Raw genomic sequence first — 114,912 nt, 5'->3', positions numbered from 1 at the left:
TAGGCGTTGAACCAGCCAAAGCCGATGTTCGCGCAGGAGAACACAGCCATGCGAAAACGATCGGCTGGCCCCTCGGGCAATGTGCGGGTGCGGCCGATGTCGGAAATGCTGCCGTCCGGCGCAATGAACCGGAAGTAATACGACTGTGCCGGCTCGAGGCCTTCGGCAAAGGTCTTGCAGCACCAGTCGTTCTCTGCCCTCGCGGCGATTGAGCCACCGGCAATCTTGCGGGTGAAATCAACCGAATCGCTGACCTCGAACTCCAGCGGCGTATCCTGATCGGCTTGGAAACGGGTCCACAACAATACGCGATCAGGTCCAGGCTCGCCGCTGGCCACACCATGGGTAAAGCCCCGTCCCGGCTGGCTTGCAGAAAGGGGGGTGGCAAGCATGCCGGAACCCAGCAAGCCGGCCTTTAAAAGGCTGCGGCGGTCAAGTGCGGGAAGCTTCGGCGAAGCGGGGGGCTCGGTGGCAGTCATGAAATCTCCTCGTCTCGTGTCTGCCTGCGCCTCATGGCCATATCATGACAAGCCAAAAACCACGCGCGGAAAGGTCACGCGTCACTTTGTCAACTCTACTTGACACTGTGCTATGATAATGACAAATAGCCTTTACACGATGAAAAGGAGAGTTGTCATGAACCCCAGAGTTCGCAATCTATTATGGGCCGCCGCGGTTCTGTGTGTCGCCTTGCTCAACATTTTCGACATACTGCCGGACTGGTCGACCTTTCTCGCCATATTCACGCTCCCTCTGCTTGCGATACTCAACCGTCGTAGAGGCAACACCGATTGTGGGGTGTGCGCGCTGAAACAGTGACCGGGTCCGCCCGATTCCAATTCGTTCGAAATCTTACAGTTCTGGAGACCACAACCATGAAGGTTCGCCGGATAGCCCTTGCCTATAGTTCGCTGATCATAGCTGCCGCCATGTTAATGGTGCATCTCGAAGTGTCTGACGGTATCGCATTGACCGTCACCATCGGCCTTGCCGTCATTGCCTTGACCCACATGCGCAAGGTCGGCGGCCGCTCGTGCGAGAGCGTGTCTTGAGCGCAGCATCGAGTGATCGGCCTCGGGGCCGTTCTCCCTATCTTTGGGTTGTGCTCTATCTGGTCGCCATGGGGATAGTTGGCACTCTCAAGCTCACCGATGCAATTAACGGGCCGACAGGCTTTATCCTGCTTGCACTGGCCACCGGCCTGCTGATTCCGATCGCGCGGCAGCGAACAGCCGGCTGTGCGAGCAAGGCGATGGTGGACTATAATCGTCGTGTGCTGGTCAGCAGCTTCGGCTATGCGCTCGGACTGGGCATCGCGGTCACCCTGTGGGACAACTACGAATTGTCCCGTCCGGTCGTGTTCGCAATCTCGCTATTGCCCACCCTGCCCACTTTCGGCGTGATCTGGGCGATGGCCCGCTACCTTGCCGAAGAGCAGGATGAGTATCTCCGGCACCGCACGATCATGGCTGCCCTGATTGCACTTGGCTTTGTGCTGGCGCTGGGCATCTTCTGGGGCTTCCTGGAAATGTTCGAACTGGTGCCGCATGTCTGGGCGTGGTGGGTCTTGCCAGTCTGGGCCATCGGCCTGGGCTTCGCACAGCTTTGGCAAAAGGTGCGCGACGCATGAAGAACCGCCTCAAGGTCCTGCGCGCCGAGCGGGACTGGAGCCAGCAGGATCTCGCGGCGCGACTGGAAGTGTCGCGCCAAAGCGTCAACGCCATCGAAACCGGACGCTACGACCCATCTCTGCCGCTGGCCTTTCGTATTGCCGACATCTTCGACATGACGATCGAGGAAATCTTCCTGCGTGAAGAAGAACCGCGCGCCGATTGACACTGGCTCTCCGATCCCCGACCACGCGGTGGGGATCGGAGGTCATTGATTATGCAGGGGTCGCAGGACATGGAAGGCAGTGACAGCGCCTTCGTTTTCGAAGGTAACTGGAAGGATTTCGCGCGGATTGCGCTGCCCAACCTTCTGCTGACCATCGTGACGCTGGGCATTTACCGGTTCTGGGCGACTGCCCGCGAACGCCGTTATCTGTGGTCGCGGACGCGCTTCGTCGATGAGCACCTCGAATGGGCCGGCACCGGCATGGAACTGTTGCTCGGCTTCGTGATGGTCATCCTGCTGTTCGGCCTGCCCTATTTCGGGTTGAGCTTCGTGGCACAGGCACTGATCGCTCGCGGATACGAAGCCATCGGCGCCGGACTCGGGGCAATCGCGCTCATATCGATTTTCTATCTGGGCGGGGTCGCCCGCTTCCGCGCACTTCGTTATCGCCTGTCGCGGACCCGCTGGCGCAGCATACGTGGCGGGAGCGACAGCGGCGGTTTCCTTTTCGGCCTGTCCTACATGTGGAAGACGATGGTCGGCTGGCTTCCGCTCGGCCTGCTCATCCCCTGGTCGATGACAAGCCTCTGGAACGAGCGCTGGAGCAAGATGAGCTTCGGACCGTTCGCCTTCGAGGCCGACGCGGAAGCGGGCGGGGTCTTCGCGCGTTTCCTGCTGTTTTATCTGGCACCGTTCGTGATGTTCGTCGGAATGCTCATCATGGGCGGCATGGGCATGCTTGCCGGTTATGGAATCGGCGGCGACAATGGGAGGGCCATCGGCGGCATAGTCGGGATCATCGGCATCGTGCTGTTCTTCTATCTCGGCCTCGGCCTGATCGCGGTTGCGTTCTATGCGAAATTCTATCGCGAAGTGGTGGGGGCAACACGGTGGCGCTCGCTTCATTTCAGTTTCGAGGCATCGACCATGGATTGGGTCAAGCTGCTCATCGGCGATGCGCTGCTGGTTGTTTTCACGCTGGGCCTGGGCTTCGTTTTCCTATCCTATCGCCACTGGAAATTCTTCATGACGCATCTCGAGGCCGGCGGAGAAATACTCCTCGACGAGCTGACCCAGTCGCAAACCAGGACCGCCAAGCATGGCGAAGGCCTGCTCGACGCTTTCGACATGGGCGCGATCTGAACTGATGGATGATGCCTTCGAAGTTCCTGCCGAATGGTACGACGGCACGAATGCGCTGCGGCATTCGGGGGTGCTGCGGTGGGATGGTCGGGGCGGCCTGTCGCTTCAGGCAAGTAGCTCCCGCGTCGAACTGAACGCAGCCGATCTGCGGTTTGGCGAGACACGCACGGACCGCACCCTCTATCGCAGCGAGAGCGTCCCCGATTTTCGCCTATTTCTGCCAAACGACCTGCCGCCGGGCCTCGCCTCGCAGCTTCCGGGGAAGAGCGAATACGGGGCGTGGGTAGACAAGCTGGGTCTTGGCAAAGCCGCCGCGATTTTCAGTGCCGTGAGCGTGGCCGCCGTGGCTTTGTTCATGACTGCACCAGACTGGCTCGGCCCGCGCATTCCGGCCAGCTGGGAGCGCAACATCGGCGAGGCGATGGTCGGCGATTTCGGCGGCCGGATATGCCATACCCCCGAAGGTGATGCCGCCCTCGCCAAACTGTTGGGGAAAGTCGATCCGGCACGAGAGAAGGTCCGAGCCGGGATCGCGAACATGGACATGGTCAATGCGATAGCATTGCCAGGGGGGCAGGTACTGCTCTTCGATGGCCTGGTCCAGCAGGCCGAATCTCCGGAGGAACTTGCGGGCGTCTTGGCCCACGAAGTCGGCCATGTACGCGAACGGCATGTCATGACGGCGCTGCTCAGGCAGTTCGGTCTGTCTGTTCTACTCGCAGGCGCGGATTCGGGGCTCACCAATGGGGCGGTCGGGCTGGCGTCGATGGGCTATTCGCGCGATGCCGAACGCGAAGCCGACGATTATGCGCGAGCACGCATGGCGCAGAGCGACATATCCCCTTTGGGTGCAGCCAGTTTCTTCGAGCGTATGGCCAAAGAGCATGGCGGAGAGGATAACTCTTCTGCCCTGCTCGGCTGGATAGCCAGCCATCCTTCGTCGAACGAGCGCGCGAAAGCCTATCGTGACGCGGCGGCCGGAAGAACGGCTTACCCGCCTGCCATTACCGATGATGAGTTCGAAGCGCTGAAGACCATGTGTGCAGACGACCCGGACGTCGAGGAATTCGAGTTCTTCTGAAAGACTTGCAATCGACAGGTTGCGGGCCGACATCGCCCGCCATGTTCGACACCAAGCAGTTCACCATGCCCGACGGGCGACGCATCGCCTATCGCCATATCCGTGGGATGGGCCCCGCTCTGGTCTTCCTGCCCGGCTACATGTCCGACATGGCAGGCGGCAAGGCTACCGCCATGTTCGACTGGGCCCGTCAGCAGGGCCGGGCCTGTCTGCTGTTCGATTATTCCGGGTGCGGTCAGAGCGGTGGCAGCTTTGCTGACGGAACCCTGTCGAGGTGGCGAGAGGAGATCCTAGCGCTGATCGACGCGAAAATCGAAGGACAGGTCGTGATCGTCGGATCGTCGATGGGCGGCTGGCTGATGCTGCTCGCCGGCATGGAACTGGGCGACAGGCTGGCAGGCTTGGTCGGAATTGCTCCTGCACCCGATTTCACCGAATGGGGCCGTTCCGATACGGACAAGGACAAGCTCGCAGCAGGCGAGACCGTCTATGACGACAATCCCTATGGCCCCGAACCGACGCCGACGCATCCGGGCTTCTTCGCCGATGGACAGTCGCAATTGCTGCTGGGCAGCGAAATACCCATCGAAGCGCCCGTTCGGCTGATCCACGGTCAGAGAGATGACGATGTGCCGTGGGATATCAGCACACGTCTTGCCGAAGCGCTCCGTTCGGACGACATACAGGTCACCTTGATAAAGGACGGCGATCACCGGCTGTCGCGCGATCAGGACATCGCCCTGATATTGCAAACGGTCGAAGCGCTTTTGAAAGGCCCTTCATGATTGCCTCTGCCCTTGCCTTGCTGCTCATGCAGGTCGGCCCTGCACCCACCAGCACCACATTTCCCGACATTCCGGACGAAACGCGCGAACGAGCGCGCCAGACACATGCGGAAAATGCGCCCGCGACCGCCCATGCGGCTAGCGGAAAGCTTGCTGAATGCGTGACGATGGCGGCCGAAGATGCCGAGGCGGCCAGCGACATGGCGCAGAAATGGCGCGAAACCGCCGAAACCCAGCTTGAGCTCGCCCAGTCGGCTCATTGCCTGGGTCTGGCGCTTGTAAGACTGGACGACTTTGAAGGGGCGCAGCAGGCCTTCGATCTGGCTGCCGGGGAAGTTCCGGACGGCGCACCGGCCTATCAGGCACGGCTTTCGGCCATGTCTGGCAATGCGGCCATGGCTCAGGGCAAACCGGCCATTGGCGAACTCGCGTTCGGTCGGGCAGTCAGCTATGCTGCAGATGCAGGCGATACCGTACTTTCGGCCAGCGTTTCGGTCGACCGTGCTCGGGCGCTCGTTGCATTGGGTCGCAACGACGAAGCGGCGAAAGCCCTGGCAGAAGCGCGAACCAGCGATCCGGCCAATGCCCGCGCCTGGCTGCTTTCGGCTACCCTTTCGCGCCGCCTCGAACGCTTGGGAGAGGCGCAGGAGCAGATTGCTCAAGCCGCCACGCTTGCCCCGCAGGACCCCGCGGTTGGCCTGGAAGCAGGCGTGATCGCCGCGCTATCGGGCAGGGAAGAAGAGGCCCGCCGCAGTTTCGATTCCGTCCTCCTGGTCGCGCCCGAGAGCGATGAAGCCACGCGTGCCCGCGCCTATCTGGAGCAACTGAAACCGTGACCGATTTTTCTATTCTCGACCTCGTCCCGGTCCGCCAGGGCGGCACATTGGGAGAGGCGTTCGACGCCGCCACGACGCTTGCCAGAACGGCGGAAAAAGTGGGTTGCAAGCGTTTCTGGGTGGCCGAACACCACGCCATGGAAGGCATCGCGGGCGGGGCGACATCCGTGGTTCTCGCGCATATCGGCAATGCGACGTCGACCATCCGTATCGGATCGGGCGGCATCATGCTGCCCAATCACACGCCGTTCCAGATCGCCGAACAGTTCGGAACGCTCGATGCATTGTTTCCGGGCCGTATTGATTTAGGTCTCGGCCGTGCCCCGGGCGCGGGGCCTGAACTGCAGCGCGCGTTGCGGAAGGATCTTCACCGGGCTGCCGAAATGTTTCCGCAGGACGTGGTGGAGCTCATGGCGTTCATGGCGGGCGAAACGACAATTCACCCCACCCCCGGACTGGGCGCGAAACCCGAATTCTGGATGCTGGGATCGAGCCTGTTCGGCGCGCAACTCGCCGCGAAGCTGGGCATGCCTTACGCTTTTGCCAGCCATTTCGCCCCGGATCATCTCGATGGGGCGCTCGAGCTTTATCGGCGCGATTTCCAGCCGTCCGAGGCATGGGAAAAGCCGCATGTCATGGCTGCGATGAACCTGTTCGTCGCCGATACGCAGGACGAGGCGGAATACCTCGCCAGTTCGCAATTGCAGGCGTTCGTATCGCTGCGCACGGGCAAACCGGGCAAGCTTCCGCCGCCCGTCCGCGATTATCGTGGCAGCCTTCCGTCGCAGGCCCAGGCGATGCTGGCCCATGTCGGCCAGGCGAGTGCGACCGGAACTCCGCAACAGGCGGCCGACACGGTTCGCGCCTTTATCGACCGTACAGGGGCCGACGAGATTATATTCGGCGGTAGCATGTACGATCCGCAAGCGCGCAACCGTTCGCTCGAGCTCGCAATGGACGCGCTCGGAAGTTAGGCATGCCGTAACGGCGGGGCAGTTCGGCGTCATGCTCGCATACGTTTGCGAAATTTGCGTTGTGCCACCTTGATAGCCGTTTCCAACCGGCCTAGGCGCGGCGCGCAGGTCGTGGCGCGCACGACTCGGATATTTCCCGGCGCCGAAATGATCATGCGCCGCAAGGAGAGAGGCCCCTCATGGGTTCGAAGACTGCAGCACTTCCCGGAAAGCTTCAAAACGCCATTACCGAAAGGATGCGGCTTTCGCTGTTGAGCGGCGATACCCCTTTCGAAAAGGCGCGCCTCGCCGATGCCGCCGCATTCGTGGGTGCGCTGGCAGCGGACCGAACTCTGGGCCGATCTTCCATGGCGATCGAAAGCGTGAGCGACGAACGTCGCCTGACCCGCATTGCCATCGTGAATGACGACATGCCCTTCCTCGTAGATTCGGTGGCCGCCTCCATCGCGGCGCTTGGCCTCTCGATCGACCGGCTCGTCCATCCCGTCATTCCCGTCGAACGGGACAAAAAGGGATTGCTTACCGGCATTCCCGACGGCGATCCGGAAGATGCCTATTGGGAATCGATGATCTACATCGAAGCCGCGCGCGTCGACGCCAAGACCCGCCGCCAGCTTCAGGAAAGCCTCAAGGAAACGCTCGCCGACGTCCGGGCTGCCGTTACCGACTGGGCCGACGTGCAGGAGGCCATGTCCGCAGACGCCGCACGCATCCGCGAGAGCGATGAAGAAGGTGCAGAGCTTCTCGAATGGTTGAATTCGGGGATGCTGACCCAGCTCGGCCATGTCATCCAGATGCGCGATGGCAGCCAGCAGGATGCTCGCGGTATTTGCCGCAAGAGCGCGAAAGAATTGCTGGCCCAGGCATCGTTCGAGCGCGCGTTCGACTGGTTCGACAAGGGCAAGGATGGGCGCAAGCTGCTCATCATCAAGGCCAATCACCTGAGCAATGTGCACCGCCGCGTGCCGCTGGATCTGTTTATCGTGCCGGTCGAAGAAGGCGGCAAGGTCGTGGCCCTTTCGGTTCACGCCGGGGTTTGGACAAGCGCCGCACTGGCCGCACCGCCCCGCAGCGTTCCACGCCTGCGCCGTCAGCTCGATGCGCTGCGCGAACGCCATGGCTTCGACGAGACCGGGCATGCCGGCAAGGCGCTGGTTCATGCCCTGACAACGCTTCCTCACGATCTCCTCATCGGGTTCTCCGAAGAGGATGTCGAACGTGTCGCAACGACGATGATGAGCCTTGTCGATCGGCCGCGCCCGCGTCTCGCTCTGGTCGAGGCCCCGCTGGCCCGCCACCTTTTCGCCTTCGTCTGGTTGCCGCGCGACATGGTGGCCACACAGGTTCGCCTCGAAATCCAGGCTCTGCTGGAAGAGGCCGCCGCGGCGCGGCTGCTCGATTGGAGCCTCGAGGTGGAAGGCGGAAATCTCGCCACGATCCGCTTCGTGTTCGACATCCGTGACGGCATAGAAGCGCCCGACGAAGCGAAGCTCGAAGAGCAGATGCAGACCCTCCTGCGCGGTTGGAGCGAGGCTGTGGAAGCCGAACTCGGCGCGCTCGAGGATCCGACCCGCGCGGCTGGCCTTGCCCTGCGTTTCGCCGAACATTTTCCCACCGGTTTCCGCGGCCGCTTCGGTCCGCACGAAGCCGCGCTCGATATCGCTCGCCTGCATGACCTTGGGGCCAGCGTGGAAAGCGAGGAAATCGTGCGCGGCGCCCGGTTGTGCTTCGGCGAGGCTGAAGACAAGGGCACGCTGCGCCTGAAGCTGTATCAATCCGAAGGCAGCCTGCCGCTATCGGAAGGCGTTCCTGCGCTGGAGGATTTCGGATTTTACGTTCAATCCGAAATGCCCACCGTGCTGGACGAGGGCCGTCTTGGTACGATTCACGATTTCCTGCTCGATCTGAAACCGGGCGCCGATCCCAAGGCGTTGATCGACCGTTCCTCGGCAATCGAGGAAGCCATCGCTGCAGTGCTGAATGCCGAGGCGGAAAACGATCCGTTCAACCGCCTGGTCCCCGAAGCGGGACTGTCGGCTCGCGAAGCGAACTGGCTGCGCGCCTTCTATCGCTATCTGCGCCAGGTCGGGATGAGCTTCACGATCTACACCGTGGTCGATGCGCTTGCGGCAGCGCCCGACGTGACGCGTGCGCTGGTGGCCCTGTTCACCGCCCGTCACGATCCCGAATTCGGCAATGCTCGCGACGAAGCGATCGCGGAAGCGCGGGCGGCGATCAAGCGGGGCCTGTCCAAGGTCAAGGCGATCAATGACGACCGTCTGCTGCGCCTGTACAACTCGCTTATCGATGCGATCCTGCGAACCAACGCATTCGCACCGGCTGCGCATGAAGCGCTCGCCTTCAAGATCGATTCGGCAAAGGTCCCGAACCTGCCCAAGCCGGTCCCCTATCGCGAAATCTTCGTCTATTCCCGCCGGGTGGAAGGCATCCACCTGCGTAGCGGGCCGGTTGCCCGCGGCGGGTTGCGCTGGTCCGACCGGCGCGACGACTTCCGCACGGAAATTCTCGGCCTGATGAAAGCCCAGCGCGTGAAGAACGCGGTGATCGTTCCGACCGGCGCCAAGGGCGGTTTCTATCCGAAACAGCTCCCGAACCCGGCCATCGATCGCGAAGCCTGGGCGGCCGAGGGTCGCGGCAGCTACGAAACCTTCATTCGCACATTGCTGTCGGTCACCGACAACATCGTCGACGACAAGGTCGTTCATCCCGAACACGTGGTCATTACCGACGGCGAAGATCCATATTTCGTTGTCGCCGCCGACAAGGGCACGGCAACCTTTTCGGACATCGCAAATGCGATTGCCGAATCGAGGGATTTCTGGCTCGACGACGCTTTCGCCAGCGGCGGCTCGAAAGGTTACGACCACAAGGCCATGGGCATCACCGCCCGCGGCGCGTGGGTCAGTGTACAGCGCCATTTCCGCGAGATGGGCATCGATGTGCAGAACGAAAGCATCGAGGTTGTCGGTTGCGGCGACATGTCGGGCGACGTGTTCGGCAATGGCATGCTGCTGTCCAAGGCCATCAAGCTTGTCGCAGCATTCGACCATCGCCACATTTTTCTCGATCCGGACCCGGACCCGGCAGCAAGCTGGAAGGAACGCCAGCGCCTGTTCGCTCTGCCGCGCTCGAGCTGGGAAGATTACGACCGCAGCCTGATTTCCAAAGGTGGCGGGGTCTTCCCGCGCGATACCAAGAGCATCAAGCTGTCCAAGGTGATGCAGGCTAAGCTGGGTATCGACCAATCGGCGATCGAACCGGAAGCCCTGATTTCCGCCATTCTCAAAGCGCCAGTGGACCTTATTTGGTTCGGCGGCATCGGCACATACATCAAGGCCAGCCAGGAAAATAACGTCCAGGTGGGCGATCCTGCAAACGACGCCCTGCGCGTGGATGCAGCCGATGTGAAAGCCAAGGTCATCGGAGAAGGCGCCAATCTGGGCATCACCCAGGCAGCCCGCATCGAATTTTCGCTGCATGGCGGCCGCTGCAACACCGATTTCATCGACAATTCGGCCGGGGTCGATTGCTCCGATAACGAGGTCAATATCAAGATCGCACTGGCCGCGGCCAAGCGGTCGGGCAAGCTGAGCGAACCCAAGCGTGTGGCGCTGCTCGAATCGATGACCGACGAGGTCGCCGAGATCGTGCTGGAGGATAACCGCCTGCAAGCGCTGGCGCTTTCAATTGCCGAACAGGGCGGCGCTGGCGCGGTACCGCCCCAGCTTCGCCTGATCGAGGCGCTGGAAGATCGCGGGGCGCTGGACCGCCAGACGGAAGGTCTCGCATCGAGCGAGGCTCTGGGGCGCAGAACGTCGGAAGGTATGGGCCTGACCCGGCCTGAGCTGGCTGTGCTGCTCTCCTCGACCAAACTGGTGCTGCAGGAGGCCATCGAACAGAGCAGCCTCCCAGACGATCCGAGCGTTGCCGATCTGCTGCTCGACTACTTCCCATCAGCGATGCGCAAGAAGTTCAAGGCGCAGATCGAAGGGCACCAGCTACGGCGTGAAATCATCGCAACTGCACTGGCCAACCGCTTCGTCAATCGCATGGGCTTCGTGCATCCTTTCGAACTGTCGGAAGAAGAAGGTGTCGGCCTGGCTGATGTGACCGCAGCGTTCATCGTGGCGGACAGGCTCTTCAGCGCGAGTGAACTGTGGGCGGAGCTTGAAACGGCTGCGATGCCGGAAGATGTTCGCATCTACCTTTTCCGCCATATGGCCGGTGCGCTTCGCAGCCAGATGGCCGATCTCATCCGGGTCGGCGCCAGCACCATTCCCCCGGGCGAACTGATCACAAGCCTTCAGGACCGCGTGAAGCGCCTGATGACGGGATCGGAAGAATTGCTGACCGACGCATCGATCAGGCAGTCCAACAAGCTGCGCGCGGAATTCGTCGACATGGGCGCTCCTGACAAGCTCGCCGCTCGCGTCACCCACCTCTATGACCTGGACGGCGCGGTTGGTCTGGCTTCTCTCTCGCGCAGTGCCGAAATCGACGTACGGGAACTCACCGCTGCGTTCACCGATCTGGGCGAACGCATTGGTCTCGACTGGGCGCAGAGCACGTCGGCCATGATGAACCCGTCCGATGTATGGGAACGTCTGCTTGTCGCCGGCCTTTCGCGCGACTTCCAGCAGATGCGGCTCGAGTTCCTGCGCCGGCTCTCGCGGCGCAAGGATGCGAAGAAGGATCCCGTCGGTACCGTCGCCATCTGGGCGGAAGAACATGCCGCCGCAATCCGCCAGTTTCGCACCATGGTCGGGCGCGCGCAGGCCCAGGGTGAAGTCGCTCCGGCCACGCTCGCGCAGGTGGCCAGCATGGCTCGCAACCTGCTGGCTCGATAGGACTGAGCTTGACCGGCTGGCGTTTTCGCGCCAGCCAGCGCGGCAATGGAACATTTCGATGTCGTCATCGTGGGATCGGGGCACGGCGGTGCGCAGGCAGCCATCGCCCTGCGGCAGAACGGCCATGAGGATACGATCCTCATGGTCAGCCGCGACCGCAATCCACCGTACGAACGACCGCCGCTGTCGAAAGAATATCTCGCGGGCGACAAGCCGTTCGAGCGGATCCAGATCCGGCCCGAGAAATTCTGGGCAGACAAGAATGTCGAGCTTCGTCTCGGCAGGAACGTCAACGAAGTCGATCCGATTGCGCGCGAACTGGTTCTGTCGGACGATACCCGGATTACCTATCGCAAGCTGATCTGGGCTGCCGGTGGCGATGCCCGACGGTTATCCTGCCCAGGCAGCGATCTGGGCAGTATTCACTATGTGCGAACGCGGCGCGATGTCGATACGCTGAAGGAAGAACTGGCCGGAGGCGCAAAACGGGCTGTCATAGTCGGCGCCGGCTATATCGGGCTTGAGGCGGCGGCGGTGCTGCGCAAGCTGGGCTGCGAAGTTACCGTGGTGGAAATGCAGGACCGGGTCCTCGCACGGGTCGCGGGCCCCGAACTTTCGGATTTCTATGCCGCCTACCACCGCGAACAGGGTGTCGACTTGCGGCTGTCCACCGGGGTCGAGGCAATCGAAGGGGCAGATGGCCGGGTCAGCGCTGCTCTGACCGATAGCGGCGAGAAGATCGCCTGCGACGTCATCATCGCCGGCATCGGCATCGTTCCCTCCGTCGGAGCCCTGATCGCCGCAGGAGCGGCAGGATCGAGCGGCGTCGATGTCGATACGTTCTGCCGTACGACGCTGGACGACATCTACGCCATCGGCGACTGCGCGGCGCATGCCAATCCCTACGCCAACAACAAGGTCATCCGCCTCGAGTCAGTACAGAATGCCAATGACATGGCCACGGTCGCTGCGAAGGCGATCATGGGCGACAAGCAGGATTACGATGCAGTCCCATGGTTCTGGTCGAACCAGTACGACCTGCGACTGCAGACTGTCGGGATCTCCATCGATCATGACCGGGCGGTTCTGCGCGGCGATCCGGCGGACAAGAAATTCAGCGTGGTCTATCTGCGCGAGGGGCGGGTCGTGGCGCTCGATTGCGTCAACAACACCAAGGATTACGTTCAGGGTCGCAAGCTGGTGATGGACCGCGCAGAGATCGAGCCGGAGCTGCTTGCGGACGCGACTGTTCAGCTCAAGGAGCTGCGCTGATCCGTGCAAGCGCCCAGCGGGCGGCATCGGCGACGACGGGGTCTTCATCCGAACACAGACCGCGCACGAGCGGCGTCAGACCGGCGGAACCGCTGTTGCCGGCAGCGTAGAGACAGTTGCGCACGAAGCGGTTGCGGCCGATGCGCTTGATGGGCGAGCCGGAGAAGAACTGGCGGAAGCCGGCATCGTCGAACTGCAGGAAGGCTGCGAGGTCGGGCGCGGCCAGTTCCTGGCGCGGGGCGAGCTTCAGATGGCGGTGCGCGGCATCGGCGAACTTGTTCCAGGGGCAGACGGCCAGGCAGTCGTCGCAGCCGTAGATGCGGTTGCCGAGGAGGGGGCGGAGATCTTCCTCAACCTCGCCCTTATGCTCGATGGTCAGGTAGGAAATGCAGCGACGCGCATCCAACTTGTAGGGGCTTGGGAAGGCATCGGTCGGGCAGGCATCCTGACAGGCGCGGCAGGAGCCGCACAGGTCGCGGCCCGGGGTATCGGGCGCGAAGTCCATGGTCGAGTAGATCGCGCCGAGAAACAGCCACGAGCCGTGGTTGCGGCTGACCACGTTCGTATGCTTGCCCTGCCAGCCGATCCCGGCCGCTTCACCGAGCGGCTTTTCCATCACCGGAGCCGTATCGACGAAAACCTTGAGCTCGCTTTCGGGCGCACGTTCGATGAGCCAGCGCGCCAGGGCCTTGAGCGTCTTCTTCACGACATCGTGATAATCGCGCCCCTGGGCATAGACCGAGACACGCGCCTTTTCCGGCTGCGATTCCAGCGCAAGCGGATCGATGTCGGGCGCATAGCTCATGCCGAGCGCGATCACGCTTCTCGCTTCGGGCCATAGCCCCTGCGGCGAGGCGCGCTGGGCCTTGCGCGCTTCCATCCATTCCATCGACCCGTGACGGCCTTCGCCCAGATATTCTTCGAGCCGCGCGGCACGCTGCGGATCGGGCGCAGCCGAGGTGAAGCCGCAGGCGACAAAGCCCAGCCGCTGCGCCTCCTTGCGCAAATCATCCTGCAATTCCGCGTTAACCACGCTTGCGTGTGCTCCCGTTCACTGCCAGCCGCTATCGATGCGCCCATGCTTACCGAGACAGGCACCATGACGCGACCCCCGGCCGACGGCCATCGACCGCTCGCTATCGAGGCACGCGGACTGGTCAAGCGCTTCGACGACACGCTGGCTGTCGACGGGGTGGATATTTCCGTGCCCGAAGGCGCGATCTACGGCATTCTGGGCCCCAACGGCGCAGGCAAGACGACGACACTGCGGATGTTGCTGGGCATCATCGACCCCGACGAAGGCGTGCGCCGCGTGTTCGGCAACGACCGCCCGCACGAAGTTGCCAAGCTGATCGGCTACCTGCCCGAGGAACGCGGCCTGTATCCCGCAATGAAATGCGACGATGCGATCGCGTTCATGGGCGCAGTGCGCGGCCTGCCGCTGGTCGAAGGCAAGGCGCGTGGACGTGAATTGCTGGAAGGGCACGGCATGGGCCATGCGATCGACCGGCAGATCCGCCAATTGTCGAAGGGCATGGCGCAGACTGTACAATTGCTCGGCACGCTGGTGCATCGCCCGAAGCTGGTGGTGCTGGACGAACCGTTCAGCGGGCTCGACGCGATCAATCAGGGCAAGCTGGAAACGATGATTCGCGAGCTGGCCCTGGGCGGAACGACAGTCATCTTTTCCACTCACGTCATCCACCACGCCGAACGGCTGTGCGATGAAGTGGCGATCATTGCCGGAGGCAAGGTGCCCTATGCCGGATCGGTGGATGTGGCGCGCGACCGCATTCCTGCGCAGGTCCGGTTGGAGACGCGCACCGGCGAAGGGTTGTGGTGCAGCGCCCTTCCTGCAGATACCCGCCACGACGTGAAGGCCAGCGGCAGCCATTTCTGGTATTTCCCCGTGCCAGAGAGCGGAATCGAGGCTTTGCTGAAACCCCTGATCGAGGGGGAAGCCGGAATCCTGTCACTGTCGATCGAGCGCGCCGGCCTGCACGATGCCTTCGTCGAGATAGCTGGCGAAGCAGCGGCCCGCGCGCTTCGCGAAGGCAGCGCCGAAGGAACCGGGCAATGAGCGATACCACGCGCCTGTCGCTGTTCGAAGCGGCCCGCGTCGTTGCCCGGCGCGACTTCCATGCCATCCTGTTCAGCCGGGCATTCTTCTTTTTCCTGCTCGGCCCCCTGTTCCCGATCATCATCGGTGCGATGGCGGGCGGGATCGGCGGCCAGGTGCAGCGCGATGCAAACACCAGGCTGGTGGCCGTTGCCATGAGCGAACCCGATGCGCAGGCAATGGTCGAGGCCAGAGCCCGGCTGGCGCCGCAAATCGGGATGGCGCTGCCCGAACTGGGCATTGCCAGCAGCGCTGAAAAGCCCGAGGCGATCCTGCGCGAAAAGGGCAGGAATTACATCGCTGTCGTCAGTGGCACACCCGGGGAGCCGCAACTGACCGGCCCGCAGGACAGCATCGATTTCTGGCGCGGCCCGATCGCCCTGATCGCTGCGGAGGCGCGGACGGGAACTGTCGCATCCTTCCCCGCAGTCCGGGAGAACCCGGTCGAGACCAGTGTCGCTGCGCAACGCACCGACCGCATCCGTACGGCGCAGGCTGGGCAATTGCTGCTTTTCCTGCTGATGATGCTGCTGGCTGGAATGGTGCTGTCCAATCTGGTCGAGGAAAAGGCGAACAAGGTCATCGAGGTCCTCGCAGCGGCCATTCCGATGGACGCCGTGTTTCTGGGCAAACTGGTCGCCATGCTGGGCGTCAGCTTCGTGGGGATCGCCGTGTGGGCCGTAGCGGGCGGGGCGATAGCCTTGCTGGCCGGGAATGCCCTGCCGCAATTGCCCGAACCGGCGCTGGGCTGGCCGCTCTTCATCGCCTTCGGGATCGTCTATTTCGCAATGGGCTATCTGCTGCTGGGGTCGCTGTTCCTGACGATCGGCGGAATGGCGGCGACCGTGCGCGAAGTGCAGACCATGTCGATGCCTGTCACCATGGCGCAATTGCTGGTGTTCTTCCTGGCCGCTTCCGCGATCACCAGCCCTGGATCGCCCCTGGAGATCGGCGCCGCGATGTTCCCGCTATCCTCGCCTTTCGCGATGCTGGCCCGCGCCGCGCAGTCGGAAGCCTTGTGGCCGCATATTCTCGCCTTGGCCTGGCAGGCCCTGTGCGTGATCCTGTTCGTGAGGTTCGGCGCGATGATCTTCCGGCGGCGCGTGATGAAATCGGGCAAGGGCGGACGCGCGCGAAAGCCGCGGTTCGGGAGGGCGCGATCGGCGTGATGCCGGCAATCGCAGGGCCCTGACCGGCGAAGCTGACCGAAAGATCGGTGGCGATTTGCAACGCACTATTGACACACGTGTCAGTTAGGGCAGGATGGCGGGAAAGAGGGAGGCTGAACGTAAAGAATCGCCCCCTCTCGAGAGGAGAGAGACATGGCAACCGCTGCAATCGAACGCCCCCAGTGCCGTACATCGCCCAGTGCCCATCAGGCGCTGAAACAGCATTTCGCGGAACACCCCGAAGACAAGCTGCATCATCCCCACAAATGGGATGTCAGCCGCAGCGATATCTATGCCGAGAATACGTGGCATCCGATCTTCCGCGAAATGCGCGAAGCCGGGCCCCTGCACTATATCGATGACAGCCCCTTCGGTCCGTACTGGGCCGTGGTCGGTCACAAGGCGATCCAGCATATCGAGGCCCTGCCCGATACGTTCTCTTCAAGCTGGGAGCATGGCGGGATCACTATCCTCGAGCGACTGACCGATGAGCAGCTTGCCGAGCGCGGGCTGGACGAACGCCGCGAACTGCCGATGTTCATTGCCATGGACCGGCCCCAGCACACCGGCCAGCGGCGCACCGTTGCGCCCAAGTTCACGCCCAGCGGCATGGCCGAGATGGAAGGCGAGATTCGCCAGCGCACCGGCGAACTGCTGGATTCCCTACCCCGCGGCGAGGTGTTCGACTGGGTCGACACCGTCAGCATCGAACTGACCACCGGCATGCTGGCGATCCTGTTCGGGTTCCCCTGGGAGGACCGCCGCCTGCTGACGTTCTGGTCCGACTGGTCGGGCGACACGGAGCTGGCCACCGTACGCGAGCTGGACGAGGTGCGCTGGGGCATACTTCAGGAAATGGCGGCCTATTTCCAGTCGCTATGGATCGAGCGCACGCACGACAAGGAACCGGGCGACGATCTGATTTCCATGATGATCCATTCCGAAGCCATGAACCAGATGAGCCCGCAGGAATTCATGGGCAATCTGATCCTGCTGATCGTTGGCGGCAACGACACCACGCGCAATTCGATGAGCGGTTTCGTCTATCAGCTCGACAAGAATCCCGAGCAGCGCAAGCTGTTCGAGCAGGATCCTTCGATCATTCCGAATGCCGTGCAGGAAATGCTGCGCATGCAGACCCCGCTGGCCCATATGCGCCGCACCTGCGTGGAAGACACCGAGGTATTCGGCCAGCAGATCAAGGCCGGGGACAAGGTCGTGCTGTGGTATCTATCGGCCAATCGCGACGAGGAAGTGTTCGAAAACCCCGACAAGCTGGACCTGACCCGCGAAAACGCCCGCCGCCACATCGCTTTCGGTTATGGCATTCACCGCTGCGTGGGAGCCCGGCTGGCCGAACTACAGCTGCGCATCTTGCTCGAAGAACTGCACAAACGGCGCATGCGGGTGCATCTTGCCGGGGACATCGAGCGGGTCAAAGCGAACTTCGTCCACGGCTTCCGCAAGCTCGAGGTCGAAATCACCGATTTCTGAGGCTGTGTAACCTTTCACCCGTTTCAAGCGTAGGTTCAGGCGTGGGGTGCTATTCCCCATGCCATGAACCGAGACACCATGACTCAGCATACCCTCAACCGTCGCCGCCTGCTCGAGTGGGTCGGCGCGTCCGTCAGCTTTGCCACACTGGCCGCCTGCGGCTCCGGCCGAGCCGAAGCCAAGAATTTCCCGGTCAAGCTTTCCGAGGCGCAATGGCGCAAGAAGCTGACGAAACAGGAATTTGCGGTGCTGCGCGAGGCGGCGACCGAACGGCCCTATTCCTCGCCGCTCAATGACGAGAAGCGGGCCGGCACATTCGTGTGCGCGGGATGCGGCAACGGGGTCTACAGTTCCAAGACCAAATATGATTCCAAAACCGGCTGGCCCAGTTTCTGGCAGGCGCTGGACAAGGGCGCGGTCGGCACCACCACCGATTACAAGATCGGTTATCCGCGGACCGAGGTCCACTGCGCCGACTGCGGCGGCCATCTTGGGCATATTTTCGATGACGGCCCCAAGCCGACGGGCAAGCGCCACTGCATCAATGGCGCAGCGATGGACTTCAAACCTGCCTAGGCCGTCCGGCCGAGGTCCGGATTACATCGTGTCCTGCACCAGGATCGGGCACTGGACCCTGACGGCGAGCATGGCGAATTCGCGCAGGGAGAAGGTGTCTTCGAACACCAGGCCGTAGTTGGCATCCCTGCGCCAGCGCACTTTGCAGCGCACATCGGGCATATGTTCGCAGCCGATCGTCAGCCGCTGATCGATGGCGAACACGTGGTCGCATTCGATGCGCGAGCCCTGCTGCGACAGGTTGACGGTGAACGCCTCCGTCCGTCCGGCAAGGCTGGTGACCGTCAGCGGCAGCATGATGTTAAGCCGCAGGGCGCGTTTGGGATAACTCCAGTTTTCGCGAATCAGGCGATCGACGGCAACCGGCGCGGCGAACCGATAGCTGGCATCGAAGCCGTCGCTGCGGACCAGTTCGAGTTCGTAGGTTTCGCCGTTCTGGAGTTCGAGCGCGACCGCCTTGTCCGTCGGCAGGGCATGGAAGGTCCGGATCGACACGCCGGTCGACGACACGTCGCGGATTACGCAGACGAATTCGCCCTGGCCGCAAACGAGCTTCGCGGCGCGGATGAGCGACACGAAACGCGGTGCGCCGCGCTGATCGGCGGTGTCGGAAGGCGCCTGTTCGCCCGTGTCGAGTCCGTTGGTGTAATCCATCGTCCCTTGCTTCCCGATTGCACACAGCCGCGTACTGGCTGCTGCGGCAACACTGCACGAACACCCCTTCGAACCGCGCTAATAAGCGGTTAGGGGTTAATGCGGAGATAAAACGGGTACAGTAGCGGGACGGATACCGCACGCGGCTGGTACGGGTGGCGGGACTCGAACCCGCACGAGCAAAGCTCAGGGGATTTTAAGTCCCCGGCGTCTACCATTCCGCCACACCCGCTTGCAGCGCATCGCCCTAGTCGCTGCCGGGCGGGCGGGCAATCACGGTTCGCACATGGGCGAACAGTTCATTCCTGGTTGAGGCGTTTGCGCATGTCCTTGCCCGGTTTGAAGTAGGGCACGCTCTTGGCAGGAACGTCGACCGTTTCGCCGGTGCGGGGGTTGCGGCCCTTGCGCGCTTCGCGTTCGCGCGTGGAAAAGGCGCCGAAGCCGCGCAGTTCCACCCGACCGCCTTCGGCGAGACGCTGGGCGATTTCTTCGAAAAAGATATCGACCACCTGCTCGACCTCTTCTGCGCGCAATTCTGGATTGTCCTGCGCCAGCGCGGTGAGGAGTTCGGATCGGATCATAGGTGTGCTCCCGGCCTCTCCGGCCGCAAATTTCTGGTTCCAACGCGACCCTTGGAAACCCGCAGTTTACTGCGCGATTCCCGCCTTACGACTGTGGCAGAAGCCGGGTCAACCCGCAAGGCGGCCCGGCAGAATTTCGTGTGTTTCTCATGCTTCGGCAAGCAGTTCGCGGGCCGATACGCCCAGCCGGTCCATGCGGGCTCTGATTTCGGGCCATTCCTCGCGCAGGAAGGCCTCGCGCTCGCTCTTGCGCAGGCGGCCGGCCGCGCCGGGCACGACATACATGCCGACGCCGCGCTGCACCTCGACGAGGCCATCGTTCTGGAATTGCTGGTAGGCCTTGGCCACCGTGAGCGGATTGGCGCCCTGTTCCGCCGCCAGCGCACGGACCGAAGGAAGCATATCGCCTTCCGCATACCGGCCATCGATAATCGCCGCTGCGATCATGTCGCGCAGCTTGAGGTAGACCGGCTTTGACTGGTTCTTCATCGTCATTTCCCCGCGACAGACTGCTTCAGTGCCATAATACACCGCGTCGCGCAAGGTTCCCGGCAGCGCAGCGTTCAGACAGCCGCAAGCCGGTCACTTGTGTAACTAATGCTTCACATGGGCGCGCGAACCGTTAGTGTGCGCGCTTCTTCGGGGAGGAGGCTGTGGGTCGCATGGCTTCCGATACAATTGATGAGGTTTGCCAAATATGGCCACGCAAGCATTGCCAGATGGGGATTCGGCAGGGACGTTCTTCGGCCACCCCAAAGGGCTTTTCGTCCTGTTCTTCGCCGAAATGTGGGAGCGTTTTTCCTATTACGGCATGCGCGCTCTGCTGATCTTCTATCTCGTTCAGCACTGGCTGTTCAGCGATAGCGAAGCATCGATCATCTACGGCGCCTATACCGCGCTGGTCTATATCGCGCCGGTGGTCGGCGGATACCTGGCCGACCGTTATCTCGGTCAGCGCAAGGCGGTGCTGTTCGGCGCCGTTCTCCTTACTTTCGGCCACTTCTTCATGGCGTTCGAAGGCGATGGCGGACAAGGTTCCGCGATCATGAACGTGTTCTGGCTGGCGCTGGCGCTGATCATCGTGGGCTCCGGTTTCCTGAAAGCCAATATCTCGGTGATGGTCGGACAGCTCTACCCGCGCACCGACATCCGCCGCGATCCGGCCTACACGATTTTCTACATGGGCATTAATATGGGCGCGGCCCTGGGATCGCTGCTGTGCGGCTATCTCGGTATGCACCCGGATTATGGCTGGTCCTATGGCTTCGGCGCCGCCGGCGTAGGCATGCTGCTTGGCCTGGTGGTATTCATCTGGGGCAAGCCGCTCCTGCTGGGCCGCGGGGAACCGAAAGATCCCGCAGCACTCAAAGGTGGCCGTGAGATCGGAATTTATGCCGTCGGCCTCGCCATGGTCGGCCTTTGCTGGCTGGCGATCCAGTATCAGGAACTGGTCGGATGGGTTCTGGCCGTCTTCGGCCTGGGCCTGGTAACCTATGTGCTGTGGATTGCAGTGGCCAAGCTGCCTGCGGAGGAACGCGACCGCATTTTCGCCGCGATGTTCCTGATATTCGTTTCGATCGTCTTCTGGGCGCTGTTCGAACAGGCAGGCTCGAGCCTCAACCTGTTCACCGACCGTCATGTCGACCGCTCCATCGTGGGCTTCGAGCCGACCGCTGCGATGTTCCAGTCGCTGAATGCGATCTACATCGTTCTGCTCGCGCCTGTATTTGCCGGATTGTGGCTATGGCTCGGGCGACGTGGCTGGGAGCCGTCCACGCCGATGAAGTTCGGTCTGGGCGTCGTTCAGGTCGGGCTGGGCTTCCTGGTTCTCGTTTGGGGCGCACAGGCGGTGGGTGTCGGCGTTCCGACCCCGGTGATCCTGATCTTCCTGATCTACCTGCTGCATACGACCGGCGAACTCTGCCTCAGCCCGGTTGGCCTTTCCGCGATGAACCGCCTCAGCCCGGCACACATGGCCTCGCTGATCATGGGTACCTGGTTCTTTGCATCCGCCACCGGTAACTTCGCGGCTGGCCTGATCGCTGCCGCGACCGGCGCCGAGGGCGTTGGCGAAGAGTCCGGCAAGCAGGTCGTACTCGGTGTCTATTCGACGGTGGGTTGGTACGCGATCGCCATCGGCATCGTCGTGATGCTCATCAGCCCCTTCGTGAAAAAGCTGATGCACCTCGATTCGCTTAAGGACGATGTCGAAGGCGACGACCTGCTCGGGCAGGCCGAAGGTCCGGGCGAACCGCAGGGTGCCGGGATCCATCCCGAAACCCGCCCGCGTGTCTGACCGGGGCGCGGGGTCAATCGGCAAAACGCCGGCTGGCACCGACGAATGTATTTGACCGCATGGGCCGGGGCAGCAATGCTCCGGCCCGACTGATTTGGGGGTTTCATGACTAGATTTGCCTTGCTTGCCTGTGCCGCAGCATTCGTTGTGGCGGGATGTTCAACGACCGGCGGCGGCGACACCGCATCGGCTTCGTCGCGCGACTGGACCGCACCCGTCGGCAAGGATGGCAATGCGCCGTTCCCTTCCACGTATAAACCCTATCCCGGACGCCCGACCGCACTGGTCGGCGCCACGATCTACGACGGTCGCGGCGGTCGGATCGACAATGGCACGGTCCTGTTCCGCGACGGCAAGGTTGCCGCCGTGGGCGATGCATCTCTTTCCACGACGGGATACGATGTCGTCGACGGCAGCGGCAAGTTCGTCACCCCCGGCGTGATCGACATCCATTCCCATCTGGGCGACTATCCCACCCCCAGCGTCGAGGCCCATTCCGACGGCAATGAAGCGACCGCCCCGATGACGCCCGAAGTCTGGGCCGAACATTCGGTCTGGCCGCAGGACCCCGGATTTACCCGCGCGCTCGCCAACGGGGGCGTGACCGCGCTGCAAATCCTGCCCGGATCGGCCAATCTGACCGGCGGGCGTTCGGTCACCCTCAAGAACGTTTCCGCCCGCACAGTGCAGGGCATGAAATTCCCCGGCGCACCCTACGGCATGAAGATGGCCTGCGGCGAAAACCCCAAGCGGGTCTACGGCAGCAAGGGACGGATGCCTTCGACGCGGATGGGCAATTTCGCGGTCAACCGGCAGATGTGGCTCGATGCTCAGGCCTATGACGGCGAAAAGCGCGATCTCGGCAAGGAAACGCTGAAGGGCGTTCTCGACGGCGAGATCCTGGTCCACAATCACTGCTACCGTGCCGACGAGATGGCGCTGGTGATGGATATGGCCAAGGAAATGGGCTATAAGGTCACCGCCTTCCACCACGCGGTCGAAGCCTACAAGATCGGCGATCTCCTGCGCGAAAACGACGTGTGCAGCGCCGTCTGGGCCGACTGGTATGGCTTCAAGATGGAAGCCTATGACGGCATTTTGGAAAATGCCGCTTTCCTCCAGCGCGAAGGCGCCTGCGTCGTCATCCACTCCGACGATGCGAACGGCATTCAGCGTCTCAATCAGGAAGCCGCCAAGGCGCAGGCTGCCGGGCGTCGCATCGGCATCGATATTCCCGATGCCGAAGTGGTGGGCTGGTTCACCTACAATGCGGCCAAGGCCATGGGGATCGGCGACATGACCGGCAGTCTCGAGCCCGGGAAGATGGCCGACGTCGTGCTGTGGAACGGCAATCCGCTGTCGGTTTATACAAGGCCGGAGAAGGTCTGGATCGACGGGGCGCTGATGTATGATGCCATGGATCGCAAGCGCCGACCGGTGAGCGATTTCGAACTCGGCCAGCCGGGCGAAGGAGACGTGAAATGAGCAAGGCCAGCAAGCGTCTCTCCCCCCTCGGTGCCGTCGGCATCGCTCTTGGCCTCGTCGGCGCATTCGTCGGTCATTCGGCCAGCGCGCAGGATGTCGCCATCACCGGGGTCACGGTTGCGACCGGCGATGGAAGCGAGCCCGTCGAAAATGGCGCCGTGCTCGTTCGCGGCGGCCGCGTGGTCTATGCCGGGCCCGCGTCCGGAATGCCTGCCTCGGGCGGCGCGACCGCCATCGACGGACAGGGTGCCTGGGTTACCCCGGGTATCGTTGCGGCGATCACCACGCTCGGTCTGCTCGATGTCGGCGGTGTCGGAGAATCGAACGACAGTTCTGCCCGCAACTCGCCCTTCAGCGCCGCGCTCGATGTGGCACCGGCGGTCAATCCCAACTCGCAGCACATCCTCGTCCACCGCGCTGCCGGGGTGACCCGCGCCGCGACCACGACATCGCCCTCGGCCTCTATCTTCGCTGGCCAGGGCGCGATCATCGATCTCGGCGCCGATCCCGACGCCGTAATGCGCCCGCGCGCCTTCCAGATGGTTGCGTTGGGTGAGCAGGGCGGCCGGATTGCGGGGGGCAGCCGCGTCGCTGCGCACGTCCTGTTCCGCAATGCGCTGCGCGAAGCGATGAAGCTGGGAGAGGACGCACGCATCCCGGGCCGGTCGTCGGCGCGTCCCGAAACCGATTTCGGCGACGATGTGCCGGTCGATCCGCGTCTGTCGGGCGAATATGCCGAGCGTGCCGGAGACGTGTTGCTGACCCGGTTCGACGCGTCGGCGCTGGTGCCGGTGGTGCGCGGAGAACAACTGCTGCTGGTTGCGGTCGAACGCGCTTCGGACATCCGCAGCGTGCTCGCGCTCAAGAAGGAGTTCCCGCGGCTCGACATGGCGCTCGTGGGTGCGAGCGAAGGATGGCTTGTCGCGAAGGACATCGCCGCTGCGGGTGTTCCCGTCATCGCCGACGGGCTGGACGATCTGCCCGAAAACTTCGAGGAGCTGGCTTCGACGCAGAGCAATATCGGCCGTATGGTGCAAGCCGGCGTGACAGTGGCGATCAATGCCAGCGCCATGGAAAATCCGCGCAACCTCAACCAGTATGCGGGCAATCTCGTAGCGCTTGGCCGCGTACCGGGCGCGGCGGGGCTTTCCTGGGGACAGGCGCTGGCGGCGATCACCTCAGTGCCTGCGCGTATCCTCGGCATCGATGGACGTGCCGGGACGCTGGCGCAGGGTGCGGCGGGCGATCTGGTGGTCTGGGATGGCGATCCGCTCGAGGTCGGTTCGACACCGGTAAAGGTGTTCATCGATGGCGTAGAGCAACCGCTCGAAAACCATCAGAGCCGCCTGCGCGATCGTTATCGCGACCTCGATACGAACGACCTGCCCAAGGGATACGACTGGTAACGCCATGAAGGAAATGCGCACCACCCTGCTCGCACTGGGCGCCGCTGCGGCGGCCGTGAGCTTTCACGCGCTGTATGCGCAGGATGCGCCTCCGGTCGACCGGTCGCAGGACATCGCCTGGATGAACGCGCAGCAAGCCTATCTCACCAAGCTGGATGCAGCAGGTGGCTGGCGCGTGATGCCCGGCGGCCTGCGCTGGCGCTATGTCGACCATGCGGGAAGCGACGAAAAGCCGAGTGTCGAGGACACGGTGACCGTGCACTATGCTGGCACATTCATCGACGGCACGACATTCGACAGTTCGTTCGACCGGGGGGAACCGGCAACCTTCCCCCTCGGTCGGCTGGTCAAGGCGTGGCAGATGGCGATCCCCGAGATGGGTGTGGGCGACACGATCGAGATCGCAGCACCGGCAGACCTTGCCTATGGGGCATCCGGCAAGGGCCCTATACCCGGCGGTGCGACCCTGCTGTTCAAGGTGCAATTGCTCGGCATCGAAAAGGCCGACTAACCCTGAAAATTACGCGGCGCTTGCAAAGCCGGGAGGACATGGTAGTTATGTTGACGCCGTAAACATAAGGTGCGTCACGATGGATCCTGCACTCATTTCCCTGCTGGCCGCGTCGGTGGCATTCGTTGGCAGTCACTTCGCCCTCTCCCATCCGCTTCGCGCGCCGCTGGTCGGCACGCTGGGAGAGAATGGCTTCCGCATTCTGTATTCGCTGGTCGCGCTTGCCACATTCATCTTGGCAGCGACGGCGTTTCGCAGCGTGGGCGCGGGCGGAACGCCGCTATGGGGCGGCATGAGCGATGTGATCTGGATCGTCGTCACGATAATCATGCTGGTCGCGTCGGTTTTGCTGGCGGGCAGCTTCGTGCGCAATCCGGCCCTTCCCGATCCGCGGGCAACCCGGAATGCCGCATTGCCCGTGCACGGCGTCTTCCATGTCACGCGGCATCCGATGATGTGGAGCTTCGCCCTCTGGGCCGCTGCCCATGTTCTGGTCAGCCCGACGCCGCGACAGTGGATCATGGCCGGGGCGATCGGATTTCTGGCGCTCGCGGGCGCCCACATGCAGGACCGCAAGAAGCGGGCGATGATGGGCGATGCCTGGGACGACTGGCAAAGCCGGACCAGCTACTGGCCGCGCTTCGGAAAGCTGGTGCAGGCGGGCGCGACCGCCTGGATCGGGGGCCTGCTCATCTGGCTCGGGGCCACCTATGGCCATATTCACGCCAATGGCATGCCCGCCGGAATATGGCGGTGGGTGGGCTGACTAACGCCCTTCGAAACGGGGTGCGCGTTTTTCCAGCAGCGCGTCGATGCCTTCCATGTGATCGTCGGTCAGGTGCATGAGCGCCTGCGTATTGGCCGCCATCTCGAGCGCCGTATCGTAGCTGATGGATCGACCCTGCCGCATCAGGTTCTTGGCCTGCCGCAGTGCGTGGGGCGGCATGGCAGCCACCTTGGCAGCCAGCGCGCGCGCCTCGTCCATGAGCGTCTCGCCCGCGACGACGCGGCTGACGAGACCCCAGTCGAGTGCCGTTTGCGCATCGATCACGTCACCGGTGTAGAACAGTTCCGCCGCGCGCGCCTCGCCGATGATGCGCGGCAGGATCCAGGTGCCGCCATCGCCGGGAATGATGCCGAGCTTGAGAAAGGTAACGCCGAACTTCGCCCTGTCGGAACCGATGCGCATGTCCGCAAGACAGGCCAGATCGCAACCCAACCCGATCGCTGGCCCGTTCACCGCCGCGATCAGCGGCACGCGCAGCCCGTAGAGTGCGCGCAGCACCTTGTGGATGTTGTTACGATAACCGTCCGAAATCTCCGGCGCAGTTCCGCCGAAGGTGCCCGTCCGCTCCTTCATCGCCTTGATGTCGCCGCCCGCACTGAAGGCCCGCCCCGCCCCGGTCAGGATCACGCAGCGAACATCCATGTCCGCGTTGATCGCATCGCAGGCCGCCGCGAAGGCATCCCCGTCGCCCTTCGCGCCGAGAGGATTCATCGTCTCGGGACGGTTCAGGGTAAGCGTGGTGACGTGATCGGCGGCGTGGGTGGTGAGCAGGGTCATGGGCGGAAGGTCCTTTCATAGGCTTCCATGCCAGCGTGGGCACGCTTCGTCACCCATGAGCGGAGGACAGCGCGGTCCAAGCCGATCAGTCCTCGCGGGTGTACACACCCCGGAGGATCGAGCGCCATGAGCGTTTATTGACCAGCCTTTGATACATGAGGCCGCAGGCGAGCAGCGCGATCAATCCGCCGAAGGCCGTAATGAACGCGCCCGACACTGTTGCTATGGCGACGACCGTCATCAGCGGAATCATGACCGTGAACCATCTGTGCCACGCCTTCCGGATTGCGTGCTGCCGATTTCCCTCGTCGGACATCTCGCCCCCCTTTCCCAGGAAGAGGTACCAGAGGCGACGGCGGCACCGCAACCCAGGAGCAGACAGGGGTCGGTGCGACTTACGCGCGGGCTTCTTCCACGCCGGCGCTGTTGTGACGTAGCGCGTTAAGCACCGTATCGACGATGTGCGGCGCGTTGAGACCTGCCTCGTCATACTGCTTGTCGGGATCGTCCTGATCCTGGAAGATGTCAGGCAGACGCATGGTGCGCACCTTGAGCCCCGCGTCGGTCAGACCTTCGTCGCTGGCAAAGGTCAACACATGCGCGCCGAGGCCGCCGATGGCGCCTTCCTCTACCGTCACCACAACCTCGTGGCTGCGCATCAGCTTCTCGATCAGCGCGGTATCCAGTGGCTTGGCAAAGCGCATATCGGCCACCGTGGTCGAAAGGCCCTTGGCCTCGAGCTGATCGGCGGCCTTCTTGGCTTCTTCCAGCCGGGCACCGAGCGAGAGGATGGCGACCTTGGTGCCTTCACGCACCACACGGCCCTTGCCGATTTCGAGCTTTTCCAGCTGGTCCGGAATTGCCACACCCGTACCGCTACCGCGTGGGTAACGGAAGGCGATCGGGCCATCGTCATACTCGGCCGCCGTGTAGGTCATGTGCGCCAGTTCCGCCTCGTCGGCAGCGGCCATGACCACGAAATTGGGCAGCGTGGCGAGATAGGTAATGTCGAAGCTTCCAGCGTGGGTGCAGCCATCGGCGCCGACCAGCCCGGCGCGGTCGATGGCGAAGCGTACGGGCAGGTTCTGGATCGCCACGTCATGCACGACCTGATCGTAGGCGCGCTGCAGGAAGGTGGAATAGATCGCCGCGAAGGGTCGCATTCCCTCGGCTGCGAGACCCGCCGCGAAGGTCACGCCATGCTGTTCGGCAATGCCGACATCGAACGCCTTGTCCGGATGCGCCTTGGCGAATTTATCGACGCCCGTTCCGCTGGGCATGGCGGCGGTGATGGCACAAATGCGCGGATCGTCGTTCGCCAGCTTCGCCAGCGTTTCGCCGAAGACGTTCTGATAGGCGGGCGGACCGCCCGTCGATTTCTTCTGTTCGCCGGTGACGACATCGAATTTGGCGACGCCGTGGTACTTGTCGGCGCTGTTTTCGGCGGGGGCATAGCCCTTGCCCTTCGTGGTCACGACATGGATCAGGACCGGGCCCTGTTCGCTGTCCCGCACGTTTTCCAGCACCGGGATGAGATGATCGAGATTGTGCCCGTCGATCGGGCCGACGTAATAGAACCCGAGTTCTTCGAACATCGTCCCGCCGGTCACCATGCCGCGGGCGTATTCTTCCGCCTTTTCGAGACCGCCCCACACCCTTCGGCCCATCTTGCGCGCGATGCGCGATGCCATGGAGCGCAGACCGAGATATTCGCTGCTGGATACCATGCGCGCGAGGTATGCGGACAGCCCGCCAACCGGCGGAGCGATCGACATGTCGTTGTCGTTGAGGATCACAACCAGCCGGTTGCCTGCCTGTTCGGCATTGTTCATCGCTTCATAGGCCATGCCGGCGCTCATCGCGCCGTCACCGATCACGGCAATCCCGCGCCCCGGGCGATTCTGCATCTTGTTGGCCATGGCGAAGCCCAGCGCAGCCGAGATCGAGGTCGAGCTGTGCGCAGCACCGAACGGATCGTATTCGCTTTCCGCGCGCTTGGTGAAGCCGCTCAGCCCGCCGCCCTGGCGCAGGGTGCGGATACGGTCGCGGCGCCCGGTCAGGATCTTGTGCGGATAGCACTGATGCCCGACGTCCCAGACCAGCTTGTCTTCAGGCGTATTGAAAACATAGTGAATCGCCGTGGTCAGTTCGACCACGCCCAGACCCGACCCCAGATGGCCACCGGTCTGGCCGACCGCGTCGATCATTTCGGCACGCAATTCGTCGGAGAGTTGCCGCAACTGGTCCTTGCCGAGCTTGCGGAGATCGTCTGGGGTATTGACCGTATCGAGCAACGGCGTCTTCGGGCGACTTGTCATAACATGTCGCTCTACACCCACATAACGCGGCTGTCGACAAACGGCTGGTCGCTAGCGACGACCAGCACGCCGCCGCATGTCAGCCGGCGCAATCGTCGCACAGACCGCGCAACTCGACCACGGGGCGCACATCGGTAAACCCTGCATCCTTGCCCGCATCGCGCAGGGCGCCGGTCACCCGGTCGTCGTCGATATGCGTGGCTTTTCCGCAATCGTCGCAGATCAGGAAGATGCAGTCGTGCCTGCAGCCGGGATGGGTGTTCACGAGATAGGCGTTGGCGCTTTCGATCCGGTTGGCCAGATTGGTCCGTACGAACAGGTCGAGGATGCGGTAGACGCTGTTGGGCGCCACCCGCTTTCCGCGCGAGCGCGATAGATTATCGGCAATGTCGTAAGCGCTGGCCGGTTTGTCGTGCTGGGCCAGTTCTTCGAAGACGGACTGGCGCATGCCGGTCCATTGTTCCCCGCTGCCTGTCAGCGTCGTGCGGGCGGCGTCGATCAGAGCGTCGCCTTCGTGTTCCTTGTGGGAATGTACATGTCCAGCCATGCGCCAAAAGGTAGGGCGCGGCGCGCCCCTGCGCAAGCTAGTCGCGCTGGAAGCTCGCGGAATAGACCCCGGGGTACATGGCTTTCAGTGCCTTCACCTTGGGTGCATCCCAGCGCACGATATACCCGTTGCGCGGATTTCGAACCATGAAGTCCTGATGATAGGTTTCTGCCGGGTAGAAAGCCTGCGCGCGCTCGATCTTGGTGACGATCGGCTTCGACCACAGGCCCGCGCCTTTCAGCTGCGCGATATAGGCCTTGGCGACGGCATTCTGTTCGGCCGACATCGGCACGATGGCGCTGCGATACTGGGCACCGGTATCCGGACCTTGGCGATTGAGCTGCGTCGGGTCGGCAACGACCGAGAAGAAGATGCGCAGCAACTGATCGTAACGGATCACCTTGGGATCGTAGGTGATCTTCACCGCTTCGGCGTGATCGGTAATGCCGCTGGACACCAGATCGTAACTGGCCTGGCGTTCCGTACCGCCATGATAGCCCGAGACGGCACTTTTCACGCCCTTCACATGGCTGAACACTGCCTCCACGCCCCAGAAGCAGCCACCTGCGAAGATCGCGGTCTTCAACCCGCTTTCCTTGGCAATACGCTCCGCCTGCGGCGCATTGACCGTCGCTTCGGCGGCAATGGCCGGCTGCTGGCAGGCGGAAGCCGCCAGCGCCAGCGCAAGACCGGCAAATGTCGCCCGCATACGCATCAAAGTATCGCTGCGATCAGTTGCGGCACGGCAGAGAGGATCTCTCCGCTGTTCACAAGCAGGATGGCAACGGCGCCGGCACCGAAGCCGATGCCGAAATTGCGATAGAGGTCGGGGGTAAAGAGGCTCATGGGGGTTCTTTCGTCAACGTGTCCCACATGGTTACACACGCTGCCATTGCAACGCGCTTAATGCGTCCGTCGTCGTATATTCAGCTTCGTTTATCGAACGGGCCGGCTCAGTGCCGGAAGTGGCGCATCCCGGTAAAGACCATGGCGAGGCCATGTTCGTCGGCTGCGGCAACCACCTCGTCGTCACGGATGGAACCACCCGGCTGGATGATCGCGGTGGCCCCCGCCTCGGCGGCGGCCAGCAGACCGTCCGCGAAAGGGAAGAACGCATCCGACGCCACCGCGCTACCGACCGTGCGTGACGTGTCCCAGCCGTATTTCTCTGCCGCTTCCGCAGCCTTCATGGCTGCGATTCGGCTGGAATCGCGGCGGTTCATCTGGCCTGCGCCGATACCGGCGGTGGCGCCGTCCTTGGCATAGACGATCGCGTTGGATTTAACGTGACGGGCCACGGTCCAGGCGAACAGGCAGTCCTTCAGTTCCTGCTGCGTCGGCTGCCGCTCTGTCACGACTTTAAGATCGGCCTCGCTGATCGCGCCATTGTCCCGCGTCTGCACCAGGAGGCCGCCGGTGATCGGCTTGACCAGCAGACCGCCGCGCCGCGGATCGGGCAGATCGCCCGTGACGAGAAGGCGCAGATTCTTTTTCCTGGCAAAGACAGCCCGCGCTTCTTCGCTTACCGATGGCGCGATCACGACTTCGGTGAAGATTTCGCAGATCGCTTCGGCGGTCGGCCCATCCAGTTCGGTATTGACCGCAACGATCCCGCCAAAGGCCGAAACGCTGTCGCAGGCGAGCGCTTCGTTCCATGCCTCGAGGAGGCTGGACGCCTGCGCCACACCGCAGGGGTTGGCGTGCTTGACGATGATCACGGCAGGTTCGCCGCCGGCGAATTCGGCGCAAAGCTCCAGCGCGGCATCGGCATCGTTGTAATTGTTGTAGCTGAGTTCCTTGCCCTGCAGCTGCTCCGCCTGCGCGATACCGTGGCCATGCGGACCGGCGGGCGTATAGAGCGCTGCTTTCTGATGCGGGTTTTCGCCATACCGCAGTTCCACCGGCGCGCGGCCGTTGACGGCCAGGAAATCGGGGAAGAGCTGCTGCTGATCGGCAAAGGCGAACCACTGGCTGATCATCGAATCATAAGCGGCAGTCGCGGCAAAGGCCTTGGCCGCGCATTTGCGGCGGAAATCCAGCGACGTCGCCCCGGACGCTTCGAGTTCGCCCACAAGCGTATCGTAATCGGCGGGATCGGTGACGATCGTGACGAACTGGTGGTTCTTGGCGGCGCTGCGCACCATGGATGGTCCGCCGATATCGATATTCTCGATGATTTCGTCCCGCTCCGCGCCCTTCGCGACAGTGGCTTCGAAGGGATAGAGATTGACCACGACGAGATCGATCGCACCGATTTCGTGCTCTTCCATGGCTGCGGCATGCTCGGAATTGTCGCGTACCGCCAGCAATCCGCCATGGACCATCGGGTGCAGCGTCTTCACGCGCCCATCCATCATCTCGGGAAAACCGGTCAGATCGGAAACGTCCCGCACCTCGAGACCTGCATCGCGGAGGGCCCTGGCGGTACCGCCGGTCGAAACCAGTTCCACATTTTTCGCCGCGAGCGCCTTGCCCAGATCCACCAAGCCGGTCTTGTCGGACACCGAAAGCAGTGCCCGCTTGATCGCCACGTCGGTCATGAATTTCTATCCCATGCGTTTGAGCAGCCAGGGGAAGCGACCCCCGCTGCGCGATGTCAGTCCTTCGACGACAAGCTGCTTCGTGGCCCGCGGGCGGCCTTGCCCGTCGACCCAGAGGCTGTCCTCGATCGCGATTTGCGCCTCGCCGCTATCGCCTCCGAGCCGGAATTGCCAGTAGCTTCCGTCGGGCAGGGCAAGCCCTGCGCCGCGCATGTCGTCCGACAGCCCGGCATCGATCCCGTGACCCAGATGGAACCGGATCGCAAAGGCGATCTTGCCGCGCTTGCCCTGGCGGCCCGATGGTTCAAGGACGTCTTCACCCGACAGGCCGGATCCGTCCGCGCCCAGCAGCAGCGTACGCCGATGGATCAGGCCATATCGCGCGGCATAGCCATTGTGCGAAGCCTCGAGGCGCACGGCATCGCGTCCCTTCTGCTTCACCACGTTACGGGCGATATCCACTTCCTCTACGCCCTTGCCGATCTGCCCCTTGATCAGCACGGCGGTGGAATTGGCATCGTCGAGCACCAGCGTCGAATGGGCGGCCGTGCCGCGCAGGCCCTGCTCGATCCGCACCGGCACCTGCCCTCCGGCAAGTTCGGATCCGCCGCAATTGACGATGATGCGCTGTTCGCCGTGCGAAAATTCAAATGCCAGGGTGGAAGCGCAGCCGTGGCGTGCATGCCGCGCCCGCGGCGGCGGCGCGGCATCGAACACCAGCACAGCCCTGCCCGCATCGGCGCGCTGATAGCCCCAGTACCGGCTGTCCTTGATCGGGCGCGTGCGCACGCCGCTGGCCCGGATCAATGCATCGACCTGCTGGCCAGAAGTTGCACCTGCGCCCTGCCAGCTACCCAGTGCGCGATCGCTCATCCGCAGCGTCAGCAAGGGGGGCACCAGCAGGCCAAGCATCGTTTCGAGTGCCGGCGGTGCGTCGCGGTCGACAGCTTCGTAACAGGCCCGCAGGTCAACCAGCAGCGCGATCGCTTCCATTTGCGCCAGTGGGCTGCGCGACAGCACGCCGCCGTCCTCGCTCACCAGTTCCCCCAGCGCGCGCAGCAGGCCCGCTTCGCCGAACAGGCGGCGCGGGCGGCCATCGGGCAGCAGCAACCCGGCGGCAACGATGGCGCACCAGCCTGCGACCTGCCCCAGTCGATCTTCCGCACGGGCCACTTCACGGTCGAGGAAGCGCGCGGTCGCTTCCATCGATTCGAGCGCGCGCGAACGCAGACGGGCATCGCCCGACAGGATCAGCGGCGCCCCGACCAGCCATGCCATCAGCCTCAGACCGGCATGCTCGACCGTCCATGCCGGGCCTTTGGCGGGCACCGGATTGGCTTTCAGCCAGCGGGCGAGCAGGTCCTGCCCGATCGCGGCGCAATCTTCCCGCGGAGCGCAGGCGCCAAGGTCGCGCAACCAAGTAAATCCCTGCACCGCGCGCTGGACGGGCGGGGTAAGCTGGGCGTTGCTGGAGAAATCGACCTTGCCGACCGGAACCTTCAGCCCATGAACCAGGAATTGTCCGGCCCTCAGCGCCACACCCGCTGCGCGGTCGCCCTGAAGCGGGCTGACGACCGTCGCCAGCAGGCGCGGCGCCGCAGGCTTGCGCAGCGGTGCGGCCAGAACGGAACCGGGCACGCCCAGGCGATAGGCCCAGCGCACCATGCCATCCACCGGGCCGGTGCGGGGCGGCTGGAAGTCTGCCAGAACAAGGGTCCGCGCGGATTCGAGCGGGACCGTCTCGGGCCGTTCGGGCACCGTCTTTTCCACCAGGGGTTCGTCCATATCGGATAGGGGCAATGCAGGGGCATCGCCATTGTCCAGAGCGCGCCGATCCTCGCGCAGGAGAGTGCGCGCGCTGTCTGTCATGATTGTCCCTTCAATGCCGCGATATTGGCAGCGTAACGGTCCGGCCCGCCCTTGAAGGTGGCCGAACCTGCAACAAGAACATCGGCCCCCGCATCGACGCAGAGCCGCGCCGTTTCGGCATTGACCCCGCCGTCCACCTCGAGGTGGATCGCGCGGCCGGTCCGGTCGATCATCTTCCTGATCGCTTCGACCTTCTTGAGCTGCGAATGGATGAAGCTCTGTCCGCCGAACCCGGGATTGACGCTCATCACCAGTACGAGATCGACCTCGTCGATCAGGTAGTCGAGCATCTTGGCCGGGGTGCCCGGATTGAGCACGACGCCGGGCCTGGCACCGGCGGCGCGAATTGCCTGCAGCGTGCGATGGATATGCGGGCCCGCTTCGGGATGGACGGTAATGAAATCGGCCCCCGCTTCGGCGAAGGCATCGATATAGGGATCGATCGGCGAAATCATCAGATGGACGTCGAAGGGCTTGTCCGTATGCGGACGCAGCGCCTTCACGACAGCCGGGCCGATGGTGATGTTGGGCACGAAATGCCCGTCCATCACATCGACGTGAATCCAGTCTGCACCCGCCTTGTCGATGGCGCGCACTTCCTCGCCCAGCGCGGCAAAATCGGCGGAAAGGATCGAAGGGGAAATCAACGGGGTGGTCATGCGGGCGCTTTTGCCTTGGTCGCGTGTGAGCCTTGGCTCGCCCTACGCGCGCGAAACGAGCGTTAACAAGCGAGGGTGATGGCCTTTTCCACACCGCTCGCACGCAATGCGCAATCCCGCTTCTGCCGAAACGAGGCAGCATGAACGCTGCTTGCGCCGAAAATTCAGCCGCAATTCAGCGCAATCTGTTAGAACGCGCGATATATCGGGGGGTCGAGGATCCCTCATGCCCGGTAGCCAAGGCGCCGGCTCGCACACAGTTGAAGACGGATCTTTTATATGAATCGCAACCTCATCGCCACCACCGGCATCGCTGCGCTCGCCCTGACGGCACTGGCTGCACCGGCACCGGCCGACGCGCAATATCGCCAGACGATCAGCCATGATCCAGCGAAATGCACCAGCGGCAAGGGGCCCGCGGTGCGCGTCACGATTACCGACATCAAGGAAAGCGGCGGCATCATTCGCGTGCAGAGCTATCGCGGGACGAAGGAAGACTGGCTCGAAAAGGGCAAGTGGATCTACCGCATGGAAGCGCCCGCAAAAGCCGGAACGATGACCTTCTGCATGCCGGTTCCCAAGCCCGGCGTTTACGGGATCGCCGTACGCCACGACGTGAACGGCAATGGCAGCACCGACATCTTCAAGGATGGCGGGGCCATGTCGAACAACCCGAGCATCAACATCTTCAATCTCGGCAAGCCGAGCTACAAGAAGACGGCCTTCAACGTCGGCTCGGGCGTCGAATCGATCTCGATCCGCATGCGCTACCGCTAGGCGCGGCGCTTGCGCCACAGCTCGACCAGCGCCCCGGGCGCGGCGAGCAGGGGGTGCCGTGCCCTGAACGGCGTGACCTCCAGGGCTATGCCGGTATGCCGCTGGAGCTTCCACGCGGCATAATCGGCTGCGCCGTCGAAGGTCGTCGTAGCCTTGGCGAGGCGCAACAGGTTGAGCGGCTTGCCCAGCCGGGCGCGTCTGTTCCACCATTTCAAGACACGGCGGCGTTCGGCACTGTTCGGCAGGGGCTCAAACAGTCCGTTCATACGTTTGAATCGCATGCCTCCCGCATTCCATGCGATCGGCAGAAGCCCGTCGAAATGCTCTGCGTTCACCTCCAGGATGGAATTTTCGCGCCCCGGCTTCTCGACCCGGAACTCGGCCTTGTACGTCGCGCGAAACAGGGCGCGCCAGTAATCGTCCGCGGTTCCGCGCGCCGGACCAACCGCTGCGGCAAGCCTGCCTGCGGTAACCGCCGCAGCGCATAACGCCTGCGTAACCTCGGCTCGCGCCTCCTCGTTTGCCTGCCAGACAAGCGCCGAGGGCTGCACGAAGCGGGCCCAGATCGTGGTGTCGCGCGAGAGGCCCTTGGCGGCACTTGCGAATTGCCTGAGCGACATCGTCGCGATCTTGGCCCGCAACCGCTCGCCCGCATGATCCCACTCGCGATAGCTCACACGCGGCCAGATCCGCTCCCGCTGGGGACCGGGCAACAGGATGTAGAAATCGAGCACGCCCTCGAGCGATCCGGTTCTCAGGTTGGAGCCGTAGAAAAGGACCGCGAGCGCCCCGGCCTCTTCGCCAAGGCGCTTCGCATAGGCGGCGACCTCATCGCGTACCGATCGATCGAGCGATGCGCCGATCCGCTGCGCAAGATCGCTGTTCACACGCTGACGAAGGTAAGTTCGGGCCCCTGTTCGATCCGGTAGCGGCCGGGAGGGAAAGCCTCGCCATCGAGAATGACCCGCTCGCCGACGTCCAGCGCCAGACCCTCGGCATCGAGCTGGTGAAGCCCGGCGTCCGCCAGCCAGCCGGGCCGCCAGCCCATCAGGATCGCAGGCATACTGGCCAGCAGACGCCGCCTGGAATGATCGAGCAAAGCCAGCTTGAGACCGGGACGAGGCTTTCCGAAGAGATGGATCCCCATCGGCATGTGCGTCAGCGTAGACGCCAGAAAAACGCTGCGACGGTTAACGTCACCATGGCCGGAATGCGGCACCGGTTTGCCAGAAGGCAGATAATTGAGACGCATTTCGGTGCCGCGGCGCCATTTGTTGCGATCGGTACCGAACAGGGCCTGAAGAATGCCCCAGACGCTCGCCGCGCCGACGGCAAGGCTGTTGAAAAAGCCGAGCGAATGCGCATCCTGCCCGGCATCGACCCCGTGGGTGAAGGCACCGGCCCCGATGATAAAGCCAAGCATGGCCGGACCGTCATCACCCTCGCGGCTGATCGCAAGCGGACGCCGCACTATCCGGCGCCCGGACGAATAGGCTGCTATCGCCCCTTCCAGGGTCCAGTCGACCGGAGCACCCAGATCCACATTCAGTGCATTGGTTTTGCCTTTGGGCAGGACGGCAATGGCCGGCCAGCGATCGCCGAAAACCGTCTGCCCCATGGTCAGCACGTCGCGGACAGTTCCGTCGCCGCCGCTTATCACGAGGAAATCGATACCATCGCGCGCGAAGTCGGCCAGCGCATGAGCGATATCTTCGCGCGCACGCGGCTGAACGACGGTGATATTGCCCGATGCGGTGCAGGCAAGGTCCTGGCCTTTGTTGCGATGGCTGCGCGGATTGTAGATGACGCCGATACGCGGCGTGGAAACACGATAGGCGCCGGACCTTCCATGCGGCCTGGGAGCCGGCATCGCGGTCTGCCACAGGGGCAGGCTGTCAAAATTGTAGATTAGCCGGTCCATGAGCCTTGTACCTAAATCGCGCCCTTCGGCGCTACCTAGGGTATTTTCCGAAAATTGTAATGGTCTAGTGGTAATCCGGGCAGTCATGGACGGGCCGGTTGCCCCGCCAGAATCATCTGGCCAAGCCCGCTGGCCAGTCTTAGGCTCGGCTGCAGATGAACCGTCAAGCCAGCAATTCCACGCGAGAGCAGTGCGCCCGCGCCACCCCGACGATCGCGTCGCACTACCGATGATCAGCTACGACCAGGCCTTGGCCCGCCTGATCGGCGCAGTGCAATCATTGCCTGGCGAAGCGATTGGCCTGGACGCGGCCGGAGGGCGGACCCTCGCGAAACGGGTCGTTGCGGCTATCGACGCCCCGCGAGCCGATGTGTCGGCCATGGATGGTTATGCCGTTCGCATGGCCGAGGCACAGGCGGGTGACTGGCTGAACCTCGTCGGAGAGGCAGCAGCCGGTGCACCGTTCGGGGGGGACATGTCCTCCGGCGAAGCCGTGCGTATATTTACCGGAGCCTATGTGCCCACAGGTGCCGACTGCGTCGTGATGCAGGAATATGCCGAGCGGGAGGGAGATCGGGTCCGGTTTCGCGAGGGGTTCGGACCGGCGCGCCACATCCGTAAACGCGCCGGCGATTTTGCAAAGGGCGCGACCCTGCTGGAGGTCGGCCTGCGATTGACGCCCCGCGCGATGATTGCCTTGGCCGGGGCCGACATCGCCGGGATCGAAGTCACCCGCCGGCCCAAGGTGGCCGTCATTGCAACCGGAGACGAGCTGGAACAGCCCGGCTCGGCACATCTATCGCCCCATGGCCTGCCCGAATCCGGCAGTTACGGAGTGAGCGCGCTCGCGATGTCCTGCGGCGCGACGCTCGCCGACCGGATGCGAGGTCGTGACGATCTTGAAGTCTTGTCCGGGTTGGCGCGGCGGGCCCTCGACATCGCCGATTGCGTGGTCATCATAGGCGGTGCCTCTGTCGGCGATCACGATCTTGCACGGCCCATGTTTGCAGGGATCGGGCTGCACGAGCATTTCGCCAGGATCGCAATCAAGCCGGGCAAGCCTGTATGGTTCGGCATGTGCGGCGGAAAACCCGTCCTCGGCTTGCCGGGCAATCCGACCTCGGCGATGGTGACGGCGCGGCTGTTCCTTGTCCCGCTGCTAGCCGCGATGCAGGGGGGTAACGGAGCAGACGAAGTGCGTTTTATGCCGCAAATCCTTGCCGCGGATCTGCCGCCGAACGGTTCTCGCGAAGCCTTCGTGCGTGCACGGGCCACCGAAGAGGGCCTTCTGCCCGCGGACAATCAGGAAAGCGGAGCGCAGGCGCCGCTAGCGTCGAGCGACTGGCTCATCCGCCGCTCGCCCAATGACGGACCATGCTCTTCCGGGCAGGTCGTGCGCGCGATCAGATTCTGACGGTCAACCACCCTGCTTTTTGGCTGACGGGATCAAAGCAGGCGGTGAGGGTCGTTGACGACCAGCGCGCTGTCATTGCGGGCCAGCGCCAGCAGGGTCAGTCGTCCTTCGCGCGCGCGCGCAATCGCGAGGCTGGACGGGGCGCTTATCGTGACCAGCATCGGGATGCCGGCGCGTACTGTCTTTTCGACCAGTTCCTGACTGCACCGCGCCGACAGAAGAACGAAACCCTCTTCATGGTTCAGCCCTTTGCGGCCCAGCCCGCCGATCAGCTTGTCGAGCGCATTGTGCCGGCCGACATCTTCGCGCAGCAGCACGATCTGGCCGTCGAAAGAGCAGAAGGCCGCGCCATGCGCGGCACCCGTCGCTTCACCCAACCGCTGATGGGACCGCATGGATGATAGCGCCTTGTGGATCGCTGCGGGGTCGACCACCGGCTTTGCCTGGACCGGCTCGATCGGAGCAAGCGCGGCAGCGACGGAATCGATTCCGCATATGCCACAGCTGCTTTCGGACACCCGCGTCCGTGCCCTTTCCATGATGCGTGGGAGGCTGGACGCCGGAAGGTTGGCGCGAGCGACCCAGCCTCCGCCCGTTTCGTGCAAGTCGATCGCGTCAATCTCGCCGGGACGCGCCAATCCTTCGGCCATCGCGAAACCTGCCACAAAATCTTCCAGATCGGTCGGGGTTGCCATCATTACGGCAAAGCCGATGCCGTTGAATTCTATCGCTATCGGGGTTTCCACCGGTACGATGCGCGCCGCATCCTCCACGCTCTGCGTCTCGAAATCGAGCTCGCGCAGCGCGTGAACCTCGGCTGCAAGCCCAAGTGCGGTTCCCTTTTCCAGCGCGGCCAACATTGGCGGCGTGTTGATGTTTACCGGAGGCTGGCCGCGATAGTCGACGTAGCGTGCACCGCAGGCCTTGGTCCATGAAATGACCGAGCGTTTGCCGGAACGCAGATGAACGTCCAGCGCCCCCGCAAGATCGCTCGGCCAAAGGCCGAACAGCCAGTGATCGCGCAGCACTGCGGGGCTTTGGCCAGAAAGAAGATCAAGCAAGTCGCCAGGAATGGGATGCGCATCGACTGGTGCGCTCAACACTGCGTCAAAGCCGTTGTCACGCGCATGAATTAGCGCAGCGCAAAGCCCGCCAAGCGGTCCCAGACCGGGCTCGGGCCAGTCCGCCAACACGTCGATATTCTCTGAAATTATCTGATTTGCACCACCGCATACCGCCACTTCTGCAGTAACGGCGGTGAGGGCAGAAATCGTGTGATCGAGCAGACTCCGTCCTTGCCAGATCGCAGCTCGCTTGTCCGAACCGAACCGTTGGCTGTGTCCTCCCGCCAGAGCGGCTCCGAGAATGCGGCGCTGCTGATATATCACGAACGGTGTTCCTTAAGAGTAGGTGCAGCAAGCTTCCAGAGTGCTCACACATCAGCGGCCGGTTGCCAACTTGCCTTGGCAACGCCATTGTTTGCAAGTGATGGATGTCCGGGAGAAATTTCCCTCTCACCGCGTTTATCATGAACCCGAAAGCCTCGCCCGTCCGACCCTAGTGCAGGCGAAGCGCGGGGAAGGAGAACCAGATGGCCGACGATACCGCAAAATCCACCGATGATCTTCCTCATTCGCCCGGTCCTGCCGGCGGCTGGGGTTCGATGAAAGGTATCGCGAGCATCTATGGCGAAACCTGGGCGTCACCCGGCGCGCTTGACGGATTGAGGCGGTTGAACAAGCCCAAGGGCGTGATGTGCGTATCGTGCGCCTGGCCCAAGCCGGCCAATTATTCAGCGTTCGAGTTCTGCGAGAACGGCGCGAAGGCGACCTTATGGGAGCTGACCAAGGATCGCTGCACGCCCGACTTCTTTTCTGCCGACGGCCACACAGTGACCGAATTGCGCGAATGGTCGGATCACGAGCTGGAGAAATCCGGCCGCCTGACCCACCCGATGAAATACGATGCCGCGTCGGACCGGTATGTCCCGATCGACTGGGACGAAGCCTTCGCCCAGATCGGCGCGACACTACGCGACCTGCCGCGTGACGACGTGGTGTTTTACGCTTCCGGCCATGCGGGGCTGGAGGCTTCCTATCTCTACGCCCTGTTGGCGCGCGCGTATGGCAACAACAATCTGCCACAAAGTTCGAACATGTGCCACGAGACGACTTCGGTGGGGCTCACCAAGGTGATCGGGTCTCCGGTCGGCACCGTTACCTTCGACGATCTGGCCGAAACCGACTGCTATTTCTATTTCGGCCAGAACCCAGGCACCAACAGCCCGCGCTTCCTCCACAATCTGAAAGATCTGAAAGATCGCGGTGGTAAGATCGTCACGTTCAACCCGGTGATCGAGCAGGGGCTCGTTTCCTTCATCGATCCGCAGAACCCTCTGGCCATGATGACCGGCAAGGAAACCATCATCTCGGACCAGTACCACCAGCTCAAGTCCGGTGGAGACGTGGCGGCGATCCTCGGCCTCTGCAAAGTCGTGGTCGAGGCCGACGATGCGGCACAGGCTGCGGAAACCCATGAAGTCATCGACCATGACTTCATCAAGCAGCATACGACCGGCTTCGACGAATTCATCGCCTGCTGCCGCGACACGAAGTGGGCGGATATCGAACAGGCGAGCGGTCTCACCGAGGCGGCTTTGCGCGATGCGGCTCAAATATACATCGAATCCGAAAAGACGATCGGCGTCTATGGCATGGGGTTCACCCAGCACACGCATGGCGCGCTCAACATCGCAATGATGGTCAATCTGCTTCTGCTGAAGGGCAATATCGGGCGGCCCGGTACGGGGTGTTGCCCGGTGCGGGGCCATTCCAATGTGCAAGGCCAGCGCACCGTCGGAATTGCCGAGAAGGCGCATCTGGTCCCGCTCGACAGGCTGAAGGAGCTGTTCGATTTCAATCCGCCGAGCAAGGACGGGATGCATATCGTCGACGCCGTGCAGGGCCTGATCGAAGGCCGTGTGCGGGGGTTCGTTTCGCTCGGGGGTAATCTCGTTCGCGCCGTTCCCGATCAGAAGCGCATGGAAGAAGGCTGGTCCAGCCAGGACATCACCGTGATGGTATCGACCAAGCTCAACCGCAGCCATCTCTTTCCGGGAAAGTCCGCCTATATCCTGCCCTGCCTCGGCCGATCCGAGATGGACGAGCAGGCGACCGGCAACCAGGCCGTTACCAGCGAAGACAGTTTCTCGATGATCAACGGATCGATCGGGCACCGTCCGGCCGCCTCACCACATCTGAAAAGCGAGCTGGAAATCGTTGCCGGCATCGCCAAGGCCACATTGGATCCAAACCCCAAGCTGAAATGGGACGCGTGGACGGCCGATTATTCGCTGGTGCGCGACCTGATCGAAGCGACCTACCCCGACGACTTTCGCGACTTCAACAAGCGGATGTTCCAGCCGGGCGGCTTCTGGCGCGGGAATCCAGCCGCCGAGCGGATCTGGAAGACCGACAGCGGCAAGGCGGTCATCACTACGCCGCCACAACTCGATTCTCTCGGTTTCAAGGACAAGCCGGGCCGTTACCGGCTGCTCACGATGCGCTCGAACGATCAATTCAATACGACAATTTACGGCTATTCCGACCGCTTCCGTGGCATCGAAGGCACGCGTGATGTCGTCTTGATGAACCCCGATGATATCGCCGAAGCCGGTCTTTCCAACGGGGATAGCGTCCGCCTTGTCGCCGATTACGACGGCGATGACATCGAGAGGCATTTGGGTGGGCTGAAGCTCGTCGCCTACAAGCTGCCGCGCGGTACGATCGCGGGCTATTACCCCGAATGCAACGTGCTGGTTCCGATCACGCATCATGACCAGATTTCGAAGACGCCGGCCTCGAAGTCGATCCCGGTACGGATTGAGGTGGCTTGACGTAAAGAGGAATACGTCTCGATCAGTGTGAGGATGAGCGCTTGATCCCCCCATGGGCGGAGGCGATTGCCAGCAGCCTCTTGCTGCTGGGTGTGACTTGCGCGATCTACATGGTCTGGGAAATGGTGCGTCATCCGCCGCAGATGGCCGTGATGCGCTATGTCTGGCCTTTATGTGCGCTTTTTTCCGGCCCTTTACTGATCTGGTTTTATCGACGCTATGCCGGGCCGCACGCAGACGATGCGCCCTTTGCCGCGAAAGTCGCCAAAGGCACGCTGCATTGCGGCGCCGGATGTGCACTTGCCGACCTGATTTGCGAAAACCTTGCGCACTACGTCCCGGGCGTGCTGGCCTATTTCGGGTTAGGCACAATATTCTCTACGGAAATCTTCGCGGTCTGGACGATGGACTATGTCTTCGCCTTGCTGACGGGCATCGTGTTTCAGTATTTTGCAATCGCCCCGATGCGCGACCTGTCGGTTGGCGAGGGCGTAATGGCGGCTGCAAAAGCCGATGTGCTGTCGCTCACAAGCTGGCAGGTCGGGATGTACGGCTCGATGGGCCTTGCCCACTTCATCCTGTTTCCCGCATTTGTCGGTGACAAAGTCGATGCGGGAAGTCCGGTCTTCTGGGCCGCCATGCAGATGGCCATGCTGGCCGGGTTTGCCTCAGCCTATTTCCCGAACTGGTTCTTGATCCGGTCCGGACTGAAAGAGGAAATGTGACTGCGCCGGTGGTGCTGGGCGATGAGCCACTGCGTGCTTCAAGTGCCTGATGCGGTCAACGCGGCTGCACTTCATGCATCGCCGCATCCGTGTCGTGCATTCGGCCGCTGAGGTCCGACATGATGTACCAGGTTCCGCCAGCCATGATGACCAGCAGGGTAGCCGAAAACAGCACCAGCAGCAGGTCTTCTCTCGACTGCCCGCCGGAGAAGCTGAGGTGGAGGAAATTTCGCATGTGTACGACGATCTGCAAGATAGCCGCAGCACATATACAGGCGATCTTCCATCGCAGAGGAAGATCCGACATCGCGGCAGCGAACGCGCCCACCGTCAGGAACAAGCTGGCCGTGAACCCGATGGTGTAGCTCTTGATTTCGCTGCCCGCACTGTCCTGCGGGTCGAGCTCTCCGGTGTTGGGCTTGGTCATGCGAGCGGCACCAGGAATACGAGGGAAAAGATCCCGACCCAGATGAGGTCGAGGAAATGCCAGAACACACCCAGCATCGAAAGGCGCACCTTCACCACGCCGTCGAGACCGCGTGTCGCAATCTGCGCGATCATCGCGAATATCCACAAGATGCCCGACAGAACATGGACGCCGTGCAAGCCCACCAGCGTCCAGTAGGAACTGAGCCAGCCGCTGACCTGCGGCGTACCGCCCTTCCCGGCCTGCGTGATGAAATCCTTCACCTCGAAAAACAGGAAGCCAGCACCGAGCGCAGCGCATAGCAATAACCATGCAGCCACTTTACCGCGGCCCTGGTCGTATTTCACAGCAAGCGAGACATCCCCGTAGGCGGCACCGCCGACGAGGAGGAAGGCCGTCTGGATCGCGACGCTCTTGAAATCGAACAGGTCCTGCGGGCCGGGTCCCCCGGCCATTCCGATGGGATCGAGGTAGGATGCATAGGAGGCGAACAGGATGCCGAAGATGATGAGGTCGCTCATCAGGAATACCCAGAAACCGAACACTGTGGTTTCGGCCTGGTCGTGCGCTTCCCCGTGCCCGTCGCCCAGGTTCAGCCCGGGATAGAGATTGGTTTCACTCATCCGGCAAACTCCGAAAGGTCGGGGACCCCGCGATTGCGTTCGGTTTCCTCATCGGCGCGAGTTGCGGGTGCGAAGCTGGCCACTTGCTGGCGGAACCGCCGGTCCGCTAGCTCGACCTCTGCTGCCTTGACGATCCGGGGCTCGATCACCCGCATGGCGCGCAAGGCTACGATGGCGGGGATCGCCAGAAAGCTCAGTACCGCCAGCCACCAGATGTGCCACACCATCGCAAAGCCGAGGCCGAAGGAGGCGCCTGCTATCAGCAGGCCGTGCGCCGTATTGGCGGGCATCTCGATATCGCGATACTCGTCGGGGGCTCTCCAGGGATCGCCAGCGCGCTTGCATTCGCCCCAGTCGTCGCGCGCGGTGACATGCGGGATGCGCGGGAAGGTCCATTCAGGCACTGGCGCGGGGGTCGACCATTCGAGCGTCGAGCCGTTCCACGGATCGCCCCCCGGTACCGCCAGAGCGTCGCGGTTGCGATAGCTGGTCCAGAAAGTCCAGGCGAGGCTGGCCAGAGCACAAAGCATAAGAACGCCACCGAAGGCGGCAATATACATCCACGGCATGAAGTCCGGGTTCTGGAACGTCGGCGAGCGGCGCGGCATGCCCATCAGGCCCAATACGTAGAGCGGCATGAAGGTGAAGACGAAACCACCGACGAACAGGAAGGCTGTGCGACGCCCCCACCTCTCGCTGAGCCGAAAGCCGAAAGCCTTGGGAAACCAGTAATGGATGCCTGCCAGCATGCCGTAGAGCACGCCGGGAATGATGACATTGTGGAAGTGCGCGACGAGGAATGTCGAGTTGTGAACCTGATAGTCGATCGATGGGTTGGCCAGAATGATGCCCGACAGCCCGCCGATGACGAACAGCAGGAAGAAGCCGGTCAGATACACGATCGGCGCCGTCACCCGGATACGCCCGCGCCACATCGTCGCCATCCAGTCATATATCTTCACACCTGTCGGAATGCCGATGATCATCGTCGCGATGCCGAAGGCGATGTTTACGCCCGCGCTCTGCCCCATGGTGAAGAAGTGGTGGAGCCAGACTGTGAAGCTGATCACCGCTATACTCATGCTGGCAATTACCAGCGAGGTGTAACCGTAAAGCCGCTTACCCGAATAGGTCGAGCTGATTTCCGAGAAGACACCGAAGGCAGGAAGGATCAGGATGTAGACTTCCGGGTGGCCGAACATCCAGAAGATGTTGGCGTAATTCATCATGTTGCCACCGGCATCATTGGTGAAGAAGTGGAAGTCGGCATAGCGATCCAGCGCCAGCATCGCACTCGAGACGGTGAGTGCGGGCATCGCATAGATCAGCATGATCGCGACGCACAGGCTGGTCCAGCAGAACAGCGGCATGCGCATGAAATGCATGCCCGGCGCGCGGCTCTTGAAGATGGTTACGGCGAAATTCATGCCGGTCAGTGTCGATCCCATGCCGGAGATCAGGATCGCCCACAACCAGTAATCCACCCCTTCGCCCGGACTGAAATCCAGACCGGTATAGGGGGGATACATGGTCCAGCCACCGGTGCCGAACTTGCCGATCAGCAACGAGATCATGACCAACGCCGCGCCCACTGCGGTCAGCCCCAGGCTGACCTGATTGAGCACCGGGAACGCCATGTCGCGCGCGCCCAATTGCTGGGGCAGGACGAAATTTATGAGGCCGATCAGCAGCGGCATCGCGACGAAGAAGATCATGATCGTGCCATGCGTGCTAAACAGCTGGGCGAAATGATCGGGAGCGACCAAGCCGCTTTCCTGCTGCGCCAGCGTGCCCAACGCAGTCGCCTGATGCGCGCGCATCACGAAGCCTTCGATAATGCCGCGCGCCAGCATCACGAGCGCCAGAGCGATATACATGATACCGATCTTCTTGGCATCGGCGGAGGTCAGCCAGTTGCGGTAAAGCGGCCCCCACCAGCGCATCCAGGTCAGCAATACGATCCCGAAGAGCGCGCCCAGCACCAGCACGCTGGCAGCACCCGCACCCACGATTGTGCTGCTGTTCACGTCTCGCAAGAGATCGGTGTAGGGCGTTACGCTCCAGTCGAGATTGCCGAAGATCGGGCTTGTTTGCTGACTCACTTGTCCGCCCCCGCCATGCCAGCTTGCGGTAAGCCGGTGCCCCCCCAACGTCCGTCGGAAGACGCTCCGCCGGGACCGTGATATTTGGCAATAATCTGCTGGAACGCATCCTCCTGTCCCAGCGTCATCATGATCGGCTCCGCACTCTTTTCGAGGCCCAGATCCGTTCGCGCGTCGGCCAGAACGGACTGTCGGCGCAGGGTAGCGTAGCTGCGTTCGTCGAGTGTCGGCCCCCTTGCCCCTTCGGCAACCCATACCGCAAAATCCGACGGGGCAAGTGCGCGGACAGTGAATTTCTGACGGCCGAAACCGCTACCGTTGAACTGGGTGTTTTCGCCCTCTGCCGCGCCTGCCCGAGTGGCGGAAAAATTCAGCTTCGTCGTCATCCCCGGCATGGCGTAGATCTGTCCGGCAAGCGGAGCGATCAGAAAGCTTTGCATGACCGTGTCTGTCGTCAGCGTAATTTCTACTGGCCGCCCGACGGGAACCGCCAGTTCACCGACTGTCGCAACCCCTTCTTCGGGATAGATAAAGAGCCATTTCCAGTCGAGCCCGACGGCTTGAACTTGCAGCGGCTCTGGGCCGAGGGTTTTATAGGGATCGAGCTTTGCGGTGGAATACCACAGCCAACTAGCGAGGACGATGACGACCAGAACAGGCACACCCCACAGGGCATATTCCAGCTTCTTCGAAAACTCCCACTCAGGTGTGTAGTCGCCGCGTGGCTTTGTGTAACGATAGCGCCAGAGTATGAGGGGCACGCCGACCAGCACCGGAAGGATCACGATCATCGTAATCCCCACCACACGCAACAGATGCGAAAACTGCTCCTCGGCGACCGGGCCCATGGGCTGGAGAAAGCTCTGCTGCAGGGTGCTGGAGGCCATGGCCGACGTTGCACCCAAACACGCGAACAGGCCAATCGCCCCTAGCTTAATCCAGAACTTGGAACCCGTCCCCACTCATCGCCCCCGGAAAGCCACCTTGTATTCAGCAGCCGGGAGGTCTGATCCAGGCTGACTATCGATGCGTCACATCCGCGCTAGCATCCGATGCTCGAACTCAGCTCGCTGTAGAAAGCCTGTTCTGTATAGAGCTTGCCGCGTCCTGCACGCCGCCCATGTCGTCGCTTTCAAGAGCGGAACGAGCCGACTGAACATCTTCGGTCAGCCCTGCGCGCATATCTTCAGGGAATTCGACGATGTTGTCGTTGATCAAACGATCAAGGTCTTCCAGGGCAACAGCAGCCTGGGCCCTGTCCAGATTGTCGGACGCAAGGCGTTGAGCAAGCGTTAGCGCTTCGGATTGCGCTTCCGACGAAGTTGCCGACCTGTCTTCGAAACCCGGTTGGTCCAGCGTCGACGCCTCGGTCTGCTCTTCCTGCTGTGCCTGGGGGCTGCCACAAGCCGAGAGGGCAAAAACCAGCGGCAGGCCAAGTATCGAGTATTTCACGTTGCGGATCATTGTCTTTCCCGTCCTGTGCGAGGCATGCTCGCGTTAAATGTCGCCGCCAAGTTAGCGGCTGGGGCGTTCACCGCAAGAAATTGTTCCTGAGCAGATCGACCACTTCCCCCGCCCTGCCGTCAAGCACAGCCTTGACCCCGAACAGGGCCGTCCCGGCAACCTGCGAGGCTTCGATCTTCGGCGGCATGACCAGTTCCATCTGGTTGACCTTCACATCCAGCAGGGCTGGCCCATCGTGGCGCAGCCATGCGTCCATCGCTGGCGCTAGGGCGTCCGCAGTCTCGACGTGCCATCCAGCAAATCCGCAGGCTTCGGCCAATTTGGCGAAGTCGGGATTGTGTAGGCCGGTAAAATGATCGACCAATCCTTCGACGCGCTGTTCCATTTCGACGAAGCCGAAGGAATTGTTGTGAAACACCAGAAGCTTCAGGGCGACGTCTTCCTGCACAAGGGTTAGCAGATCGCCCATCAGCATGGTCAAGCTCCCGTCACCGCACATCGCGATGACCTGACGGTCGGGATAGGCGAGCTTGGCGCCCATCGCCTGCGGCATGCCACTTGCCATCGTGCCGTGGAGCAACGTGTTGAGAAAGCGTCTCTTGCCGTTGGCCCTCACATGCCGCAGCATCCACACCATAGACGTGCCTGCATCCGAAACGATGATTGCATCGTCTGCTGCCTTATCGTCGAGCATGTTGGCCACGAATTGCGGATGGATCAGAGAAGGATCGCTTTCCTCGCCTTCCTTTTCGTAGCCTTGCAGGTCTTCGTGCCACTGTGTGAGCTGCGCTTCCAGGTGGCTCGCATCAACTTTTTCCGCAACCAGCGGCACCAGGGCCGCCATCGTTGTCTTCGCGTCTCCGACAAGGCCGAGATGGATGGCGGATCTTCGCCCAAGATGCGTAGGATCGATATCGATCTGGGCGATCTTTTTGGCGTCTGGATAGTACTGAGTATAGGCAAAGTCGCAGCCGAGCGTGATCACAAGATCCGCATCTTCCAACGCCTCAACGCCCGCCTTGTTACCGAGAATGCCGTTTACGCCGACATTGTACGGGTTGTCGGGTTCGAGGAATTCTTTCGCCCGCGTCGTGTGCACCATAGGCGCTTTCACCTTTTTACAGAAGGCGATGATTTCCTCGCGTGCATCGCGCGCGCCGATCCCGGCATAGACGGATACCTTGGCCGCGCCATCCACCAGCGCAGCCAGTTCGGCCATTTCGGAATCATTCGGGCGGCAAACGGGATGCGGGCGGTGGACCTGCCAATCCATTGCATCATCATCGGTTTCGGTAAACATGTCGCCATTGACGATGACGACAGCCACACCCTTTTTCGTGAGCGCAGCCTGCGCCGCCTTGGTGACGATGCGGCGCGCCTGCGAAGGATGAGAGATATATTCGCAAAAATGCGAATGCTGCTCGTAAACCTTCTTCTGGTCGACTTCCTGCGGGAAGTTAAAGCCGCTTTCGGTGCGCGCAACGTCCGACGCGATCAGCACGACCGGTGCCCCGTTGCGATGGCTTTCATAAATGCCGTTGACGAAATGTAGCGAGCCAGGACCGCATGTGCCGGCGCAAACCGACAGCTCTCCTGTCATGTAGGATTCCCCGCCAGCGGCAAAAGCGCCGGCTTCCTCGTGACGGACACCGATCCAGCGTAGATCGCTCTTGGCCACGGCGGTGGTGAAATGATTGATCGTATCGCCAGGAATTCCGTAAACCCGCTTCGCACCTGCTTTCTCCAGTGCGTCCACCACGATCTGCGCCACATTTTTCGACATGTTCATTCCCTCGGAAGATAGGCTGTCCGGGTTGCTTTACGCGCGCGACTTCAGCTCACACGCTGCGAAACGATCTTCCCGTCTTTTAGAACAATAGCTGTTCCACGTTGCAGAGGTTCCCAACCTTGCGGATCCAGGGGCACCGATGCGAAAAGGTAGAGGGGGCCCGATATTTCGTCGATCTTCGCTCCCACTGCATTCCAGCTGTCTCCAAGGTTTTTATCGTCGAAATAGCGAATGTTCAGGCCAGGCTCGCGCGGGTCGGTCAATCCGTGCTTTGTCTCAAAGCGGCGTCGGTCCGCATGAACGAACAGATGCTCGCCATCGAAAAATAGGAAGTTGGAGCTTCCCAGTTCGCGCATTTCCGACGCAAAGCGCGCAAACACGTCAAACCGCGCCTCCGCTGTGATCGAGCCTGCCGCGCGCAACCGGTCGAGCAGCATGAGGAACGCCAATTCGGAATCCGTGTCGCCGATGCGGTGGGGAATCCATTGGCGGGCTTCTTTAAGCTCCCCGATGCCCGGCAAATCTCCATTATGCGCAAAGGCATGGCGCTTGCCCTCCACAACTCGATCGAACGGATGCGTATTGGCCAATGCGGGCTTTCCCGACGACGCTCTGCGCACGTGCGCCATCAAATGCTTGGAAGGCTTCTCGTGGCGAACGACCATCCGCGACAGTTCGCTGGTGGCGGCAGGGTTCGGCTCGCGGAACAGATAGGCATCGCGATCCTGGGCAAAAAGGATACCCCATCCATCACGATTGCGATGCTTCTCGCCACCCTCGGCCGCAAAGAGATCAAGCTCGTAACAGACCGTGTGCGGTACAGATGCACTCATCGCAAACAGTTCACACATCGATACCTCTCCAATTCGTCGATCGTGGAAATTCGCGCCAAGTGACGCTTATTCCAAACAGGCTTATCGTTTCATCGGGCCACCGGAAGGCAACGCGCTTTCGCCCTCTGCTCGTGCTGAGATCGCCCCGCTCACTATGACATTTTGATAAGCATAGGGAATTTCTATACCCACCTCGTCAAAGCGCTTCTTGATCTGTTCCAGCAGGTCATATTCAACCGCTTTGGCTGTAGAGGAATCGGCACACCAGGCCCGCAGGGATAGGTCCACGCTGGATCCGCCGAGATTGACCACCGGGCAACCCACAACCTCGACGACATCGTCATGCCCCTGCGCCAGTTCCATCACGACCGCCCGCGCCCTCTCGATATCGGAATCGTAACCGATGGAAATCGTCGGTGAGAGCATCGCCCGCGGATCGACCGAAGACAGGTTGATCATGATCTGGTTGGCGATCGTTCCGTTCGACAATACGATCCGCCGATTGTCGAAGGTTCGAAGCACGGTGTAACCGAGCGACAGGTCCTCCACTATACCGGTCTCTACCCCGGTAGGCGTAGTCAGCTGCAAGCGGTCGCCCCGTCTGAAGGGCTTGTAGATAACGAGACTTATTCCGGACACGAGGTTGCCCAGCGTCGATTGCGCAGCAAACCCGACGACGACCGAAACGATACTGACGCCCGCCAGCAGCGAAGTCGTCACCTTGTTGAGAGACGGAACGACATGTGAAAAGATCAGCGCGAGAACGATCCACATGATGAAGGTTCCGAGATGCTGGATGAAGCTGACTGTCATCCGGTCGATCCGCTCGTTCGGATCATGATCGATGACCGTCTTGAGCGTGCGGCGAACGATCCAGCTTAACATCATGCCGATGGCAATGAACACGATACCGAGCCCAACCGCGCCCCACAGGTAGGTCGGATCAAGATAGTGCGTCAGATCGGTCAGCCAGTGCCACGACGCCTCGCCAGATTCGGGCAACGGCGATGCGGTCGGGGTCGGCGAGGGAGAGTTCGTCGACAAGGGAAATATCATGTGGCCGGTTTGAACGTATCGGGATCGGCCATCCGCCAATATTCAGCGAAAGCGGTATCTTCCGGCTCATGTAACAGCTTGCCTGGCTCAACCTCATGCACGATCTGCGACCACGGGATCATCTCGGCATTGTTCTTCCATTGACGCAAGTGCTGCGGCGTGAATTCGTCCGGCGATTCCAGGCCGCACGCAACAACGATATCGTGCAGGCTGTCGAGCGTCTTCGACTGGAAGTTGGCTACGCGCTGCGCCTTTTCCGGAATGACGAGCCCCCGCTGGCGTGCTGGCGAACTTGTTGCAACGCCCGTCGGGCAGGTCCCTGTATGGCACCGTAGCGACTGGACGCAGCCGAGCGAAAACATGAAAGCCCGCGCCGCATTGCACCAGTTTGCGCCGAGCGCTGCGTTCATGGCAATGGCGGAACCGGAAAACACTTTTTCTGATGCAGCCAGCTTGATCTTGTCTTTGAGGCCTGTGCCGATCAGTGCATTGTTGACGTAATGGAGCCCAATACGCAGTGGCAGTCCCACGTGGTCGGACAGCTCTAGGGGCGCCGCCCCGGTCCCGCCACCCCCACCATCCACGACGATGAAGTCGATATAAATACCGCTGTCGAGCATCGCCTTGCAAATGGCGAAAACCTCGTGCGGCATGCCGACACAAAGCTTGATGCCGACTGGCTTGCCGCCGGAAAGCTCGCGCATTTTTGCTGCGAATTCGAGCATTTCCCTCGGTGTCGAAAATGCCGAATGACCAGGAGGTGACAGGCAATCCTCATTGGCCGGCACCTGGCGCGTCTTGGCGATCTCCTCGGTAACCTTGGCAGCCGGCAGCAATCCGCCATGGCCAGGCTTGGCTCCTTGGCTCAACTTGATCTCGGTCATCTTCACCTGATCGTGCTGTGCCTTGTCGCGGAAGCTTTCCGGATCGAAATTACCGTCGTCGCTGCGGGCACCGAAATAGCCGGAACCCAATTCCCAGACAATGTCGCCGCCATGTTTGAGGTGATAGGGTGACAGCCCGCCTTCGCCGGTGTCGTGATAGAAGTCGCCGATCTTCGCGCCCATGTTGAGCGCCTCGATCGCGTGGTTGCCAAGCGCGCCGAAGCTCATCGCGCTGATGTTGAGCCGGGCCGCATCATACGGCTTGCTGCACTGTTCGGTCCCGACTTTAACCCGCGTCCGCTTTGGTGCTTGGGGGTTCGGATTGATGGAATGGCACAGCGCCTCGTATTCTTCCGAGTAGACGTCCAGTTCGGTCCCGAAGGGATGGGCATCTTCCTGATGCTTCGCACGTGCATAAACAAGCGAGCGGGCGACGCGGTCGAACGGGCGGCCATCCAGCGGGCCTTCGACGATGTAACTACGCAGAAAGGGGCGAAGATCTTCGAACAGCCAGCGAAAACGGGCGCTCAGCGGATAGTTTCGCCTCAACGAATGGCTGGTCTGGACCATATCCCACAGCGCTATGAGCAACAGGGGGACAACAACGACGAAGCCCCAGTAAAACCCCTTGGAAATCAGCGTACCCAGAAGAGCGAGAGCAACTGTAAGAGCGAGCGGTATCCAGAAGCCGAGATTCCTCTCCACGCCCTTGTCTGCAAACAATCCGCGCACCAGCATGCCAAACGCCCCTTTTTCGCTCTTCCGCCAAGCGGTAGAGTTCACAACCGCCATCTGTAAAGGCGGAGGACGCGCTACGGTTCCTCATTCGGTGAGGCAAGGGTGGCGTCGAATGCGTTGAGCTTGCCGGTACCACATTCACAAAAATGGTAATCAGCATGCACGGCTGGGCCCATGGCGCACCCGGCATGAAAGTGATGGGCACTCAGACTATTGGGAAACTTCTGTGAGACGGCAGATGTAATACTGCTTTGCGCCACAAACTTGGCCAATCACCGTCTCGATAGAATTTGCTATGTGCGGCAACTCGCGATTGATGGACGACCATCCTCTGATCGCAAAAACGCCTATCATTCTCGCGTAAGAAGCTCGCGCCGGTACCTTTCGTCGTTGGAGGTGACGCATACCTTCAACTAGCGAAAAATAGCTTCACCCCAGTTTGGCAAAGTTGGCCACCCCCGGTGCCGGCTGTCGTGAGCGGCGTATCGGTGCGGGAGACGGCCCGCCAAGCCCGCCCGCCGCATCGACAACCTTCGAAAGCCTGTCATCATCAATCCGGTAATATACAAGCTTGGCATCCTTCCGGGTCTTCACCAGGCCCGCGTGGCGAAGGACCGCCAGTTGCTGCGAAAGTGTGGGCTGGCCAATCTCGGCTGCGTCGTCGATCTCTCCGACATTGCGTTCAGTTCCGGACAGCGCCTTCATGATGCGCAGGCGCACTGGATGCGCGAGCGCCTTTAAGGCTTCGACCAACTCATCTTCGGTCATTTGCTAGCCCCTCGCTTGGTTTCCTTCATGAACCAATCGGTCTGACCTTTGGCGGAGAATACAGTATCCAGCGATGCGTCGGGCTGAGCCAACAGGGCTTCTCCGGGTGCCCAGTTTGCAGGCGCCAGGACCGGCCCATCGTCGACAGCTTGAAGAGCGTCGAGCGTCCGCAACATCTCCGGGGTCGAACGGCCGACATTAGCGGGATAGCAGGTCATTGCGCGGATCACCCCGCTCGGGTCGATGAAGAACGTTGTCCGCACCGTCGCGCTGTCGTTATCGTTCGGCGCCACCATTCCGTAGGCCCGGCCGATCACCAGCGTTGGATCTTCCAAGATCGGGAAGCGCACTTCGATTTCGTAGCGGTCACGGATCAGCCGCAGCCACGCGAAATGCGAGAACAGGCTATCTACAGAAAGCGCCATCAATGCGCAGTCGCGTTCTTCGAACTCGCCTGCCGCCTCAGCCAAGGCGACGAACTCGGTCGTGCAAACCGGCGTGAAATCGGCCGGGTGCGAAAACAGAATCAGCCATCGCCCCCGGTAATCCGAAAGGCGGACATCTCCCGTCGTGCTTCGTGCCGAAAAGTCTGGCGCCACATCTCCGATGCGAAGCCCGGCGCAAGGCGCTGCGCGCCCGGCATCAGCTTTCAACGTCTCTGTCATCTGTCCCCCATACCACTTGACAGACCAATGACAACACATATAATCAATTTATGTAATTGATTGGAGGTGAAGTTATGGATGGCGATCGAAACCTCAATCGCGCCACCGCACAGATCGAACGCGCGCAGGCTGACAAACGCCTTCGCCCCTCTATTGCGGGCTTTTTCGACGAAGCGACGAATACCGTGTCGTATGTCGTTCACGATCCCAAGACGGGTGAGGCGGCGATAATCGACTCGGTGCTGGACTTCGATGCAGCCTCCGGCCGGACCGCGAACGGTTCGGCTGACCGCATGATCGAGTATGTCACTTCTAATAATCTGAAAGTGACTTGGCTAGTCGAGACCCATGCCCACGCAGATCATATATCGGCCGCACCTTACCTTCAGGAACGGCTCGGCGGGAAGCTAGCCATCGGACGTGACATCATCCGCGTGCAGGAGGTATTCGGCAAGCTCTTCAACGCGGGCACCGATTTTGAGCGCGACGGATCGCAGTTCGACAAGCTGTTCGAGGATGGCGAGACGTTCAGGATCGGCGAGTTCGAGGGCATCGCTCTGCACGTGCCCGGTCACACGCCTGCAGATATGGCGTTCATTGTCGGTGACGCCGCGTTCGTAGGCGACACCATCCTCATGCCGGACTTCGGGACCGCACGCGCCGATTTCCCCGGCGGTGACGCGGGACAACTGTTCCGTTCGATCCGTCGGCTGCTTTCCCTTCCGGACGAGACACGACTGTTCCTGTGCCACGACTACAAGGCGCCGGGCCGTGATGAGTATGGCTGGGAGACCACGGTCAAACAGCAGCGCGAGGAGAACGTGCATGTGAAGGATGGCGTCACCGAACAGGACTTCGTCGCCATGCGGACCGACCGCGACAAGACTCTCTCCATGCCCAAGCTGATCATGCCCTCGGTGCAAGTGAATATCCGTGGTGGGCGGCTGCCTGACCCCGAGGAGAACGGCGTCAGCTACATCAAGATTCCGGTCAACGCCGTATGACATTGCCTGGGTTTCCTGAAGCCGCACCCCTCGCCGGACTGGTGGGCGGAGTGCTGATCGGCCTCGCTGCGGCGGTCATGCTCCTCGGCCTTGGCAGGATCGCCGGCGTATCCGGCCTGGCTGCGAAGGCAGTCGGGCTCGGCGGCAGCGGCATTGCAAGCGGCGGCGCATGGATGTTCGTCATCGGCCTGCCGCTAGGGGCGCTGATCGTGGTGCTGGCATCGGGCGGAATTAACGCCACCTTCGCCAGCCCGGTTGTCCTGGCGATTGCGGGTCTGGTTGTGGGCGTCGGCACGCGCCTCGGCAGCGGCTGCACCAGCGGGCACGGGGTTTGCGGCGTCAGCCGCCTGTCGGCGCGATCGATCGCCGCCACTGTGACCTTCATGGCCACGGGTATTGCGACCGTCGCGATCATGAACGCCTTCGGACTGGAGGTGTTGTGATGCGGATCGCTCTCACCTCGATCGTCTCCGGCGTCCTCTTCGGCGCTGGGCTGGCCCTAGGCGGTATGACCGACCCAGCCCGCGTGCGCGGCTTCCTCGACATCTTCGGAGACTGGGATCCCACGCTGGCCTTCGTGATGGGCGGAGCCGTTATCGTCATGGCGATCGCGTGGCGGATCGTGCCGCGCCTGGCCGAACCAATTTTTGCCGAAGAGTTTCACCTGCCGACCAAATCCGATCTCACCCCTCGTCTTATAGGCGGGGCAGCCCTGTTCGGTATTGGCTGGGGAATTGCCGGACTGTGTCCGGGCCCTGGAATTGCTGCTCTTGTGATCGAACCTGCAGCGGCCGCGATATTCGTTGTTGCGATGCTTGCAGGCATGGCTGTTGTCCGGCTTTTTGAAGGAGCATCGTGATGAAGCTCGCACATGTAAGCGAGACGTTCGCCGTCTCTCCTCAACTTAAACCCAGCGACATGCGCGGGCTTGCCGATGCTGGATTTAAGGGTGTGATCTGCAACAGGCCGGACGGCGAAGAGCCGAACCAGCCCACGGTCGCATCATTGCAAGACGCCGCCGAAGCCACCGGGTTGGACTTCCATCATATCCCGGTCTCGGGGGGCGAGTTTCCGCTGGTTGCGATCAAGGCTTTCGCCAAGATCCGCGGAGAAGCGGACGGCAAGGTGCTTGCCTTCTGCCGGACCGGCACGCGCTCCATCACGCTCGATGCACTCGCCAACATCAAGAATGAAAGTGCTGACGAGCGCATCGAGCGCGCACAGCGCGCCGGCTACGATCTTTCCGGCTTGCGCGATCGGCTCGGCGAATAACGAAAACATATTGGAGAGTTTGTCATGGCCCGAAGCCTAAACCACGAAGTCGTTATCATCGGAGGCGGTTCGGCAGGGATCGCAACTGCATCATCGATGCTCAAGCGGCGTCCATCGCTCGACATCGCCATCGTCGAGCCGAGCGAGGATCATTACTACCAGCCCGGCTGGACGATGGTCGGCGGGGGCGTTTTCGACGCACCTGCCACGCGCCGCACCACGGCGAGCGTGATGCCGAAGCAGGCAAAATGGCTCAAGCAAGCCGCCGCTTCCTTCCAGCCCGAAAGCAACCAAGTCACTCTCGCGGACGGCACTACGATCACCTACCGGGTTCTGATCGTCGCTCCGGGAATCCGGCTTGCCTGGGAAAAGATCGACGGTCTGGAGGAGGCGCTCGGCAAAAACGGCGTCACGTCCAATTATCGCTATGACCTTGCACCTTACACCTGGGAGCTGGTGCGCAACCTCAAATCGGGCCGCGAGATCTTCAGCCAACCGCCTATGCCCATCAAGTGTGCAGGCGCGCCGCAAAAGGCCATGTATCTGTCGTGTGATGCATGGCTGGAGCGCGGTTTGCTAGGCGACATCGACGTCGAGTTCCGGAATGCTGGCGGCGTCCTGTTCGGGGTGAAGGAATACGTCCCGGCACTTATGGAATATGTCGAGAAATACGGCATCGACCTCAAACTCAACCAGACGCTCGCCGCGGTCGACGGCCCCGCTAAGAAAGCAGTCTTCAAGACCGAAGCCGGTGAGGAAACAGTCGAATTCGACATGCTTCATGCGGTTCCGCCGCAGGTTGCTCCGCAGTTTGTCGCCGACAGTCCCCTCGCCAATGCCGAGAGCGGCTTTGTCGATGTCAACAAACTAACGCTCCAGCACGTTCGCTATCCTAACGTTTTCGGCCTCGGAGACGCAGGATCGACACCGAATGCCAAGACGATGGCCGCCGCGCGCAAGCAGGCACCGATCGTGGCGGTCAATGCGCTCACACAGCTCGATGCAAAGCAGCCCGTGGCCGACTACGATGGCTATGGCTCCTGCCCACTGACGGTCGAGCGTGGCAAAATCGTGCTCGCCGAATTCGGATATGACGGAAAGCTTCTGCCGAGTTTCCCGAAATGGCTGATCGACGGCACGCGACCGCGCAAGCTGAGCTGGCTTCTGAAGTCTGAAGCGCTGCCGTGGATTTACTGGAACGGCATGCTCAAGGGCCACGAGTGGCTGGCAAAGCCGCAAATGAAACAGGCGGCGTAACCCGGGGATGATCGACACCCTGCATCTAGGCCTCGGTGCACTTTCGGGCGCGCTGGTAGGCTTTACGCTCGGGCTTGTAGGGGGCGGTGGGTCGATCCTTGCCGTTCCACTGATGGTCTATCTGGTGGGTGTGAACAGCCCGCATGTCGCCATCGGCACAAGTGCGCTGGCCGTCGCTGCCAATGCCGCAACTGGCCTATTGCAGCATGCCCGCGACCATAATGTACGGTGGCGGTGCGGCTTCATGTATGCAGGCGCAGGCATCGTCGGCGCGTTGGCTGGATCGACACTGGGGAAGAACTTCGACGGCCAGAAGCTGCTGTTCCTGTTCGCTCTCCTGATGATCGTGGTCGGCGCGCTCATGCTCCGCAGCCGCAAGGCGGAAGGCACGCCGGGGGCTGCGTGCAATCGCCGCAACGCGCCCAAGGTTCTTGGATATGGGCTGGGCACAGGCGCTTTCAGTGGATTTTTCGGCATTGGCGGTGGCTTCCTGATCGTTCCGGGCCTGATTGCCTCGACCGATATGGTCATGATCAACGCGGTCGGAACAAGTCTGATCGCCGTCACGGCCTTTGGGCTCACTACGGCGGCGAACTATGCGCTGTCCGGGCTAGTCGATTGGGCGTTGGCAGCTGTCTTCATCCTCGGCGGTATCGGTGGAGGATATTTTGGAACGCGGCTGGCGAAAAGATTGTCGGGCGGCGGCCAACTCAAAACAGTGTTCGCTGGTCTCATCTTCGTGGTGGCAATCTATATGCTCTGGAAGAGTTGGAACGCGTTATGACCGCGATCTCTCGTAAAGATGCCCGCTGAATGAGATCGAAGCTCTGATCGCGTAGGGGAAAAGCATTTGCGAGAGTTGCCGCGAGATCAGGATATCCGAAAAGACCTCTTACCGCTGAAGTTACACCCTTCAGATTCCGAGCGGCCGGACCGAAATTGCGCGCCTACTTGTCGCCCGCAAGTAGCTCCCGATAAAGTGGAGACGCGGCAGCATTGTGGGATTTCCAATAGTCCGCTTAGCGGTGTGCCTTCGCCAAAAGCGGACAGTCTCCAACCGGCCCAAAAGCTGCCATTTTATCCGGCCCAAGCCTTGTGTCGGGAATTGGGCCGTTTCCGGACAGTCTGCTTTCAGCCTCTCGACCACGCGAAACGGACGTTCAGCTAACGACCCGATTGTGGACATCATTCTTTCGCGATCTGAAACCTGAAAGCAGTCGTTGCCTGCTGAACAATTGCCATTCGAAATTTCGTTGCTCGTCCTCATGGATCCGAGTATCCATCAGAAAGATTGGAATAGCCTCCGAGGTCGAAATGGTCAGGTCAACATTCGCCGCTTAGCGGCGCAACCAAGCGACTGAACTCGCTCGTTCATCCGTGCGGCCTCTCCATTTCCGATCATCGAGACTTCCGATGTTACTCGAACTTGCGCGCGTCCATCGCGGACGCCTCTTCACTGCATATTGTCTTACCGCCAGCGGCATGATTGCCGCCTTGCTCTATCCTTTGGCGACTGGCTTCGCCATCAACGGCGTTCTGGCCGGTGAATACGAAGCGGTCCTGTGGCTTGTCGGCTGCCACACCGCGCAACTCATACTGACAGTTGCATCTAAGCGATACGACACGCGGGTTTTCACGAGAATTTATGGTGCACTCGCTTGCAGCGTCGTTGCCCGATCTCGAGCTGCTGGGCTTGACCCAGCCCGCGTTGCTGCTCGCGTCGCGCTTTCCCGCGAATACACGGTCTTTCTGGAAGAGGACGTGCCTCGGGTCCTCTATGCCTCCATAGCATTGACCGTATCGTTGTCCGCGCTTCTGTTTCTGGAGCCGTTGCTCGCCGTCGTCTGCATCGCGCTTGGAGGTCCATTGTTTCTTGTCGGCAGTTGGCTGGGGCGAAGGTCCGCTGTTCTGAACAAAGGCCTGAATAACCGCCTCGAGCACGAGGTCAGGCTGCTTTCGAATGGCAATGAAAGCCGAGTCCGGCGTCACTTCGAAGCGTTGGCAGGCTGGCGGATTAAGCTCTCAGATGCTGAGGCAACTGCGTTTGGCATGATGGAAATGCTCGTTATCGTTCTCTTCGTCGTCGCCCTCTGGCAAGTGGGAACCGCTCAGGAGAGGCCGCAGGCGGGTGATGTCTTCGCGATGTTCTCATATCTTTGGCGTTTCGTGGAAAGCCTCGATCAGGCACCCATCCTGATCCAGAAATCCGCGAAGCTCAGAGATCTAGATCGGCGGCTTGCATCCGCTGCCGCTTGATTTGAATTTGCGATCCGGGCCCGACAATTGACGCTTTCCAGAAAAAACGGTCGTCCGCTTTCCACCCCAATCGCGGTCATGCGCTACTCGAACGAAGTAGCCTAAAAACCAGACCGTCAACTTCGCGCCTGGCTCTGGGTTTTCCACTGAGTTCTTGGAATCGCAGATATTGGTAGTCCCGCGATCAGCAACCTGCCTTAGCGACCACTTTCCTGGAATAATTGGTATGCTATGACGTCGAAAGCGTTTGGAGCGCAGCCTTCCCATTTCCAGCGACACATTTTGTAAAATGCTGCCCATTTGTTCGGAAGTGGAGAAATCGGTCTGAAGATCGTGCCGTCACGCAACAGGATTAATGGATGGTAGCTCTCCGATGCTACGCGTCGTGACCCATCGTGCCTGATCCAACCAGCTTCTAGTTCGACATCGTCTGGTAGGAGCTGGTCCTTGGTCGGATGACGAATAAACATGGCAGATTAACTCTTGGCCATATCTAACTGCTAGAATCGAAGCATGGCGTCTGCATCAACATGGATGCATTCCTGATCTTAAGAGGCGAAGCTCTACTTGGCATGCCAGGCAATCGGCAGATCTTTTGAACAGTCGACTTGGCCAGCGTGAGCAACATGGACGCGCTGGATTGATTTCTTCGTCGCTGGTGGTCGTGGAATCGACACATCTATACCTGCTGCTTTCAGCGCTTTTTGCGCTGCGACGATCTTAGCTTCGTATTCAGTTCCTCCTTCTGCATAGCGATGTGCGAAACCCGCATCATATTCATCGGAATGCGATCCCTCGCGGCTGACACACTCTGATACGCCAAAAGCCAACGCCATACTCAACAAGGTCTGTGCCTTTATAAGTGCATTTGGTTATTGAGTTTGAGCATGTGTTGCGACCTCCATCCTCCACCGATCAATATCCCTGCGCACAATTATCAAAGCGTTGCGACTAGAGAGTTAATTAGCGAAAGCATCAAAGCACAATCCAAGGCTAAAGTCCAAAAACGGACTCGATGTTACTGAACGCGGTTTACACAGAGTTTGCTTCCCTCGGTAATATCGACAGCAAATTTAGTTGGTTTACAAATTGAATGCGCCTTCTCAGGTGGACACCGGAAATCATAATTCGCGTTCATGGTGTCGGGGTAAAGAGGTAGAGGACGGGATAGCCTCGTATTCGACTAACCTCAGTTTTCCACCCCATTGCGACACCCAGAGGCCGGACGGGAGGCACCAAAAGCTGAAATCACTCAATATCCGCTGGCTACGCCCGCTTTCGGGTGCGGTGGGCGGTTGGGCAAATGACCGAAATGAGAGCGCTTTGCGGAGGGGAGGTAACCCTCACGGTTGTGTTTAACTTGCCTCACGGTCACGGTCAGCATGTCCGAGGGGGGCGGTAGCTCCCATCGTTTCTGCTTTTTGCCCTTTTCCCTCTGTCAGCCGACTGACCACTTCCGGCCCCGAAGCTGTCATTAGGTGCCCATCACATTGCTGTCGGGTGAATTCGAAAACCCCAGAGTTCTGAGGATTTCCGCTAATGGCGCACCCGACATTGCTAAAACTTCTGTCGCAGACAGTGTCGGGACGTCCATAACTACTCTGTAAAATCAGGGATTTGTCTTCTACCGTGTTCACGGTTGATCGCCCCCGATTGCCTGCATTTCGATCATCATGTGGGGTCGAAAGTTGGAACAATTTTTATGGTGTGTATAACCTATGGCACTGACAGCATTGAAGGTGAAGAACGCCAAGCCCGGTCGCTACGTTGATGGCCGTGGCTTGTGTCTTTTCGTGAAGGAAAGCGGCTCCCGCAGTTGGGTCTTGCGGATGCAGCATAACGGCAGGCGGCGCGATTACGGATTGGGATCGGCGCTCGATGTGACGCTGACCGAGGCGCGGGACGCCGCAGCCGCATTGCGCCGCCAGGTTCGCTCTGGGATCGATCCGGTTGCCGAGCGACGCAAGTCGCGCAAAGTGGTGCCGAGCTTCGAAACCGCAGCGCGCGAATGCTACGAGGCGTTGAAGGACGGCTGGAAGAACCAGAACTACCGCAACTGGATTTCCAGCATGGAAAACCACGTCTTCCCGCTGATCGGCAGGAAGCCCGTCGATCAGGTGGACAGCACCCACGTCGTCGAGGTGCTCACGCCGATCTGGCTCGAAATCCCCGATACTGCTCGCAAGATCTTGCAGCGCATCGGTGCCGTGCTCGACTTCGCGCATATCAAGGGATGGCGTGAAGAAGAGGCTGCGCTGCGCTCAGTCCGCAAAGGATTACCGCGCCAGACCGACAAGGTCGAGCACTTCAAGGCCATGCCCTATGCCGACATTCCAGCGTTCATGAAGGAGTTGGCGGCCGCATCACCCACCACGGGCCGCGATGCCCTGCGTTTCACGATCTACAACGCCGTGCGGTCGAGCGAGACGCGCAAGGCCGTCTGGACCGAGATCGATTTCGACAAGGCAACCTGGACTATCCCCGGCGAGCGCATGAAGGCAAAGGAAACGCATGTCGTGCCGCTCTCTAAGGCAGCGGTTTCGATTCTGCGTCGGCGCTGGAAACTGCGGACGAGCGACGCTGGCCTCGTGTTCTCGAATAATGGCGAGAAACCCATCAGCGACATGACAATGACCAAGCTACTGCGCGATGCCGGGATCAAGGGTGCAACCGTCCACGGCTTCCGTTCCGCGTTCACCGATTGGGCAGCAGAGAAGACCGACTTCCCGAAGGAGGTCGCGGACAAGGCACTGGCGCACAAGCTTAGCAACCAGGTTGAAGCCGCCTATCGCCGCACCGACTTCTTCGACAAGCGGCGCGACTTGATGGTTGTGTGGGCAGAGTTCCTAGGTCAAATGTAAGTGGATGAGACTTCCACTTGTAGAACGTGGCCGAACTGATCCCATGGCGGCGGCATACCTCCGCCGTCGGCATCCCCGCCTCCTGCTCCTTCAAAACCGCGATGATCTGCTCTCCGCTAAACCTGCTTCGCTTCATTTGCGTCCGACTCCTTCGCGTCGGACTCTACCAATTTGCGGTCACATTTCAGGGGAGCACGTCACGACTGACATGGCATTGATGAACGAATAGCTTGCGAGGTTCGTTTCGGAATTGACAGAGTAGCGCTGTAAATCTCCACAATGCTGCTGCCGACAGCCGATCATTAAGCATGATCAGATTGAGCACTCTACCAGTGCCCAGCTCGGCATATCTAAATCATGTGACAGCGAGCAAGGAATTTTGCTCAGGAGCCTGGTTTCTCCCGTGCCTTGCCCGAGGAAATATCGACCGATACCACGCCGTCTCTGACCCTAGTGTCGAACACTTTCACCGGCTTTGTCGCCGGTAGCTTATCCGGCCAACCAGTTTTGAGATCGAATGCTGAACCATGCAGCACACATTCAATATGACAGTTCTCCAGAAAACCTTCCGACAAACTCCAGTTTCCGTGAGAGCATTTATCTGAAACCGCGAAAAATTCACCATCGGACTTACAGACTGCCAGGGCTTCGTCTAAACCGTCAGGCTCGAAGCGCAGAACCTCGCCATCCGCTAAGTCGTCACTTCTGCATACGTCAACGTACACGTTTTTTCCTTATCTTAACTCGGTGAGCGCATTGCTAGTGGAAGCCGCATGGTCTCATTTCAGCACGAAGCTGAACAAACTATGGATCCGACCTCGGTCTAAAAGCGGGGGGGGGGGGCAAGGTGCCCCCTATCGGCAAAACCCTCTTCGAGTCTCCAGTCAATCCTGATTCTCAACTTAGTAGTCGAATTGAACCGTCAAACCATAAGTCCGTGGCGGCGCGAAAGTGCCGAAGGCTATCCGATTACCACGTTGCGTGAAGACATGGGTGCGATAGACCTCGTCCGTGATATTTTTGACCCAAGCCTGGACCATCCACCGGTCATCGTTGGAATGCCAAGCAAGCCAGGCGTCTGCCACGGTGTGCTCGGGGATCACGTCCAGCGGATTATTGTCGACATTCGTATATGAGAGACTCTGGTATCGTGCGTTTGCATTGGCAACCAGATACCCGCGCTCACCACCGAGATCGAATTCATACTGTATGTGCCCGCCTGCGCTATGCTCAGGGGCCTGACGCAGGACGTTGCCAGAAAAATCACCCCCTCCGGAGATATCAGGGGTTCCAAAGAAGTCCTCGAACGTAGCGTCGAGATAAGAATAGAACCCGCCGATCTCCAAGTTATCGGTTAGCAAGGCTGTGAATTCCGCCTCCAGACCAAGGATCTCAGCGTTGGCAGCGTTCTCGGTGATAAATTCGCCCGCACCCGATGTGGGAGGCTGAAAGAAGCGCGTAACCTGAAGGTCCTTGTAATCCACATAGAAGCCAGACAGATTAACACGCAGGTGGCTATCGAAGAAATCACCCTTCAGACCGACCTCGTAATTTGTGGCCTCTTCAGGTTCAAACGGCGTAGTCGCCCCGGCGGCAGTAGTGGCGGAGCCAGTATATCCACCGCTCTTGAAACCGGTCGACACCGTACCATACAGCATCACGTCGTCTGCAATGTCGTAATCGACAGCAAGCTTCCAAGAGAAGTTCTCCCAATTGTCGCTGCCACTCGCCGGATCGAACTGGGAGAGGACAAGTTGTAGTGAGGGGGATCGCGGCATGTCATTAAACGCTACAATCTCCTTTTCTTCGTAGGAGAACCGCCCCCCGGCCGTTAGAGTTAAACGAGGCGTAATCTCGTAACTACCCTGCGCAAAGCCCGCGACTGCCCAACCATCGAAAAGCATGTTTGCAATTGCATAATTCGGTTCAAGCGATGCATCCGCAAGCGCTGTAAACAGAATTCCTTCTGCACGGTTTATTTCTTCGGACGTAGCAAAGACACCGACTACCCAGTTGAAGGGCCCGTCGTTCGACGCAAGGCGCAGTTCACCGGTAAACTGTTGGGAATCTTCCCAAATGATATCCGTATTGTCGAATGTGAATCCAATCGAAGGATCGCCAAGCAGGAGATCGTTCGGATTTCCATTGGAGCCGGTGAGGTCTACGACCGGAGAAGGAGGCAGACCAGTATCGTCGTGCTCGAAGAAATAATCGGATTCCCGGTAGGCTCCATTGAAGGTCAAGGTGCCGATGGAAAGCTGCTTGTTGACCTCAATCATCGCACCGAAAGCCTCGCGGCTCCCGCCATTGTCATCCTCACCGAGATATGTGCGAACGGAGTCCGCTCCTCCCAGCGCAATATCCACGGCAACAGGATCTGACGCGCACCCACAGTCATGGAGCGGTCCTGCAGAACCGACCGGCTGTCGGTTGATGTTGCCAAGCTCTTCGTCCACGCCGTCCAGCGATAGCAGGACATCCAGTGTATCAGACGACTCCCAGCGGGTCTGCCAGCGCCAAGAAAACTGGTTGTTCCCACCTATTCTCTCAACCGTCCCCGGCACCCTTGACTGCTCCACCACCTGTTCGGGAATGATCCAATCGTCATATCCATCGAACGTTCGGCGACTGAAGGAAAATTTGGTGAATAGATTATCCGCCAGCGGAACATTGATAAGTCCGGCAGTGTCAAACTGGCCGTAATTGCCGATGGTCTGCCGCAGGCGCGCCCGGAAAGTGCTATCAGGCTTGCGCGTGACGTAATTGATAACGCCGCCAATCGAATTCTTGCCGAAGAGAGTACCCTGCGGACCACGTAGAATCTCTACCCGCTCCAGATCGAATATATCGACATTCGATGCGCTACGTGCAGCGAAATAAACACCATCAACCATCACCAGAGTGGAATCCGATGCGCCTGCACCATCTTCCTTCGTTCCGATTCCACGGATTGAAATCTCCGGCTGGCCAGGCTGGAAAGTGTTGAATGCTAGACCGGGTGTTATCTGAGCGAGATCGGTCACGCTGGTAATGCTCCCGGCTTCCAGCGCTTCGCCCGCGACAGCGGATATGGCCACTGGGATGCTCTGGAGCGACTCCTCCCTTTTCTGGGCAGTCACGACGATTACACCGAGACCTGTCGAATCCTCGGCCTCCAGGGCGTCCGTCTCGGTTGTCCCATCATCTTGGGCAAAGACAGTTGCCGGAAACATTGCGAGTGGCGCGCAGGCCGCCAGCAACCAGTAGCGTCCAATTACCTTTTTCGCAGGCTGTTTCTTTATCATATTTTCCCTCCCGGTGCTCCGTGTGACTGACCAAAACAATCAGGCGCATTTCTGCTAAGCAAGCGCTTAATTAGCCGGGCTTCGCGATATGTCAAGATTCCCGTTCGTCGCATACACGCGATGCATCATGAGATGTCGCACCGAGGTCCTAGGGTGGATCGCAGGTGGAGTTTCTTGGCAGCAAGACGTTGGTCATGATGCAATCAGACCGCCTTGAATTCGATCCATATTTCTTTGGGGAGGGGTGTGATTCGATTGCGGACGAGGCCATTCACGATCAAGCAAGACCGTCATTTCGCTCACCTCTTAGCTCGATCGAACATCTTCATCGGAGCAATGGCCTGTATTGACGGCCTGGATATTGAGTAATCCGTGAGAGCCGAAGGTTCCTACCTTTTAGCTGGTCCGCGCCACCATATCCCGGTCTTGGGTGTCAGTCGTCAGAACATTTGGCACCACTCGCGGCGTAAATTAGCGAAGCGTCGGCCTTATCTTGGGGTTGATGTTGGGCGGCAAGCTTGCGGTGCTGCAAGCGCCGATGTGCGATGGTCTTGCGTTTGATCCTTTCTCGTTGTTGGATGATGGCTGGAGCTCTGCCGAAGTACGCGTCTGCGGGCGTCACGTTGCTCAGGCTCTCATGGTAGCGCTGGTGATTGTAATGCTCAACGAAGGCCTCGATCTGCGCCTCCAGATCGCCAGGTAGGAAGTAGTTCTCCAGCAGCACGCGGTTTTTCAGGGTCTGGTGCCAGCGCTCGATCTTGCCCTGAGTCTGGGGATGGAACGGAGCGCCGCGCACGTGGCTCATGGCTTGCGCTTCGATGTATTCTGCCAGTTCGCACGCGATGTAGCTCGGACTATTGTCCGAGAGCAGCCTCGGCCTGTACTGAACATGCGCGTTATCGCAGCCGAGGCGGCCAGAGCCATATCCAGCGTGTCGGTGACGTCCTCGGCCCGCATCGTGCTGCACAGTCGCCAGGCGATGATGTAGCGCGAGTAATCGTCGAGCACCGTCGACAGATACATCCAGCCCCAGCCGATGATCTTGAAGTAGTCGAAGTCGGTCTGCCACATCTCATTGGGCCGGGTGGTCTGGAAGCGATCGGCCGCCTTGATCACCACATAGGCCGGGCTGGTTATCAGGTCGTGGGCCTTCAATAGCCGGTAAACCGTGGCCTCCGACACGAAGTAGCGCTGCTCGTCGGTGAAGCGCACCGCCAGTTCGCGGGGGCTCAGCTCCGACTGCTCCAGCGTCAGTTCGACGATCTGGCCCTGGATCCCGGACGGGATACGGTTACACACCCGGCTCGGCGCCGATGGCCGATCGGCAAGCCCTTCCGGCCCGCTTGTCCGTTATCGGTCATTCCAGCGGTAGCAGGTCCGCCGCGGGATGCCGAGCTGATCCAGCGTGCGCTTTGCTGGCAGGTGCGATTGCTCGACCAGCTTGGTGATCTCGAGCTTTTCGGTTGCGGGATACCTCATTCTTGGCCTCCCCCATCCGCCAGCATGCTTTTTTTGAGCAGACGGTTCTCGAGCGTCAGGTCGGCGACGCATTCCTTCAGATCGCGGGACTCACGGCGCAAATCCTTCATCTCGTCTGTCGTCGCCGCACGGGAAGTGTCGCCAGCCAGGCGGCGCTTGCCAGCTTCCATGAACTTCTTCGACCAGATGTAATATAGGCTCTCGGCAATGCCTTCCTCGCGGCACAACTCGGCGATGCTGTCTTCACCGCGCAGCCCATCCAGCACGATCCGGATCTTGTCCTCGGCCGAGAAATGGCGCCGAGTGGCACGGCGGATGTCCTTCACCACCGCTTCCGCAGGAGCCTTGGCGCGCGATTTTGTATTGGAGGGTTTGGGTCTCATCTTATGGGATGGACGCCTCCCGCAATCGGGCCAAGAAGATTGCAGCAACAATTGGGCAGAGGAGTTCGTCACATGCACATGCTGGCGATCGATTTGGGCAAGCAGTCCTTCCACATCTATGGGCTAACTGACGATGGCGAAGTGGTTTCGCGCAAGGTTGGACGGGCCAAGCTTGTCGACGCGGTGACCAGATTACGACCACAATTGGTCGCGATGGAAGCTTGCGCTAGCTCGCACCATTGGGGTCGCACCTTCGAGTCTTTGGGGCACGGTGTGCGTCTCATCCATCCGCGTTTTGCAAAGCCGTTCGTGAAGGGATCGAAGAACGACGCAGTCGATGCCGAAGCCATTTTCGAAGCAGCTGCCAGACCAACCATGCGGTTCGTGCCACTGAAGAGTGTCGAGCAGCAGGATCTTCAGTCACTGCATCGAACGCGCGACAGGCTGGTCGTCCAGCGGACCGCTTTGATCAACCACACGCGTGGGCTTTTGGCTGAGTATGGCATAGTCATGCCCGCTGGTGCGTCCCGGTTCCGCTTGCAGATCGAGAGAATCATTGAGACCGCCGAACTCTCGGACTTGGCCGAGCCCCTGTTTCGACAACTCGTTGAGGAGTATCGCGACCTTGATGCCAGAGTGTCGGCTCTTGATGACATGCTGGTCAAGATCTGCCGCACCGACGAACGTTGCAAACGTCTGACCACGCTACCTGGCGTAGGACCGATCGTCGCGACCTCCTTGGTGGCCGCGATTGACGATGGCCGACACTTCAAATCAAGCCGGAGCCCTCTCTGCCTGGATAGGTCTGGTACCGCGACATTACACGACCGGCGACAAACCAAGGCTGGGCGGCATCGGAAGCAGGGCCAACCATTATCTCAGACGGCAACTTATTCACGGGGCTCGATCAGCATTGCTAAGGATCAGCAAGCACGAAGACCCGCGATCAAAATGGGCGCAGGACCTGCTAACCCGAGCTGGGCACAACAAGACGCTCGTCGCCATGGCGAATAAGACGGCTCGCATGGCATGGGCGATATTGCGCAGCGGAGAGAGCTACAAGGTCGCGTGACCATGGCTCAGCGCTGAGCGGGATCACGAATGGCTTTAAATGCGAGGTGAAGACTTGATGGTGTAACGGCACGGACCGCCGCTTCACAGCCTGTGAGGAACGATGGCCTTCGAGGCCGCTCATCTTAGAAGGCACTGAACCGCGCGGATTCGCATCATGGCCAGAAGCAAGTTTGCTTCGATCGATAGGCCGGATAGATTCACGCATCCAATGCCGCAGCACGATCAAAAATCCACCTTGCGCGGGAGGCGTCCATAGATTCGTTCCTTCGTCACTACGACGAGACCCAAACCCCCCTTAAATCACAACCTCAAACCTGTGCCATGGGTGCTGACGGGGGACAGATCTAGGGCACCTTCTCTGGCCGGGCACAGCCATTTGCGTTCATCGAGCCGGTTTGAGCAGCTCGCGAAGAGAAAAATCTGGATCACCAAGTTGATCTGCCGAGGCGTGGTGTCGGCGTTCGACCAGGCGTTTACCGATGCTCATCTCGGCCGGACGGTTGACCGTCAACGCTCCTACGATGACGTCATCGAAGCGGAAGAAAGCGGCGAAGGCGTTGCTTTCGATTTGACCTCGCACGGTTACTTCCGCATCGACCGGAATGTGACCGCAAAACTGGATGTTGAGATCGAACTGGTCGCTCCAGAACCATGCGGGGCGGCAATAATCACTTTCGTGACCAAGCATCGCCAAGGCGGCCGCATCCGCCTGTTCTGCCGCGTTCTGGTAGGTTTCGTGACGAATTCGGCCGCCAAAGAAACTTTCTTGCTGAGCCACATCACCCGCCGCGAAGACGTTCGGGTGACTGGTACGGCACTCACGGTTAACGACGATACCATTATCGGTTGCAATCCCCGCCCCTTTTGCCAAGCCAACTTCCGGAGCGATGCCCACGCCGACCACCACAGCATCGCAAGCCACAAGCGATCCATCGTCTAGCTCGACCTCACTCACCCGGCCGTCAACCACCCTCATTCCACTCACACCTCGGCCGAATCGGGTGTCGACACCGCGATTGCGATGTTCCTCGCCCAACCATTGGCTGAATTGCGGCCCAAGGGATCGAATCATCGGTCCCGCCAAGGGCTCGATGGCAGTCACCTTGCAACCGAGCTTTGTTGCGCTCGCCGCCACCTCCGCCCCGATTACACCCATTCCGACGACCACTATTCGCGCTCCGTCCACCAAATCAGCCGCCATGCGGACTGCGTCATCGCGCGTGCGGAGATAATGTACATTTGCAGCATCAGCTCCCCGGATGTTCAGCTTGCGAGCTGAACCACCTGTGGCCAGCAAGATCCGATCAGCCGGGATCAGCCTGCCATCCGACAAGCTGACCTCGCCGGAAGCCAGGTCAAGCGCTTCGGCGCGCATTCCCAGATGCAGATCAATCTTGTTGTCAGCGTACCATGAGTCATCTTGCAGAAAAAAATTGTCTGCTGTGTTCGAAGGATCCCAAAGCATCTCCTTTGATAATGGCGGCCTTTCGTAGGGCCTCCACGGTTCTTCACCAATCAATACGATCTGGCCATCGAACCCAGACTGCCGTAACGCCTCCACGGCACGGCCTCCGGCGAGATTTGCTCCGATGACAGCAATCGAGCGGATACCCATTTTCTATCCTTCCTTGGAGCAAATTGATTGCTCTTGCCTCTTAAGTGTTTGTGCGACGACCACTTTGCTCGGTCGCCATCAGTATTTATGAGCGCTGTGCAAGAGCTGAAAAAGGCTAATGAGGATCCAAGCATGTTTCCTGAAAAACATCTCCGGATCCACTTGCCGCCTGCGATCCCGTATCCGAACTGATTTCGTAAAGCCCGGTCAGTGAGCATTTATCCGCAGTCTTGCAGCATCGGTTGATCCATCAGTTGCCGACGCTCTCCGAATACACATCCGAAACAACACGTTTTCAATTCTGCTCGACTTCGAGCTTCAGGTCTTCCAACGGATAGAGCCTGCAAGCTAGCACAAAACCTTTGGCCTGGTCCTCGGGAGATATTTTCGAGACACTCATCTTGCCCGTCTTGTATTCGCCTTCGACCACCCGAACGCGACAGAACCCACATCCTCCTCCGCGGCAACCCACGCCGATATCGGATAACCCTCTGCGTTCCATTGCGAACAGTACGCGTTCCTCTTCGGAGCACGCGAACTGGCTGCCGCCGACGATCTCTATTTGATAAAGCTTAGCGCTCATTTCTTCATATTTTCGGCCGCTTTGGCCGCCACGCTCTGCCCACCGACTGCGAAATGCGCGGGCGGCATCTCCCGCAGAATGATGCGAACTGATTCGCGCGGAGCGCCGAGCGACTGGATGGCCGCTTCGGTCAGGGCCTTTATCAAGCGTTCCTTGGCTTCAGGCGGACGTCCTTCGAGCAGATTGACTTCAATTATCGGCATATCACGCTTCCACTTGGAACATGACCGCGCCAAGATTTTGCACTGTGCTTCGCACAGTCTGGCCTGGTGCCAGGTTAGGCGCAGCGGTAATTCCTCCGGCCATCACCAGATCGCCGGCTTCAATTCGTTCGCCTGCTTCAGCGACCAGCCGCGCCGCCGCGACTAACGAACGTACTGGATTCCCCAGGATCGCTGCGCTTGAACCCACTTCGACCACTTTGCCATCAATCTCGAGAATGACGCCGAGGTTCGAAAAATCGATTCGAGGATCGCCCCATGAGCCGATGACCAGGCCCGACGAAGAGGTATTATCGGCGATCACATCCTCCAACGTAAATTTGAAGTTCTCGTACCGGCTGTCGATAATCTCCATTGCCGGAGCAATCGCTTCAACCGCTGCCATTGCTGCTGCTGGCGTCACATCACCGGCCAGAGGTGCCTTCATCAGAAAGGCAATCTCCGGTTCGACGCGGGGATGGACAAAGCGCTTGCGCGACAGTGCTGAGCCTTCCTCTACAAGCATGGCATCGGTCAAGCGCCCCCAGGCGACCTCTTCAACCCCGACTTGCTGCATCTTGGCCCGACTGGTCAGCCCCATTTTTACGCCAATGCGTTTCTCTCCGCGCGACAAACGGCGATCTACAGATAATTTCTGGACCTGATATGCTTCGGCTACGGTGAAAGCGTGGTCTTGAGGCTTTACCTGTGCAGTCGCCTTCGCCTCTCGTGCAGCTGTGTCGAGCGTTTCGGCGTAGCGTAAGAGCCTATCCATTTCAGCTAGCCTTCGCCTTGATCAAATCAAGCGCAACATCGGTGATCATATCCTCCTGGCCACCAACCATGCGACGGTTGCCAAGTTCGACGAGGATCTCACGAGTATCGATTCCATATTGCTCTGAGGCCTTCTCCGCGTGGCGCAGAAAACTGGAATAGACACCAGCATAGCCAAGGCTAAGCGTTTCCCGATCAACTCGAACCGGTCGATCCTGCAGGGGTCGGATCAGGTCGTCCGCAGCGTCCATCAATGCCATTACATCGCATCCATGCTTCCAACCCTTGCGGTTCGCGGCCGCGATGAAAACTTCGAGTGGCGCATTCCCTGCTCCCGCCCCCATTCCGGCAAGACTCGCATCGATCCGCACCGCCCCCGCCTGAGCCGCGACGATCGAATTCGCCACGCCGAGCGACAGGTTATGATGCGCGTGAATACCGCGTTCGGTTTCGGGCTTGAGTACCCGCTCATAAGCCTGAAGCCGCTCCGAAACGCCATCCATATCAAGCGCGCCACCACTATCCGTGACATAGACACATTGCGCGCCATAACTTTCCATCAGTTGCGCTTGTTGGGCCAATGCCTCTGCATCGATCATATGGCTCATCATCAGGAAGCCAGAGACATCCATGCCCAAATCGCGGGCAATACCAATGTGCTGTTTGGAAACGTCAGCCTCGGTACAATGCGTCGCAACACGCACCGAGCGAACCCCCATCGAATAGGCCTGTTTGAGTTCCTCGACCGTGCCGATACCAGGAACAAGAAGCGTTGTCAGGACAGCGTTTTGGATAACCTCGGCTGCCGCCTCTATCCAGTCCCAGTCGGTATGTGCACCGAAGCCATAATTGAAGGTCGATCCGTTCAGGCCATCGCCGTGCGATACCTCGATCGCATCGACTCCCGCATCATCCAGCGCTTTGGCAATCGTCCGAACGCTGTCCGTTCCATACATGTGAAGGATGGCGTGCATCCCGTCGCGCAAGGTCACATCTTGAATGTAAAGGCGGTCGGATTCGGGGTTGAACGTCATGCTGCACTCTTTTCCATGTGTGTTTTGGCCAGACTTTCTCCCGCGGCCTTTGCAGCCGCTGTCATGATGTCGAGGTTGCCCGAATAGTTAGGGAGGTAGTCCCCTGCTCCCTCGACTTCGAGAAACACGCTGGTCTTGAGACCTTCGAATTCACCGTAGCCCGGAATCTTGAGCGGTCGGTTCGAGCCGAAACGTTCAGACTGGACGTCCTGTTTGAGTCGGTACCCCGGCACATATGACTGAACCCTGGCAATCATCGCATGAACAGAATCGCGGACCTTGCCCTCATCGACCATCTCGGACAGCGTGAATATGGTATCGCGCATAATCATCGGCGGTTCGGCGGGATTGAGTATGATCACCGCTCTGCCTTTGCCCGCGCCACCTACCGTTTCGATCGCTCTGGCGGTTGTGCGAGTGAATTCGTCAATATTTGCGCGAGTTCCCGGCCCAGCAGAACGCGAAGAAACCGACGCCACAATTTCGGCATAGTGCACCGTCGCGACCTGGGATACCGCCGCCACGATCGGGATCGTTGCTTGGCCGCCGCAGGTCACCATGTTGATGTTTCGCACTGAAGGGTCGATTGCCGGGTTGACCGGAGGGATGGTGGCTGGTCCAATTGCCGCCGGCGTAAGATCAACCATTAGCTTTCCTTCGCGAGCGAAAGCTTCATCGTGCGCCTTGTGCGCATAGGCTGAAGTAGCATCGAAGGCGATGCCGATTTCCGCATATTCCGGCATACGCATCAGGCCCTCGATCCCCTCATGCGTGGTCTTAACGCCTCGCTCTTGTGCCATAGCCAGACCTTCAGATGCCGCATCGATGCCTACCACCGCAGACAATTCCAGTGTGTCTGAACCCTTGAGCAGCTTGATCATAAGATCAGTTCCGATATTTCCAGACCCGATAATCGCGCATTTCATTTTGGTCATGTGACCAGTCTCCACTTCATGTTTTAGTTTGCGTCTGCAGCAAATACTGCCCGGACTATTCCAAGGCCGTTGATCCGCGCTTCTACGATATCGCCTGGCGAAACCCCGGCCATCGGCCCAAGCGCTCCTGACAGAATGATGTCACCTTCCATCAAAGGGCGCCCGGCCTTGGCCATCACTTGGGCCAGCCACAAGGAAGCGGTAATCGGGCTATGCAGGCACGCAATTCCGGCACCCACCGAAATCGGTTCGCCTTTTGATTCCATAACCATGCCGCAGCTGCGCAGGTCGATCCCTTCGAGCTTGCGCGGTACCGCGCCCAGGACGAACAGGCCGCTTGAAGCATTGTCGGCAATCGTATCCCAAATCTTGATGTCCCAGTTCGCAATCCGGCTATCGACGATTTCGATCGCAGGCACGACGTATTCGATTGCCCGGATCAGCTCAGCAGTCGTCAGGTCAGGGTGCGGAAGATCGCGGCCAACGACTATTGCGATTTCTGCCTCGACCTTGGGCTGGATAACCCGATCGAGTGAAACAGGCATGCCTTCTGCCACGTCCATATCTGCGAACAGCATGCCGTAATCGGGCTGGTCTACCCCGAGCTGATTCTGGACAGCCAGCGACGTCAGGCCGATCTTGCGCCCAACCAGACGCCGCCCCTTGGCCAAATAATGTCTGGTATTGCTCTCTTGCACAGCATAGGCCGCGTCCAAACCGCCTGCGCTGATCATATCCCTGACAGGGTCGATTTCCTTGCCGCTCTTAGCCGCCTCGCGCAAAGCACAAGCGGCCCGATCAATGATGGCTGGGTCAATAGTCGTGTTGGTAGTCATGATCTTACAGCTTCACGCAAATGTTGTTAAGTTCGGTATAGAATTCGAGGCTGTGCACCCCACCCTCGCGACCAATTCCCGAATGGCCAGAGCCACCAAAGGCCGTGCGAAGATCCCGCAAGAACCAGGAATTCACCCAGGAGACACCGACATCCATCGCTGCCGCGACGCGGTGTCCGCGAGACATGTTCTCAGTCCAGATTGAGGCACATAGGCCGTAGGGCGAATCATTCGCCAGCGCGATGACTTCGTCCTCCTCGTCGAAGGGAATTACCCCGCAGCAAGGACCAAAGATCTCCTCGCGCATCACTGTGCTGTCGTGTGAAAGTCCGGTCCAAACGGTGGGCTGAACAAAAAAGCCTGCCCATTCTGGCCCGGAAAGCTCAGGAGTGCCACCGCCGGTCACCACGGTCGCGCCTTCTTCAACGGCGCGGCGATAGTAACCCAGAACTTTATCGCGGTGCTCAGCGCTTATCAGCGGACCAAGGTAAGCGGGATCGTCGATCGCACCTGGCTTGAATCCTTCCGCGGCCTCCTTCATTCGCGCGACGAACTCCTCGTAGACAGGACGTTCAACATAGACACGCTCCGTCCCCAGACACACTTGTCCTGTATTCATGAAAATCGCGCGCGACAGCCCTTCTACGGCCTTATTCAAATCAGCGTCCGCGAAAACAATCCCTGGGTTTTTTCCTCCCAGTTCGAACGATACGTCCCGCACGCCGACTGCTGCCTTTTGCATAATAGCTTCGCCGGTGCCGGTCTCTCCGGTGAAAGTGATCGCGTCGACGTCGCTATTTGACGTAAGAAACTCACCCGCCGAGCCAGGCCCGAAGCCATGAACGACATTATAGACGCCATCTGGCATTCCGACTGCGTTCATCACCTCACCAAGCAAAGCGGCCGTCCGGGGTGTTTCTTCCGAAGGTTTGACGACTACGGTATTACCACAAGCCAGTGCCGGGCCGACCTTCCAAGTCATCAGCAATAGCGGGAAGTTCCAGGGGCAGATTACCGCAATTACCCCTTTTGGCTTGCGAACCGTGTAATTGTTGGCCTGCCCTCCATCGGGCGTGTCTGTGATGAAGCTCTCGCCGGGCATGGTCGAAATTACATCGGCGAACATCCTGAAATTCGCTGCGCCGCGAGGTATGTCGATATGGGCGGCGACAGCGCGAGGTTTGCCAGTATCGGCCACTTCCGCCGCCAGAAAATCGTCGGATCGGCGCTCAATCTCTGCCGCCACGGCGGTGATCAGCTTGACACGCTCAGAAGTAGTCATGCTGCCCCAGCGCCCATTGAGCGCATTCCTCGCAGCGGCAACCGCGTCCGCGACATCGTCGGCGCTTGCCTCCTGAACGAGACCTATCTGCTCCCCAGTGGCTGGATTAAAATTGGGGAACGACTTGCCCTCGCTTCCCTCGCGATAGGTACCGTCGATAAAGTTGAGAACAGTGTCTGTCACTGCAGGGGAAGCATAGGATGTCATTGCTACGGAATATCCTAGAATTGCAATTCGGACTGATTGTTAAAACTGTCGGGCGTCAATCGCGGCGAGGCCAGCATTGGCGCATTCTACATCCTGTTCTTCTGATCCGCCCGAGACCCCGATTGCGCCGACACACTCTCCGTTGATTTCGATCGGCAATCCACCGGCAAACATAGCAATCCCGGGCTGCCTTCCAATCCCGTCTCGCAGCGCTGGATTGCCCGAGACCATCACGTAAAAGTCCGGCGTAGGAACCCGAAAGCTGGCTGCGGTGCAGGCCTTGTCCTGGGCGATCTTGTTTGAGGGTGCAGGCGAACCGTTGGCACGCAGAAAAGCGAGCAGATCTCCTCCCGCACCGACGACGGCTGCAGCCACCGGACAGTCCATGTCTGCCCCCCTGGAAACAGCCGCTGCTACGGCCGTGAGTGCCAGTTCATGACTGACCGTCTGGATCGAAATAACACCCTCCATGATCAGGTATTGACCGTCATGAAGCGATCATTGAGTGCCTTTTCGTAGTAAAAGACCGCTTTACCGGCATTTTCGGCCTTCCACGTGCGTCGAGGGTTGTCGGGATAATAGAAGTACCCGCCACTGAAGGTTTCGTTGCGATTGCCTGACGGGTCGAAGAAGTAAATTGTCTGACCGCGGGTGATGCCGTGGCGCGTCGGGCCGATATCTAGCGAAATATCGTAGCGGCTGATGATGTCCGCAGCGTGGCCCACATCGTGCCACGATTCCAGGTTAAAAGACGTATGATGTATCTTGCCGTCTTCCGGAGCGCCGAGGAACGCGACATCGTGCGCCTTGTTGCTACAGCTGAGGAAGATTGCCATGCGTCCCCCGCTCGCCTCATCGACCAGTTCCTCAGTGATCGAGAAATCGAGAGCATCGACCAGGATCTTGGCTGAAGCAGCGATATCTACCCCGTTGAGTGCGCAGTGATCGAACCGGGTCACACGCATGCCTCGCGGTTCAACCACCCAGACATCCGGGTCGCTGATTGCTGGGCCGGTCTGCGACAGTTCCATCTCGGAATAGAGTTCGAAAACATGTTGCGTTGGAAGTTTGAACCGGATCTTGCGGCCAACACCAGGATCTTTACCTTCCGGAAGCACATCCACATGAACGCCCATATCGAGCAAACGCTCGGCAAAATGATCGAGATCTGTATCCTTAGCGACCTTGAAACCCATCACGTCCATGCCCGGATGGTCGGCTTCGCGCAGGATGATGCTGTGCCTGTCGAATTCATCAAAAGCCTGGAAGAACGCACGGTCGCCCTCGCGTGAGACGAGATTAAGGCCGATACGATCGCGATAATGCTCAATCGCCTCCTCGAGATCCAGAACCCTCAACTGTACGTATCCGGGACGAATAACTCCGGTAACTGCCATGATCGATCTCCTCTCTAATTAAGCCTTGAGGCCGTGTTTGAAGAATTCCGTCACCATCCGGTTGAAGCTCGCCAGGCGTTCAATCTGGACCCAGTGACCACATTCGGAGAACAGATGAAGATCTGCTCGCTTCATCAGGCCGGCCAGACGCACGGTTGAGTCCAGCGGTATTACCTGATCGGCAATTCCATGAAGAATTAGCGTCTCGTGCTCGATATTGCCGATGTCCTCTTCGCGACTGGCAAGCATGGCGACATTGCTCTGGCGATCTTCGCCACCAAAGGTTTCGCGATAGGGTTCCAGCATGCCGGGACGGATGCTGGCCTCGTAACGTGATTGAATTAGATCGTCCGTCAGGCGAGAATGGTCCCAGGCGAGATATTTGAGAGACTCTCTCATCGCTTCAATCGATGGCTCGTATCCCCAGACCTTGTCCAGCGCCGGGGTGATGGGGAAATTCAGACCTGCTGGCCCCATGAGAACTGCACGATCGACCCGATCAGGATGCGCAATCATGAAAGCGAGTGTGACCCCCCCACCGAACGAATTTCCAACCATCGAAATCTTGTCGATACCCAACGCATCGAGAAGGGAGGCCAATTGATCGACCCAGACCTGCTTGTCCTGAATTCGGCCTTTGCTGTCAGAATAGCCAAAACCAAACATGTCGGGCGCGATGACGCGAAAACTCTCGGCAAGGACCGGAATATTCAGACGCCAGTTTGCCCAGGCGGTGACCCCTGGGCCAGAACCGTGAACAAGGAGAACCGGCGGGCCTTCACCGACATCGTGATAATTCGTCGAGGATCCTCCAAAGTCTAATGATTGGCCAACTTCTGCGCGCGCGGCTTCTTGGTTCGCATCTACCATGATTTTAAGCCAATCCTTTTCTATTACTGACAGTGCAAGCCGTTCAGGAAGGCAACAACACCAACCTTCGGATTGCCGATCTATTTCACCCTTCGAGATCCCAAGGTATGTCCTGCGGCCTCGACATCAGCAGATTGCGAACATCATTTTTTCGCACTTTGAAGTTTGTCGTCAGCGGAAAGTCTTCTTGTGTGAAGACAATGTGCTTTGGAACCGAGGGACGGTTGAGCTTGTCCCTGCAGAACTCGATCAATTCAGTGTGGCTCAGCTCGGGATGGGAATCAGCGCGATGAACAACCGCTACAACAGCTTCACCCCATTCCGGGTGAGGCAGTCCCACAACGCAAATATCCGCGACACCCGGATGCTTAACGATCACTTCCTCGACGGAAGCGGGATAAACATTAACTCCCCCGGAAATTATGAGAAACTTCTGTCGATCCAGAAGATATAGGTAGCCTTCGTCATCTAGCGAGCCGATATCATTCGTGCGGAGCCAACCCTCACTCTGCACTTCTTGCGTTTGCTCCGGCAGATTCAGGTATTCGGCCATAACCGTGGGCCCGCGAAGCCAAACTTCACCGGGCTCCCCAACGGCCACTGGTTGCCCGTCTTCGCTTCGGATTGAAATTTCAAAATGAGACGCAACTCGCCCGACTGAAGAAAGCAGCTTCGGTTTTGTGCTCAGACCACGCCGATGGTCTTCCGGCGAGAGGAAGGAGACCCCGCCCCAAGTCGTCTCGGTGAGCGCATAGACATTGATCATGTCTTTACCGAAAGTCTCATGCACGCTCCTGATGAGGTGCGGAGAAGCGGGGGAGGAGCCATAGACAATCAAGCGGACGGAGGAGAGATCGAACGGCGTCGCCTTGTTGTCCTCAAGTGCCCATTTGAGCATTGTCGGAGCGAGAAGAAATGCCGTGACCGATTTCTCTTTCACGGTATCGAAGAAGGTGCCCCGATCATAGTCGCCATCAGCAATAATGTGCGTCATTCCATTGCCAAGACCGAGAAACGCGAGAACCACAGCAACCCAGGCATTTCCGGTTGGAAGGAAGAATCGATCATCGCGAACGAAGCCGAATTCCGCCAGCGCATGAAGTATTGTGACAGTCACCGCACCGTGGGTTAAAACAGCGCCCTTTGGCACACCGGTAGTTCCCGAAGTATAGCTGTAGAACAACGGATTTTCGGATGAGAGCAAGGGCATATCCGGCACTGAGGCTACGGCATCCGTCAATGTATCAAGGTCGCTCGCGAAATTATGACCACCGCCGAAACCGATGACCCCAATATCGAGCTCATCGAGAACGTCTCTGATAATTTCAATTTGATCAGTACAAGACGCGTGAACAAAGAGATACCTTGCGTTGGAATCTCTAAGCACATGAATCATTTCAGTAGGAGTGAATCTGCGATTTATTCCCACCCGGATTGCGCCCGTCTTCATGCAGGCGAAGAAATGTTCATAAACCTCAATGCATTCAGGAGCGATCATGGCAGCCGCGTCGCCGACACGGCATCCCATCGAAAGCAGGACGGCCGCAATGCGATCCGAGCGAGCATCCATTTGACCCCAATTCGCTTCGCGGTCCCCGCAGACATAGGCGACCTTTTTCGGATTATTGCTTCCGGTTCGACGTATCAATTCACGCGGCAACATCTGGACATTCACGTCTTCGGTGGCATTTTGCCCCGCCCGATCGCATCCAATGTCCTTGGGGAACTGATCTCTTGCCTCTGAAACTCTTCCCATGACAACCTCGTGTTTTAGTTTTGATGAACAACTTACTTGCTCTATTAGTTATTTGATCGGCATGATTGGAACCAAACCCTGCCGTTCTGAATTTCTTTGAAACTTACTGGATCCCCAATCGTAGGCGCACCCGAACCGTCATCTTCGAGTAACGCGGTGAGCCTGCACCCCTCATCAAGCTCGACGAGAATGGTAGTATAGGGAGGATCGAGTTCCGGATCGTATTTTGTGTGATATATGACGAAAGAATATATCTCCCCGAAGCCCTTTGTTTCCGAGACCTCAAGTGGACCGGCACATTTCGGGCATATCCGCGCGGCATAATCGACCACGCCGCAACCGTCCGCGCATTGCAGGCAACATAGTCGCCCCGCCTCCGCAAGCTGGCGGATCTTGCCCGAGAACGGATCGTCGACTGCATTCGGGATACTGCTACCGCCGCCCGACATCTTTATAGCTCCCTGTGCGGACTGATGGTCATCGCCGAATGATATTCCATCCTTCCGCCAAAGCCGGTCACAAGTCCGATATCGTTCTTGGGCACCTGACGCTCCCCGCCATCGCCACGGGCTTGAACCACGGCCTCATGAACCGGAGTCATGCCTTGCAGATAGTAGGAGGAAAGATGGCCTCCTCCGGTATTTACTGGAAGCTTCCCGCCCGGTTTTGTCGTGCCGCTGGCAATAAGGTCTGGTGCTTCGCCAGGCTGGCACAGGCCATACCCTTCGAGTGCAAGTATCGAGGTGATTGTAAATGGGCTATACAGTTCACAATAATCGTAGAGTGCCGGTGTGGCACCAAGTGTCTCAAGCAATTTAGCTGAAGCAATTTCGGCACCGGTCTGCGTCTCAGGACTATTGCCGGCAAGGTTGCGCGCTCCAGAATGACCTTGTCCGAACGCATGGAGGTAGGCTGGCTGCTTAGGGCAATTGTCCGCTTCGTCCAGCGAACTGACGATTACGGCAACCGCGCCGTTGACCGGAAAGGCACAGTCGAAGAGCCTTAGCGGCTCCACAATCCAGCGAGAGTTGAAGTAATCATCCTCCCCCAGTGGCCTTCTAATAAACGCCTGCGGGTTAAGCGATGCCCAAGCCCTGTCGGCGGAGGCCGCAGCATAGAGAGCCCGGTCATCAGCTCCATAAACATGAAAATACCGCTGCGCAGAAATCGCGAATGCGCCGACCGCGCCATGCAAACCGCTGCTCGCATCCCAACCAGGAAGGCCAGTCAGATCCATCGAGCCAGAATAGGTTTTGGCCGCCCCGGCGCTTCGGACAGGAGCATCTGCGAAAACGCACAAGACATTGCTTGCGCCACCAGCTTCGATAGCGAGCGCCGCATACTGGATCATCTGTATTGCCGAACTGCCTTCTGCCTCAATGCTCGCCAGCAATGACAGATCGCCAAGACCCAGATCGCGCTTAAGATGCAGTGGTAGAACCTCACTTGGCTCGATCGGGCTTCTGTTCAACAGCAGCCCATCAATTATGTCCACTCCCGCTGACCTGTCAGCCAGCGCTGCGAGACAGGCTTGCGCAGCAAGCGCCCTAGGCGAAGAGCCCGGTTCGCGGGAAAAAGTGCTTTGCCCCAGCCCGGTAATCGCGGCCTTCGCTACGAATTTTCTGACTGCCTTCACTTTTCCCAAACCAAGCTCCATAAAAACTAGTCGACGGACCCTAGATGATGAATGAAAGACCCCGCACCGGTCCTTCAGAATTGAGCAGGAGGATGTGCTTGCTGAACATTTTCATCTCGCCATCTCGCATTCGAAGTTTATGCTCGACACGCGCAGGCCAAACTTCCATCTCTTTGTCTGCCTGAATGCGATATTCGTAGAGAACCACATTCGAACGAACGAAATACTCACCATCAGCAATTGTTTCGATTTCAACGTTCGATATGATCCTGCACATACGAGAAGGTGGAACCTGCGCATGCCGCACACCGGTGTTCAACTGGCGGATACGCGTGGCCAGCCTGGTGCGGTTGTCGTTGAGGATAGAAATCCGACCATCATCCGGATCCTGTCCCGCCTCGGCAGGAACCCAGTAATGCATGTCATCCTCTGCCAGAGCCTCCCATTCCGAATAGCGCGATTCGTCTGCGAGACGCGCCTCCTTGAACAAGAATTCTTCAACCCGCAGGCGCTCTTCTATTGTAACCATTTTTCGCAATCTTTTTACTTGGGGAATCAAGGTCGACCTGAATAGTCGCTAGAGAATCCTGAGGCTTCGATATCAAGCGGCGGCAGCAGCAGCGGTCGGAGAACTTTGATCTGGACCCTGCATCACTTGCTTGTAGTGTCGCCAAAACCCTCGATTGGATGTCTCATCGGTCAAATGGCCCACTACGACACCATTATCGTCAGTTACCTCTCTTTCGGCGCCACGGCTGAGATCAAGCCAGCCACCCTTTCCGGCCAAGGCGAGCTGCGTCCGCTCCGCGATCACGCTGTCATCAGCGAGCAAAAATGCCGTCGGACCCAACGCCCCTTCTGATTGACGCAAGATCCGCTGATTTACATCGTCATCCACGCCTTCGAGATACATCGGCGTGTGGATGTGGAGGCCTACGCCCGGCGCGACGGGCTCAAACCGAACGATGTTCATTTCCCCGAGGAACAGGTTGGGGAAAATTACCGCATGCGGCGGCCCATCGAGCAATATCTTATCACCCTTTTCCTGACCGTACGCTTCCCTGAGGGCTTTTGAATAAGAAGGATACCTATCCTCTGCACAGCCAAACCATTCGAGCGGGCGGGAATATGACGGCGAAAAGTTCAGCTCAGTGTGACCATTTCCCCAGTCCTTTGCCTCGGATTTCAGACTTTCCTCATCCTGCAGCACCGCTTCGTCATAATTGGATCTGATAGCCTGCGCGAAGGAAGGGTGGACGAAGTTCACATGGTAGCCATCGGTGTCATTCTCTGGAAGCATCTTCCAATTGCAGTTCAATTGATGGCGGACCCAACCGCCTGATAAATTGATCCTCCCTACCGGCGACATCTCGACCGCACGATCGATCAATTCTGTCGCGCGACCCAGATGGTCGCCCAACGATGGCACAGTGGGGTTAAAGCTTGCGAACACGAAACCCTGATAGCTGTCCACTTTCGCGAGACGCTCCAGACCGTGACAAGAAAAATCGCCCTTGAAACCGGCTGGATACGGCACATCAACAAGTCCACCCTTCGTGTCGTAAGCCCAACCATGATACTGGCAGACAAACGCCTTGGCATTGCCACGTTCCTCTTGGCAGATGATATTGCCGCGATGCGCACAGCGATTGACGATGACGGAGATCTCGCCATCACGACCGCGGACGGCAAAAACCGGGTCGCGCCCCACATTACGCCTTACGAAATCGCCCGCCTTGGGAATTTCCGAATCGTGACAAATGAAGACCCATCCATTGCGAAAAATGGAGTCCATCTCGGCCTCGAATACCTCGCTGTCGGTGTAGAGAGTAGAATGTACGCGGTCGTCGAGAATCAGTTCTTCGAAGCGAATTCCTTCGGATGGCCTGGAATTATCTAGCACTTTGAGCCTCCTGTCCTTTGTTGCACGCCGCCTGATGGATGTCGAATCGCTAATCGAGCGCTTGATTAGAAGCTAGGTCGCACCTAACAGCTCGTCAAGGGGCCTCCGCCCGTCACTTGTCGGAGATAAGCGAGGGAAAGAGAGCAACCGTGGCTGAAGCCATTAGTGAATATATCTGTATATTCAGATCGGCAATTTTTGCGAAAAATATCACTATATTCGATTTTTAGGGAGATCGGAATGACGAAGGGTAGCGGGAATCCAGAGAATATCGGTCACCAGGCCAATTATTCACCGTTGACGCCGTTGAGCTTTCTACAGCGCACCGCACAAGTCTTTGGTCATCATGTGGCTGTGATCTTTGAGGAGCGTAGCTGGACCTGGGCGCAATTCGCAAACCGCTGCTACAATCTGGCTGGAGCTCTGGCCGGAAGAGGCGTTAAAAGCGGCGAGAAAGTTTCGATTTTGGCAGATAATATTCCCGCTGCGCTGGAGGCCAGTTTCGGAATTCCTATGGCGGGGGGTGTCATCAATGCGATCAACACGCGTCTTGACCCCGATGCAATTGCTTTCATTCTTGAGCATGCAGAAACGCGAGTCTTCCTCGTCGACCGGCACTATGCAAAGGTTGCCGGTGAAGCGATTTCCAATTGCACACGCAACCTTCTGGTGATCGACATTGAGGACGCGGCGAGCGGCAGCAAACCTACTTTTGCGCAATTATCCTACGAGGAATTCCTGAGCGAGGCGATCACCGATCTTCCAGCGCCCAATCTGAACGAACTTGATCCGATCGCTCTTAACTATACCTCTGGCACAACCGGTGATCCCAAAGGCGTTTTACTTCATCATCGCGGGGCTTATCTGAACGCAATAGGCAACTCGCTTTCGTGGGGGTTGCCACGGTTCTGCGTTTACCTCTGGTCCCTTCCCCTGTTTCATTGCAATGGCTGGTGCTTTCCCTGGACAATCGCATTGCAGGCGGGAGTGAATGTTTGCGTTCGCGGGGTCGATCCCAACGCGCTTCTCGATTTGATTGAGAAGCACAAGGTTACACATTTGTGCGGGGCGCCGATCGTAGTGAGAATGCTGGTCGATGCCGCCAACGCAATCACCACTGAGCGGGCACCCCTCTCCATTATGACGGCGGGTGCTGCGCCCCCCTCGTCCTTGTTGGCCAAGGCCAGTGCGACCGGCTTCGATATCACACATACATACGGGTTGACTGAAGTCTACGGACCCTGTGCTGTCTGTGAATGGCACCCGGAGTGGGATGCGTTATCTCAAGACGAGCAGGCCACGCTGATGGCGCGTCAAGGCGTCGGCTACCCAGTTGTGGAAGAGATAGCTGTAATAAATCCCGAGACAATGCTGCCGGTTCCACAAGATGGCGTGACGATCGGGGAAGTCATGTTCCGAGGTAACGTGGTAATGACTGGTTACTATAAAAACCCCGAAGCAACACGGGAAGCGCTCTCTGGCGGCTATTTCCACAGCGGCGATCTGGCCGTCTGGTACCCCGGCGGCTACGTAGAGATCAAAGATCGTTCCAAAGATATCATTATATCCGGCGGAGAGAATATCTCCAGCATTGAGATAGAAGAAGTTCTATATAAACATCCCGCTGTTTCCGCAGCAGCGGTAGTGGCCGCCCCCCATGAAAAGTGGGGGGAAACGCCACACGCTTTCATCGAAACTGTCGCAAACAAAAGCGCTGACCCCGACGAGATTATTGCCTTTTGTCGAGACCATCTCGCTCATTTCAAATGCCCGACCCGCGTCACTCTTCAAGAGCTTCCCAAGACAGCCACAGGAAAGATCCAGAAATACGAACTTCGCGAGAAGGCGAAGGCCTTGTCACCCTTTTCTTGAATTTCTTGCGTGAGAAATTGGCGAGCGTCTTGTTGAGCGCGGATCGGGATAGAAAGCGATGGCTTCAATCGTCGACGGTCAAGATGGAATGAATGCGCCAGCCCGGTCCTGGACCCTCTACCAGCGCTTGAGCGTGGGGCCCGGTTCCAGGCAGGGTCATTCTCTTGTGCAAGGATGCAGATTGGAAAAATTGCGGATCATGTCAGCCTCGCTGAAGGATGCATGGGTCCGCGCTAGATCTGTAGCGCAAAAACAGTAAGACCCTCTTATTTCTACATCAATCTACGTCTTTCGGCTTGTCGCCGCTCTTCTCCGCAGCACAAAGTTTATGAAACTCTTCTTCATCTAGATTGAGCGCAATTGAACAGAAGAGGTTGGCGGCACTTGCAAGTTGAGAAGATTCTGTGAGGTTTTTTCGGGCGGGGCCCCAATTCAGTGCAGCAAGCATGTAAAGCCGACAACGCTCTGGATCGCTGAGCAGGTACTGATTTGATTTGAGTTCGTTCAGAACCTGCATCCACACCTCGCGATACTGTTGGTTGACTGTGCGCAATCGGTCCCTTGCATCGGGAGAAAGCAATTTCCAATCTCGAAAGGAGACCTCATGAGCTGAACCCAACGGTCCCATTATAGCCGTAAGGTGCGCAAGGGCGAGAGCCTGGAATCTAGACAAGGGGCCCGTTGCGGTTGAAAGATGTTCGTGAACAATTTGCAGTCCAGACTTCATCGCCTGCGAAATTATTTCTTCGAGCAAGTCTTCTTTACTTTTAAAGTAGTAAAAGATGCTGCCGGAGGTCAGGCCCGTAGCATCTGCAATCTGTCTCACTGTAGCGCCCTGATATCCATTTTTCTGGAAGAGCAGCGCCGCCGCCTGTAAGAGCTGTTCACGGCGGAGGTTGGGCTCACTATCACAGGCGAGATTTTGACGTGCCATTATCGGCCTTTCGTATCGCTTTTTGGTCTAGGTGATGCATCATTTAGTGGTCTTTTCAGTCTTGACACGGAAACGGACGAACAGAGCGGAGCAGGAAACCGCTATTGCTCGCGAGATAGAGGCGGGATATTGCAAGGATGTCATACCGGCAATGCACTCATGATACCATCAGGCAAGCTCAATCAGCCATAAATCTACGGCTGCGCCCAGAGGTTCGCGTGAACAAAACACCCCAACCAAGTCAGTCGTCAGAACATCTGGCACAATTCGCGGCGTAAATTAGCGAAGCGTCGGCCTTGTCTGGGGTTGATGTTAGGCGGCAAGCTTGCGGTGCTGCAAGCGCCGATGTGCGATGGTCTTGCGTTTGATCCTTTCTCGTTGTTGGATGATGGCTGGAGCTCTGCCGAAGTAGGCGTCTGCGGGCGTCACGTTGCTCAGGCTCTCATGGTAGCGCTGGTGATTGTAATGCTCAACGAAGGCCTCGATCTGCGCCTGTTGATTTTCGCTGAGATGTGACCCGGGTTGCGGGAGGGTTATTTTCTCCCGGCTTCGGATTTGGTCTAGTGTTGTGTGGTCTCCTTTTTCTGTTTGCTCTTGACAGCGGATGCCTTGAAGCGGAAGCTGTTATTGCCGGTTTCGAAGATGTGGCAGTGATGGGGTCAGTCGGTCGAGCAATGCAGTGGTCATCTTGGCATCGCCGAACACGCTGGCCCATTCCGAGAAGCTCAGGTTGGTCGTGATGACGACGCTGGTGCGCTCGTAGAGTTTGCTGAGCAGGTGGAACAGCAATGCCCGCCTGACGGGCTGAACGGCAGATATCCAAGCTCGTCGAGGATCACGAGGTCGAGCCGCAGAAGCCGCTCGGCAAGCTGGCCAGCCTTGTTCATCACTTTTTCCTGCTCCAGCGCGTTTACCAGATCGACCGTGGAAGAGAAGCGCACCTTTTTGCGGTGGTGCTCGACTGCCTAATCTCCCAGCGCAGTGGCGATATGGGTCTTGCCGGTGCTCGGGCCACCGATCAGAACGACGTTGTGGGCGCCATCGATAAACTCGCCGCGATGGAGCTGGCGGATCATGGCCTCGTTCGCTTCGCTGGACGCAAAATCGAAGGTGGCCAGATCCACGTAGGCCGGGAAGCGGGCGGCCTTCATCTGGTAGGCGATCGAGCGAACCTCGCGTTCGGCTACCTCGGCCTTGAGCAGCTGGGAAAGGATCGGAACCGCCGTACCGAAGGCTGGGGCTCCCTGCTCGATCAGGTCGTCGGCAGCCTGCGCCATGCCGTACATCTTCAGGCCACGCAGCATGACCACCACAGCCGCGCTGGCAGGATCATGACGCAAGGCGAAGATCCTTTCCGCGCAGGGTATCGTATCGTGCCACATTGGCCTTTGGCTCGCGGTTCAGGCTGAGCGCCTGCGGGGCATCGATCACCTCGACACTGCTCGGCTTATCATCGATCAGCCGATGCAGCAGGTTGACGATATGGTCTTGGTGGGAACGCCGGCTTCCAGCGCCAGCTCGACCGCACATAGCACCGCCTGCTCATCGGGATGCAGAAACAGCGAGAGGATATCGACCATCTCCCTGTCGCCGCCGGGGTGCTGAGAAGGTGTGACTGCAACTGGCGGAAGGCATCGGGCATCCCGGTAAAGGGGGCGCCGTTGCGCAGGGCTCCGGGCTTGCGCTGGATTACTGCGAGATAATGCCGCCAGTATAGACTGTCTGGCCCCGCAGATGATGCGCCCGCGTGATAAGCCGCCGATGTTCGCATAGCACCTGCCCTTCGGCGGCGATGACAATACGGTCGGGATAGATCCGCAGACTTACGGGCCGGCTCGCGAAGGATCCTGGTCACGTCTGGAGCTATGACTTCGTCATGGATCGCACGCGTGACGGAAAGGTGTTCCGCATGCTGACGGTGATCGATGAGCACACGAGGCAGTGCCTGGCGATCCATGTCCAACGCAAGTTGAAGAGCGATGACGTGCTGGCGGTGCTCACTGAGCTGTTCCAGCGGCACGGTCCGCCCGATCACATCCGCTCGGACAATGGGGCTGAGTTTACCGCACACGCCGTGCGCGACTGGCTTGGTCGGATCGGCGTGAAGACGCTCTACATCGAGCCAGGATCACCATGGGAGAACGGTTACAATGAAAGCTTCAACGGCAAGCTCAGGGATGAACTGCTCAACGGCGAGATCTTCTACACCCTCAAGGAAGCGGTCATCCTGATCGAGCGCTGGCGCATCCACTACAACACCATCCGGCCGCACTCATCGCTCGGATACAAGCCGCCCGCACCACAAACGATCTTGCATCGCCCTGCTAGACTACCTTACGCTACGCTTCAGGCCGCCCAGCAGGGCGACCATAACCGCCGGAACTCTAACTTAACCGTTGGACCACCCTGATGGGGCAGGTCACAAAGGCGTTAACTTCGGTGATTGGCAGACCGGAGATGTCCCATGTTTCCATACAAGGTTTGACGCTCGGATCATCCCTTGTGCGCTATGCTGCACAGGTGAGGGATGCTGCGATCCAAACCGGAGGAAAGTTTTAGAGCCACGTTCTTGCTCAGGCGGCTCAGTTCGAAGCGCGCTGCCTTTTGACCAGGTCATGCAAACTGGAGGTAATGACGCGCGTTGCCTTGCCGATCTTCACGGTTTCGAGTTCGCCCGTCGCAATCAGCTCATAGAGCTTCGTGCGCCCTACGCCGATCATAAGGGCAGCGTCATTGATCCGGACGCAGATCGGCTCGACGGTTTGATGGCCGCTCATTCTGCTGGTTCCTCTTCACGATAGTGAGCGGGATCGGCAATCCAGCGATTGATGGCAGACTCGTGCCAGCCCGCGCCGTGGATGCTGATCTTGACCTGCGACGGAAACGTGCCCTCTGCGATCTTACGATAAATGGTGGAGCGGGAAAGGCCGGTGCGGTCGAGCACGGTCTTGAGGCGGATGATGCGTTCGGTATTCGACATGGGGCATTCTCTCTTTGGTATCGGCAGCCCCTCTCCGGAACATAATGAGAACTTTTTCTGAAAGGCGCAAGCGCCCGGTTCAGTTGGAATTCGGGCAATTCTTCAACGATTTGCACGATTTGAACCGACTATGGACGGTTCGAGACCTTTACGGACAAACCGCTCCGTTGCCCTTGGTTTTGAGATTTTTTTCGTTCGACGCGAATTTACGGCTGGCACGCGCGAATTTGCGACGGCAGCGACGGATTTCCGCGCCAGCGTTGCCGGATTTCGCGCACGAATCATGTCTTCTTTCGCGCAGTCGGCTTGGTTAGGCGGTTTGATTCTTTGCCAGAACGCTAAGTTAAGCTTAGTCTTTTGAGGTTATTTCAAACTGGACACGAGTTTACACAAGTGGCAAAACACTAAGCATGGCTACGCGTTTGGACAGCAAGCTAAACCAACTCCAGCAGGAGCTCCCGGAAGGACTTCTGGTCGATGCCGCCTGGCTGGAGGCCAATGGCTATTCGTCCGCGCTGCGTAGCCAGTATGTAAGTTCCGGCTGGCTGGATAGCCCAGCGCGACGGGTCTATCGCCGTTCACGCGGGCCTATGACCTGGCAGCAGGTCGTAATCTCGCTCCAGACCATGCTTGACCTTCCACTGACCGTTGGCGGTCGCACCGCGCTCGAACAGCAAGGCTATGCCCACTACCTTTCAGCAAACGTCCAGACAGTTCACCTATACGGACCGACACGACCGCCAACCTGGCTGGGTGATTTGCCGCTCGAAGTGACATTCGCATGGCACAACAGCTTGCGCCTGTTTCCGACAGATGCCGACACGCCGCCATTGCCAAGCCCTACCATGTATAGTGCCGCTGGCGTGCAATTGCCTGTTCGCTATTCGAGCAAGGAGCGCGCCGTTCTCGAATTGCTCGACGAACTGCCCAGGCATGAGAGCTTTCATCAGGTCGATGCCTTAATGGAAGGCTTGAGCGATCTCAGCCCTCGTCGCCTGCAAACTCTTCTCGAAGCCTGCTCCAGCGTCAAGGTGAAGCGGCTGTTCCTGTTCTTTGCCGACCGGCACCGCCATGCTTGGCGATCGAAACTCGACTTGGCCAAGATCGATTTAGGTTCCGGAAAACGGGTTCTGGTGAAGGGGGGTAAGCTCGATCCGCAATACGACATCACGGTGCCCGCCGATCTTGGAGGGCAATAGGAAATGGCCTTCCAGGACGCTTATCGGCAGCAGGTTGCCCTCCTGATCCGCACCATACCGTTCGTGGCGCAAGAGCAGTGTTTCGCGCTCAAGGGCGGCACGGCGATCAACCTCTTCGTGCGCGACTTGCCGCGCCTCTCGGTTGACATCGACCTGACCTACTTGCCGGTCGAGGATCGCGCTTCATCACTCGCCGCTATCGACGCGGCGATGGTGCGGATCAAGGAGCGGATCGAAGGCGGGATACCGGGCGCGGCGGTCGCTCCATCACGTTCAGCAGGCGATAACATCATCACCAAGCTCATCGTCCGCTCTGAAGGTGTGCAGATCAAGATCGAAGTCACGCCTGTCTTGCGTGGCACCGTCTACGACCCCGTGGTCATGAGCGTCGTTCCCGCAGTCGAAGACACGTTCGGTTTCGCCGAAATGCAGGTTGTTTCCTTCCCCGACCTTTATGCGGGAAAGATCGTGGCGGCGCTGGACCGCCAGCACCCGCGTGACCTGTTCGACGTGCGAGACCTGCTGGCGAACGAAGAAATAAGTGACGAACTGCGGCGCGCATTCCTCGTCTACCTCATCAGCCACAATCGCCCGATGGCCGAGGTGCTCGCTCCGACCCACAAACCGCTGGCGGAGGAATTTGAGCGCGGATTTGTCGGCATGACGCAAGAGAATGTCGAGCTTGCCGATCTAGAGGCTACCCGCGAGGCACTCGTCGCCACAATGGTTGGCGAGATGCCAGACGCGCACCACCAGTTCCTGATCGGCTTCAAGCGCGGTGACCCGAATTGGGAACTTCTCGGCATACCGGAAGCAAGGCACTTGCCAGCAGTCTTGTGGAAGCAGCGGAATCTGGAAAAGATGCTGTCTGAGAAGCGGAAAGAGCTGATCGAGGTTCTGGAGAAAGTACTTCTCGGCTGACCGAATATGCGCTTGGCGAAAATCAGCGTGACCTCTCATCCGCAAAATGGCAGGCAGTGCGCATGTCGATTGTCTGGAAAATCATCCGCATTATCGGGCTTTACGTCGCCTCTTTCTTTGTTTGCGTAATAATCGCGGCAATTGCATTGGACAGTCTACCCGATGCGCTTGAAGCATTGTTCGCACTCCTCGCGCCGATTGCTTTTGTCTGGTGGTACGAAAAGCGTCGAAGCGCGCGAGTTGCTGAGACGACCGCCCCTGAAAAGCTGCAATCTCCCCCATTTTCGCGCGAAGTTAGAGCGTCTACGAATTCGAGACCGGATCAGCTAGCTCAGTTTGATCCCCACCTCGGAAACGTGGCACAAATTGCAGCGGAAGCAGTGCCCCGATCTGCAGAACTACAGCGTCGGTCGGACCAAGAAGAGAAGCTTTCGCCTGAAGCAAAGAGGCCAAAGCAAGGTTCATCGGAGAGATCGCAAGGCCATCACCAAGGTTGGGTGCGCAAAGGGCAATCCGTCACCATTGCAGGTCGCACGATCGATGGGATGGTCTATGTCGGCAAACCGCCTCGCATCGGCTCAACCCATTATGGCGAGAGCTGTCGAGCCTACATCGATCCATCGTTGTCCGTCGCGCAGGTTGGATCGGACAGGAATGGCGTTAACATGTCATATTGGCCGGGCTATTCGAACATCCCGGCTGTTTGCCGAGCCACCTATCTAAATTGGCTTGCGGATGGGCGACAAGACGGGACGATCGACCCCGGCTACATGTTCCTGTTCTTTTATGGCTTGGAGCGGCGGTATCTGGTCGAACAGCCATCTGAGGATGAGAAGCAGGAAATCGTAGCGGAGGTTGAGCGCCTCAAGATCCTCTTTTCTCACAACCATTCCGCACAAAGGTATCTCGGTGAATTCCTCAATATCGCCCGCGCGGCGGCACTGGGTGGCTTTTCAACAGACGACCCCACCCTAAAGCAGGCGATTTTGGAGAATCGCAGCTGGGATTTGCCCCTATTGTTGAAGCTCGCCCTCGGAGGCATGATTTCCGAAGGCGAAGCCTTGGACTCAGATTGGGTCCTCCTGTGGTTGCTGTGTTATCCAGAACGCCGCCTCCGCACGCCTGCCGAGCGTTGTGACGAAGAGTTCCGAGCACTCTTCAAGCTTAAGTTCGGAGCGCTGCATCCCGATGGCTTGAAAGTGCGAGCGCCTCGGAAAATGCTGGCTATGATGTATCGCGCCGCCTCCAGCGAATTCAACTGCTCGGTTAATCTTAGCGCGAAAGGCGGCCGAGAAGCTCAAATCCCCAACGTGTCTGATTTGCGGTCGCCAATGCAGAAGGCGCAGAAGATCGCAGATGAGGCTATGGATGAACTCGACAAGTTCAGCCGATATCTTGGACGAAATCCAGATGGTCGGGGGACCATTGAAGCACAGGCGCTGCTACCCGCTGAGCTTTGGAGTCTGTTCCCATCAGACGAGTTGGAAAAACTCAAAGACTGGGCGCGCGAACAAGTAGCCGCAGGCGGGTTGGTCCCAGCACTTGATGTGATCTCGCGCCTAGAAGGAGAAACGCCGGAGAAGCTTGGCAAGCGGAACCTCACCGGCGCAGCAGATGCACTCGCCCGTATCGGATTCGGTATGGCTCCAGACCCAAGATTCTCGCTGCGCGGACCGAAGATCGACGAACCCGTTGTGATCTTCGAACTCGGCGAGCCGGTCGAACAGCTTGAAGACGTATCCCCGGCCTATCGAACCGAATTGTTCGAACTAGCGCTGGCGACCTTCGTCGCACATGCCGATAGCAAAATTGTGGAAGCCGAACGCAGGGCACTCCGTGAAAAGATCGATGCTGTTAGCGGCCTGACTGAGCTTGAAAGAAAGCGGCTTCACGCCAACCTCGAATGGTATCTCGATGTTCCGCCAGACATGTCATGGCTGCGCAGCAAGCTGAAAGATGCGGACGCTGAGCATCATCTAGCCCTGCGCGCGGCAGTTGTCGCGATTGCCCACGCTGACAGCGTGATTCAGTCTGAAGAAGTGGCTTGCATCGAGAAGATCTACAAGGCTTTGGGGATCGATGCTGGCCTCGTTTACGCCGACCTCCATGCTGGCGACGTGCCAGACGGCCCTGTTCGCGTCAAAGCCGCCGAAGCTGAAGCACCAGGCGAACAAATACCGGACGAGCCGAAAGCCAAAGCCGGTTCGCTCGATGCAGCGCGTATTGCCGCTATTCGAAATGACACCGAGCGCGTTTCAAGCGTACTGGGCGAGATTTTCTCGGCCGACGAAGACGTGAGCGACGAGGCCGCCGCAACACATGCTCTTCCATCGTTAATGGCTGGCCTCGATCCCAAGCACGCGATGCTTGTAGAGCAGATAATCCAGCGCGATCACTGGACTGACGAAGAGTTTGACGAGATCGCCAGTAAGCAAGGGCTCATGCCCTCTGGCGCGCTTGAGGTAGTCAACGAGTGGGCTTTCGAGAAATTCGATGAGGCCTTGCTCGATGAATATGACGGATATGACGTATCGCCGGACATAGCCGATACGTTGCGAGCCGAGATGGCGAAGGGGGATTAATTCATGTCGAGACTGAAACCGCGCGAACGCGACGCCATCGCTCAGGCGCTACGCGCCGGTGTTGTTCCCAAATTGGGGCTTCGGCACATCCAGGTTGGACGAGCTCGTGAGATCGAGGAACTCGTCAAGGACATGGACCGGATCGCCGATGGCGGTTCAGCCATTCGTTTCATCATCGGCGAGTATGGCTCCGGCAAGACCTTCTTCATGAACCTGATCCGGCTTGTCGCGCTCGAAAAGGGGCTGGTCGTCATGTTTGCCGACCTTGCCCCGGATCGCCGCATCCACGCGACCGGCGGGCAAGCACGGGGCCTCTACGCGGAGATGGCGCGAAATCTTGCAACCCGTACCAAGCCAGATGGAGGTGCATTGTCGAATGTTGTCGAGCGGTTTATCAGCCAGGCCCAGCACGATGCCGAGGCGCAAGAACAATCGACAGATGACATCATTCGCCAGCGCCTTGCCCATTTTGAAGAACTGACTGGAGGCTTCGACTTCGCGCAGGTGATCCGCCGGTATTGGGAGGGGCACGAAACCGGCGATGAAGAGCTGAAATCGGCGGCGATCAGATGGCTGCGCGGCGAATTTGCAACCAAAACGGATGCTCGCAAGGCTCTTGGTGTTCGCACTATCGTCCATGACGCCAGCGTCTACGACCACCTCAAACTGATGTCGGCCTTTGTCTGTGAAGCTGGCTACAAGGGCCTGCTCGTTGGCCTTGACGAGATGGTCAACCTCTACAAGCTGACTTCATCGCAAGCACGCAACGCCAACTATGAGCAAATCCTGCGCATTCTGAACGACGTGCTCCAAGGCAGCGCGGAGAACCTTGGGTTCCTCATGGGAGGAACGCCGGAATTCCTCATGAATACGCGGCGCGGCCTCTACAGCTATGAAGCCCTCCAGTCTCGCCTCGCAGAGAACACCTTTGCGCGTGACGGACTGGTCGATCTCTCCGGGCCGGTCATTCGACTAGCCAGCCTCACGCCCGAAGATTTGTTCGTGCTTCTGGCCAACATTCGCGCCGTTATGCAGGGCGATGAAGCAATCCTGCCAGACAACGCCTTGGAAGCGTTTATGGCGCACTGTTCGGACAGGATCGGGGAGGCCTATTTCAGAACCCCTCGGAACACGGTCACGGCATTCGTGAATCTTCTGGCGGTGCTCGAACAAAACCCCGGCGTCGAATGGTCGGACCTCATCGAAGAGCTCGACGTGGCGGAGGATTCTGGTGACGACATGAGCGACGTGGATGAGAGCGTTGGCGCTGTCCCTGAGAATGACGAGCTAGCCAGCTTCCGACTGTGAGCACGGCGTTCGACAAGCTGGCTCGACCAATCCAGAAAAGGATTCGTCAGCAAGGCTGGAAGGAATTGCGCGATATTCAGGCGCGCGCAACGCACGTGCTTATGGACGGCAATCGCGACCTGATTGTCGCCGCCAGCACCGCCGGAGGCAAGACTGAAGCCGCATTTCTCCCGCTACTGTCGCAGGTGCTCGACGAACCCAGTGAGGACTCCGGATTTGATGTTCTCTATGTCGCGCCGCTGAAAGCGCTCATCACCGATCAGGCGCGGCGACTTGAAGACATTTGTCGCAATACAGACATGCCTATCACCCCGTGGCATGGCGACGTTTCGTCATCGGTAAAGGCTAAGGCTACCAAGCGACCGAGGGGCGTGCTGCTTATCACCCCGGAGTCCCTTGAAGCGCTATTCATTCGACGCGGATTGGAGATTCCGAGGCTGTTTGGCGCAACGCGCGCAGTCATTCTCGATGAATTGCATTCGGTCCTCGACAGTGAGCGTGGCATCCAGATGCGTTCGCTTCTCACGCGTCTCGAAATTGCTCTCAAGAGACCTATTCGCCGGGTCGGTTTGTCGGCCACACTCGGAGATATGGAACTGGCGAAGGTTTATCTTCGTCCTGACAGCCCTGGCGAAGTCGAACAAATCATTGCCGAAGGTGGGGCAGCCGAATTGCAGCTTCAGCTCCGGGGCTACGTTGCTGGTGACAAGGACGATGAAGGCCCTTCAGCGACGGATGCCATTGCGCAGCACCTATTCGAGCACCTGAGAGGCAGCGACAATCTTGTCTTTGGCGGTGCGCGTCAGGCAGTTGAAATCTACTCAGATCGGTTGCGCGCACTTTGCGAAAAGGAACATCTGCCGCAGGAGTTTTACCCTCACCACGCCAGCCTATCGCGCGAGCATCGAGACTTCGTCGAACGCCGCCTGAAAGATGGTACTGCGCCGACGACTGCCATCTGCACTTCCACTCTGGAATTGGGAATCGACATTGGCGATGTGACCTGTGTCGGCCAGATTGGCGCACCATTCAGCGTCGCGTCGCTCAGGCAAAGGCTTGGCCGATCAGGGCGGCGACCGGGCAAGCCAGCCATCCTTCGGCAATACACAGTCGAGGCGAAGCTCACGCCTACCAGCAATTTTTCGGATCGTCTTCGCCTTGGGATGGTGCGGGCCATTGCGATGATCGAATTGCTTTTGGAAGGCTGGTGCGAACCGCCGCAACGCGAGGCCCTGCACCTTTCGACCCTAGTTCACCAAATCCTCTCGGTGATCGCCGAGAGGGGCGGAATACGTGCGCAACAACTATACGGGATTCTCTGCCAAAGCGGACCATTCCGCCAGATCGATACCCAGTTGTTTCTGGATGTCTTGCGAGCACTCGGGCAACCCGAGGTCGCGCTCATTGAGCAAGCCAGCGATGGCCTTCTCTTGCTCGGTGCCAATGGCGAGAAGCTGGTTGAGCACTATAGCTTCTACGCCGTATTTCAGACACCCGAGGAATACCGGCTGATTTCCGGCGGTAAGGAGCTTGGGACACTTCCGATCGACAACATGATCGCGCCGGGAATGCTTCTCATTTTTTCGGGTAGGCGCTGGCTGGTGCAGGAAGTTCTCGACCGGGATCGTGTCATTTTGGTTGCACCGGCCAAAGCCGGAGTGCCGCCCATTTTTGGGGCGACCCTTGGCAACATCCACGACCGCGTGATCGAGCGAATGTTCGATGTTTTGGAGGGACAGAAGCGCCCGATCTATCTTGATGCAACAGCGCTGGAGCTACTCGACGAGGCGCGCAGCCATCACGGCCAGCTGCAATTTAACCCCGGAAGGATTGCGCAACTCAGCGACAAAGCTGCTGTCATAGCGACGAAAACGGGTTCCGTTCGGACAACGACCCTAGCACTCGCCCTTCGCGCGAGCGGCTTTACCGTGCAGACACACGACGGGTTTCTCGAAGTGTTCGGAAAGGACGAAAGCCCGGATTTGATTAACGCACTTTCGGGCCTGGCAGATGGCAAAGAGGTGGACCTATTTGCGCATTCGCCGAACCTGTTGTTCGAGAAATTCCATCCTCACTTGACGGAGGAATTGCTGCAAAGAGATGCCTTGTCCGCTCACCTAGACGCTAGCGGATTGGCTGAGTTGACCCGCTCAATTTTAGGACGGGATTAGCATACCAATTGCCGTTCGGACTGCTCCCCTATCCATCATTCGATTGCTCAGCCTCAAACGCCCGCTTGCCCTTGCGCCGGAACAGCACCAGCGCCTGCGCACCATCCGGACCGCGCAGCTTGGCGGCGACGGTGAGGAACGCACCGTAGAGCGCGGCGCGATCATCGTCAGTCAACTCGACCAGATCGGCCTTGGCGACCAGGCCGCCCAGTTCGATCAGTTGCCGGGTCCGCTCGCGGCGCTTGACCTGCCATTCGCGCATGTCGGTCCGTGCCTTTGCCGCCTCAAGCCGATGCCGCGCCGCCATCGAACGGGAGAGTGCCTTCCGGCTGCTGGCCAGGTCCGTTCGCAGTGTCTCGTGGCTTGCGCTGAAAGAAGGCCGCGCCGCGTTTGCGCCAGCCCTCCCCGGTTGCCTTGTCGGTATTGGCGGCAGCGTCGAGCAGCGCGCCTGCCAGGATATCGGCATCGAGCGCGTCGGCTCCGGTTGCCGTCACCAACGCTCCAAGGTCGCGTACGCGGCGCTCCTTTAGCTGCTTTGCCTTGTCGGCAAGCGCCTTCAGTTCCGAATCAAAATCGCGGGGTTTGCGCAAGAGAAGTCTCCATCGTTGATGTGATGGAGCCATGATAATCGGTGAGCTTTCCCAATGCAGTAAGGTCGCCGGGACAGTGTGAACCCGCCTAGTCCCGATCAGGATTTTATCATGAGAGGGCGCGCTTATACGTCGTGCCGACGCGGGCTTTGCGGTGTAACTGGATTGCCGTCATGGCAATCTTTCACTTCAGCGCAAAGATCATCGGAAGGTCGAGCGGACGCAGCGCCGTTGCGGCGGCGGCCTATCGCGCGGGCGAGCGCCTGCACGATGAGCGGATCGACAGAACCCATGATTTCACCAACAAGGCAGGCGTTCTTCATTCCGAAGTGATGCTGCCAAAAGGCGCGCCTGAAACCTTCGCCGACAGGGCCACCTTGTGGAACGCAGTCGAGGCCGCCGAAAAGCGCAAGGATGCCCAGCTATCCCGCGAGGTCGAATTCGCCCTGCCCCGCGAGCTGCCCAAGAAGGACAACATCAAGCTGGCGCGCGAGTTCGTCAAAGCCGAGTTCGTCGAGAAGGGCATGATCGCCGACCTCAATGTCCATTGGGATATCGGCGAAGATGGCAAGGCCAAGCCGCACGCGCATGTCATGCTGACGATGCGGGAAATTGGGCGCGAGGTCACAAAGGACGGCTTTGGCGCAAAGGTCCGCGACTGGAACAAGACCGCGCTGATCGAGCAATGGCGTGAGCGCTGGGCCGATCATGTGAACCGCGCGTTGGCGGAACGCGACATCGATGCGCGGATCGATCACCGCAGCCTGGAAGCGCAGGGCATTGCGCTGGAGCCGCAGGACAAGATCGGCCCTGCCGCCTCACGCATTGGCGGGCGTGGACTGGAAGCCGAGCGTATCGAGGAACACCGCGCGATTGCCCAGCGCAATGGTGAGCGGATCATCGCCAACCCGGCGCTGGCGCTGGATGCGATCACCCACCAGCAGGCGACCTTCACCAGGCGCGATCTTGCCGCCTTCGTTCACCGGCATAGCGACGGCAAAGATCAGTTCGATGCCGCCTACAATGCGGTGCGCGCATCGCCCGACCTGATTGCGCTGGGCAAGGACGGACGCGGGCAGGATCGCTTCACGTCTCGGGCAATGATCGAGACCGAACAGCGCCTGTATCGCGCCGCAGACGCATTGGCGCAGCGCACCGGTCACGCCGTCAATGATGTGCAACGAAACGCCGCGCTTGTCAGCGCGGCCAAGCGCGGCCTGGTCCTCTCTGGCGAGCAGAAATCTGCATTCGAACATGCAACCAACAGCAAGGGCCTCGCGGTCGTGGTCGGCTATGCGGGAACCGGCAAGAGCGCGATGCTGGGAGTGGCGCGCGAAGCGTGGGAAAGCGCAGGCTACGCTGTGCGCGGCGCAGCCCTGTCCGGCATCGCCGCCGAGGGGCTGGAGAACGGTTCCGGCATCGCATCGAGCACCATCGCCAGCCTTGAACACCAATGGGGCAAAGGACGCGAGCAACTCACCGCCAGGGATGTGCTCGTCATCGACGAAGCGGGCATGGTCGGCACACGCCAAATGGAGCGCGTACTGTCCCATGCCGCGAAAGCTGGATCGAAGGTTATCCTGGTAGGCGACCAGCAGCAGCTTCAGGCCATCGAAGCAGGTGCGGCGTTCCGGGCAATCCACGAACGCCAAGGAGGGGTCGAGATCAGCGAGGTTCGCCGCCAGCTTTCCGCATGGCAGCAGGATGCGACCAGGCAGCTTGCAATAGGCCGAACCGGCAAAGCGATCCGCACCTACGAGGAACGCGGCATGGTCCATGCCGCCCACACGCGCGCGGATGCACGGACGGCGCTGATCGAGCGCTGGAATCAGGAACGGAGGACCGCCCCAGACGACAGCCGCATCATCCTCACCCACACCAATGACGAAGCGCGCGAGCTAAACGACATGGCGCGCGGAAAGATGCGTGAGGCTGGCGCATTGGGTGCAGATGCCGCGATCAAGGCGGCACGCGGCGAGCGCCAGTTCGCATCGGGTGACCGTATTATCTTTCTGCGCAACGAGCGCGGGCTTGGGGTGAAGAACGGGACGCTCGGCACGGTGGAGAAGGCTAGCGCACAAGGAATAGCCGTGCGCACCGATGATGGCCGCGAAGTTACCTTCGACACCAAGGACTACGCGCACATCGATCATGGCTACGCGGCCACGATCCACAAAGCGCAGGGCATCACGGTGGATCGTGCCCATCTACTCGCCACGCCGGGTATGGATAGTCATTCCGCCTATGTCGCCATGTCGCGCCATCGCGAGGGGCTCGCGCTCCATTATGGCCACGATGACTTTGCCGATCAGTCGAAACTTGTCCGCACGCTGAGCCGCGAGCGCGGGAAGGACATGGCGGGCGATTACAAGCCCGAGCAGGCTTTCGCCGAACTACGCGGCATCACCTTCCGCGAGCGAATCTTGGAGATAGTTTGGCAAGTGCCGGAGAAGGCCAAATCCATCTTCGGGAATTTCCGTCCGCAGGCCCGACAGCTTGAGCCGCTGCCGGTGCAGGGAAACACGCAAAACGAACAGCGCCGCGCGGTCGAACGCTACGCCCGCGCGCTTGGTGATCTCGGCTCGATGCAGGCGCAAGGTTTGCCCGTTCTCCCGCACCAGAAGGATGCGCTGGAGAAGGCAGAAAAGGCCCTCGACGCGATCCGGCCCCATGCCGCCACCGATCTCGCTAATGCACTTGAGCGGCGTCCTGCGCTGATCGCAGAGGCCGCAGGCGGACGCAGCCAGGAGGCCATGCGCGCCATGCAGCACGAAGCCGCCGTTCGCACCGATCCGGCGCTGCGAACCGAGCGCTTTGTCAGCGACTGGCAGGGTCTGAGCACGGCGCGCAAGCAGCTTGAACAACAGGGCGACCGCGCAGGCGCTGCCCAAGTATCGGCCAAGCAGAACGAACTGTTGAAGGGGCTTGAACGCGATCCGCAGGTCGAAGGTCTGCTGCGCGGCAAGGCCCGCGAACTCGGCATCGATCCGAAGCCCGAACGCAGCATCGCCAAAGAACTGACCGCAACCCTCACCCGCGAGCGCACCCGCGCTTTCGACATGGGCATTTAGGAGAAACGACATGGACGACGACCATATCGAAGAAGTGCAGCTGGACCTCGAAGTCGAGGAACCGCTAGCCCCGGAACCAGAACCGGAGGCGGTGACGGAAACCGATCCGGCCACGGAAGCCTTCGCCCGTCTCGAAGGCGAAATGGCAATGGTACGCCATACCGTCCAGAACATGGCCAGGGAGCGAGCCGACATCGTGATCCCGGACTACACGGCAACGTTTAGCAAGATGGCCAATCAGCTAGAGCGGGTCTCCGACAGTTTGACAGCCATCGGCAACAAACCCGCCATCGAGCTGACGCCGGAAGACATTGCCGTTCAGATCAAGCGTGCCTCGCACGACATGCTGCGCGATACCAGCGACCTGCTCCGGCAGGGACGTAGGGACTTCGACAGCGCAACCGGGCAGCTCAGTGCGATGGTGGGGCGTGTCCGCGCCGAGGCCGAGCAGAAACGGCAGGCCTCGCACTTTGCAAGTATGGGGTTGGTTGTCGGCATCCTGCTGTGGTCGATTCTTCCCGGCACCATCGCCCGCGCCATGCCCGAAAGCTGGCAATGGCCCGAAAGGATCGCTCGCAAGGCGGTTGGCGAACCGACCATTTTGGAAGCGGGTATACGGTTGATCCGGTCACAGAACCCGGAAGCGTGGGAAGAATTGGCGGCAGCGCAGCGCATCTTCAGCGCAAACCGTGAAGCCTTCGAACGCTGCATTGAAAAAGCGGGAAAGGTTGAGCGTTCGGTCGGTTGTGAGTTTCAGATCGAGCCGCAAGGACGCCCATGAAATTCCTATCCATTGGTTTCTATCCGGTCTCGAATCTTGCTCGATCCCTTCTCCAGATAGGCTATAGCGCTTCCATTCGCAGGTAAGGCAGGCAAATCGCCTCTATGGTCGCAATTGACGTGTCAATCGCATCCGACACCTCGTTTTCCTCGCCCGCGGTGCGCTTGTTGGCGGCAAACAATGCCCGGCGAATCTTGACCGTGAAATCGCGGTCGGTGCCGTTGTAATCGTCAACGTAGGCGTCGGCGTATGTCCGCACGATATGGAATTGATGGTGCAGCGTCTCGATCGCGTTTTCCAAGTCCTCGCCGAAGAGCGCGCGCGCCATCGGCAGGCAATCCTCTAGCTTCGTCCGATCGTCGAGCAATTGATTGGCCCGCATGTAATAGGCTTGAGCGGTGATGAGACGCTTTTGCTTTTCCTCGACGATGCTGTTTCGCCATTTCGGCTCACTGCTGTTCAATTTTTCTTCTGCTGCCGCTAGCTCCCCTCCAGACATCCATGGCGATCGAAGGTATCCCAGCGCACGCCTCGCGTTGTAGGCCGCGTGCAGGATGACCTCGGCTTGATCCCGATTCCGCTCTGCCAGCTTTTGATGCTTCCAAGCTGACAAGCCCATCCTTGCGGCAGCATAGACGGCGACCGCCCCGCCAAGCGTTCCCACACCTTGCATCATCGTCCCGGTGGCGGCCCAATCAATATTCGTCCAAGATTCCACAAGGCACATCGTCACTCGCCCCTGATTTGATCGCCTGATTGCAGCTCTAGCCTCAATTCAACGATTGAAGAAAGTTTAGCACTTGATCGACATCGTTCGTCACCACGCATCTATAGAGCTGATCGAGCCTGAGCCCCTGATGTCTAATAGACCGGGTAACTCCGGCCTCGGTGAAAAACGCATCGCAATAGCCCAGCGCCGCAGCCGCATGGCCAAAATCGAATAGATCATTTCCGGTCATCGCCTTGCTGCGATAATCCCAACGAAAGAGGGCATTCAGGCAGGCGTGCACATGGATTGTCGGCAGTCGGCTCCGATGCTCCCCGCCTAGCATGGCGTGCACGAGATTCACGGCCATTTGGCTGTTCTGTTCGGAGCGCTCCACATCAGGTCCGAAATTGCCTAGCCGAGCGATAATCTGCCCAAGAATGGGCTCAGCCACCTCAGCGACGCCTCGCAACTCATCCGACAGCACGGATTCGAACGATGTCATTTCCGCCTGATGGACACGATTGCCCTCATTGAGCTTGTCGGCCAGCGCGGCCATGTCGCGGGTCATATCGAATTCGGTGCGATCAAGGCCTCCAGCGACGGCGGAGAGCGGCTGCTGCCAGACATGATCGAAGAACGCCTTTTGGATGGCCAACTGCGTTTCAGGCGGGAATCGATCGTCGCTCACATGGAAATTGCCCATGGTGTAGGCGAGGCGCGTCCACACGCGCGGCAGGGCTGTCGCGTTCGGTGCAAGCGACCAGTGAATGACAGCCTCAAGCTCATCCTCGGTTCGCTCCGGCTCGGGCATCAATGACACGCCCAAGCTCAATTCCTCGATGACCTCCAAAGTCGCCTGGCGACGGGCATCATCACCGATTTTCATCAGCTCCAAGAATGACGTCGCTGAGATCGGGCAAAAGATGCGACCTTGGTGTGCCAGTCGCTCTAGATGATGGACTAGCTTTCTCTCGCGCGGGTCGGTGCGGATGCCGCTGCGGACCTCGCGGGCAATTACCCAAAATCGAAGGTCGAGATAGACCGGCGTGCGCTCGGCAAGGTCATCGCTCAGCGCTTGGCAGCATTTCCCAATGTGCGCCTCGATCGAGACATCGGGATGCGCCATGTGATGCTCTATGGAGGCCATCAAGAGCGAATATCACGAACGGCAACGTGCAACTAACCTTCTCAGGTGGAAGGTAGAGGCGAATCCTACTCGATCTCCCGCTATGACCGAACATTGTCTCTCAATTTGAATCCCGGGTTCGGGCCAAGATGTCTCGAACGGCCCCAGAATGTGCCGGAAAAGCCCGCACATTGTGTGGGGTCAATCGTAGGAACGCTTTTTACAAGTCAGCCAAATTCTGTTTGAAAACAACGCACTGAGGCAGTTGACTGGCGCACCCGACAGGATTCGAACCTGTGGCCTCTGCCTTCGGAGTGCAGGGTTTCTGAACATCCTCGAACACTTCCGAACTGACAATCAGCAGAATTCCGGGGTTTAGTGTCCTTAGTTGTTCAAATTTGCCTGCGCATGTTTTACGTACAATTTTCGTACGCATGTTAAAGGGGGAACGAAATGCCGATCGACCTGAGCAGGGTTGGTGCGCGATCCAAGCTTAAGGCTAAGCGCGAACCCTATTGGCAGCGCCTTCGGGCAAGGTGCTATCTCGGCTTCCGTCCGTCAAAACGTGGTGGGAAGGGTACTTGGATTGCCCGCGTGTATGATGAAGACGTTCAAAAATATCGTCTTAAGTCACTCGGAGATTTCGGCACTCTCGCTGGCAACGAGATCTTCTCGGCAGCTAAGCGAGAAGCTGAGGCACTAGCTGAAATCGTGGACGGGGGCGGCGTGGTTCGCTCGAAGGTCGAGACGGTCGGAGAGGCATGCCGCGCTTACGCTGAAAATCGAGCTGAAGCGGCACAGCGATTTCGCCGTTACGTCTACGATGATCCAATCGCAAAGATGAAGTTGGCCAAACTGCGGCGGCACCACATCCGGCAATGGCGGGAGCGTTTGGAAAATCAACCGGCACTTGTGAGCCGACGCAAGGAAGGCGCCGTGGTTACCCGCACGCGTGCTGCGTCTACTGTAAACCGCGATATTGCAGTGCTTCGAGCCGCGCTGGCGAAAGTGCTAGCCCCCGGCGCGCCGAACAGTGAGGCCGCATGGCAAGAGGCGCTGAGAGCAACGCCTAATGCCAATGGGCAGCGCACTCTTTATCTTGATATGAGCCAACGCCGGGTACTTTTGCAGCACTGCAGCGCCGAGGCAGAACCTTTCTTTCGTGCGCTTTGCTTGCTCCCATTGCGCCCAGGCGCACTCGCTGCGCTAGCGGTAGGGGATTTTGACAAGCGGACTGCCGAACTTACGATCGGTAAGGACAAGAACGGCAAACCGCGTCGTATCCAGCTCCCAGCCGCCGCCGCCAAGCTGCTTGCAGCTCAAGGGAAAAACAAGCTGCCGTCTGCCCCGCTTTTTATGCGGTCGAACGGCAAGCATTGGGATCGCAATAGCTGGAAACTGCCTGTCGCTGCTGCAGCGAAAGAGGCTAATTTGCCTAAGGGTACAACAGCTTATACTCTTCGTCACAGTACAATAACGGACCTAGTAAGAGCAGGTTTGCCACTGCTAACAATCGCGCAGATCTCTGGTACGAGCGCTGAAATGATTGGAAGGCATTATGGACATCTAGCGAATGATGCAGCAGTCGAAGCCCTTGATAGGTTGGCGTTGTGATTTGCGAGACTGTGGAACGCAATGCCTCGCCAGAACGGCGTTAGAGCTCTCTGAAGGCCAAAATTCAATCTCCACTAACCTAAGCCCCAAAAACCATTTGAAGAATTTCTGAAGAATCTGAGGGCACCCTAGCATCTTAGCGGCATTCTCACCCCTGTTAGATTGTGGGGACGATAACCCGCGGCACCTCGCTTCTTAAGGATTTTGTTTTTCCGAACGTTACAAAGTAACGTATGCTAAATAACTGTTTTTCCTATATATATTATATCATTCATTTGGCTTAGATCATCATTAAAAAGAAAATAATATATATAGGAATATGTATTAAAATCAGTTATTTGATATCTGTTACCAAGTAACGCTGGATAAAACGTCCTTCTTGTAAAGCGAGTTGGGCGGCTACTCAGAATCTAAGGTTACTTGGTAAGCTGAGATTGACCGCTTTCCTATCCTCCGTGGAGACCTACACCATCCTTCGAAGGAGAAAGCTTTATGGAAAGACTGGCAACAGCAGATGCGAAAGGTCGATTGACCTTCAGTGTGGCAGAGGCAGCAAGCGTCACTGGATTGGGTAGGACGATGATCTACGGCTTGATGAAAGATGGTCATCTTCCTTCGATCAAGCTCAAAGGGCGAAGGCTGATTCGTGCCTCCGATCTTCGTAATCTGATTGGCGAGAATTGAACTCGGTCAGCCGCCTGTGCGTCATACGAACTGAAGAGGGGTGACGTATGGCTTCACTGACCACGGCGTCCTCAGGGAGGTATTGAGACCATGACGAACACCATCGGATTATTCTTTGCGGTATTGGCGAGCTTGCAATCCGGTGCAGGCCTGCCTGACGTTTTTGCAAGCCGAAAGGCCGTCGAAGTACTTTTCTCAAGCTCGGATTTTGTCGAGGCAGAACACTGCATAATTTCATCCGGGGTATCGGCCTACCCGGTGCGTATGGGACGGGATCGGGACGAGACGGTGTTCTTTCTCACGCTCCAAACCCTTTCTGGACGCAATCCTCCCGCTTGGAGATTGGTTGCAACCGAAACAGGCAGCAGCATCGAGATTTATGATGGACGCCGCTATTTTCGTAAGGCCCGAAAGTGCTTTCGACTAAATAATGCCGACTGATTAAGTTGATGTCGTACCACTTGCTCAGCATCTAGAGCTGCAATGGGGCACAACCAAAGTGCTCGAAGCCCTAGCCGCGACAGGCGCGGCGCGCGCGAATCACAACGCCTATTTTGTGCCACGGTAGCGGCGGCCATTCCTCCCGACGCTGAAAACCGCAGAAAATATTGCCAGAGTGGGTGTGGGATAATCCGGTTATCGCTCAAATTTGCCGTGCAGATATCGTGTTACCCTTTCTGATTGCGTGTCGTTTGCTTGGCATCGCCATGATACTTGTCGAAAAGGTGATCGCTCGATGAAGAAGACGAAGTCAGTAATCGGCGGATGGCTTTCCGAAGAGGAAGGCGCAACGTTCGCTGAATACGCGTCCCAGATAGGGATCGACGCCGCCGCGTTAGCCACACTCTTGCTGATGAAAGAGCTGAGCGAAGGGAAGTTAGGTGCGACTCGAAAACCCGTGATAAACTCTCCTGTTCGAAAGGGTCGCCGCGTTACCGCGCGCACTTCGCGTCTCGATCTGAAGCAGCGCTTTAACAATCATGCCGCCGCGCACGGACTCAGTTCGGACGCCGCGGCAGCAGCAGTTTTTCGGACCGAGTTGCAGGAGAGATGGTTGGGCAAATGTGTAGGACTTTTTAGGGAATCAAGTTGATTCCCAGCCGGGAAGATGCGATTATCGGCCTCGTGCGAACATGAATTACTGGCATACGAAAGAACGCAAATGGCACTGTCTCTTGTAAACTCGGAGGCTTCATCTAATCGCCCCGTGAGTTTGGATTGGCCGGCGATCCAGTTCGCCCAGTTCGAACACGATGAGAAGTATCACCCTGAAATCAGCAGGTTGCCGGTGCAAGACCGCCTTAGGCACATGACGCTTCACTTCGCGAAGTACGCGGGACGACTCAGCGAGGGGCCGACAGATGCCGATTTTGAGCGCCTCGCAACTGATGCTCTAATAATTGGTATCTCATGCGCGAACACTCTTAATATTGACCTGTCGAAAGTGGGTGATGCCATATCCCCAGACCAGCGAGATGAATTTGCAAGGCAGATGACTGTCTATGCGGGACGAATGGCGTCGGCCTGCGAGCGCCTCGACCATCTTGAGGATTTCCCCTTCCGGCCAACGCTTGCCGAGCAAGTCTTGAAGGTCATCTCAGCATCTCTCGGAGTATTTTTCTCGAATGGCTGGTCTCCTGTGGAGAAGATGCGTGAGCGTCTTGCGGCGGTCAAAGCGAAGAAGCTCTTCCACGGAAAGCTTTGACGCTACTCACATGGGATTCTGGAGCGGACAACGGTTGCTCTCCGAGGGGGCAAAAAATCAGATCGTTGCCCCATTCGATCCGGAAAAAATAGACTGTTCTGCTTACACCCTGACGCTGGGCGCAGAAGTTTACATCACTCCCGGCCACGGCGACGACTTGCGCCAAAATCTAAAGAAGAGGCTTGCTGCCCCCACGGTCGAAACGGTCGCTGGAAAACAGAAGATCAAAGCGGGCGGCGATGTCAAAATTCCCTCAGGACAATTTGCGTTTCTCCTGACTGAAGAAGTTGTTTCGATCCCTCCTGATTCGATGGGGTTCATTTCCCTCAAATCCCACACGAAATTTCGTGGATTGATCAACGTCTCTGGCTTTCACGTTGATCCGGGTTTCAGCGGGAGGCTGATTTACTCGGTCTTCAACGCCGGACCTTCCGCGATTCAGCTCGCGAGGGGAGACTCTCTTTTTCTGCTCTGGATCGCAGACTTGTCGGGTGACACTTCCGATGAGCGCTTCCGCAAGACGAAACCGGGATACATCGACATTCCAAGTTCATTGATTGGAGAAGTCTCCCGAGAAAATCATTCGCTTCAGGCTCTCTCAGAGCAAATTAACTCCATTGCTGAGCAATTCCGCATCATCAAAGGAGTAGCCGTTGGAGTTGCGACAGTGATCGCATTGGTTGTAGCAGTCGTCGCACTTCAGCCGATTTTTTCGGATGAATCAGAGCTTGGTGGCACTTCGGCCGAGTTGCATGCTGCGGAAACGCCCGTTCAAACCAAAAGCATCGAACGCCCTAACCAGCCGGCGGAGGTGACCAATCCATCAGCTCCGCAGCCTTCTTGAGCATTAAGGGATGACGGGGGTGACCGTCTAACGCAGTGCCCAAGCACCGAACCGGGACCTTAGTTTCGGCCGCAAGGCTCCAAACGAAGCGCCAGGAATCGCGAAGATTGAGGGGCAGCTTCGCAAGTGGACCCCATGCGAACACAGCCAGTTCGGCCTCTTCAAAGATTTGTTTCAGATGCGTCGCGTTGTGTGGTCCGCAAGGGTCTTTGGCAGTTCGCAAGGCGCGAACTTCGGTTGCTCTAAACGCGAATACGTTTCCCACAATCACTCGCGCCCAGCCGAACTTTTGCGCGAAGCCTATCACCCGCCTGATCGTGGGATCGTCGGTCTCACCGTCTGCTGTCGACGGGTTCACCATAACAATGGCAGCAGTCTTCCCAAAAAGCGAAATCGAGCGTTCGAGGCGATAGCGGTAGCAACCGCAGGGACTCAGGATCGCACTCACATCCCACCCTTGTTTTTCGTATTCATTCCGTACGGCTCGCGAAACCCCAAGGTAAGTCTTTGAAAAGCTGGTGCACCCGACAGGATTCGAACCTGTGGCCTCTGCCTTCGGAGCCGGTACAGAACGGGTACGCCAGACTACGAAATCCTACTCTAAACTACTGTTTTGTATAGATTTATATTGAACTCGGGTTTTGCTGGCGTACCCAAATCTACGCCCCGGTTTTCTTCCGAGTGATGACACCACAGTTACTCAAAACGGGGCTCTGGAAACGGAGATCGCCGTGGTCAAACTGACGAAGCGCACCGTCGAGGCAGCCAAGCCTCAGGTGAAAGACTACATCATTTGGGATGAAGAGCTACCCAGTTTTGGGCTCCGGGTATACCGGTCGGGCAAGCGCAGCTATGTAATCCAGTATCGACAGAGGGGACGCGCCAGACGGCTTACGCTTGGATTGCACGGAGTGTGGACAGCGGAACTGGCCCGCCGAGAAGCGAAGGCTCAGCTGGGGCGTGTTGCAGGAGGCGACGATCCGGCAGAGGAGCGCCTCGAAGATCACCGTGCGATGACGATGAAAGAACTCTGCAGGCGCTATATTCAGGACCTCGATGATGGCCTGATTCTTGGCAAGGGAGGGCGACCGAAGAAGCAATCGACCATCGATACCGATATCGGTCGGATCAAGAGACACATCATTCCGCTCATCGGAACCCGGCGCGTCAAGGATCTGACCAGAGCCGATATGGTCAAGATAATGCGCGACATTATGGCAGGTCGGTCGCGGATTATCGTCAAAACCAAGAAACTGCGGGGCAAATCAATCGTGAGGGGCGGTCCTGGAACTGCCACGCGGACCCTTGGCCTCATAGGAGGAATACTCTCCTACGCCATTGATCTGGGCATCATCGAACACAATCCCACGCACGGGATCAAGAAGCCAAAATACAAGGTGCGCGAGCGGCGTTTGACCGAAGCCGAGTACGGTATTTTAGGAAGCATGCTGCGAGACGCGCAGACGCAAGAAAAGTTCTGGCCGACAACGGACATCATCCGCCAGATCGCCTTAACCGGTTGCAGACGGGGCGAGATCATCAATCTGAAATGGTGCGACGTGGACCTGGATGGCAGCTGCCTGCGGCTTTCCGAAAGCAAGGAAGGCAGATCAATACGGCCCATCGGCCTGCCTGTTGTCGAGTTTCTTGAGGCACAGCGTCAGACTGCCACGGGTAGCTTTGTGTTCCCGGGATTTGGCGAAGATAATGCTTTTGGCGGCTTCCCAAACCACTGGAACGCCCTCTTTAGCGGCTCACCATTGGAGGGGATCACAGCCCACGTGCTGCGTCACAGCTTCGCCAGCATGGGCAATGATCTCGGATTTACCGAGATCACGATTGCCGCACTTTTGGGGCACGCAAAAGGATCAATCACCAGCAGGTACATCCACGTCTTGGACGCTACGCTTATCACCGCTGCGGACATGATCGCAGGGTATGTCAGCGCTTTGCTGAATGGCACGAACTTCCAGCGAGGTAGCTTTGCGCTCGACCGCACTGCACGAAAGAGCGCCATGAGCGAATTCATCGCCGAGCGCGCAGCCGGGTCATGAAGCAGGTTCCGATGCAAGCCTCCCAGCACACTCCTACTGGAAACGCGATTCAAGCCCCCTCCCCAGAAATGGGGATGGCTAACCCTGTGGATAAAGCTGTGAGCTATTCGGACTATCGGGAACCGCTGGACTCGGACGATCAGGAACCGAAAGCTCGGACTATCGGGAACCGAATCAGGCCTCAAATCCGCAGAAATGCTGGGCTCGAGAGTCCCTTAACTATCCTAACAAACAATCCTGTCGGATTGCTGCTAACGCGAACCGCCAGCGCGCGGCTCCTCAGCGCTTTAGGGTGCGCCGTCGCCGCGCGCCTCGCCACTTGGCAGGTGCAAGAATCTCAAGCGCTTGCTAGAGATTGAGTGATGAAGACCGACCTCGATCATCTGCCCCCGCAAAAGCAGCGCGAACTAGAGCGCGTGGTGCAGCTGATCTTCGAAGAGTTTGATGACGCGTTCGCGCTTGCCAAGCATGAATGGAAGAAGGCCGGTCGCATTCTCAAGGTCATTCTCTACGGCAGCTATGCGCGCGGAACATGGGTCGATGAGCCGCATACAGCCAAGGGCTACCAGTCGGATTACGATCTGCTCGTGATCGTCAACGACAGCAGACTTACAGATCGAGTGAAGTACTGGTCCAAGCTCGATGACCGGCTCATGCGCGAATATGGTGTAACCGGGACGCTCAAAACCCCGGTCAACTTCATCGTCCATACCCTACAGGAAGTGAACGATGGGCTGGCGCACGGTCGCTATTTCTTCATGGACGTGAAGCAGGACGGCGTAGCGCTTTACCAGTCCGACGACACCGAGTTGCACACGCCTAAACCCAAAACGCCCGAACAAGCGCTGACCATGGCGCAGGAATACTTCGACGAGTGGTTTCCAAGCGCTAATCGTTTTAAGAAGGCTGCTGAGTTTTTGATCGATGATGGCGGGTCGTCAGGCACGCGCCCTCTGCAACATGAGGCATTCGGCGCGCCTCGACTTCATTTCCGAAGGCCTTCCAATCATACTTCAAAGCGCGCAGGGCTTTTGGCGAGCGGCGGAAACGTTGGAGGACAATCCGCGTGAGGCAGCAGTGCTCTCGGGCTTGGCTGAGGAAGAGTCAGCGAAGGCGCTTATCCTGATCGATTTGGTGCGGTGCCCGGTGCCCGAGGTTGGCAAGCGCATCGGTCGGATCGTTAAAAAGACGCTCTACGATCATCTCTCTCGTATGATCTATGCCAATGCTCAGTCATGGCGGCCAACAAACATCGCCCAGCTTCAAGAGTACGTCGACAACGAGCGACAAGGCCACCTTCTCGACGGAGGTATGAGCGAATACATCGTTCCCAATTGGTCGCTCTATTTGCGTGAGAGCACAATGTACGCCGACATCGAGGTCCACGAGGAAGGGATACCGCAATGGAATGATCCCAATCGCTGGGGCGGTTCTACGATAGCTATACGCCCCATCGCCTTGCAAATTGTCGAAGCGCTTGAGGTGCTGGGGGTTATGACCCGTGCAGGACTTCAAGCTACCAGTGATATCTGGGGCAACGTCGACTTCGTAAAAGACGAAGGCCCGGTTGAAGCGCGCGAGCTCTCCAAGCAACTTGGAGCTCGCTTAGACTCGGAAGGTTTGGTCACGGATGTCGCCACCGAGCAGCACGCGCGGCTCTTCTACAACCACTGGCAGCTTCCGATGTACAATCTCAAATTCGATTTGGTCGACGTACCGCTGGAACGGCTGGAGGCACAGCGAGAGGCCGCGTTTTGGAACGAGGTGGGCGAATACTAGCTTGCAAGCCGCACTGCTAGCGAAAGAATTCAGTGTTCGTGAGCGTCTGAAAAAGAAGAAGGAATCGAGCGCGAGATAAAAGCAGCGCCGTCGGTCGGGCTGCAGGTGGTTGGTTTTGCTGAGCAAATAGCGACGGCAACGGGGATACACCTGCGGCGGTCTCCGAAAATTTCTGTTTCTTTTCAATCTAAATAGCGATGGCGGTTGACCAAATTGCACACGAAGCGATCATGACATACCGAAAAGAGCTGCTCCGAGCTCGTCCGCATGGATCTGTGCAGATGCATTCTGCTCAAACAGTTATGGGCATCGGAGCAATGGAGTGAGAACGGCTGCCCCAGCGTAGAAACGTCATTTGGCGCGACTGGGCCACATTCACCGATAATTGGTCTCGATGGCGGGCCTGACCTGCTCCCCCTCCATGTCCCCCAGGTCGGTCCGTCATCACCCTGACGATGAAAGGACCGACCGGCATGTCGACATCAGGCGCGAACGAACAGCGAGGCAGCCAGACACGCCAGATCGACATCGAGCCGATCGCGATGCGGGTTCCAGAAGCCTGTCGCTATCTCGGGATTGGACGCAGCACCCTTTACGTACTGATCGGCGATGGCGAGATCGAGTTTATCAAGCTGGGGAGTTCGACGCTCGTGCTAACTGAGAGCTTGAAGCGCCTGGTCGAAAGTAAGCGCAATATTTTGCGAAACGCAGCAGAGGACGCATCTCGTATATGCATCCCGATCTTGTTCATGCCGTCGCGTTGGCCGCAATTTCAAAGGCCCTAGAGGGCACGAAGCGCAAGAAGGTTTCACCCTTTCGTCGCCGTCGTCACGAGGCTGAAGAATTCATGGCCGCCAGCGTTGTGGCGGCCTTGGCTCAGCGGGAGTGAGAGGACGCTGGAAGTCCGCTCGGAGAACGTCCGCTTCGCACCCCAAAGTCGGAAGTTCGAATCTAGTCGTCTTAGGTCTGAGAGCAGACATCTGACACTTGGGTTCTAGTGTCTGAAATTGGGGGTGAGGGCAAACATGTACAACGCCCCGATTATTAGCAGCAGCCTTTAGCTTGCCCCATCTTTGAGCGTAGAGGCTTTGTAGGGGCGATCTTCGACCGTTCTGGCATGGTGAGGAAGTCTGCATCGGGTGTCGTCTACTCACCGATGCAATCGACGTTGAAACTAAAGGCTAGTATTCTTGCTGCAGCTCTCCTCGCGCTGAGCAGTATGCGCGATCATGAACCTGCCGCTGAGATTTGCGCGACAAGCGCAGCTCCCATGAACGAAATTTCGATCCTAACTTACAATGTGAAGGGTCTCCCTTGGCCCTTGGCGATCGAACGTGATGAACCGCTTCGTCAGATCGCTGTTGGACTAGAGCAACTTTGCGGCGACACGGAGCGCCCTGACATCGTGGTTTTGCAGGAAGCATTT

General features: G+C 59.2%; 105 protein-coding genes, 1 tRNA gene and 8 pseudogenes (2 of these 114 only partly in view). 53 read left to right on the top strand and 61 right to left on the bottom strand.

Translation table 11 applies throughout. The annotated features are described in order from the left end of the window. A protein-coding gene (locus tag KYK83_RS02050; RefSeq protein WP_222827006.1) for an alkaline phosphatase D family protein crosses the window boundary here: on the bottom strand, positions 1–479 show its 5' portion. It extends 1,183 nt beyond the left edge of the window; only the first 479 of its 1,662 coding nucleotides appear in the window; the start codon lies at positions 477–479; its stop codon lies beyond the left edge, outside the window. A 157-nt stretch (positions 480–636) separates the two neighbouring features. On the opposite strand from KYK83_RS02050, the gene KYK83_RS02045 reads away from it, so the two are divergent. The 11 genes from KYK83_RS02045 to KYK83_RS01995 all read left to right on the top strand — a co-directional run bounded on the left by KYK83_RS02045 (position 637) and on the right by KYK83_RS01995 (position 12,795). After that, complete coding sequence (locus KYK83_RS02045; RefSeq protein WP_222827005.1) at positions 637–819, top strand: hypothetical protein; 183 nt, start codon at positions 637–639, stop codon at positions 817–819. A gap of 56 nt (positions 820–875) precedes the next feature. Next, positions 876–1,052: a hypothetical protein gene (locus tag KYK83_RS02040; protein ID WP_222827004.1), complete on the top strand. Its 177-nt coding sequence runs from the start codon at positions 876–878 to the stop codon at positions 1,050–1,052. Next, positions 1,049–1,630, top strand: a complete 582-nt coding sequence (locus KYK83_RS02035) for a hypothetical protein (RefSeq protein WP_222827003.1) — start codon at positions 1,049–1,051, stop codon at positions 1,628–1,630. The genes KYK83_RS02040 and KYK83_RS02035 overlap by 4 nt, the downstream gene beginning before the upstream one ends. Next, a complete protein-coding gene (locus KYK83_RS02030) occupies positions 1,627–1,836 on the top strand; it encodes a helix-turn-helix transcriptional regulator (protein WP_196847165.1) in 210 nt (69 codons plus the stop codon). Before KYK83_RS02035 ends, KYK83_RS02030 begins: the two co-directional genes overlap by 4 nt. A 69-nt stretch (positions 1,837–1,905) precedes the next feature. Continuing rightward, positions 1,906–2,979 (top strand): YjgN family protein, encoded by a 1,074-nt coding sequence (locus KYK83_RS02025; RefSeq protein WP_222827002.1) that lies wholly within the window; start codon positions 1,906–1,908, stop codon positions 2,977–2,979. Further along, positions 2,936–4,060, top strand: a complete 1,125-nt coding sequence (locus KYK83_RS02020) for a M48 family metallopeptidase (RefSeq protein ID WP_222827001.1) — start codon at positions 2,936–2,938, stop codon at positions 4,058–4,060. The genes KYK83_RS02025 and KYK83_RS02020 overlap by 44 nt, the downstream gene beginning before the upstream one ends. Before the next feature lie 41 nt (positions 4,061–4,101). Further along, positions 4,102–4,845, top strand: a complete 744-nt coding sequence (locus tag KYK83_RS02015) for an alpha/beta fold hydrolase (RefSeq protein ID WP_222827000.1) — start codon at positions 4,102–4,104, stop codon at positions 4,843–4,845. Continuing rightward, entirely contained in the window at positions 4,842–5,681 is an 840-nt protein-coding gene (locus tag KYK83_RS02010; protein WP_222826999.1) for a tetratricopeptide repeat protein, read from the top strand. Before KYK83_RS02015 ends, KYK83_RS02010 begins: the two co-directional genes overlap by 4 nt. After that, positions 5,678–6,655, top strand: coding sequence for an LLM class flavin-dependent oxidoreductase (locus KYK83_RS02005; RefSeq protein ID WP_222826998.1), 978 nt, complete (start codon positions 5,678–5,680; stop codon positions 6,653–6,655). Before KYK83_RS02010 ends, KYK83_RS02005 begins: the two co-directional genes overlap by 4 nt. Positions 6,656–6,834: 179 nt before the next feature. Next, entirely contained in the window at positions 6,835–11,523 is a 4,689-nt protein-coding gene (locus KYK83_RS02000) for an NAD-glutamate dehydrogenase (RefSeq protein WP_222826997.1), read from the top strand. A gap of 45 nt (positions 11,524–11,568) precedes the next feature. After that, positions 11,569–12,795, top strand: a complete 1,227-nt coding sequence (locus tag KYK83_RS01995) for an NAD(P)/FAD-dependent oxidoreductase (protein ID WP_222826996.1) — start codon at positions 11,569–11,571, stop codon at positions 12,793–12,795. Here the strand turns inward: KYK83_RS01995 and queG are convergent. Further along, on the bottom strand, positions 12,779–13,828 hold the full coding sequence (gene queG, locus KYK83_RS01990; protein ID WP_222826995.1) for a tRNA epoxyqueuosine(34) reductase QueG: 1,050 nt from the start codon (positions 13,826–13,828) through the stop codon (positions 12,779–12,781). The two genes, KYK83_RS01995 and queG, sit on opposite strands and share 17 nt — an antisense overlap. A 45-nt stretch (positions 13,829–13,873) precedes the next feature. On the opposite strand from queG, the gene KYK83_RS01985 reads away from it, so the two are divergent. From KYK83_RS01985 to msrB, 4 genes are all read left to right on the top strand, one after another. After that, positions 13,874–14,875 carry an ABC transporter ATP-binding protein gene (locus tag KYK83_RS01985; RefSeq protein ID WP_248284194.1) on the top strand — a complete coding sequence of 334 codons (1,002 nt, stop codon included), beginning with the start codon at positions 13,874–13,876 and terminating at the stop codon, positions 14,873–14,875. Beyond that, positions 14,872–16,083, top strand: a complete 1,212-nt coding sequence (locus KYK83_RS01980) for an ABC transporter permease (RefSeq protein ID WP_222826994.1) — start codon at positions 14,872–14,874, stop codon at positions 16,081–16,083. The genes KYK83_RS01985 and KYK83_RS01980 overlap by 4 nt, the downstream gene beginning before the upstream one ends. Positions 16,084–16,236: 153 nt before the next feature. Next, positions 16,237–17,577: a cytochrome P450 gene (locus tag KYK83_RS01975; protein WP_103023922.1), complete on the top strand. Its 1,341-nt coding sequence runs from the start codon at positions 16,237–16,239 to the stop codon at positions 17,575–17,577. 78 nt (positions 17,578–17,655) lie between these two features. Continuing rightward, positions 17,656–18,153: a peptide-methionine (R)-S-oxide reductase MsrB gene (gene msrB / locus KYK83_RS01970; RefSeq protein ID WP_103024104.1), complete on the top strand. Its 498-nt coding sequence runs from the start codon at positions 17,656–17,658 to the stop codon at positions 18,151–18,153. 21 nt (positions 18,154–18,174) lie between these two features. Here the strand turns inward: msrB and KYK83_RS01965 are convergent, their stop codons facing one another. The 4 genes from KYK83_RS01965 to KYK83_RS01950 form a co-directional block, all read right to left on the bottom strand. After that, positions 18,175–18,807, bottom strand: a complete 633-nt coding sequence (locus KYK83_RS01965; RefSeq protein ID WP_103023921.1) for a PilZ domain-containing protein — start codon at positions 18,805–18,807, stop codon at positions 18,175–18,177. Positions 18,808–18,954: 147 nt separating this feature from the next. Then, positions 18,955–19,039: transfer RNA gene (locus tag KYK83_RS01960), tRNA-Leu, on the bottom strand. A gap of 67 nt (positions 19,040–19,106) precedes the next feature. Then, complete coding sequence (locus KYK83_RS01955; RefSeq protein ID WP_103023920.1) at positions 19,107–19,388, bottom strand: integration host factor subunit beta; 282 nt, start codon at positions 19,386–19,388, stop codon at positions 19,107–19,109. Positions 19,389–19,535: 147 nt separating this feature from the next. Then, complete coding sequence (locus KYK83_RS01950) at positions 19,536–19,877, bottom strand: GntR family transcriptional regulator (protein ID WP_196847175.1); 342 nt, start codon at positions 19,875–19,877, stop codon at positions 19,536–19,538. Positions 19,878–20,085: 208 nt separating this feature from the next. Here KYK83_RS01950 and KYK83_RS01945 point away from each other — a divergent pair, with 208 nt between their 5' ends. The 5 genes from KYK83_RS01945 to KYK83_RS01925 all read left to right on the top strand — a co-directional run bounded on the left by KYK83_RS01945 (position 20,086) and on the right by KYK83_RS01925 (position 25,852). Then, the gene (locus KYK83_RS01945; protein ID WP_103023918.1) at positions 20,086–21,684 is read left to right on the top strand and encodes a peptide MFS transporter; all 1,599 of its coding nucleotides are present in this window, start codon (positions 20,086–20,088) and stop codon (positions 21,682–21,684) included. Positions 21,685–21,789: 105 nt separating this feature from the next. Next, the gene (locus tag KYK83_RS01940) at positions 21,790–23,169 is read left to right on the top strand and encodes an amidohydrolase (RefSeq protein ID WP_222826993.1); all 1,380 of its coding nucleotides are present in this window, start codon (positions 21,790–21,792) and stop codon (positions 23,167–23,169) included. After that, the gene (locus tag KYK83_RS01935; protein WP_222826992.1) at positions 23,166–24,575 is read left to right on the top strand and encodes an amidohydrolase family protein; all 1,410 of its coding nucleotides are present in this window, start codon (positions 23,166–23,168) and stop codon (positions 24,573–24,575) included. The genes KYK83_RS01940 and KYK83_RS01935 overlap by 4 nt, the downstream gene beginning before the upstream one ends. A gap of 4 nt (positions 24,576–24,579) precedes the next feature. Beyond that, positions 24,580–25,086, top strand: coding sequence for an FKBP-type peptidyl-prolyl cis-trans isomerase (locus tag KYK83_RS01930; protein ID WP_222826991.1), 507 nt, complete (start codon positions 24,580–24,582; stop codon positions 25,084–25,086). A 79-nt stretch (positions 25,087–25,165) separates the two neighbouring features. Beyond that, positions 25,166–25,852: an NnrU family protein gene (locus tag KYK83_RS01925; RefSeq protein WP_222826990.1), complete on the top strand. Its 687-nt coding sequence runs from the start codon at positions 25,166–25,168 to the stop codon at positions 25,850–25,852. Here KYK83_RS01925 and KYK83_RS01920 read toward each other — a convergent pair whose 3' ends face one another. From KYK83_RS01920 to rpe, 9 genes are all read right to left on the bottom strand, one after another. Then, the gene (locus KYK83_RS01920; protein WP_222826989.1) at positions 25,853–26,650 is read right to left on the bottom strand and encodes a crotonase/enoyl-CoA hydratase family protein; all 798 of its coding nucleotides are present in this window, start codon (positions 26,648–26,650) and stop codon (positions 25,853–25,855) included. Positions 26,651–26,735: 85 nt separating this feature from the next. Beyond that, positions 26,736–26,966 carry a hypothetical protein gene (locus KYK83_RS01915; protein ID WP_222826988.1) on the bottom strand — a complete coding sequence of 77 codons (231 nt, stop codon included), beginning with the start codon at positions 26,964–26,966 and terminating at the stop codon, positions 26,736–26,738. 79 nt (positions 26,967–27,045) lie between these two features. Further along, the gene (gene dxs / locus KYK83_RS01910) at positions 27,046–28,968 is read right to left on the bottom strand and encodes a 1-deoxy-D-xylulose-5-phosphate synthase (protein WP_222826987.1); all 1,923 of its coding nucleotides are present in this window, start codon (positions 28,966–28,968) and stop codon (positions 27,046–27,048) included. Positions 28,969–29,047: 79 nt separating this feature from the next. Continuing rightward, entirely contained in the window at positions 29,048–29,515 is a 468-nt protein-coding gene (locus KYK83_RS01905; protein WP_103023910.1) for a Fur family transcriptional regulator, read from the bottom strand. A gap of 37 nt (positions 29,516–29,552) precedes the next feature. After that, complete coding sequence (gene msrA / locus KYK83_RS01900; RefSeq protein ID WP_430298962.1) at positions 29,553–30,230, bottom strand: peptide-methionine (S)-S-oxide reductase MsrA; 678 nt, start codon at positions 30,228–30,230, stop codon at positions 29,553–29,555. Then, complete coding sequence (locus tag KYK83_RS17370) at positions 30,230–30,361, bottom strand: hypothetical protein (protein ID WP_255407940.1); 132 nt, start codon at positions 30,359–30,361, stop codon at positions 30,230–30,232. The genes msrA and KYK83_RS17370 overlap by 1 nt, the downstream gene beginning before the upstream one ends. Before the next feature lie 107 nt (positions 30,362–30,468). Then, positions 30,469–32,055 carry a bifunctional phosphoribosylaminoimidazolecarboxamide formyltransferase/IMP cyclohydrolase gene (gene purH / locus KYK83_RS01895; RefSeq protein WP_222826986.1) on the bottom strand — a complete coding sequence of 529 codons (1,587 nt, stop codon included), beginning with the start codon at positions 32,053–32,055 and terminating at the stop codon, positions 30,469–30,471. Positions 32,056–32,061: 6 nt separating this feature from the next. After that, positions 32,062–33,924 (bottom strand): heparinase II/III family protein, encoded by a 1,863-nt coding sequence (locus KYK83_RS01890; RefSeq protein ID WP_103023907.1) that lies wholly within the window; start codon positions 33,922–33,924, stop codon positions 32,062–32,064. Next, positions 33,921–34,583: a ribulose-phosphate 3-epimerase gene (rpe, locus tag KYK83_RS01885; RefSeq protein ID WP_103023906.1), complete on the bottom strand. Its 663-nt coding sequence runs from the start codon at positions 34,581–34,583 to the stop codon at positions 33,921–33,923. Before rpe ends, KYK83_RS01890 begins: the two co-directional genes overlap by 4 nt. A 279-nt stretch (positions 34,584–34,862) precedes the next feature. Here rpe and KYK83_RS01880 point away from each other — a divergent pair, with 279 nt between their 5' ends. Next, positions 34,863–35,360 (top strand): DUF2141 domain-containing protein, encoded by a 498-nt coding sequence (locus KYK83_RS01880; protein ID WP_222826985.1) that lies wholly within the window; start codon positions 34,863–34,865, stop codon positions 35,358–35,360. Here KYK83_RS01880 and KYK83_RS01875 read toward each other — a convergent pair. Then, positions 35,357–36,247 (bottom strand): hypothetical protein, encoded by an 891-nt coding sequence (locus tag KYK83_RS01875; RefSeq protein WP_222826984.1) that lies wholly within the window; start codon positions 36,245–36,247, stop codon positions 35,357–35,359. The genes KYK83_RS01880 and KYK83_RS01875 overlap by 4 nt on opposite strands. Then, on the bottom strand, positions 36,244–37,281 hold the full coding sequence (locus KYK83_RS01870; protein ID WP_222826983.1) for a diacylglycerol/lipid kinase family protein: 1,038 nt from the start codon (positions 37,279–37,281) through the stop codon (positions 36,244–36,246). Before KYK83_RS01870 ends, KYK83_RS01875 begins: the two co-directional genes overlap by 4 nt. A gap of 190 nt (positions 37,282–37,471) precedes the next feature. On the opposite strand from KYK83_RS01870, the gene KYK83_RS01865 reads away from it, so the two are divergent. Next, on the top strand, positions 37,472–38,695 hold the full coding sequence (locus tag KYK83_RS01865; protein ID WP_222826982.1) for a molybdopterin molybdotransferase MoeA: 1,224 nt from the start codon (positions 37,472–37,474) through the stop codon (positions 38,693–38,695). A 32-nt stretch (positions 38,696–38,727) separates the two neighbouring features. On the opposite strand, the gene fdhD is transcribed toward KYK83_RS01865, so the two are convergent. Further along, a complete protein-coding gene (gene fdhD / locus KYK83_RS01860; RefSeq protein ID WP_222826981.1) occupies positions 38,728–40,083 on the bottom strand; it encodes a formate dehydrogenase accessory sulfurtransferase FdhD in 1,356 nt (451 codons plus the stop codon). A 203-nt stretch (positions 40,084–40,286) separates the two neighbouring features. Here fdhD and KYK83_RS01855 point away from each other — a divergent pair, with 203 nt between their 5' ends. Both KYK83_RS01855 and KYK83_RS01850 read left to right on the top strand, forming a co-directional pair. Continuing rightward, complete coding sequence (locus KYK83_RS01855) at positions 40,287–42,590, top strand: FdhF/YdeP family oxidoreductase (protein ID WP_222826980.1); 2,304 nt, start codon at positions 40,287–40,289, stop codon at positions 42,588–42,590. A 41-nt stretch (positions 42,591–42,631) separates the two neighbouring features. Further along, the gene (locus tag KYK83_RS01850; protein ID WP_248284193.1) at positions 42,632–43,315 is read left to right on the top strand and encodes a DUF4396 domain-containing protein; all 684 of its coding nucleotides are present in this window, start codon (positions 42,632–42,634) and stop codon (positions 43,313–43,315) included. Positions 43,316–43,370: 55 nt separating this feature from the next. Here KYK83_RS01850 and KYK83_RS01845 read toward each other — a convergent pair whose 3' ends face one another. From KYK83_RS01845 to KYK83_RS01795, 11 genes are all read right to left on the bottom strand, one after another. Beyond that, positions 43,371–43,742: a cytochrome o ubiquinol oxidase subunit IV gene (locus KYK83_RS01845; RefSeq protein WP_222826979.1), complete on the bottom strand. Its 372-nt coding sequence runs from the start codon at positions 43,740–43,742 to the stop codon at positions 43,371–43,373. Next, on the bottom strand, positions 43,739–44,365 hold the full coding sequence (locus KYK83_RS01840; RefSeq protein WP_222826978.1) for a cytochrome c oxidase subunit 3: 627 nt from the start codon (positions 44,363–44,365) through the stop codon (positions 43,739–43,741). The genes KYK83_RS01845 and KYK83_RS01840 overlap by 4 nt, the downstream gene beginning before the upstream one ends. Further along, positions 44,362–46,467 (bottom strand): cbb3-type cytochrome c oxidase subunit I, encoded by a 2,106-nt coding sequence (locus KYK83_RS01835; RefSeq protein WP_222826977.1) that lies wholly within the window; start codon positions 46,465–46,467, stop codon positions 44,362–44,364. Before KYK83_RS01835 ends, KYK83_RS01840 begins: the two co-directional genes overlap by 4 nt. Next, on the bottom strand, positions 46,464–47,354 hold the full coding sequence (locus KYK83_RS01830) for a cytochrome ubiquinol oxidase subunit II family protein (protein WP_222826976.1): 891 nt from the start codon (positions 47,352–47,354) through the stop codon (positions 46,464–46,466). Before KYK83_RS01830 ends, KYK83_RS01835 begins: the two co-directional genes overlap by 4 nt. 175 nt (positions 47,355–47,529) lie before the next feature. After that, a complete protein-coding gene (locus tag KYK83_RS01825) occupies positions 47,530–47,931 on the bottom strand; it encodes a hypothetical protein (RefSeq protein WP_222826975.1) in 402 nt (133 codons plus the stop codon). A gap of 67 nt (positions 47,932–47,998) precedes the next feature. Next, the gene (locus KYK83_RS01820; RefSeq protein ID WP_222826974.1) at positions 47,999–49,714 is read right to left on the bottom strand and encodes a thiamine pyrophosphate-dependent enzyme; all 1,716 of its coding nucleotides are present in this window, start codon (positions 49,712–49,714) and stop codon (positions 47,999–48,001) included. A 50-nt stretch (positions 49,715–49,764) separates the two neighbouring features. Continuing rightward, on the bottom strand, positions 49,765–50,571 hold the full coding sequence (locus tag KYK83_RS01815; protein ID WP_222826973.1) for a class II glutamine amidotransferase: 807 nt from the start codon (positions 50,569–50,571) through the stop codon (positions 49,765–49,767). A gap of 63 nt (positions 50,572–50,634) precedes the next feature. Next, positions 50,635–51,609 (bottom strand): mechanosensitive ion channel family protein, encoded by a 975-nt coding sequence (locus tag KYK83_RS01810; protein WP_222826972.1) that lies wholly within the window; start codon positions 51,607–51,609, stop codon positions 50,635–50,637. Then, the gene (locus tag KYK83_RS01805) at positions 51,606–53,231 is read right to left on the bottom strand and encodes an FMN-binding glutamate synthase family protein (protein ID WP_222827148.1); all 1,626 of its coding nucleotides are present in this window, start codon (positions 53,229–53,231) and stop codon (positions 51,606–51,608) included. The genes KYK83_RS01810 and KYK83_RS01805 overlap by 4 nt, the downstream gene beginning before the upstream one ends. Before the next feature lie 429 nt (positions 53,232–53,660). Next, the gene (locus KYK83_RS01800) at positions 53,661–53,999 is read right to left on the bottom strand and encodes an ArsR/SmtB family transcription factor (protein ID WP_222826971.1); all 339 of its coding nucleotides are present in this window, start codon (positions 53,997–53,999) and stop codon (positions 53,661–53,663) included. Beyond that, positions 53,996–54,664, bottom strand: a complete 669-nt coding sequence (locus KYK83_RS01795; protein WP_222826970.1) for a peroxiredoxin — start codon at positions 54,662–54,664, stop codon at positions 53,996–53,998. Before KYK83_RS01795 ends, KYK83_RS01800 begins: the two co-directional genes overlap by 4 nt. 74 nt (positions 54,665–54,738) lie before the next feature. Between KYK83_RS01795 and KYK83_RS01790 the strand changes: the two genes are divergently transcribed. The 7 genes from KYK83_RS01790 (at position 54,739) to KYK83_RS01765 (ending at position 60,453) form a co-directional block, all read left to right on the top strand. Beyond that, positions 54,739–55,668, top strand: coding sequence for an MBL fold metallo-hydrolase (locus KYK83_RS01790; RefSeq protein WP_222826969.1), 930 nt, complete (start codon positions 54,739–54,741; stop codon positions 55,666–55,668). Continuing rightward, positions 55,665–56,111 (top strand): YeeE/YedE family protein, encoded by a 447-nt coding sequence (locus tag KYK83_RS01785; RefSeq protein WP_222826968.1) that lies wholly within the window; start codon positions 55,665–55,667, stop codon positions 56,109–56,111. The genes KYK83_RS01790 and KYK83_RS01785 overlap by 4 nt, the downstream gene beginning before the upstream one ends. Next, on the top strand, positions 56,111–56,527 hold the full coding sequence (locus KYK83_RS01780; protein ID WP_222826967.1) for a DUF6691 family protein: 417 nt from the start codon (positions 56,111–56,113) through the stop codon (positions 56,525–56,527). The genes KYK83_RS01785 and KYK83_RS01780 overlap by 1 nt, the downstream gene beginning before the upstream one ends. Further along, complete coding sequence (locus KYK83_RS17190; protein ID WP_248284192.1) at positions 56,527–56,940, top strand: protein tyrosine phosphatase family protein; 414 nt, start codon at positions 56,527–56,529, stop codon at positions 56,938–56,940. The genes KYK83_RS01780 and KYK83_RS17190 overlap by 1 nt, the downstream gene beginning before the upstream one ends. Positions 56,941–56,964: 24 nt before the next feature. After that, positions 56,965–58,197, top strand: coding sequence for an NAD(P)/FAD-dependent oxidoreductase (locus KYK83_RS01775; protein WP_248284191.1), 1,233 nt, complete (start codon positions 56,965–56,967; stop codon positions 58,195–58,197). 7 nt (positions 58,198–58,204) lie between these two features. Next, positions 58,205–58,981 (top strand): sulfite exporter TauE/SafE family protein, encoded by a 777-nt coding sequence (locus tag KYK83_RS01770; RefSeq protein WP_103023867.1) that lies wholly within the window; start codon positions 58,205–58,207, stop codon positions 58,979–58,981. A gap of 629 nt (positions 58,982–59,610) precedes the next feature. Then, on the top strand, positions 59,611–60,453 hold the full coding sequence (locus KYK83_RS01765; protein ID WP_222826966.1) for an ABC transporter six-transmembrane domain-containing protein: 843 nt from the start codon (positions 59,611–59,613) through the stop codon (positions 60,451–60,453). A 563-nt stretch (positions 60,454–61,016) separates the two neighbouring features. On the opposite strand, the gene KYK83_RS01760 is transcribed toward KYK83_RS01765, so the two are convergent. Then, positions 61,017–61,295, bottom strand: coding sequence for a hypothetical protein (locus KYK83_RS01760; protein WP_222826965.1), 279 nt, complete (start codon positions 61,293–61,295; stop codon positions 61,017–61,019). 876 nt (positions 61,296–62,171) lie between these two features. Here KYK83_RS01760 and KYK83_RS01755 point away from each other — a divergent pair. Continuing rightward, on the top strand, positions 62,172–63,314 hold the full coding sequence (locus tag KYK83_RS01755; RefSeq protein ID WP_098106031.1) for a tyrosine-type recombinase/integrase: 1,143 nt from the start codon (positions 62,172–62,174) through the stop codon (positions 63,312–63,314). 7 nt (positions 63,315–63,321) lie between these two features. On the opposite strand, the pseudogene KYK83_RS01750 reads toward KYK83_RS01755, so the two are convergent. The 4 genes and pseudogenes from KYK83_RS01750 to KYK83_RS01735 form a co-directional block, all read right to left on the bottom strand. Continuing rightward, positions 63,322–63,450, bottom strand: a pseudogene (locus KYK83_RS01750) (transposase); the annotation flags it as partial. Between the two features lie 247 nt (positions 63,451–63,697). Continuing rightward, on the bottom strand, positions 63,698–64,039 hold the full coding sequence (locus KYK83_RS01745; RefSeq protein WP_222826964.1) for a non-heme iron oxygenase ferredoxin subunit: 342 nt from the start codon (positions 64,037–64,039) through the stop codon (positions 63,698–63,700). A 177-nt stretch (positions 64,040–64,216) separates the two neighbouring features. Further along, positions 64,217–66,598, bottom strand: a complete 2,382-nt coding sequence (locus tag KYK83_RS01740) for a TonB-dependent receptor (protein ID WP_222826963.1) — start codon at positions 66,596–66,598, stop codon at positions 64,217–64,219. A gap of 508 nt (positions 66,599–67,106) precedes the next feature. Next, a pseudogene (locus KYK83_RS01735) lies at positions 67,107–68,460 on the bottom strand (IS3 family transposase); the annotation flags it as partial. Between the two features lie 72 nt (positions 68,461–68,532). On the opposite strand from KYK83_RS01735, the pseudogene KYK83_RS01730 reads away from it, so the two are divergent. Continuing rightward, positions 68,533–69,532: pseudogene (locus KYK83_RS01730) on the top strand (IS110 family RNA-guided transposase). 384 nt (positions 69,533–69,916) lie between these two features. On the opposite strand, the gene KYK83_RS01725 reads toward KYK83_RS01730, so the two are convergent. The 16 genes from KYK83_RS01725 to KYK83_RS01650 all read right to left on the bottom strand — a co-directional run bounded on the left by KYK83_RS01725 (position 69,917) and on the right by KYK83_RS01650 (position 84,562). Further along, positions 69,917–71,149, bottom strand: coding sequence for an NAD(P)/FAD-dependent oxidoreductase (locus KYK83_RS01725; RefSeq protein WP_202389927.1), 1,233 nt, complete (start codon positions 71,147–71,149; stop codon positions 69,917–69,919). Between the two features lie 295 nt (positions 71,150–71,444). After that, positions 71,445–71,732 (bottom strand): 2Fe-2S iron-sulfur cluster binding domain-containing protein, encoded by a 288-nt coding sequence (locus tag KYK83_RS01720; RefSeq protein WP_098106027.1) that lies wholly within the window; start codon positions 71,730–71,732, stop codon positions 71,445–71,447. Further along, positions 71,729–71,935, bottom strand: coding sequence for a 2-hydroxymuconate tautomerase (gene thmT, locus KYK83_RS01715; protein WP_098106026.1), 207 nt, complete (start codon positions 71,933–71,935; stop codon positions 71,729–71,731). Before thmT ends, KYK83_RS01720 begins: the two co-directional genes overlap by 4 nt. A 1-nt stretch (position 71,936) precedes the next feature. Then, positions 71,937–72,707, bottom strand: coding sequence for a 2-keto-4-pentenoate hydratase (locus tag KYK83_RS01710; RefSeq protein WP_098106025.1), 771 nt, complete (start codon positions 72,705–72,707; stop codon positions 71,937–71,939). 1 nt (position 72,708) lies between these two features. Beyond that, positions 72,709–73,740, bottom strand: coding sequence for a 4-hydroxy-2-oxovalerate aldolase (gene dmpG / locus KYK83_RS01705; protein ID WP_098106024.1), 1,032 nt, complete (start codon positions 73,738–73,740; stop codon positions 72,709–72,711). Beyond that, positions 73,737–74,675 (bottom strand): acetaldehyde dehydrogenase (acetylating), encoded by a 939-nt coding sequence (locus tag KYK83_RS01700; RefSeq protein WP_222826962.1) that lies wholly within the window; start codon positions 74,673–74,675, stop codon positions 73,737–73,739. The genes dmpG and KYK83_RS01700 overlap by 4 nt, the downstream gene beginning before the upstream one ends. A 23-nt stretch (positions 74,676–74,698) precedes the next feature. Beyond that, positions 74,699–75,511, bottom strand: a complete 813-nt coding sequence (locus KYK83_RS01695) for a fumarylacetoacetate hydrolase family protein (protein ID WP_098106023.1) — start codon at positions 75,509–75,511, stop codon at positions 74,699–74,701. A 4-nt stretch (positions 75,512–75,515) separates the two neighbouring features. Further along, on the bottom strand, positions 75,516–77,000 hold the full coding sequence (locus tag KYK83_RS01690) for a 2-hydroxymuconic semialdehyde dehydrogenase (protein ID WP_160682570.1): 1,485 nt from the start codon (positions 76,998–77,000) through the stop codon (positions 75,516–75,518). A 39-nt stretch (positions 77,001–77,039) separates the two neighbouring features. Further along, complete coding sequence (locus tag KYK83_RS01685; RefSeq protein WP_160682568.1) at positions 77,040–77,471, bottom strand: GlcG/HbpS family heme-binding protein; 432 nt, start codon at positions 77,469–77,471, stop codon at positions 77,040–77,042. A 2-nt stretch (positions 77,472–77,473) separates the two neighbouring features. Continuing rightward, on the bottom strand, positions 77,474–78,397 hold the full coding sequence (locus KYK83_RS01680; RefSeq protein ID WP_222826961.1) for a catechol 2,3-dioxygenase: 924 nt from the start codon (positions 78,395–78,397) through the stop codon (positions 77,474–77,476). A gap of 18 nt (positions 78,398–78,415) precedes the next feature. Next, positions 78,416–79,267: an alpha/beta fold hydrolase gene (locus KYK83_RS01675; RefSeq protein WP_222826960.1), complete on the bottom strand. Its 852-nt coding sequence runs from the start codon at positions 79,265–79,267 to the stop codon at positions 78,416–78,418. Between the two features lie 85 nt (positions 79,268–79,352). Continuing rightward, positions 79,353–81,023 (bottom strand): class I adenylate-forming enzyme family protein, encoded by a 1,671-nt coding sequence (locus KYK83_RS01670; RefSeq protein WP_222826959.1) that lies wholly within the window; start codon positions 81,021–81,023, stop codon positions 79,353–79,355. Between the two features lie 44 nt (positions 81,024–81,067). Continuing rightward, on the bottom strand, positions 81,068–81,472 hold the full coding sequence (locus KYK83_RS17590) for a Zn-ribbon domain-containing OB-fold protein (protein WP_119587920.1): 405 nt from the start codon (positions 81,470–81,472) through the stop codon (positions 81,068–81,070). 2 nt (positions 81,473–81,474) lie between these two features. Next, the gene (locus KYK83_RS01660) at positions 81,475–82,494 is read right to left on the bottom strand and encodes a thiolase family protein (RefSeq protein ID WP_222826958.1); all 1,020 of its coding nucleotides are present in this window, start codon (positions 82,492–82,494) and stop codon (positions 81,475–81,477) included. Positions 82,495–82,699: 205 nt separating this feature from the next. After that, the gene (locus tag KYK83_RS01655) at positions 82,700–83,188 is read right to left on the bottom strand and encodes an aromatic-ring-hydroxylating dioxygenase subunit beta (protein ID WP_248284218.1); all 489 of its coding nucleotides are present in this window, start codon (positions 83,186–83,188) and stop codon (positions 82,700–82,702) included. Between the two features lie 72 nt (positions 83,189–83,260). Next, entirely contained in the window at positions 83,261–84,562 is a 1,302-nt protein-coding gene (locus KYK83_RS01650) for an aromatic ring-hydroxylating oxygenase subunit alpha (RefSeq protein ID WP_222826956.1), read from the bottom strand. A 240-nt stretch (positions 84,563–84,802) separates the two neighbouring features. Between KYK83_RS01650 and KYK83_RS01645 the strand changes: the two genes are divergently transcribed. After that, on the top strand, positions 84,803–86,434 hold the full coding sequence (locus tag KYK83_RS01645) for an AMP-binding protein (RefSeq protein WP_098106015.1): 1,632 nt from the start codon (positions 84,803–84,805) through the stop codon (positions 86,432–86,434). 277 nt (positions 86,435–86,711) lie between these two features. Here the strand turns inward: KYK83_RS01645 and KYK83_RS01640 are convergent, their stop codons facing one another. The 4 genes and pseudogenes from KYK83_RS01640 to KYK83_RS01625 all read right to left on the bottom strand — a co-directional run. Further along, the gene (locus KYK83_RS01640) at positions 86,712–87,368 is read right to left on the bottom strand and encodes a TetR/AcrR family transcriptional regulator (RefSeq protein ID WP_098106014.1); all 657 of its coding nucleotides are present in this window, start codon (positions 87,366–87,368) and stop codon (positions 86,712–86,714) included. A 312-nt stretch (positions 87,369–87,680) separates the two neighbouring features. Next, positions 87,681–87,863, bottom strand: a pseudogene (locus KYK83_RS01635) (integrase core domain-containing protein); the annotation flags it as partial. A 65-nt stretch (positions 87,864–87,928) separates the two neighbouring features. Further along, positions 87,929–88,708, bottom strand: a pseudogene (istB, locus tag KYK83_RS01630) (IS21-like element helper ATPase IstB). Then, positions 88,698–89,219, bottom strand: a pseudogene (locus tag KYK83_RS01625) (IS21 family transposase); the annotation flags it as partial. The pseudogenes KYK83_RS01625 and istB, both read right to left, overlap by 11 nt. Between KYK83_RS01625 and KYK83_RS01620 the strand changes: the two are divergent. Next, positions 89,215–89,778, top strand: a pseudogene (locus KYK83_RS01620) (IS3 family transposase); the annotation flags it as partial. The pseudogenes KYK83_RS01625 and KYK83_RS01620 sit on opposite strands and share 5 nt — an antisense overlap. A 172-nt stretch (positions 89,779–89,950) precedes the next feature. Here the strand turns inward: KYK83_RS01620 and KYK83_RS01615 are convergent. Both KYK83_RS01615 and KYK83_RS01610 read right to left on the bottom strand, forming a co-directional pair. Further along, a complete protein-coding gene (locus KYK83_RS01615; protein ID WP_098106764.1) occupies positions 89,951–90,145 on the bottom strand; it encodes a helix-turn-helix domain-containing protein in 195 nt (64 codons plus the stop codon). After that, positions 90,142–90,348: a helix-turn-helix transcriptional regulator gene (locus tag KYK83_RS01610; protein ID WP_009802104.1), complete on the bottom strand. Its 207-nt coding sequence runs from the start codon at positions 90,346–90,348 to the stop codon at positions 90,142–90,144. The genes KYK83_RS01615 and KYK83_RS01610 overlap by 4 nt, the downstream gene beginning before the upstream one ends. A gap of 410 nt (positions 90,349–90,758) precedes the next feature. On the opposite strand from KYK83_RS01610, the gene KYK83_RS01605 reads away from it, so the two are divergent. The 5 genes from KYK83_RS01605 (at position 90,759) to KYK83_RS01585 (ending at position 98,529) form a co-directional block, all read left to right on the top strand. Further along, entirely contained in the window at positions 90,759–91,547 is a 789-nt protein-coding gene (locus KYK83_RS01605) for a type IV toxin-antitoxin system AbiEi family antitoxin (RefSeq protein WP_098106762.1), read from the top strand. A 3-nt stretch (positions 91,548–91,550) separates the two neighbouring features. After that, on the top strand, positions 91,551–92,468 hold the full coding sequence (locus tag KYK83_RS01600) for a nucleotidyl transferase AbiEii/AbiGii toxin family protein (RefSeq protein WP_160682560.1): 918 nt from the start codon (positions 91,551–91,553) through the stop codon (positions 92,466–92,468). Positions 92,469–92,530: 62 nt separating this feature from the next. Continuing rightward, on the top strand, positions 92,531–95,050 hold the full coding sequence (locus tag KYK83_RS01595; RefSeq protein ID WP_222826955.1) for a tellurite resistance TerB family protein: 2,520 nt from the start codon (positions 92,531–92,533) through the stop codon (positions 95,048–95,050). A gap of 3 nt (positions 95,051–95,053) precedes the next feature. Then, entirely contained in the window at positions 95,054–96,358 is a 1,305-nt protein-coding gene (locus KYK83_RS01590) for an ATP-binding protein (protein WP_098106756.1), read from the top strand. Then, on the top strand, positions 96,355–98,529 hold the full coding sequence (locus tag KYK83_RS01585; protein ID WP_213175711.1) for a DEAD/DEAH box helicase: 2,175 nt from the start codon (positions 96,355–96,357) through the stop codon (positions 98,527–98,529). The genes KYK83_RS01590 and KYK83_RS01585 overlap by 4 nt, the downstream gene beginning before the upstream one ends. A 28-nt stretch (positions 98,530–98,557) precedes the next feature. Here the strand turns inward: KYK83_RS01585 and KYK83_RS01580 are convergent, their stop codons facing one another. Beyond that, positions 98,558–98,836: a conjugal transfer protein TraD gene (locus KYK83_RS01580; protein WP_225899782.1), complete on the bottom strand. Its 279-nt coding sequence runs from the start codon at positions 98,834–98,836 to the stop codon at positions 98,558–98,560. Continuing rightward, positions 98,814–99,119, bottom strand: a complete 306-nt coding sequence (locus KYK83_RS01575; RefSeq protein ID WP_213175710.1) for a conjugal transfer protein TraD — start codon at positions 99,117–99,119, stop codon at positions 98,814–98,816. The genes KYK83_RS01580 and KYK83_RS01575 overlap by 23 nt, the downstream gene beginning before the upstream one ends. 173 nt (positions 99,120–99,292) lie before the next feature. Between KYK83_RS01575 and traA the strand changes: the two genes are divergently transcribed. Together traA and KYK83_RS01565 are read left to right on the top strand one after the other, a co-directional pair. Beyond that, positions 99,293–102,190, top strand: a complete 2,898-nt coding sequence (gene traA, locus KYK83_RS01570; protein WP_213175709.1) for a Ti-type conjugative transfer relaxase TraA — start codon at positions 99,293–99,295, stop codon at positions 102,188–102,190. A gap of 10 nt (positions 102,191–102,200) precedes the next feature. Beyond that, complete coding sequence (locus tag KYK83_RS01565; protein WP_213175708.1) at positions 102,201–102,971, top strand: DUF6118 family protein; 771 nt, start codon at positions 102,201–102,203, stop codon at positions 102,969–102,971. A gap of 61 nt (positions 102,972–103,032) precedes the next feature. Here KYK83_RS01565 and KYK83_RS01560 read toward each other — a convergent pair whose 3' ends face one another. Together KYK83_RS01560 and KYK83_RS01555 are read right to left on the bottom strand one after the other, a co-directional pair. After that, positions 103,033–103,704: a hypothetical protein gene (locus tag KYK83_RS01560; protein WP_222826954.1), complete on the bottom strand. Its 672-nt coding sequence runs from the start codon at positions 103,702–103,704 to the stop codon at positions 103,033–103,035. Positions 103,705–103,741: 37 nt separating this feature from the next. Further along, positions 103,742–104,806 carry a hypothetical protein gene (locus tag KYK83_RS01555; RefSeq protein WP_213175707.1) on the bottom strand — a complete coding sequence of 355 codons (1,065 nt, stop codon included), beginning with the start codon at positions 104,804–104,806 and terminating at the stop codon, positions 103,742–103,744. 594 nt (positions 104,807–105,400) lie between these two features. Here KYK83_RS01555 and KYK83_RS01550 point away from each other — a divergent pair. The 6 genes from KYK83_RS01550 (at position 105,401) to KYK83_RS01525 (ending at position 109,653) form a co-directional block, all read left to right on the top strand. Beyond that, on the top strand, positions 105,401–106,420 hold the full coding sequence (locus KYK83_RS01550; RefSeq protein ID WP_346729399.1) for a tyrosine-type recombinase/integrase: 1,020 nt from the start codon (positions 105,401–105,403) through the stop codon (positions 106,418–106,420). 492 nt (positions 106,421–106,912) lie between these two features. Continuing rightward, a complete protein-coding gene (locus tag KYK83_RS01545; protein ID WP_222826952.1) occupies positions 106,913–107,104 on the top strand; it encodes a helix-turn-helix domain-containing protein in 192 nt (63 codons plus the stop codon). Between the two features lie 90 nt (positions 107,105–107,194). After that, the gene (locus tag KYK83_RS01540; protein WP_222826951.1) at positions 107,195–107,545 is read left to right on the top strand and encodes a hypothetical protein; all 351 of its coding nucleotides are present in this window, start codon (positions 107,195–107,197) and stop codon (positions 107,543–107,545) included. A 295-nt stretch (positions 107,546–107,840) separates the two neighbouring features. Beyond that, a complete protein-coding gene (locus KYK83_RS01535) occupies positions 107,841–108,197 on the top strand; it encodes a hypothetical protein (protein WP_222826950.1) in 357 nt (118 codons plus the stop codon). 69 nt (positions 108,198–108,266) lie between these two features. Next, a complete protein-coding gene (locus KYK83_RS01530) occupies positions 108,267–108,809 on the top strand; it encodes a hypothetical protein (protein ID WP_222826949.1) in 543 nt (180 codons plus the stop codon). 10 nt (positions 108,810–108,819) lie between these two features. Continuing rightward, positions 108,820–109,653, top strand: coding sequence for a dCTP deaminase domain-containing protein (locus KYK83_RS01525; protein ID WP_222826948.1), 834 nt, complete (start codon positions 108,820–108,822; stop codon positions 109,651–109,653). Here the strand turns inward: KYK83_RS01525 and KYK83_RS17585 are convergent. Next, on the bottom strand, positions 109,604–110,101 hold the full coding sequence (locus KYK83_RS17585; protein WP_222826947.1) for a DUF1643 domain-containing protein: 498 nt from the start codon (positions 110,099–110,101) through the stop codon (positions 109,604–109,606). The two genes, KYK83_RS01525 and KYK83_RS17585, sit on opposite strands and share 50 nt — an antisense overlap. A gap of 283 nt (positions 110,102–110,384) precedes the next feature. Here KYK83_RS17585 and KYK83_RS01515 point away from each other — a divergent pair, with 283 nt between their 5' ends. The 5 genes and pseudogenes from KYK83_RS01515 to KYK83_RS01495 form a co-directional block, all read left to right on the top strand. Then, on the top strand, positions 110,385–111,707 hold the full coding sequence (locus tag KYK83_RS01515; RefSeq protein ID WP_222826946.1) for a tyrosine-type recombinase/integrase: 1,323 nt from the start codon (positions 110,385–110,387) through the stop codon (positions 111,705–111,707). 362 nt (positions 111,708–112,069) lie between these two features. Further along, a pseudogene (locus KYK83_RS01510) lies at positions 112,070–112,601 on the top strand (nucleotidyltransferase domain-containing protein); the annotation flags it as partial. 156 nt (positions 112,602–112,757) lie between these two features. Next, positions 112,758–113,486: a hypothetical protein gene (locus KYK83_RS01505; protein ID WP_248284189.1), complete on the top strand. Its 729-nt coding sequence runs from the start codon at positions 112,758–112,760 to the stop codon at positions 113,484–113,486. Between the two features lie 455 nt (positions 113,487–113,941). Then, complete coding sequence (locus tag KYK83_RS01500; protein WP_248284188.1) at positions 113,942–114,271, top strand: helix-turn-helix domain-containing protein; 330 nt, start codon at positions 113,942–113,944, stop codon at positions 114,269–114,271. Positions 114,272–114,756: 485 nt separating this feature from the next. Beyond that, a protein-coding gene (locus KYK83_RS01495) for an endonuclease/exonuclease/phosphatase family protein (RefSeq protein ID WP_196847212.1) crosses the window boundary here: on the top strand, positions 114,757–114,912 show its 5' portion. It continues 780 nt past the right edge of the window; only the first 156 of its 936 coding nucleotides appear in the window; its start codon is at positions 114,757–114,759; its stop codon lies beyond the right edge, outside the window.

Source organism: Qipengyuania pacifica (assembly GCF_019857205.1).
Classification (GTDB): Bacteria; Pseudomonadota; Alphaproteobacteria; order Sphingomonadales; family Sphingomonadaceae; genus Qipengyuania; species Qipengyuania pacifica.
The sequence above is the reverse complement of the archived record's forward strand: the minus strand, read 5'-3'. Positions and strand labels throughout refer to the sequence as shown.

Bases quoted from the DNA above. Each gene is read 5' to 3' on its own strand.
- KYK83_RS02045 (WP_222827005.1), top strand. From the start codon at position 637: ATGAACCCCAGAGTTCGCAATCTATTATGGGCCGCCGCGGTTCTGTGT.
- KYK83_RS02040 (WP_222827004.1), top strand. From the start codon at position 876: ATGAAGGTTCGCCGGATAGCCCTTGCCTATAGTTCGCTGATCATAGCT.
- KYK83_RS02030 (WP_196847165.1), top strand. From the start codon at position 1,627: ATGAAGAACCGCCTCAAGGTCCTGCGCGCCGAGCGGGACTGGAGCCAG.
- KYK83_RS02025 (WP_222827002.1), top strand. From the start codon at position 1,906: ATGGAAGGCAGTGACAGCGCCTTCGTTTTCGAAGGTAACTGGAAGGAT.
- KYK83_RS02020 (WP_222827001.1), top strand. From the start codon at position 2,936: ATGGCGAAGGCCTGCTCGACGCTTTCGACATGGGCGCGATCTGAACTG.
- KYK83_RS02015 (WP_222827000.1), top strand. From the start codon at position 4,102: ATGTTCGACACCAAGCAGTTCACCATGCCCGACGGGCGACGCATCGCC.
- KYK83_RS02010 (WP_222826999.1), top strand. From the start codon at position 4,842: ATGATTGCCTCTGCCCTTGCCTTGCTGCTCATGCAGGTCGGCCCTGCA.
- KYK83_RS02000 (WP_222826997.1), top strand. From the start codon at position 6,835: ATGGGTTCGAAGACTGCAGCACTTCCCGGAAAGCTTCAAAACGCCATT.
- KYK83_RS01995 (WP_222826996.1), top strand. From the start codon at position 11,569: ATGGAACATTTCGATGTCGTCATCGTGGGATCGGGGCACGGCGGTGCG.
- KYK83_RS01985 (WP_248284194.1), top strand. From the start codon at position 13,874: ATGCTTACCGAGACAGGCACCATGACGCGACCCCCGGCCGACGGCCAT.
- KYK83_RS01980 (WP_222826994.1), top strand. From the start codon at position 14,872: ATGAGCGATACCACGCGCCTGTCGCTGTTCGAAGCGGCCCGCGTCGTT.
- KYK83_RS01975 (WP_103023922.1), top strand. From the start codon at position 16,237: ATGGCAACCGCTGCAATCGAACGCCCCCAGTGCCGTACATCGCCCAGT.
- msrB (WP_103024104.1), top strand. From the start codon at position 17,656: ATGACTCAGCATACCCTCAACCGTCGCCGCCTGCTCGAGTGGGTCGGC.
- KYK83_RS01965 (WP_103023921.1), bottom strand. From the start codon at position 18,807: ATGGATTACACCAACGGACTCGACACGGGCGAACAGGCGCCTTCCGAC.
- KYK83_RS01955 (WP_103023920.1), bottom strand. From the start codon at position 19,388: ATGATCCGATCCGAACTCCTCACCGCGCTGGCGCAGGACAATCCAGAA.
- KYK83_RS01950 (WP_196847175.1), bottom strand. From the start codon at position 19,877: ATGAAGAACCAGTCAAAGCCGGTCTACCTCAAGCTGCGCGACATGATC.
- KYK83_RS01945 (WP_103023918.1), top strand. From the start codon at position 20,086: ATGGCCACGCAAGCATTGCCAGATGGGGATTCGGCAGGGACGTTCTTC.
- KYK83_RS01940 (WP_222826993.1), top strand. From the start codon at position 21,790: ATGACTAGATTTGCCTTGCTTGCCTGTGCCGCAGCATTCGTTGTGGCG.
- KYK83_RS01935 (WP_222826992.1), top strand. From the start codon at position 23,166: ATGAGCAAGGCCAGCAAGCGTCTCTCCCCCCTCGGTGCCGTCGGCATC.
- KYK83_RS01930 (WP_222826991.1), top strand. From the start codon at position 24,580: ATGAAGGAAATGCGCACCACCCTGCTCGCACTGGGCGCCGCTGCGGCG.
- KYK83_RS01925 (WP_222826990.1), top strand. From the start codon at position 25,166: ATGGATCCTGCACTCATTTCCCTGCTGGCCGCGTCGGTGGCATTCGTT.
- KYK83_RS01920 (WP_222826989.1), bottom strand. From the start codon at position 26,650: ATGACCCTGCTCACCACCCACGCCGCCGATCACGTCACCACGCTTACC.
- KYK83_RS01915 (WP_222826988.1), bottom strand. From the start codon at position 26,966: ATGTCCGACGAGGGAAATCGGCAGCACGCAATCCGGAAGGCGTGGCAC.
- dxs (WP_222826987.1), bottom strand. From the start codon at position 28,968: ATGACAAGTCGCCCGAAGACGCCGTTGCTCGATACGGTCAATACCCCA.
- KYK83_RS01905 (WP_103023910.1), bottom strand. From the start codon at position 29,515: ATGGCTGGACATGTACATTCCCACAAGGAACACGAAGGCGACGCTCTG.
- msrA (WP_430298962.1), bottom strand. From the start codon at position 30,230: ATGCGTATGCGGGCGACATTTGCCGGTCTTGCGCTGGCGCTGGCGGCT.
- KYK83_RS17370 (WP_255407940.1), bottom strand. From the start codon at position 30,361: ATGAGCCTCTTTACCCCCGACCTCTATCGCAATTTCGGCATCGGCTTC.
- purH (WP_222826986.1), bottom strand. From the start codon at position 32,055: ATGACCGACGTGGCGATCAAGCGGGCACTGCTTTCGGTGTCCGACAAG.
- KYK83_RS01890 (WP_103023907.1), bottom strand. From the start codon at position 33,924: ATGACAGACAGCGCGCGCACTCTCCTGCGCGAGGATCGGCGCGCTCTG.
- rpe (WP_103023906.1), bottom strand. From the start codon at position 34,583: ATGACCACCCCGTTGATTTCCCCTTCGATCCTTTCCGCCGATTTTGCC.
- KYK83_RS01880 (WP_222826985.1), top strand. From the start codon at position 34,863: ATGAATCGCAACCTCATCGCCACCACCGGCATCGCTGCGCTCGCCCTG.
- KYK83_RS01870 (WP_222826983.1), bottom strand. From the start codon at position 37,281: ATGGACCGGCTAATCTACAATTTTGACAGCCTGCCCCTGTGGCAGACC.
- KYK83_RS01855 (WP_222826980.1), top strand. From the start codon at position 40,287: ATGGCCGACGATACCGCAAAATCCACCGATGATCTTCCTCATTCGCCC.
- KYK83_RS01845 (WP_222826979.1), bottom strand. From the start codon at position 43,742: ATGACCAAGCCCAACACCGGAGAGCTCGACCCGCAGGACAGTGCGGGC.
- KYK83_RS01840 (WP_222826978.1), bottom strand. From the start codon at position 44,365: ATGAGTGAAACCAATCTCTATCCCGGGCTGAACCTGGGCGACGGGCAC.
- KYK83_RS01830 (WP_222826976.1), bottom strand. From the start codon at position 47,354: ATGGCCTCCAGCACCCTGCAGCAGAGCTTTCTCCAGCCCATGGGCCCG.
- KYK83_RS01825 (WP_222826975.1), bottom strand. From the start codon at position 47,931: ATGATCCGCAACGTGAAATACTCGATACTTGGCCTGCCGCTGGTTTTT.
- KYK83_RS01820 (WP_222826974.1), bottom strand. From the start codon at position 49,714: ATGTCGAAAAATGTGGCGCAGATCGTGGTGGACGCACTGGAGAAAGCA.
- KYK83_RS01815 (WP_222826973.1), bottom strand. From the start codon at position 50,571: ATGTGTGAACTGTTTGCGATGAGTGCATCTGTACCGCACACGGTCTGT.
- KYK83_RS01810 (WP_222826972.1), bottom strand. From the start codon at position 51,609: ATGATATTTCCCTTGTCGACGAACTCTCCCTCGCCGACCCCGACCGCA.
- KYK83_RS01805 (WP_222827148.1), bottom strand. From the start codon at position 53,231: ATGCTGGTGCGCGGATTGTTTGCAGACAAGGGCGTGGAGAGGAATCTC.
- KYK83_RS01800 (WP_222826971.1), bottom strand. From the start codon at position 53,999: ATGACCGAAGATGAGTTGGTCGAAGCCTTAAAGGCGCTCGCGCATCCA.
- KYK83_RS01795 (WP_222826970.1), bottom strand. From the start codon at position 54,664: ATGACAGAGACGTTGAAAGCTGATGCCGGGCGCGCAGCGCCTTGCGCC.
- KYK83_RS01790 (WP_222826969.1), top strand. From the start codon at position 54,739: ATGGATGGCGATCGAAACCTCAATCGCGCCACCGCACAGATCGAACGC.
- KYK83_RS01785 (WP_222826968.1), top strand. From the start codon at position 55,665: ATGACATTGCCTGGGTTTCCTGAAGCCGCACCCCTCGCCGGACTGGTG.
- KYK83_RS01780 (WP_222826967.1), top strand. From the start codon at position 56,111: ATGCGGATCGCTCTCACCTCGATCGTCTCCGGCGTCCTCTTCGGCGCT.
- KYK83_RS17190 (WP_248284192.1), top strand. From the start codon at position 56,527: ATGAAGCTCGCACATGTAAGCGAGACGTTCGCCGTCTCTCCTCAACTT.
- KYK83_RS01775 (WP_248284191.1), top strand. From the start codon at position 56,965: ATGGCCCGAAGCCTAAACCACGAAGTCGTTATCATCGGAGGCGGTTCG.
- KYK83_RS01770 (WP_103023867.1), top strand. From the start codon at position 58,205: ATGATCGACACCCTGCATCTAGGCCTCGGTGCACTTTCGGGCGCGCTG.
- KYK83_RS01765 (WP_222826966.1), top strand. From the start codon at position 59,611: ATGTTACTCGAACTTGCGCGCGTCCATCGCGGACGCCTCTTCACTGCA.
- KYK83_RS01755 (WP_098106031.1), top strand. From the start codon at position 62,172: ATGGCACTGACAGCATTGAAGGTGAAGAACGCCAAGCCCGGTCGCTAC.
- KYK83_RS01740 (WP_222826963.1), bottom strand. From the start codon at position 66,598: ATGATAAAGAAACAGCCTGCGAAAAAGGTAATTGGACGCTACTGGTTG.
- KYK83_RS01725 (WP_202389927.1), bottom strand. From the start codon at position 71,149: ATGGGTATCCGCTCGATTGCTGTCATCGGAGCAAATCTCGCCGGAGGC.
- KYK83_RS01720 (WP_098106027.1), bottom strand. From the start codon at position 71,732: ATGAGCGCTAAGCTTTATCAAATAGAGATCGTCGGCGGCAGCCAGTTC.
- thmT (WP_098106026.1), bottom strand. From the start codon at position 71,935: ATGCCGATAATTGAAGTCAATCTGCTCGAAGGACGTCCGCCTGAAGCC.
- KYK83_RS01710 (WP_098106025.1), bottom strand. From the start codon at position 72,707: ATGGATAGGCTCTTACGCTACGCCGAAACGCTCGACACAGCTGCACGA.
- dmpG (WP_098106024.1), bottom strand. From the start codon at position 73,740: ATGACGTTCAACCCCGAATCCGACCGCCTTTACATTCAAGATGTGACC.
- KYK83_RS01700 (WP_222826962.1), bottom strand. From the start codon at position 74,675: ATGACCAAAATGAAATGCGCGATTATCGGGTCTGGAAATATCGGAACT.
- KYK83_RS01695 (WP_098106023.1), bottom strand. From the start codon at position 75,511: ATGACTACCAACACGACTATTGACCCAGCCATCATTGATCGGGCCGCT.
- KYK83_RS01690 (WP_160682570.1), bottom strand. From the start codon at position 77,000: ATGACATCCTATGCTTCCCCTGCAGTGACAGACACTGTTCTCAACTTT.
- KYK83_RS01685 (WP_160682568.1), bottom strand. From the start codon at position 77,471: ATGGAGGGTGTTATTTCGATCCAGACGGTCAGTCATGAACTGGCACTC.
- KYK83_RS01680 (WP_222826961.1), bottom strand. From the start codon at position 78,397: ATGGCAGTTACCGGAGTTATTCGTCCCGGATACGTACAGTTGAGGGTT.
- KYK83_RS01675 (WP_222826960.1), bottom strand. From the start codon at position 79,267: ATGGTAGATGCGAACCAAGAAGCCGCGCGCGCAGAAGTTGGCCAATCA.
- KYK83_RS01670 (WP_222826959.1), bottom strand. From the start codon at position 81,023: ATGGGAAGAGTTTCAGAGGCAAGAGATCAGTTCCCCAAGGACATTGGA.
- KYK83_RS17590 (WP_119587920.1), bottom strand. From the start codon at position 81,472: ATGTCGGGCGGCGGTAGCAGTATCCCGAATGCAGTCGACGATCCGTTC.
- KYK83_RS01655 (WP_248284218.1), bottom strand. From the start codon at position 83,188: ATGGTTACAATAGAAGAGCGCCTGCGGGTTGAAGAATTCTTGTTCAAG.
- KYK83_RS01645 (WP_098106015.1), top strand. From the start codon at position 84,803: ATGACGAAGGGTAGCGGGAATCCAGAGAATATCGGTCACCAGGCCAAT.
- KYK83_RS01640 (WP_098106014.1), bottom strand. From the start codon at position 87,368: ATGGCACGTCAAAATCTCGCCTGTGATAGTGAGCCCAACCTCCGCCGT.
- KYK83_RS01615 (WP_098106764.1), bottom strand. From the start codon at position 90,145: ATGAGCGGCCATCAAACCGTCGAGCCGATCTGCGTCCGGATCAATGAC.
- KYK83_RS01610 (WP_009802104.1), bottom strand. From the start codon at position 90,348: ATGTCGAATACCGAACGCATCATCCGCCTCAAGACCGTGCTCGACCGC.
- KYK83_RS01605 (WP_098106762.1), top strand. From the start codon at position 90,759: ATGGCTACGCGTTTGGACAGCAAGCTAAACCAACTCCAGCAGGAGCTC.
- KYK83_RS01600 (WP_160682560.1), top strand. From the start codon at position 91,551: ATGGCCTTCCAGGACGCTTATCGGCAGCAGGTTGCCCTCCTGATCCGC.
- KYK83_RS01595 (WP_222826955.1), top strand. From the start codon at position 92,531: ATGTCGATTGTCTGGAAAATCATCCGCATTATCGGGCTTTACGTCGCC.
- KYK83_RS01590 (WP_098106756.1), top strand. From the start codon at position 95,054: ATGTCGAGACTGAAACCGCGCGAACGCGACGCCATCGCTCAGGCGCTA.
- KYK83_RS01580 (WP_225899782.1), bottom strand. From the start codon at position 98,836: ATGGCGGCGCGGCATCGGCTTGAGGCGGCAAAGGCACGGACCGACATG.
- traA (WP_213175709.1), top strand. From the start codon at position 99,293: ATGGCAATCTTTCACTTCAGCGCAAAGATCATCGGAAGGTCGAGCGGA.
- KYK83_RS01565 (WP_213175708.1), top strand. From the start codon at position 102,201: ATGGACGACGACCATATCGAAGAAGTGCAGCTGGACCTCGAAGTCGAG.
- KYK83_RS01555 (WP_213175707.1), bottom strand. From the start codon at position 104,806: ATGGCGCATCCCGATGTCTCGATCGAGGCGCACATTGGGAAATGCTGC.
- KYK83_RS01545 (WP_222826952.1), top strand. From the start codon at position 106,913: ATGGAAAGACTGGCAACAGCAGATGCGAAAGGTCGATTGACCTTCAGT.
- KYK83_RS01540 (WP_222826951.1), top strand. From the start codon at position 107,195: ATGACGAACACCATCGGATTATTCTTTGCGGTATTGGCGAGCTTGCAA.
- KYK83_RS01535 (WP_222826950.1), top strand. From the start codon at position 107,841: ATGAAGAAGACGAAGTCAGTAATCGGCGGATGGCTTTCCGAAGAGGAA.
- KYK83_RS01530 (WP_222826949.1), top strand. From the start codon at position 108,267: ATGGCACTGTCTCTTGTAAACTCGGAGGCTTCATCTAATCGCCCCGTG.
- KYK83_RS01525 (WP_222826948.1), top strand. From the start codon at position 108,820: ATGGGATTCTGGAGCGGACAACGGTTGCTCTCCGAGGGGGCAAAAAAT.
- KYK83_RS01500 (WP_248284188.1), top strand. From the start codon at position 113,942: ATGAAAGGACCGACCGGCATGTCGACATCAGGCGCGAACGAACAGCGA.